Annotated in this window: 116 protein-coding genes, 5 tRNA genes, 1 rRNA gene and 2 pseudogenes (1 of these 124 running past the window's edge); 62 read left to right on the top strand and 62 right to left on the bottom strand. The window is 50.6% G+C overall.

Features of this window, described 5'->3' with window-relative positions; genetic code table 11:
* Nucleotides 1-250, bottom strand: the beginning of a protein-coding gene (locus ACYQ27_RS10890) for a nicotinate phosphoribosyltransferase (protein WP_460041870.1). It extends 923 nt beyond the left edge of the window; 250 of the gene's 1,173 nt are visible here — the first part of the coding sequence; the start codon lies at nt 248-250; its stop codon lies beyond the left edge, outside the window.
* A 278-nt stretch (nt 251-528) separates the two neighbouring features.
* On the opposite strand from ACYQ27_RS10890, the gene ACYQ27_RS10885 reads away from it, so the two are divergent.
* Genes ACYQ27_RS10885 through ACYQ27_RS10875 form a run of 3 tightly spaced genes read left to right on the top strand, consistent with a single transcriptional unit; the run spans nt 529 to nt 2,350 of the window.
* Nucleotides 529-1,008 (top strand): flavodoxin family protein, encoded by a 480-nt coding sequence (locus ACYQ27_RS10885; RefSeq protein ID WP_456454268.1) that lies wholly within the window; start codon nt 529-531, stop codon nt 1,006-1,008.
* Nucleotides 1,008-1,556, top strand: coding sequence for a TetR/AcrR family transcriptional regulator (locus ACYQ27_RS10880; protein WP_460041629.1), 549 nt, complete (start codon nt 1,008-1,010; stop codon nt 1,554-1,556). The genes ACYQ27_RS10885 and ACYQ27_RS10880 overlap by 1 nt, the downstream gene beginning before the upstream one ends.
* A gap of 2 nt (nt 1,557-1,558) precedes the next feature.
* Nucleotides 1,559-2,350, top strand: a complete 792-nt coding sequence (locus ACYQ27_RS10875; RefSeq protein WP_460041628.1) for an SDR family NAD(P)-dependent oxidoreductase — start codon at nt 1,559-1,561, stop codon at nt 2,348-2,350.
* Here ACYQ27_RS10875 and ACYQ27_RS10870 read toward each other — a convergent pair.
* Nucleotides 2,342-3,247: an MBL fold metallo-hydrolase gene (locus ACYQ27_RS10870; RefSeq protein WP_460041627.1), complete on the bottom strand. Its 906-nt coding sequence runs from the start codon at nt 3,245-3,247 to the stop codon at nt 2,342-2,344. The two genes, ACYQ27_RS10875 and ACYQ27_RS10870, sit on opposite strands and share 9 nt — an antisense overlap.
* Before the next feature lie 30 nt (nt 3,248-3,277).
* Entirely contained in the window at nt 3,278-3,940 is a 663-nt protein-coding gene (locus ACYQ27_RS10865) for a M48 family metallopeptidase (protein WP_456454260.1), read from the bottom strand.
* Nucleotides 3,941-4,081: 141 nt separating this feature from the next.
* Between ACYQ27_RS10865 and ACYQ27_RS10860 the strand changes: the two genes are divergently transcribed.
* Both ACYQ27_RS10860 and ACYQ27_RS10855 read left to right on the top strand, forming a co-directional pair.
* Nucleotides 4,082-4,549: a hypothetical protein gene (locus tag ACYQ27_RS10860; RefSeq protein WP_456454258.1), complete on the top strand. Its 468-nt coding sequence runs from the start codon at nt 4,082-4,084 to the stop codon at nt 4,547-4,549.
* The gene (locus ACYQ27_RS10855; RefSeq protein ID WP_456454256.1) at nt 4,549-5,337 is read left to right on the top strand and encodes a 4-phosphopantoate--beta-alanine ligase; all 789 of its coding nucleotides are present in this window, start codon (nt 4,549-4,551) and stop codon (nt 5,335-5,337) included. The genes ACYQ27_RS10860 and ACYQ27_RS10855 overlap by 1 nt, the downstream gene beginning before the upstream one ends.
* Before the next feature lie 8 nt (nt 5,338-5,345).
* On the opposite strand, the gene ACYQ27_RS10850 is transcribed toward ACYQ27_RS10855, so the two are convergent.
* Entirely contained in the window at nt 5,346-6,077 is a 732-nt protein-coding gene (locus tag ACYQ27_RS10850; RefSeq protein WP_460041626.1) for a helix-turn-helix domain-containing protein, read from the bottom strand.
* Nucleotides 6,078-6,232: 155 nt separating this feature from the next.
* On the opposite strand from ACYQ27_RS10850, the gene ACYQ27_RS10845 reads away from it, so the two are divergent.
* Complete coding sequence (locus ACYQ27_RS10845; protein WP_460041625.1) at nt 6,233-6,427, top strand: hypothetical protein; 195 nt, start codon at nt 6,233-6,235, stop codon at nt 6,425-6,427.
* A 435-nt stretch (nt 6,428-6,862) separates the two neighbouring features.
* Here the strand turns inward: ACYQ27_RS10845 and ACYQ27_RS10840 are convergent.
* Nucleotides 6,863-6,940, bottom strand: a tRNA-Val gene (locus ACYQ27_RS10840).
* A 482-nt stretch (nt 6,941-7,422) separates the two neighbouring features.
* Between ACYQ27_RS10840 and ACYQ27_RS10835 the strand changes: the two are divergent.
* The 4 genes and pseudogenes from ACYQ27_RS10835 to ACYQ27_RS10820 form a co-directional block, all read left to right on the top strand.
* Nucleotides 7,423-8,325 (top strand): annotated as a pseudogene (locus ACYQ27_RS10835) (radical SAM protein); the annotation flags it as partial.
* Between the two features lie 240 nt (nt 8,326-8,565).
* On the top strand, nt 8,566-9,213 hold the full coding sequence (locus ACYQ27_RS10830; RefSeq protein ID WP_456394510.1) for a hypothetical protein: 648 nt from the start codon (nt 8,566-8,568) through the stop codon (nt 9,211-9,213).
* 11 nt (nt 9,214-9,224) lie between these two features.
* A complete protein-coding gene (locus ACYQ27_RS10825; protein ID WP_460041624.1) occupies nt 9,225-10,127 on the top strand; it encodes an MBL fold metallo-hydrolase in 903 nt (300 codons plus the stop codon).
* A gap of 48 nt (nt 10,128-10,175) precedes the next feature.
* Nucleotides 10,176-11,048 (top strand): 7-cyano-7-deazaguanine synthase, encoded by an 873-nt coding sequence (locus tag ACYQ27_RS10820; protein ID WP_460041623.1) that lies wholly within the window; start codon nt 10,176-10,178, stop codon nt 11,046-11,048.
* Here the strand turns inward: ACYQ27_RS10820 and ACYQ27_RS10815 are convergent.
* From ACYQ27_RS10815 to rrf, 19 genes are all read right to left on the bottom strand, one after another.
* Complete coding sequence (locus tag ACYQ27_RS10815) at nt 10,957-12,210, bottom strand: alanyl-tRNA editing protein (protein WP_460041622.1); 1,254 nt, start codon at nt 12,208-12,210, stop codon at nt 10,957-10,959. The genes ACYQ27_RS10820 and ACYQ27_RS10815 overlap by 92 nt on opposite strands.
* An 81-nt stretch (nt 12,211-12,291) precedes the next feature.
* Complete coding sequence (locus ACYQ27_RS10810) at nt 12,292-12,447, bottom strand: 30S ribosomal protein S27ae (protein ID WP_456394508.1); 156 nt, start codon at nt 12,445-12,447, stop codon at nt 12,292-12,294.
* On the bottom strand, nt 12,447-12,743 hold the full coding sequence (locus ACYQ27_RS10805) for a 30S ribosomal protein S24e (RefSeq protein WP_460041621.1): 297 nt from the start codon (nt 12,741-12,743) through the stop codon (nt 12,447-12,449). Before ACYQ27_RS10805 ends, ACYQ27_RS10810 begins: the two co-directional genes overlap by 1 nt.
* Nucleotides 12,733-13,272 (bottom strand): GTP-dependent dephospho-CoA kinase, encoded by a 540-nt coding sequence (locus ACYQ27_RS10800; protein ID WP_456394498.1) that lies wholly within the window; start codon nt 13,270-13,272, stop codon nt 12,733-12,735. The genes ACYQ27_RS10805 and ACYQ27_RS10800 overlap by 11 nt, the downstream gene beginning before the upstream one ends.
* Nucleotides 13,273-13,275: 3 nt before the next feature.
* Nucleotides 13,276-13,461, bottom strand: coding sequence for a transcription elongation factor subunit Spt4 (gene spt4, locus ACYQ27_RS10795; protein ID WP_456454198.1), 186 nt, complete (start codon nt 13,459-13,461; stop codon nt 13,276-13,278).
* On the bottom strand, nt 13,458-14,024 hold the full coding sequence (locus tag ACYQ27_RS10790) for a DNA-directed RNA polymerase (protein ID WP_456394494.1): 567 nt from the start codon (nt 14,022-14,024) through the stop codon (nt 13,458-13,460). Before ACYQ27_RS10790 ends, spt4 begins: the two co-directional genes overlap by 4 nt.
* A gap of 31 nt (nt 14,025-14,055) precedes the next feature.
* Nucleotides 14,056-14,592: an inorganic diphosphatase gene (locus ACYQ27_RS10785; protein ID WP_456394492.1), complete on the bottom strand. Its 537-nt coding sequence runs from the start codon at nt 14,590-14,592 to the stop codon at nt 14,056-14,058.
* 213 nt (nt 14,593-14,805) lie between these two features.
* Nucleotides 14,806-15,846 carry a DUF5305 family protein gene (locus ACYQ27_RS10780; protein WP_460041620.1) on the bottom strand — a complete coding sequence of 347 codons (1,041 nt, stop codon included), beginning with the start codon at nt 15,844-15,846 and terminating at the stop codon, nt 14,806-14,808.
* Nucleotides 15,843-17,216 carry a COG1470 family protein gene (locus ACYQ27_RS10775; protein ID WP_456452199.1) on the bottom strand — a complete coding sequence of 458 codons (1,374 nt, stop codon included), beginning with the start codon at nt 17,214-17,216 and terminating at the stop codon, nt 15,843-15,845. Before ACYQ27_RS10775 ends, ACYQ27_RS10780 begins: the two co-directional genes overlap by 4 nt.
* On the bottom strand, nt 17,213-18,277 hold the full coding sequence (locus ACYQ27_RS10770) for a signal peptidase I (RefSeq protein ID WP_460041619.1): 1,065 nt from the start codon (nt 18,275-18,277) through the stop codon (nt 17,213-17,215). The genes ACYQ27_RS10775 and ACYQ27_RS10770 overlap by 4 nt, the downstream gene beginning before the upstream one ends.
* Nucleotides 18,274-18,795, bottom strand: coding sequence for a DUF1102 domain-containing protein (locus ACYQ27_RS10765; RefSeq protein WP_456452203.1), 522 nt, complete (start codon nt 18,793-18,795; stop codon nt 18,274-18,276). The genes ACYQ27_RS10770 and ACYQ27_RS10765 overlap by 4 nt, the downstream gene beginning before the upstream one ends.
* 71 nt (nt 18,796-18,866) lie before the next feature.
* Nucleotides 18,867-19,397 carry a DUF1102 domain-containing protein gene (locus tag ACYQ27_RS10760; RefSeq protein WP_456452205.1) on the bottom strand — a complete coding sequence of 177 codons (531 nt, stop codon included), beginning with the start codon at nt 19,395-19,397 and terminating at the stop codon, nt 18,867-18,869.
* A 1-nt stretch (nt 19,398) separates the two neighbouring features.
* Nucleotides 19,399-20,004 carry a DUF1102 domain-containing protein gene (locus tag ACYQ27_RS10755; RefSeq protein ID WP_456394482.1) on the bottom strand — a complete coding sequence of 202 codons (606 nt, stop codon included), beginning with the start codon at nt 20,002-20,004 and terminating at the stop codon, nt 19,399-19,401.
* 142 nt (nt 20,005-20,146) lie between these two features.
* Nucleotides 20,147-20,581, bottom strand: coding sequence for a DUF7344 domain-containing protein (locus ACYQ27_RS10750; RefSeq protein WP_456394481.1), 435 nt, complete (start codon nt 20,579-20,581; stop codon nt 20,147-20,149).
* Nucleotides 20,582-20,586: 5 nt separating this feature from the next.
* Complete coding sequence (locus ACYQ27_RS10745) at nt 20,587-20,799, bottom strand: hypothetical protein (RefSeq protein ID WP_456394480.1); 213 nt, start codon at nt 20,797-20,799, stop codon at nt 20,587-20,589.
* Nucleotides 20,800-21,239: 440 nt separating this feature from the next.
* Nucleotides 21,240-21,315 (bottom strand) — tRNA-Gln (locus tag ACYQ27_RS10740).
* A gap of 534 nt (nt 21,316-21,849) precedes the next feature.
* Nucleotides 21,850-21,927 (bottom strand) — tRNA-Lys (locus tag ACYQ27_RS10735).
* Between the two features lie 261 nt (nt 21,928-22,188).
* A tRNA-Asp gene (locus ACYQ27_RS10730) sits at nt 22,189-22,266 on the bottom strand.
* An 8-nt stretch (nt 22,267-22,274) separates the two neighbouring features.
* Nucleotides 22,275-22,396, bottom strand: a 5S ribosomal RNA gene (gene rrf / locus ACYQ27_RS10725).
* 299 nt (nt 22,397-22,695) lie between these two features.
* Between rrf and scpB the strand changes: the two genes are divergently transcribed.
* The 4 genes from scpB (at nt 22,696) to ACYQ27_RS10705 (ending at nt 25,627) form a co-directional block, all read left to right on the top strand.
* Entirely contained in the window at nt 22,696-23,271 is a 576-nt protein-coding gene (scpB, locus tag ACYQ27_RS10720; RefSeq protein ID WP_456394404.1) for an SMC-Scp complex subunit ScpB, read from the top strand.
* A gap of 115 nt (nt 23,272-23,386) precedes the next feature.
* The gene (locus ACYQ27_RS10715) at nt 23,387-24,454 is read left to right on the top strand and encodes an OB-fold nucleic acid binding domain-containing protein (protein ID WP_460041618.1); all 1,068 of its coding nucleotides are present in this window, start codon (nt 23,387-23,389) and stop codon (nt 24,452-24,454) included.
* 1 nt (nt 24,455) lies between these two features.
* On the top strand, nt 24,456-24,821 hold the full coding sequence (locus ACYQ27_RS10710; RefSeq protein ID WP_456394402.1) for a replication protein RepA: 366 nt from the start codon (nt 24,456-24,458) through the stop codon (nt 24,819-24,821).
* Nucleotides 24,818-25,627: an OB-fold nucleic acid binding domain-containing protein gene (locus ACYQ27_RS10705; protein WP_456452209.1), complete on the top strand. Its 810-nt coding sequence runs from the start codon at nt 24,818-24,820 to the stop codon at nt 25,625-25,627. The genes ACYQ27_RS10710 and ACYQ27_RS10705 overlap by 4 nt, the downstream gene beginning before the upstream one ends.
* 84 nt (nt 25,628-25,711) lie before the next feature.
* Here the strand turns inward: ACYQ27_RS10705 and ACYQ27_RS10700 are convergent, their stop codons facing one another.
* From ACYQ27_RS10700 to ACYQ27_RS10690, 3 genes are all read right to left on the bottom strand, one after another.
* On the bottom strand, nt 25,712-26,092 hold the full coding sequence (locus tag ACYQ27_RS10700) for a ribonucleoside-triphosphate reductase (RefSeq protein WP_456452211.1): 381 nt from the start codon (nt 26,090-26,092) through the stop codon (nt 25,712-25,714).
* Nucleotides 26,093-26,096: 4 nt separating this feature from the next.
* Complete coding sequence (locus ACYQ27_RS10695; protein WP_456452226.1) at nt 26,097-26,930, bottom strand: geranylgeranylglycerol-phosphate geranylgeranyltransferase; 834 nt, start codon at nt 26,928-26,930, stop codon at nt 26,097-26,099.
* A gap of 218 nt (nt 26,931-27,148) precedes the next feature.
* Complete coding sequence (locus ACYQ27_RS10690) at nt 27,149-28,210, bottom strand: Clp1/GlmU family protein (RefSeq protein ID WP_460041617.1); 1,062 nt, start codon at nt 28,208-28,210, stop codon at nt 27,149-27,151.
* Between the two features lie 161 nt (nt 28,211-28,371).
* Here ACYQ27_RS10690 and ACYQ27_RS10685 point away from each other — a divergent pair, with 161 nt between their 5' ends.
* On the top strand, nt 28,372-28,836 hold the full coding sequence (locus tag ACYQ27_RS10685) for an Lrp/AsnC family transcriptional regulator (RefSeq protein ID WP_456394398.1): 465 nt from the start codon (nt 28,372-28,374) through the stop codon (nt 28,834-28,836).
* Here the strand turns inward: ACYQ27_RS10685 and engB are convergent.
* On the bottom strand, nt 28,808-29,380 hold the full coding sequence (gene engB / locus ACYQ27_RS10680; RefSeq protein WP_456394411.1) for a GTP-binding protein EngB: 573 nt from the start codon (nt 29,378-29,380) through the stop codon (nt 28,808-28,810). The two genes, ACYQ27_RS10685 and engB, sit on opposite strands and share 29 nt — an antisense overlap.
* Nucleotides 29,381-29,510: 130 nt before the next feature.
* Here engB and ACYQ27_RS10675 point away from each other — a divergent pair, with 130 nt between their 5' ends.
* On the top strand, nt 29,511-30,179 hold the full coding sequence (locus ACYQ27_RS10675) for a hypothetical protein (RefSeq protein ID WP_456452228.1): 669 nt from the start codon (nt 29,511-29,513) through the stop codon (nt 30,177-30,179).
* On the opposite strand, the gene ACYQ27_RS10670 is transcribed toward ACYQ27_RS10675, so the two are convergent.
* Nucleotides 30,176-30,346: a preprotein translocase subunit Sec61beta gene (locus ACYQ27_RS10670; RefSeq protein ID WP_456394396.1), complete on the bottom strand. Its 171-nt coding sequence runs from the start codon at nt 30,344-30,346 to the stop codon at nt 30,176-30,178. The two genes, ACYQ27_RS10675 and ACYQ27_RS10670, sit on opposite strands and share 4 nt — an antisense overlap.
* A gap of 268 nt (nt 30,347-30,614) precedes the next feature.
* Between ACYQ27_RS10670 and ACYQ27_RS10665 the strand changes: the two genes are divergently transcribed.
* The 9 genes from ACYQ27_RS10665 (at nt 30,615) to ACYQ27_RS10625 (ending at nt 39,261) form a co-directional block, all read left to right on the top strand.
* Nucleotides 30,615-30,992 (top strand): 30S ribosomal protein S6e, encoded by a 378-nt coding sequence (locus ACYQ27_RS10665; protein WP_456394395.1) that lies wholly within the window; start codon nt 30,615-30,617, stop codon nt 30,990-30,992.
* Nucleotides 30,993-31,100: 108 nt separating this feature from the next.
* Nucleotides 31,101-32,333, top strand: coding sequence for a translation initiation factor IF-2 subunit gamma (eif2g, locus tag ACYQ27_RS10660; RefSeq protein WP_456394410.1), 1,233 nt, complete (start codon nt 31,101-31,103; stop codon nt 32,331-32,333).
* A 25-nt stretch (nt 32,334-32,358) separates the two neighbouring features.
* On the top strand, nt 32,359-32,784 hold the full coding sequence (locus ACYQ27_RS10655) for a type II toxin-antitoxin system VapC family toxin (protein ID WP_456452214.1): 426 nt from the start codon (nt 32,359-32,361) through the stop codon (nt 32,782-32,784).
* Between the two features lie 41 nt (nt 32,785-32,825).
* Entirely contained in the window at nt 32,826-33,596 is a 771-nt protein-coding gene (locus ACYQ27_RS10650; protein WP_456394409.1) for an HD domain-containing protein, read from the top strand.
* Entirely contained in the window at nt 33,580-34,257 is a 678-nt protein-coding gene (locus ACYQ27_RS10645; RefSeq protein ID WP_456452216.1) for a DUF434 domain-containing protein, read from the top strand. Before ACYQ27_RS10650 ends, ACYQ27_RS10645 begins: the two co-directional genes overlap by 17 nt.
* Nucleotides 34,258-34,389: 132 nt before the next feature.
* Nucleotides 34,390-35,583 carry a hypothetical protein gene (locus ACYQ27_RS10640; RefSeq protein ID WP_456452218.1) on the top strand — a complete coding sequence of 398 codons (1,194 nt, stop codon included), beginning with the start codon at nt 34,390-34,392 and terminating at the stop codon, nt 35,581-35,583.
* A gap of 71 nt (nt 35,584-35,654) precedes the next feature.
* A complete protein-coding gene (locus tag ACYQ27_RS10635; RefSeq protein ID WP_460041616.1) occupies nt 35,655-37,511 on the top strand; it encodes a hypothetical protein in 1,857 nt (618 codons plus the stop codon).
* Between the two features lie 35 nt (nt 37,512-37,546).
* Nucleotides 37,547-38,188, top strand: coding sequence for a DUF432 domain-containing protein (locus tag ACYQ27_RS10630; protein WP_460041615.1), 642 nt, complete (start codon nt 37,547-37,549; stop codon nt 38,186-38,188).
* A complete protein-coding gene (locus tag ACYQ27_RS10625; protein WP_460041614.1) occupies nt 38,185-39,261 on the top strand; it encodes a mechanosensitive ion channel family protein in 1,077 nt (358 codons plus the stop codon). The genes ACYQ27_RS10630 and ACYQ27_RS10625 overlap by 4 nt, the downstream gene beginning before the upstream one ends.
* A 23-nt stretch (nt 39,262-39,284) precedes the next feature.
* Here the strand turns inward: ACYQ27_RS10625 and ACYQ27_RS10620 are convergent, their stop codons facing one another.
* The 4 genes from ACYQ27_RS10620 to dph2 are packed head-to-tail and all read right to left on the bottom strand — an operon-like array spanning nt 39,285 to nt 43,084.
* Nucleotides 39,285-41,024, bottom strand: coding sequence for a hypothetical protein (locus ACYQ27_RS10620; protein WP_460041613.1), 1,740 nt, complete (start codon nt 41,022-41,024; stop codon nt 39,285-39,287).
* Between the two features lie 14 nt (nt 41,025-41,038).
* Nucleotides 41,039-41,677 (bottom strand): METTL5 family protein, encoded by a 639-nt coding sequence (locus ACYQ27_RS10615; protein WP_456452958.1) that lies wholly within the window; start codon nt 41,675-41,677, stop codon nt 41,039-41,041.
* Nucleotides 41,678-41,682: 5 nt separating this feature from the next.
* A complete protein-coding gene (locus ACYQ27_RS10610; RefSeq protein ID WP_460041612.1) occupies nt 41,683-42,066 on the bottom strand; it encodes a hypothetical protein in 384 nt (127 codons plus the stop codon).
* The gene (gene dph2, locus ACYQ27_RS10605) at nt 42,044-43,084 is read right to left on the bottom strand and encodes a diphthamide biosynthesis enzyme Dph2 (RefSeq protein ID WP_460041611.1); all 1,041 of its coding nucleotides are present in this window, start codon (nt 43,082-43,084) and stop codon (nt 42,044-42,046) included. The genes ACYQ27_RS10610 and dph2 overlap by 23 nt, the downstream gene beginning before the upstream one ends.
* Before the next feature lie 115 nt (nt 43,085-43,199).
* Here dph2 and ACYQ27_RS10600 point away from each other — a divergent pair, with 115 nt between their 5' ends.
* From ACYQ27_RS10600 to ACYQ27_RS10580, 5 genes and pseudogenes are all read left to right on the top strand, one after another.
* Nucleotides 43,200-43,529 carry a heavy metal-binding domain-containing protein gene (locus tag ACYQ27_RS10600; protein ID WP_456396034.1) on the top strand — a complete coding sequence of 110 codons (330 nt, stop codon included), beginning with the start codon at nt 43,200-43,202 and terminating at the stop codon, nt 43,527-43,529.
* A 162-nt stretch (nt 43,530-43,691) separates the two neighbouring features.
* Complete coding sequence (locus ACYQ27_RS10595) at nt 43,692-44,837, top strand: hypothetical protein (protein ID WP_488199835.1); 1,146 nt, start codon at nt 43,692-43,694, stop codon at nt 44,835-44,837.
* 75 nt (nt 44,838-44,912) lie between these two features.
* A pseudogene (locus tag ACYQ27_RS10590) lies at nt 44,913-45,269 on the top strand (PadR family transcriptional regulator); the annotation flags it as partial.
* 1 nt (nt 45,270) lies between these two features.
* Complete coding sequence (locus ACYQ27_RS10585) at nt 45,271-46,050, top strand: SdpI family protein (RefSeq protein WP_460041609.1); 780 nt, start codon at nt 45,271-45,273, stop codon at nt 46,048-46,050.
* The gene (locus ACYQ27_RS10580) at nt 46,047-46,793 is read left to right on the top strand and encodes an SdpI family protein (protein WP_456452926.1); all 747 of its coding nucleotides are present in this window, start codon (nt 46,047-46,049) and stop codon (nt 46,791-46,793) included. The genes ACYQ27_RS10585 and ACYQ27_RS10580 overlap by 4 nt, the downstream gene beginning before the upstream one ends.
* Nucleotides 46,794-46,815: 22 nt before the next feature.
* Here the strand turns inward: ACYQ27_RS10580 and ACYQ27_RS10575 are convergent, their stop codons facing one another.
* Complete coding sequence (locus ACYQ27_RS10575; RefSeq protein WP_456452928.1) at nt 46,816-47,685, bottom strand: hypothetical protein; 870 nt, start codon at nt 47,683-47,685, stop codon at nt 46,816-46,818.
* Nucleotides 47,686-47,936: 251 nt separating this feature from the next.
* Between ACYQ27_RS10575 and ACYQ27_RS10570 the strand changes: the two genes are divergently transcribed.
* The 3 genes from ACYQ27_RS10570 (at nt 47,937) to ACYQ27_RS10560 (ending at nt 51,437) form a co-directional block, all read left to right on the top strand.
* Entirely contained in the window at nt 47,937-49,103 is a 1,167-nt protein-coding gene (locus ACYQ27_RS10570; RefSeq protein ID WP_456452930.1) for an NAD-binding protein, read from the top strand.
* Nucleotides 49,100-50,569 carry a TrkH family potassium uptake protein gene (locus ACYQ27_RS10565; protein WP_460041608.1) on the top strand — a complete coding sequence of 490 codons (1,470 nt, stop codon included), beginning with the start codon at nt 49,100-49,102 and terminating at the stop codon, nt 50,567-50,569. Before ACYQ27_RS10570 ends, ACYQ27_RS10565 begins: the two co-directional genes overlap by 4 nt.
* A gap of 79 nt (nt 50,570-50,648) precedes the next feature.
* On the top strand, nt 50,649-51,437 hold the full coding sequence (locus ACYQ27_RS10560; RefSeq protein WP_456452934.1) for a class I SAM-dependent methyltransferase: 789 nt from the start codon (nt 50,649-50,651) through the stop codon (nt 51,435-51,437).
* Here the strand turns inward: ACYQ27_RS10560 and ACYQ27_RS10555 are convergent.
* The gene (locus ACYQ27_RS10555) at nt 51,425-52,219 is read right to left on the bottom strand and encodes a nitrilase (RefSeq protein WP_456452936.1); all 795 of its coding nucleotides are present in this window, start codon (nt 52,217-52,219) and stop codon (nt 51,425-51,427) included. The genes ACYQ27_RS10560 and ACYQ27_RS10555 overlap by 13 nt on opposite strands.
* A gap of 537 nt (nt 52,220-52,756) precedes the next feature.
* On the opposite strand from ACYQ27_RS10555, the gene ACYQ27_RS10550 reads away from it, so the two are divergent.
* On the top strand, nt 52,757-53,404 hold the full coding sequence (locus tag ACYQ27_RS10550) for a metallophosphoesterase (protein ID WP_456452938.1): 648 nt from the start codon (nt 52,757-52,759) through the stop codon (nt 53,402-53,404).
* Between the two features lie 95 nt (nt 53,405-53,499).
* Complete coding sequence (locus tag ACYQ27_RS10545; RefSeq protein WP_456396046.1) at nt 53,500-53,835, top strand: helix-turn-helix domain-containing protein; 336 nt, start codon at nt 53,500-53,502, stop codon at nt 53,833-53,835.
* Here ACYQ27_RS10545 and ACYQ27_RS10540 read toward each other — a convergent pair.
* Both ACYQ27_RS10540 and ACYQ27_RS10535 read right to left on the bottom strand, forming a co-directional pair.
* A complete protein-coding gene (locus tag ACYQ27_RS10540; protein ID WP_460041607.1) occupies nt 53,812-55,500 on the bottom strand; it encodes a DUF4910 domain-containing protein in 1,689 nt (562 codons plus the stop codon). The two genes, ACYQ27_RS10545 and ACYQ27_RS10540, sit on opposite strands and share 24 nt — an antisense overlap.
* Before the next feature lie 146 nt (nt 55,501-55,646).
* Nucleotides 55,647-56,702, bottom strand: a complete 1,056-nt coding sequence (locus ACYQ27_RS10535; protein WP_456452942.1) for a glycosyltransferase — start codon at nt 56,700-56,702, stop codon at nt 55,647-55,649.
* Between the two features lie 169 nt (nt 56,703-56,871).
* Here ACYQ27_RS10535 and ACYQ27_RS10530 point away from each other — a divergent pair.
* From ACYQ27_RS10530 to ACYQ27_RS10520, 3 genes are all read left to right on the top strand, one after another.
* Nucleotides 56,872-56,949: transfer RNA gene (locus tag ACYQ27_RS10530), tRNA-Pro, on the top strand.
* A 93-nt stretch (nt 56,950-57,042) separates the two neighbouring features.
* Nucleotides 57,043-57,765, top strand: coding sequence for a hypothetical protein (locus ACYQ27_RS10525; RefSeq protein ID WP_456452944.1), 723 nt, complete (start codon nt 57,043-57,045; stop codon nt 57,763-57,765).
* Nucleotides 57,766-58,191: 426 nt separating this feature from the next.
* Nucleotides 58,192-58,620, top strand: a complete 429-nt coding sequence (locus ACYQ27_RS10520) for a metal-dependent transcriptional regulator (RefSeq protein ID WP_456395324.1) — start codon at nt 58,192-58,194, stop codon at nt 58,618-58,620.
* A gap of 29 nt (nt 58,621-58,649) precedes the next feature.
* On the opposite strand, the gene ACYQ27_RS10515 is transcribed toward ACYQ27_RS10520, so the two are convergent.
* From ACYQ27_RS10515 to ACYQ27_RS10505, 3 genes are all read right to left on the bottom strand, one after another.
* Nucleotides 58,650-59,984, bottom strand: a complete 1,335-nt coding sequence (locus tag ACYQ27_RS10515; RefSeq protein ID WP_460041606.1) for an NCS2 family permease — start codon at nt 59,982-59,984, stop codon at nt 58,650-58,652.
* Between the two features lie 115 nt (nt 59,985-60,099).
* On the bottom strand, nt 60,100-61,101 hold the full coding sequence (locus ACYQ27_RS10510) for an ABC transporter ATP-binding protein (RefSeq protein ID WP_456452948.1): 1,002 nt from the start codon (nt 61,099-61,101) through the stop codon (nt 60,100-60,102).
* Complete coding sequence (locus ACYQ27_RS10505) at nt 61,095-62,711, bottom strand: ABC transporter permease (protein ID WP_456395312.1); 1,617 nt, start codon at nt 62,709-62,711, stop codon at nt 61,095-61,097. The genes ACYQ27_RS10510 and ACYQ27_RS10505 overlap by 7 nt, the downstream gene beginning before the upstream one ends.
* Nucleotides 62,712-62,887: 176 nt before the next feature.
* Here ACYQ27_RS10505 and ACYQ27_RS10500 point away from each other — a divergent pair, with 176 nt between their 5' ends.
* On the top strand, nt 62,888-63,523 hold the full coding sequence (locus ACYQ27_RS10500; protein ID WP_456452952.1) for a diacylglycerol/polyprenol kinase family protein: 636 nt from the start codon (nt 62,888-62,890) through the stop codon (nt 63,521-63,523).
* Between the two features lie 24 nt (nt 63,524-63,547).
* On the opposite strand, the gene ACYQ27_RS10495 is transcribed toward ACYQ27_RS10500, so the two are convergent.
* Genes ACYQ27_RS10495 through ACYQ27_RS10480 form a run of 4 tightly spaced genes read right to left on the bottom strand, consistent with a single transcriptional unit; the run spans nt 63,548 to nt 66,911 of the window.
* Nucleotides 63,548-64,390 carry a deoxyribonuclease IV gene (locus ACYQ27_RS10495; protein ID WP_456452960.1) on the bottom strand — a complete coding sequence of 281 codons (843 nt, stop codon included), beginning with the start codon at nt 64,388-64,390 and terminating at the stop codon, nt 63,548-63,550.
* Between the two features lie 41 nt (nt 64,391-64,431).
* On the bottom strand, nt 64,432-65,496 hold the full coding sequence (locus ACYQ27_RS10490) for a hypothetical protein (protein WP_456452954.1): 1,065 nt from the start codon (nt 65,494-65,496) through the stop codon (nt 64,432-64,434).
* Nucleotides 65,465-66,604, bottom strand: a complete 1,140-nt coding sequence (locus ACYQ27_RS10485; RefSeq protein ID WP_456395320.1) for a DUF373 family protein — start codon at nt 66,602-66,604, stop codon at nt 65,465-65,467. Before ACYQ27_RS10485 ends, ACYQ27_RS10490 begins: the two co-directional genes overlap by 32 nt.
* Nucleotides 66,600-66,911: an MTH1187 family thiamine-binding protein gene (locus ACYQ27_RS10480; RefSeq protein ID WP_456395306.1), complete on the bottom strand. Its 312-nt coding sequence runs from the start codon at nt 66,909-66,911 to the stop codon at nt 66,600-66,602. The genes ACYQ27_RS10485 and ACYQ27_RS10480 overlap by 5 nt, the downstream gene beginning before the upstream one ends.
* Before the next feature lie 94 nt (nt 66,912-67,005).
* Here ACYQ27_RS10480 and ACYQ27_RS10475 point away from each other — a divergent pair, with 94 nt between their 5' ends.
* Nucleotides 67,006-67,623, top strand: a complete 618-nt coding sequence (locus ACYQ27_RS10475; RefSeq protein ID WP_460041605.1) for a TIGR00296 family protein — start codon at nt 67,006-67,008, stop codon at nt 67,621-67,623.
* Between the two features lie 283 nt (nt 67,624-67,906).
* Here ACYQ27_RS10475 and ACYQ27_RS10470 read toward each other — a convergent pair whose 3' ends face one another.
* Both ACYQ27_RS10470 and ACYQ27_RS10465 read right to left on the bottom strand, forming a co-directional pair.
* On the bottom strand, nt 67,907-68,422 hold the full coding sequence (locus tag ACYQ27_RS10470; protein WP_460041604.1) for a hypothetical protein: 516 nt from the start codon (nt 68,420-68,422) through the stop codon (nt 67,907-67,909).
* A 76-nt stretch (nt 68,423-68,498) separates the two neighbouring features.
* Nucleotides 68,499-69,854, bottom strand: a complete 1,356-nt coding sequence (locus tag ACYQ27_RS10465; protein ID WP_460041603.1) for an RsmB/NOP family class I SAM-dependent RNA methyltransferase — start codon at nt 69,852-69,854, stop codon at nt 68,499-68,501.
* A gap of 116 nt (nt 69,855-69,970) precedes the next feature.
* Between ACYQ27_RS10465 and ACYQ27_RS10460 the strand changes: the two genes are divergently transcribed.
* On the top strand, nt 69,971-73,471 hold the full coding sequence (locus tag ACYQ27_RS10460) for a DNA polymerase domain-containing protein (RefSeq protein ID WP_460041602.1): 3,501 nt from the start codon (nt 69,971-69,973) through the stop codon (nt 73,469-73,471).
* A gap of 7 nt (nt 73,472-73,478) precedes the next feature.
* Here the strand turns inward: ACYQ27_RS10460 and ACYQ27_RS10455 are convergent, their stop codons facing one another.
* Nucleotides 73,479-74,477, bottom strand: a complete 999-nt coding sequence (locus ACYQ27_RS10455) for a hypothetical protein (RefSeq protein WP_460041601.1) — start codon at nt 74,475-74,477, stop codon at nt 73,479-73,481.
* A 115-nt stretch (nt 74,478-74,592) separates the two neighbouring features.
* On the opposite strand from ACYQ27_RS10455, the gene vapB reads away from it, so the two are divergent.
* Nucleotides 74,593-74,817 (top strand): type II toxin-antitoxin system VapB family antitoxin, encoded by a 225-nt coding sequence (vapB, locus tag ACYQ27_RS10450; protein WP_460041600.1) that lies wholly within the window; start codon nt 74,593-74,595, stop codon nt 74,815-74,817.
* Entirely contained in the window at nt 74,804-75,196 is a 393-nt protein-coding gene (locus ACYQ27_RS10445) for a type II toxin-antitoxin system VapC family toxin (RefSeq protein WP_460041599.1), read from the top strand. The genes vapB and ACYQ27_RS10445 overlap by 14 nt, the downstream gene beginning before the upstream one ends.
* Here ACYQ27_RS10445 and ACYQ27_RS10440 read toward each other — a convergent pair.
* Both ACYQ27_RS10440 and ACYQ27_RS10435 read right to left on the bottom strand, forming a co-directional pair.
* Complete coding sequence (locus ACYQ27_RS10440; RefSeq protein ID WP_460041598.1) at nt 75,189-75,896, bottom strand: HAD family hydrolase; 708 nt, start codon at nt 75,894-75,896, stop codon at nt 75,189-75,191. The genes ACYQ27_RS10445 and ACYQ27_RS10440 overlap by 8 nt on opposite strands.
* Nucleotides 75,893-76,915 carry a DUF3226 domain-containing protein gene (locus tag ACYQ27_RS10435; RefSeq protein WP_460041597.1) on the bottom strand — a complete coding sequence of 341 codons (1,023 nt, stop codon included), beginning with the start codon at nt 76,913-76,915 and terminating at the stop codon, nt 75,893-75,895. Before ACYQ27_RS10435 ends, ACYQ27_RS10440 begins: the two co-directional genes overlap by 4 nt.
* 128 nt (nt 76,916-77,043) lie before the next feature.
* Between ACYQ27_RS10435 and ACYQ27_RS10430 the strand changes: the two genes are divergently transcribed.
* From ACYQ27_RS10430 to ACYQ27_RS10420, 3 genes are all read left to right on the top strand, one after another.
* On the top strand, nt 77,044-78,507 hold the full coding sequence (locus ACYQ27_RS10430) for an S-layer protein (RefSeq protein ID WP_456453648.1): 1,464 nt from the start codon (nt 77,044-77,046) through the stop codon (nt 78,505-78,507).
* Between the two features lie 351 nt (nt 78,508-78,858).
* Entirely contained in the window at nt 78,859-80,025 is a 1,167-nt protein-coding gene (locus tag ACYQ27_RS10425; protein ID WP_460041596.1) for an MFS transporter, read from the top strand.
* Nucleotides 80,026-80,076: 51 nt separating this feature from the next.
* Entirely contained in the window at nt 80,077-82,302 is a 2,226-nt protein-coding gene (locus ACYQ27_RS10420; RefSeq protein WP_460041869.1) for a S1 RNA-binding domain-containing protein, read from the top strand.
* 2 nt (nt 82,303-82,304) lie between these two features.
* On the opposite strand, the gene ACYQ27_RS10415 is transcribed toward ACYQ27_RS10420, so the two are convergent.
* Complete coding sequence (locus ACYQ27_RS10415) at nt 82,305-88,634, bottom strand: NosD domain-containing protein (protein WP_456452962.1); 6,330 nt, start codon at nt 88,632-88,634, stop codon at nt 82,305-82,307.
* 448 nt (nt 88,635-89,082) lie between these two features.
* Between ACYQ27_RS10415 and ACYQ27_RS10410 the strand changes: the two genes are divergently transcribed.
* The gene (locus ACYQ27_RS10410; RefSeq protein ID WP_456394843.1) at nt 89,083-89,298 is read left to right on the top strand and encodes a hypothetical protein; all 216 of its coding nucleotides are present in this window, start codon (nt 89,083-89,085) and stop codon (nt 89,296-89,298) included.
* A 61-nt stretch (nt 89,299-89,359) separates the two neighbouring features.
* On the opposite strand, the gene ACYQ27_RS10405 is transcribed toward ACYQ27_RS10410, so the two are convergent.
* The 3 genes from ACYQ27_RS10405 to ACYQ27_RS10395 are packed head-to-tail and all read right to left on the bottom strand — an operon-like array spanning nt 89,360 to nt 91,271.
* Nucleotides 89,360-90,538: an MFS transporter gene (locus ACYQ27_RS10405; protein ID WP_456394835.1), complete on the bottom strand. Its 1,179-nt coding sequence runs from the start codon at nt 90,536-90,538 to the stop codon at nt 89,360-89,362.
* 3 nt (nt 90,539-90,541) lie between these two features.
* Nucleotides 90,542-90,832 carry a PadR family transcriptional regulator gene (locus ACYQ27_RS10400; protein ID WP_460041868.1) on the bottom strand — a complete coding sequence of 97 codons (291 nt, stop codon included), beginning with the start codon at nt 90,830-90,832 and terminating at the stop codon, nt 90,542-90,544.
* A 52-nt stretch (nt 90,833-90,884) separates the two neighbouring features.
* Nucleotides 90,885-91,271 (bottom strand): PaaI family thioesterase, encoded by a 387-nt coding sequence (locus ACYQ27_RS10395; protein WP_456453490.1) that lies wholly within the window; start codon nt 91,269-91,271, stop codon nt 90,885-90,887.
* 98 nt (nt 91,272-91,369) lie between these two features.
* Between ACYQ27_RS10395 and ACYQ27_RS10390 the strand changes: the two genes are divergently transcribed.
* Genes ACYQ27_RS10390 through ACYQ27_RS10380 form a run of 3 tightly spaced genes read left to right on the top strand, consistent with a single transcriptional unit; the run spans nt 91,370 to nt 93,000 of the window.
* Entirely contained in the window at nt 91,370-92,008 is a 639-nt protein-coding gene (locus ACYQ27_RS10390; protein ID WP_460041867.1) for a hypothetical protein, read from the top strand.
* A gap of 36 nt (nt 92,009-92,044) precedes the next feature.
* Nucleotides 92,045-92,452 (top strand): DUF2240 family protein, encoded by a 408-nt coding sequence (locus ACYQ27_RS10385; protein ID WP_456453489.1) that lies wholly within the window; start codon nt 92,045-92,047, stop codon nt 92,450-92,452.
* A 2-nt stretch (nt 92,453-92,454) separates the two neighbouring features.
* The gene (locus ACYQ27_RS10380) at nt 92,455-93,000 is read left to right on the top strand and encodes a nicotinamidase (RefSeq protein WP_456394838.1); all 546 of its coding nucleotides are present in this window, start codon (nt 92,455-92,457) and stop codon (nt 92,998-93,000) included.
* Here the strand turns inward: ACYQ27_RS10380 and ACYQ27_RS10375 are convergent.
* On the bottom strand, nt 92,972-93,973 hold the full coding sequence (locus ACYQ27_RS10375) for an AI-2E family transporter (RefSeq protein WP_456453488.1): 1,002 nt from the start codon (nt 93,971-93,973) through the stop codon (nt 92,972-92,974). The two genes, ACYQ27_RS10380 and ACYQ27_RS10375, sit on opposite strands and share 29 nt — an antisense overlap.
* A gap of 51 nt (nt 93,974-94,024) precedes the next feature.
* On the opposite strand from ACYQ27_RS10375, the gene ACYQ27_RS10370 reads away from it, so the two are divergent.
* On the top strand, nt 94,025-94,330 hold the full coding sequence (locus ACYQ27_RS10370; protein WP_456453487.1) for a hypothetical protein: 306 nt from the start codon (nt 94,025-94,027) through the stop codon (nt 94,328-94,330).
* Between the two features lie 23 nt (nt 94,331-94,353).
* Here the strand turns inward: ACYQ27_RS10370 and ACYQ27_RS10365 are convergent, their stop codons facing one another.
* The gene (locus ACYQ27_RS10365; RefSeq protein WP_460041595.1) at nt 94,354-94,755 is read right to left on the bottom strand and encodes a hypothetical protein; all 402 of its coding nucleotides are present in this window, start codon (nt 94,753-94,755) and stop codon (nt 94,354-94,356) included.
* 64 nt (nt 94,756-94,819) lie between these two features.
* Here ACYQ27_RS10365 and ACYQ27_RS10360 point away from each other — a divergent pair, with 64 nt between their 5' ends.
* Nucleotides 94,820-95,503 (top strand): DUF4152 family protein, encoded by a 684-nt coding sequence (locus ACYQ27_RS10360; RefSeq protein WP_460041594.1) that lies wholly within the window; start codon nt 94,820-94,822, stop codon nt 95,501-95,503.
* Nucleotides 95,504-95,574: 71 nt separating this feature from the next.
* Here ACYQ27_RS10360 and ACYQ27_RS10355 read toward each other — a convergent pair whose 3' ends face one another.
* The 3 genes from ACYQ27_RS10355 to ACYQ27_RS10345 form a co-directional block, all read right to left on the bottom strand.
* The gene (locus ACYQ27_RS10355; RefSeq protein ID WP_460041866.1) at nt 95,575-96,996 is read right to left on the bottom strand and encodes an ATP-binding protein; all 1,422 of its coding nucleotides are present in this window, start codon (nt 96,994-96,996) and stop codon (nt 95,575-95,577) included.
* Between the two features lie 69 nt (nt 96,997-97,065).
* Nucleotides 97,066-98,973, bottom strand: coding sequence for an indolepyruvate ferredoxin oxidoreductase subunit alpha (gene iorA / locus ACYQ27_RS10350; protein WP_460041593.1), 1,908 nt, complete (start codon nt 98,971-98,973; stop codon nt 97,066-97,068).
* 111 nt (nt 98,974-99,084) lie between these two features.
* Complete coding sequence (locus ACYQ27_RS10345; RefSeq protein WP_456453498.1) at nt 99,085-99,345, bottom strand: hypothetical protein; 261 nt, start codon at nt 99,343-99,345, stop codon at nt 99,085-99,087.
* A gap of 65 nt (nt 99,346-99,410) precedes the next feature.
* Here ACYQ27_RS10345 and ACYQ27_RS10340 point away from each other — a divergent pair, with 65 nt between their 5' ends.
* On the top strand, nt 99,411-99,698 hold the full coding sequence (locus ACYQ27_RS10340) for a hypothetical protein (protein WP_456453492.1): 288 nt from the start codon (nt 99,411-99,413) through the stop codon (nt 99,696-99,698).
* A complete protein-coding gene (locus tag ACYQ27_RS10335; RefSeq protein ID WP_460041592.1) occupies nt 99,688-100,437 on the top strand; it encodes a YbaK/EbsC family protein in 750 nt (249 codons plus the stop codon). Before ACYQ27_RS10340 ends, ACYQ27_RS10335 begins: the two co-directional genes overlap by 11 nt.
* Here the strand turns inward: ACYQ27_RS10335 and ACYQ27_RS10330 are convergent.
* Nucleotides 100,420-100,872, bottom strand: a complete 453-nt coding sequence (locus tag ACYQ27_RS10330) for an HIT family protein (RefSeq protein ID WP_456453499.1) — start codon at nt 100,870-100,872, stop codon at nt 100,420-100,422. The genes ACYQ27_RS10335 and ACYQ27_RS10330 overlap by 18 nt on opposite strands.
* Nucleotides 100,873-100,926: 54 nt before the next feature.
* On the opposite strand from ACYQ27_RS10330, the gene ACYQ27_RS10325 reads away from it, so the two are divergent.
* From ACYQ27_RS10325 to ACYQ27_RS10290, 8 genes are all read left to right on the top strand, one after another.
* The gene (locus ACYQ27_RS10325) at nt 100,927-101,157 is read left to right on the top strand and encodes a DUF202 domain-containing protein (RefSeq protein WP_460041591.1); all 231 of its coding nucleotides are present in this window, start codon (nt 100,927-100,929) and stop codon (nt 101,155-101,157) included.
* Nucleotides 101,158-101,355: 198 nt separating this feature from the next.
* The gene (psmA, locus tag ACYQ27_RS10320) at nt 101,356-102,138 is read left to right on the top strand and encodes an archaeal proteasome endopeptidase complex subunit alpha (RefSeq protein ID WP_456394676.1); all 783 of its coding nucleotides are present in this window, start codon (nt 101,356-101,358) and stop codon (nt 102,136-102,138) included.
* A 10-nt stretch (nt 102,139-102,148) separates the two neighbouring features.
* Entirely contained in the window at nt 102,149-102,859 is a 711-nt protein-coding gene (locus ACYQ27_RS10315) for a ribosome assembly factor SBDS (RefSeq protein WP_456453500.1), read from the top strand.
* The gene (gene rrp4 / locus ACYQ27_RS10310; RefSeq protein ID WP_456394677.1) at nt 102,856-103,611 is read left to right on the top strand and encodes an exosome complex RNA-binding protein Rrp4; all 756 of its coding nucleotides are present in this window, start codon (nt 102,856-102,858) and stop codon (nt 103,609-103,611) included. Before ACYQ27_RS10315 ends, rrp4 begins: the two co-directional genes overlap by 4 nt.
* A complete protein-coding gene (rrp41, locus tag ACYQ27_RS10305) occupies nt 103,608-104,351 on the top strand; it encodes an exosome complex exonuclease Rrp41 (protein WP_456394678.1) in 744 nt (247 codons plus the stop codon). The genes rrp4 and rrp41 overlap by 4 nt, the downstream gene beginning before the upstream one ends.
* Nucleotides 104,352-104,353: 2 nt before the next feature.
* Nucleotides 104,354-105,160 carry an exosome complex protein Rrp42 gene (gene rrp42 / locus ACYQ27_RS10300; RefSeq protein WP_456394679.1) on the top strand — a complete coding sequence of 269 codons (807 nt, stop codon included), beginning with the start codon at nt 104,354-104,356 and terminating at the stop codon, nt 105,158-105,160.
* 106 nt (nt 105,161-105,266) lie between these two features.
* Nucleotides 105,267-105,668 carry a cell division protein SepF gene (locus ACYQ27_RS10295; protein WP_456394680.1) on the top strand — a complete coding sequence of 134 codons (402 nt, stop codon included), beginning with the start codon at nt 105,267-105,269 and terminating at the stop codon, nt 105,666-105,668.
* Between the two features lie 87 nt (nt 105,669-105,755).
* Nucleotides 105,756-106,355, top strand: coding sequence for a ZPR1 zinc finger domain-containing protein (locus tag ACYQ27_RS10290; protein ID WP_456394703.1), 600 nt, complete (start codon nt 105,756-105,758; stop codon nt 106,353-106,355).
* An 18-nt stretch (nt 106,356-106,373) separates the two neighbouring features.
* On the opposite strand, the gene ACYQ27_RS10285 is transcribed toward ACYQ27_RS10290, so the two are convergent.
* The 3 genes from ACYQ27_RS10285 to hhpR form a co-directional block, all read right to left on the bottom strand.
* Complete coding sequence (locus ACYQ27_RS10285) at nt 106,374-106,901, bottom strand: ASCH domain-containing protein (RefSeq protein WP_456453496.1); 528 nt, start codon at nt 106,899-106,901, stop codon at nt 106,374-106,376.
* Between the two features lie 105 nt (nt 106,902-107,006).
* The gene (locus ACYQ27_RS10280; RefSeq protein ID WP_460041590.1) at nt 107,007-108,002 is read right to left on the bottom strand and encodes a homoserine dehydrogenase; all 996 of its coding nucleotides are present in this window, start codon (nt 108,000-108,002) and stop codon (nt 107,007-107,009) included.
* A complete protein-coding gene (hhpR, locus tag ACYQ27_RS10275) occupies nt 107,999-108,847 on the bottom strand; it encodes a CBS domain-containing high hydrostatic pressure regulator HhpR (protein WP_456453501.1) in 849 nt (282 codons plus the stop codon). Before hhpR ends, ACYQ27_RS10280 begins: the two co-directional genes overlap by 4 nt.
* Nucleotides 108,848-109,277 lie beyond the last annotated feature (430 nt).

Below are 109,277 nucleotides of genomic sequence, written 5' to 3'. Positions count from 1 at the left end.
GATGGAATACCGTCCCCTCGGGCATCGCATAGATGTTGACGGGCATCCCCTCAAAGAGCTTTGCAACCTCCTCCACTCCCGCAAGAACGCCCCACTTCCACCCTCTGGGCAGGGATGTGGTTGAAACGTCAGCGAGAACCTTTCTGTGAATCCCCTTTGCCTCAAGTATTTTCTTCGTCCTGATGAAGTAGACATCGGTAGTCCTTCCCGCCTTGATATCCTCCTCATGGGCTATATAGAAGTCCCTCATTTCCATCACCTGACTGTTAACTTGGCCCTCCTTTGATTTAAGCTTTTCACATAGAGGGGGCGTGTCCAAAAGTTGAGATTGCTTCATTTTACGGGCATTATGTTTGAAGTTTTTGCATATTTAGTAGTGCATCTCCCGGAAGACTTTATTCCTCCATCATACAAACATCAGCAGTTTTAGACACGCCCCACATGGAGGCTTCTGAATTCTGCGGGCTGGCACAAAGGTTAAGAGCATTACAAACAGAATTACAAACCGACCGGTCGGTAGGTGAAAGTATGAGGGTCTGCATAGTTTACGACACCAAGAGGGGCTCGACCGAAAGGGTGGCAAGAGCCATGGCAAAAGCGGTAGGAGGCATTGCCGAGGTTGGAGTATTCAGGGTTACTGAAAATCCCGACGTTGAAAGGTATGACCTCATAGTTATCGGTGCACCCGTCTACTACGAGCGTCCTCTTCCGGGGGTCAAAGAGTTTCTGCTGTCAAAGAACGGCCTTGAGGGAAAGGCGATAGCTGTCTTCATACTCTGCATAGCGGATAAGTTTGGGAAGCTCGGAAAAAAGTACACCGAAAGGAGGTACCTGAGAATGATGACCGAGCATATAAGGGGCAGGATCATCGCCGTCAGGGTCTTCGACGGCTGGATACTCAAGGAGGATCCAAAGACAATAGGGGAAGCAGAGAACTGGATAAAGCGGGTTCTTGATGCCTTTAAATCGGGAGAGGAGCTTGGGATAGAACATCCGGAGGGTGAATGATGAGAAAACTGGAGACCAGAAAACGAATAATAAGCGTTGCCTTTGAGCTGTTCAGCGAGAAGTCCTACCATGACGTCTCTATGGAGGAAATAGCAAGAAAAGCCGGGATTTCAAAAGGGGGACTATTCTATCACTTTCCAAGCAAGTATAAGCTGGCAAGGGCGGTTCTGTTCATGCTCCTCGACGAATGGCTGGAGAACCTCAAGGGGCAGCTGGAAGGACTTTCAGGCGGAGAGAAGCTCAGAACCCTAATCGATGCGGCTTTCGAACTGGTAACGGTCAGCCCAAAGCTCTCACGCTTTTTCCTGGAGCTGTACGAGGAGAGCATCAAACTCAACAAGACCGGCGAATGGGATGAGTTCTATGAAAGGTACATAGGCTCTGTCTCCAGCGTGCTCAGAGAAGCCGGTGTGAGGGAGCCGGAAAAGAAAGCACTCCTCTTGGGGGCGCTGGTTGACGGCCTCGCGCTGCATCACCTTCTCTCGGGCGGTAAACTGTTCAACGTCGATGAAATGAAGAAAGAAGTTTTGAGAATTATGGAGGGGTGAGCATGGAGAAATCTCTGGATGAGCTCCTTTCCCTGAGAGGAAGGCGAGCCCTTATTACCGGTGCTGCCTCCGGAATAGGCCGCGCCACCGCCATAAGGTTTGCCGAAGCTGGAGCAGACCTTGAGCTTGTGGATATAGACGAGTTTGGTCTGGAGGAGACCAAAGCGCTCGCCGAGGAGTTTGGAGTGGAGGTGAACCTCCACCGCGTCGACCTCTCCCGGAAGGTGGAGATAGATGCCCTCTGGGAGGGCCTGAGGGGCAGGGAGCCTACTGTGCTGGTCAACAACGCCGGCGTTTACTGGTTCAGGGACTTTATGGAGGTCGATGAGGAGTTCTATGGTAAAGTCATGACGATAAACCTCCATTCCGTCTTCTGGATGTGCCAGCATTTTGTGAGGCGGAGGAAGGACAGAGGAGGTGCAATCATCAACGTGAGCTCGATAGAAGCTTTTCTACCCTTCGCAGAGGGACTGGTTCATTATGATGCTACAAAGCTCGGCGTGGTCGCTTTAACGAGGGCAATAGCGCGAGAGTACGGGAATAAAATAAGGGCAAACGTCGTCGTCCCCGGAGGGATAGAGACGGAAGGCGTGAGAAGGCTCAAGAAGGAGGCAATAATGAAGCTCGACATGGAGAAGATAGGCATATCCTTCCACTTCAATGCCCGGCTTCCCATGGGACGTTTCGGCGACCCCGATGAGGTTGCGAGGGTCATCCTTTTCCTTGCCAGCGACATGGCGAGCTACGTTAATGGTGCCGTTATCCCTGTGGATGGAGGTTTTCTCTCAACGTAGTTCAAAGGGCACCTTGGCATCTTCTCCTTTTTCGATTTTGTGGAGCTCTTTTCTGTAGGCTTCCAGTGGTTTATCCTCTCTTTTAAGGAAGCGTGCAAAAGTTAAAGGCTCCGTCTCAAGCTCCTCGAAGAACTTCGGATATCTCTTATCCCTTATCAGGTGGTGGTCGAGGATTATCTCGGCGCCGGTCTCCCTTATAATTCTGTTCAGATTACCCAGCCCTTCCTTCCACGCATTCCTGACCCTGTAGCCTTCGAGATACGTGGGGGGCCCGTCGCCTATTATAAGATCAGGGACCTGCTTGATTATCCACTCGGTCGAGGCTTTATTGAGAAACTGGGTGTCGCTCGCGTGAATCAGCCTTCTGGTGCCGTCGTCAACCATAACCATGAGGACGAAGCCGAGCCTTGAGCCCTCGCTCCCGTGAGGAACCGCTGGGGAGAATTCCATTATGAAATCGCCGAAGTCAAGGAACCTTCCGTCCGCGTATTCTATGCCCTCTGCAATAGGCCCCGCATTTTTCAGGAAGGCCCACGCCCTCTTCCGCTGGCTGAAGTTTATGTTCTCCTTCGGGTGCTTGATGAGGAGGAGTTTTCCGGTGTAGATTTCCCTTGCACACTCTTCGCTTGAGCTCTCATAAAGCCCCTTAAAGAAGGGCGTGTGGTGGTCGTAGTGGTAGTGGGAAATCGTTACTATGTCTGCTTTTCTGGCGTAACTTTGAATCCTCAGCCTCGCCTCATCCAGCGCCTCAAGTTCCGCCTTGGCGGGAGGAAGACCGTAGCGCTTCGGGCCGAGGGCGGCACCGGGGTCTATTAAAACGCCCCTTTTTCCGGTTTCAACATAGACCGCGAGGCTCCTAACGCCGAGGCTTTCTGATGCGATGGGAATTATCCTCATGGTCTCCAGTACGTGCCCGGCCTTAAAATTTTAGCCCTCCATGATGAGCCGCCACAGGGGATTTGCCCACACAGTCAGCCACCAAACCCTGAGCTCCTCTCTCTTTTTCCGGTAATCAGGATGGAACTGGCTCACGATGCTCCAGAAGGCTTTGCTGTGGCTCAGCTCGATCAGGTGGGCAAGCTCGTGGACGACGAGGTAGTCGATAAGGTCGACCGGCAGCGAAACCGCCATAAGGTTGAAGCTTAAGTTGCCCCTGGAGGAGCAGCTGCCCCATCTGCTCCTGTTTTTTCTTATGAAAACTCTGCTGGGGGTGCGGCCGATGAGAGGGGAGTAACTGCCTATGAGTTTCAGGAGTTTCTTTTTCAGGAGGGTTCTGAGAAACCGCCCAAGCGGGGATAAATCCCGGTAGCAAATCCTGTTTTTGTATATCCCTGTCTCATCTCCCCTCTCGACCTCATAAAAGCTCCCAAACAGGGGAAATTTCTCAAAGGCCTCCTGAGGAATCCCATCGAAAAGTGCAAGTTTTCTCAAAATCCAGTTCTCCTTTTCCCTGATGACTTCCTCCACATCATCAGTCGGCGAAACAATTCTCAAATAGCCCTCCGGCATCACATGAATCCTCAGATATTTCACCCGCCGCCTGATAACCTCATAGCTGACCTCCCTGCCATTTAGATTTATGCTTCTCATCGAACTCTCTCTGGAAGAACGGGTAGAAAAATTTTCCCATAACCCTTTTAAGAAGAGGGTTTTAGTAGTAACCGAGAACCGATGATGAGTGTCATCCCTACGGAGTGATGAAGACGTTTTATCCCCAGCTGAGGTGGTTCCATGTTTGGATTTGGACTTTTTAAAAGGAGGAAGGAAAAAAAAGGCCCCCTTGTCTATCTCAGCGAGCCCACAATAATCTATCACACCCAGACCGAAAAAGCGATTCTGGAGATAATCGAGGAGAAACTGGGGTCAACCAACGTTATCCTCCCCTCCAAATACGGCCTCAAGGGCACCAGCCACATGATAAAGGATGCGGAAATTTTTGTCGCCGTCGCAATAATCGGTAAATTCACCTCCCTCGTCGTCGAAGAGGTTAGAATTGCCAGGGAGCTTAACAAAAAGATATATACCCTTATTGTGGCGAGGAGGGGAAATGAGGTTGAGTATCTCTTCCAGGAGGGCATACCCGGCGACATCGAATGGCTTTCTCCTGAGGAGACCGAGAGGCTGTATGAGGATTTCAGGGGAGAGGATTTTTCAGGCTTCATGAAGTTTTTCATAGGAGACAGAAGGAGGTCGTGGTGATGGCGAGGTTCATGGTTCCAAAGTCCCATCCGAGATACTGGAGCCTCTACTACAGGCACAGGCTTGAGGAGGCGCTTGAGAATGGAATTCTGGCAAAGGCGGGAATGATCGCCCACGGCAGGGGGGAGGCCTTCGACTATTTAATCGGCGAGAAGACGATTCCCCCCGCTGAGGAAGCCATGAAGGCTGCGGTGGCAAAATTTCTTCTGGCGGAACATCCCGTGGTGTCCGTGAACGGCAACGTTGCCGCCCTCGTGCCAAAGGAGACGATTGAGCTGGCAAAGGCCTTAAACGCCGGGCTTGAGATAAACCTCTTCTACCGCAGCGAGGGGAGGGTCAGGGCGATAGCGGCAGAACTGAGAAAATACGACCCGGATGTGGAGCTGCTCGGCATAAATCCGACAAAGAGAATTCCTAACCTTGAGAGCGAGAGGGGAAAGGTTGATGAAAAGGGGATATGGAGGGCGGATGTTGTTCTCGTTCCCCTTGAGGATGGCGACAGGACAGAGGCTCTGGTGGCCATGGGGAAGTTCGTTGTTACCGTGGACCTCAACCCCCTGTCAAGAAGCGCCAGAATGGCGGATATCACAGTCGTCGACAATGTTGTGAGGGCGTATCCTTACATGGTAAAGCTCGCACGGGATATGAAAAAACTTCCAAAGGAGGAGCTTGAGAGGATTGTCAGGAATTATGACAACGGGAGGACTTTGAATGCCGTGCTGCTCCACATAAGGGACAGACTAACGGAGCTCGCTGAAGGGGGAATCTGGAGGAAGAGGGAGCTCTGAACGTAGGGTTAAAGCTCTTTATCCTTCTTTTCAACGAGCCTTCTCAAACTGTTTATCAGATCATTCTCGTTCTCCACATGGGAGATCACAAGGGGTGCCCTTTCCCTCTCCGCAAGCTTCACAGCCAGCTGATCAAGGTTTTTAACCCCGTGGAGGACAACCACGGCGGGCTTAAGTCCCTGAACCCTTATCGCAATCATCGGGCTTCTGCCTGTGGTGACCTTTGTGAAAACGAGCGCCCTCTCCGTTGTCCAGCCGTAGAGCTTGAGGAACTCCTCGGCGCTCATTTCAAGAATCGCCTGGATGCTGTCTATGACGGTGTAGCCATAAATCCTGCGCTCAATAAGATCAATGTTTGCCACAACCTCCCCCTTAACGGCATCAACGATGTCCTTAACCGTTGCCGGCAGGGCGAATTCCCTTATGTCAAGGATTGCGCTCGTAGGAAACTCGCTCCCGATGGTCTTGCTGAAAGCCCTGATGACATTGCCGCCGCGCCTCTCATCTATCTCAAGGAGTGCCTCGACGAACTTCCTGATTGTAGATGCGCCGGGGCTCTTCCTCCTGCCGCCCTCATAGTCGCTTATAACGGATGAGGAAACTCCGAGGAATTCTGCCAGCTCTGTCTGGCTTATCCCGAATATCTCCCTCCATTTGCGCATGGTTTTCCCGGGATCAGCAGAGAGGGTTATCTCACCGGCTATTCTCTTGGCCAGAGCTTCCTTTTCTTTCTCCAACATGGTAGGAAGTTTTTCGTCCATTGTTATAAACCTTTCGGCAATTGCCTAATCTAGAATGCATCCTGGGGATTTCGCTTTTCTCACCGCGCCCAACGGGCGTCCTTTTAAGTTAAACCCACACTCAAAGAGCAACTTGAAAAGTTCTCACAATTAAAATGGCTGTCTATAAGAAAATCCCCAGAGTTTCAGCCTTTGAAAAGGAGCTACCAACTTTGATGGAACTTTGTGCTCAGCCTTTAGGAAAGGCTGGCGAAAGGATTGCCCTTCTCATCGAACTGGCAGAAAAATCAGTCGTGCACTACTCAAGTGCAACTTTGGCTGGGGGTTTAACACTAAATGAAGCCTTCTAAGTAGTTTCAACCTTATTATTGGCGTCCAAAGGACGCCGTTTGTAGAGTGAAACACTCACAGAGGGGCACATGGAAGAGAAACCAACCTGCAAAATGAACACTTAAGAATTAGCACAATATTTTCCGCCAGCGCTGAAGCTTTTGGAAAAAGCTTCACCAAAAGCACGTAGCTCTTCGTGAAATGCCCAGATGAAGGGATTTCTACCACCAAGTGTTCATTCTTCAGCGAGAACATGTTGAGGATAAACCTCAGAAGGAGTTACTCTCTTCTTGACGCCCAAAGGGCGTCGATTTAAAGTTAAACCCTCACCAGAGGAGCAACTTGAAAAGTTCTCACACTTAAAACGGCCATTCTATAAGAAAATCCCCAGAATTTTTGGCCTCTGAAAAGGAGCTACGAACTTTGATGAAACTTTGCGAAGGCAAAGTTTCTTGTGGTGGGCCCGCGGGGATTCGAACCCCGGACCTTCGCCGTGTGAGGGCGACGTCATAACCAGTCTAGACCACGGGCCCGTTCCCGCCAATAATGAGAGGGACTGGAAATATAAAGCTTTCGCTAAACTTGAGCGTGTCTAAAAGTTGGGATTGTTTTGTCCTCTGACCTCCTCCCCTTTGCGGGGGAGATTTGCGGGTTCATAACCTACTCCCGTCGCCGGTTTCAGCTCAGCCCGCAGGCCCGGTCTAAGGCCAATTACCCCTACGCGGGGTTATGATTCAAAGGCCACCCTTAGAGTTTTGACCGCCCAACGGCGATTTTTGAAAGGACGCCTAACGGCGTCAACCCTCTAAGGGCAGAGGGTAACGTGAAACCCCTCATCTAATCGGGTCGTCTTACGGTGGCCTCTTCGAGGTTTTATTACGCTGGTAAAAACTTAAAAGGGTTTCGGCTATTTAAGGCCCGTTGGGCAGTTCATTGCATCCCCACCCCGAGGCTTTCAAAAGGTAACCTGCCGTTAATCCTTAACCCTTAAAAAGCTCCATGCATATGCATCAGCATGCGGTACACATGGGAAGAATTCGCAAGGAAAATGGGCATCGAGGTCGGGAGGCTCGAAAACAGGGAAGCTAAAGAGCTGAAGAAATTCGTTGATGAACTCACAGCCCCAACCCACTGTCGTTTCTGTCAGGGGCTTGATCTGAGCATTGAAAATCCCGTCCATCACCCGAGCTATGAGCTAACCCCCGCATGCAACCACGACTGCATATTCTGCTACTCAAACGTGGCGGTGAAGCTCGGGAAAGCTCCAAAGCCCGGCTACTACGGCTGGGAGAACCCGAAGGCCATAACTGTTTCGCAGTATGGAGAACCTTTGATTTCCCCCAGAATAGTCGAGGTCAATAAAATGCTGCGCGAGAGGTTTCCGGAGGCGAGGCTTGACCTCCAGACGAACGGCTCCCTCCTCACGGAGGAGCTCTGGGAGAAGCTTGACTTTGACCTCGTAATGATAAGCCTCGACGCATCAACGAGGGAAGGGCATTTTAAAATAACGGGCAGGGACACGTTTGAAAACGTGGTGAATGCCCTCCGCATAGTGGGCCAGGACAAGAGGGTTCGCTCAATCGTAAGGACAATCTTCATGCCCGGAATAAACGACGATGACATCCCGAAAATAGCCGAGCTTGCGGCATCGCTCGGCATCGATGAGATGATGCTCCAGCCGCTCACAATCCACAGGCTCAATGAGGAAAGGCTCAGGAAAGCCGGTCTGGACTTTGACAGGGCTGAAAGCGTGAGGGAGCTGCTAAAGGCTGCAATGGAAGCGAAAAAATACATTGATGTCAGGATAAGGGGCTGTCTTCTCGTTCAGCTCAAGAAAATGGATGCCCTGACTCTCTACAATGTTTATAAGGTCTCAAGGGACGTTGCGCCCCTCGTTAAGAGGCGGAAGCTGGACATTGAGGAAACCTGCGATGGCGGTTTCAGGAGTTTTCTTGAAGATGTGCCGCTCGACAGGCTTGAGTCCTCCCTGAAAAGGAGGGGGATTGCGTATGTTAGAACTGAGGCCTTTATCCGGTTTAGCAGAGGCGGCGTTGAGATAACCGTATTCAAAAACGGAAAGGTCCTGATAAAGGGCGTCTCCGGCAGAAAAGAAGCTGAGGAGATTCTCGGGGAAATAACGGGCTAACCGGTGGTGAAGATGAATCCGGCGGTGATTCTCGCCTATATCCTCCTGATTCCCTTCGTCCTGATAAGCCTGACGGTTTCGATGGCAAGGATCCTTTTTTCCGCAACAGGGAAGGTTATGGCAAGGATTCTCAGGGCCAAGCTTCCCGGGGATGAGAGAAAGCGTTACAGGTTTCTGTTCACCGCGGTGTGGGTGGCGGTGGGGATATATGCCGTGAAGCAGCTTGAAAATACGAATCCCCTCGTGCTTTTTATGACGTTTTTGACCTTCAGAAACGGTGCGGGCATTGTGATGAAGTTCATCTACGGGGTGCATGATGCCGCCATAATAGGGGAGCACACGAAGGACAGCCGGGTTCTGTCGCTGGCGGGCAGGGCTGTCCGGCTGGCCCTCCTGACGGAGGTTCTGTTCCTCCTTGCATGGGCAGTGTCCTACAGGACGATAACCGCGGGTATAAGGGTTCTCTCGGGGCTCGGCTTCAGCAGCTTTCTGCTGTACCTCTGGATTGCTGGGATGCTCTTCGGGGCGGCCTTCGGGATTTTCATCGCCCGCGGCAACAGGGGAATTCTCCTGCAGGATGAGCTTTCAATTGTGCTCCTGTTCACCGGGAAAAAGGGGCTTGAGGCTTCGATTGGTAGATTGAAATCTTTCCCTAAGTAGCGGGTGGTGGGATGATGCTCAGATTTGGAGATAACCTCTATCTGCTCGACCTTCCCCAGAATGTGGAGGGCTTCAGGCGCTTCATAGGCTCGTGGGTGCTGAAAGAGGATGATAGTGCTTTGCTGGTTGATGTGGGGCCGGCAAATACCATCCGCCTCTTGGAGAGGGGCCTCAGGGAGCTCGGCATAAACAGGGTTGAATATGTCCTCCTCACCCACATACACCTCGACCATGCGGGGGGAATAGGACATCTGATTGAGCTGCATCCGGAGGCGAAGGTTGTTGTCCATGAGAGGGGAGCCGGCCATCTGATAAATCCCGCGAGGCTGTGGGCTGCGAGCAGGAAGGTTCTCGGGGAACTTGCACTCATTTATGGCGAGATTAAGCCTGTTCCGCCGGGGAGCATTTACAGCGGAAAAATTGAATTCGGCGGCCTTGATGTGGAAATCCTGCCCACTCCGGGACATGCACCTCACCACCAGAGCTATGTTATCGGTGATTATCTCTTCACGGGGGACTCGGCCGGGGTGTTTATCGGGGGAGAAAAGCCCTATTTGAGACCTTCAACACCGCCGAAGTTCGTAAAGGAGCTTTATGTGGATTCCCTTGAGAAAATGCTCCGGCCTGGCAGGAAAAGGGTGTGCTTCGCCCATTTCGGCATGCATGATAACAGCCAGGAAATAACCAGAAAACACAGGAATCAGATTGAGCTCTGGGTTGAGGTTATGAGGGATGCCATGCAAACCGCAGGGAGCATGGAGGAGGCGGTTGAGGCTGCATGGAGAGAGCTTCTGGAGGTTGATGAGTTGCTCTCGGGGTATTACTCTCTGGAGAGGGGTGTGCAGGAGAGGGAAAGGAGGGGTGCGAGGACTTCTCTGATCGGGATATACCGCTACCTCCGGGGTGTGTCCTGAGATAATCACCACAGGAAGCCTTTTAAGGTGCCTTTCCTTTTTTCAACCATGCTAACGTGCTCCCTCTGCATCCACAATGAAAAAACGGCAAAAATTGACATCATAGACGGAAAGCCCCTGTGCAGGGAGTGTCAGGTCTACTTAAGGCACAGGCCGGACAGGGAGAGGATAAGGGCCGAGCTTGATGACCTGATGAAAAAAGTTAAGGCCGGGAGAGCTGTTGTGGCGTTCTCCGGAGGTAAGGACAGCACGGTTGCCCTTTACTTAGCTGTGGAAAGGTATCACCTCGATGTTGAGGCCGTGATGGTCGACCACGGCTTCATGGCCCGGGAAGCTATTGAAAATGCCCGGAGGATAGCGGAGCATCTCGGCGTTCCCTTCAGGATTCTCCGCCACGATTACTCAGATATTTTCAGAAAAGCCCTCCTTGAGGGTCGCTCGCCGTGCAGGTCATGTTCTAGGAGAACCATGGAGAAGCTCCGCAAATATGCCCTTAAAAACGGCTACAGCTACATCATAACCGGCCACGAGCTGCCCTTTGGCCACCATCCCTACCGCCTGATGTCCGGCGGTGTCCTTCAGATAAGGCTTCTGAGCCTGATGAGCGAGGAGGAGCGGTTTGAAATTCTGAAAAATCTTCCCTTTGAATTCCCGTCACTGGCGGGATACACGACCAACTGCCTCATCCTCGGCCCGGCCCTTGAGAGATACTGGGAGAAGCATGGCTTCAGCTTCGAACACAGGAGGATAGCCGCTCTTGTAAGGTACGGGCTGGTGGACAGGGGAAAGGCTCTGGAAGAGGTTAAAAAGCCGGAGGTTCCGGAGGATGTTAGGAAGAAGGTTTATGAGCGGCTTGGGATTTTTGTGAATCCTTCAGCTTCCTCAGGGCAATCTCAAGCACCCTCCCGGGCTCAGCTTTAAACCCACCTCCCCGGGCAAGAACCTCGCTTCCCCCTCCGCCACCTCCGGTTTCTTTGAGAACCTCCCTCAGAAGGACGTTCATTGAAATACCTTTCACATCACGGTTCCTCGCAAAAATCACGTAGTTTCTGCCGGCGATCAGGGCCACAGTACCGGGATTTTTATCCACAAGATACACCGCAAAAGCCTGAGCATCCTTCATTCCGGTGCTCTCAACGGTGCTGACGACTCTAACCCCGCCGAGCTCTTCAGCTCTGCTCAGAAGGGCCTCGGCCTTCCACCTCCACAGCCCCCTTCTCAGCTCCACCTTCTCCTTCTCCAGTTTTTCGAGCTCCCCTTTGAGCTCCCTGATTCTCTCGGCGAGAGGGCGGTTTTTGTTCGGCATTTCATCCAGGCTCCTCCAGTAATCCTGCAGGAGGGTGTCGAGATACTCCAGAGCTCTGCCGCCGCATGCGAACTCTATGCGCCATATATTCCGGGTTTTTCTGTAGAACCTGAGAACCTTGATCAGGCTAACCTCCTTTGTGCTCCTGACATGGGTTCCGCCGCATGCTATGATGTCAACGCCGGGAATGGAAACAATCCGTATGGGGGGCTTGACCTTCTCCGGCAGGGACTTTCTGAGGGAACCCATGAGCTCCACAGGCAGCTCCTCATAGGTTTCAATCAGAACAGGCAGGTCGCTGGACACGATTCTGTTGGCTTCAAGTTCGGCCCTCAGGATGTGCTCCCACGTTAGCTCCCCATCAAAATCAATCTCAATCTTGCTGTAATCCTCAAAAATCTGAAAGCCGGTGGTGCTGCTGCCGTAGAGGTCTTTGAGGACCGCTGAAAGAATGTGCTGACCCGTATGCTGCTTCATGTTCTCATATCTCCATTCCCAGTCAATCCTGAGCTTAACCTTCTCGCCAATAGCCGGCGTTCGTCCCTCCAGCCTTCCCTCGTGCCATATTTCATCTTTCCCTGAGACACGGGTGACCTCAATCTTGAAGCCCTCCCCCTCAATCAGGCCCCTATCGGAGGGCTGGCCTCCTCCCTCGGGGTAAAAAACTGTTCTGTCAAGGAGGAGCCTTATTTCTCCGCCTTCCTTTAGCTTTACGTCCCTGATTACAGCCGATGCCTCCCTCAGATATGCATCATCATAGAACAGTTTCACCGTCATGCTCTCACCGGGGAGAACTCGGGGCGAGGAAATAAAAGGTTTGTCTATGTACTGATGGCAAATGGAGAAACGGAAGGAGAATCATCTCCTCTTCCACTCGGTGTAGCCGCACCTGCCGCAGCTCCAGCGGTCCTTGTGGTTTGCCATGAAAACTCCGGGCCCGCACCTCGGGCAGTACCTGTTCTTCCTGCTTATCTTTCCGCCCTTAACCTCATAGAGCTTCCACTTCTGCCCCATCATTCTCCCTCCTTCTGAATGATTCCGTCCCTTATGAGAACGTACTCCGGCTCGATGTAGAGGAGCTTCTCCCTGCTCTCATAGGCCTTTGCATAGCCCTTTGAAATGTAGCTTCCGAAGTATGAGCGGATGTACTGGACAACGGTGGTTTCCGGGTCGAGATCAAGCATGGCAACGAGCTTGCCCTTGACGTCCTTCCTCGATGGGGTTGCTTCCCCTTCATGGATTATGTCGAAGTATATCTCCTTCCTCCCGAGGAGCTTGTTCTCCTTAATCTCGGTAACCTTAATCTCCATCGTAAATCACCTCCATTTTTCCAAGTATCTTCGCGCATCTGAGCTTACATTGAGGTGTAACCTTTATAAGCACTACCCCCTCATTCGGCTGGCCGTAGAGCACCAGACTCCCTGCGGGGGCGTAAAGCACGGCCGGTATGGCCGCCAGATCCTCCTCACCATAGACCTTGATATATACATTGCGCCCTCTCCGGGCGGTCTCAAATGCCTTCCTGATTGCATTTAATAAAGCTTTCGTCACAGTGCCGGGGGGATTGTTGACAGTCATTATCACGGCATCGGCCTCTATCTCCGGGTTGTACTCCTCCCTCTTGGTCTTGTGGTCGTAGATTGCTATACTCGGCTTGAGACCGAGCTTTAAAACGTTTTCCGTGACGACATCGCCAACTGTGATTAAATAGGGTGCTTTTTTCATTTTTTCAAGAGAAGCGATGTATGGTTTCGGGAGCTCCCCTTTAATCAGCTCTCCCAGGGGTTTTTTCAGCTCATCCCTTAGAGAGGGTGGAAGTTCAAAATGGAAATTCCTCATAGCTCATCTGACCCTGATTGCATACTTTCCGGGAACCTTGACGCCGAGCTTCTGGGCTATCCTTGAGTTCTCCGGGTCCGTTATGATGACGAGGTCGAACCACTCATCGCTTAAGTCCCTGCTCCCGCAGACGGGACATTTATCCTCGGTGGTGATGTAGTGGCAGTGCCTGCAGGCTCTCTCCTTCATGCCCCTTCACCCTTCTCCCTGCGCTTTTCTTTTTCGATCCAATCGGGCTTGCCAAGCCCCGGCTGTCTCATCGTGAGGCCTATCTTGTTCTCCCTGATAATCCTGCTCTTCACGCTTATGGCTATTATCCTTGCCCTGACCTCATCACCGAGCTTTAGTATGCGGTGCTTCTCCTTTCCGAGAAACTGTTTGTTTTTCTCGTCAAAGACAACGTAATCATCCATGAGCTGTGAGATATGAACGAGGCCGTCCATCGGGCCTATTCTGATGAAAGCACCGTAGGGGGCGACGTCGACAACCTCTCCCTCAACAACCTCATGCATCTCGGGCTTCCAGACGAGCACATCGAAAACCGCCTCATGATACGTGGCCCCGTCCCCCGGGACGATGACACCATCGGTTATCTCTCTAACGTTGAGAACAGCGAGGATAACTCCCTCATCCCTGTCATAAACTCCCTCATATGTCTCCCGCAGAATAATCTTTGCGGCCTCTTCAGGATTCATCTGGAACATCTTCGGCGGAATTCTCACAACATCCTTGACCGTCAGCAGCTTGTACATCCCGCTACCTCCTAAAATAAATTGAAGGAGATCACTCCTTCTTTCCGAATTTTTCTTTGTAGAGCTCGATAGCCCTCAGAATCTCCTTCTTGGCCACTTCAGCGTTTTCCCATCCTTCGACTGTAACCTTTTTGCCCTGGAGATCCTTATAGTGCTCGAAGAAGTGGGCTATCTCGTTGAGGAATGCCTCGGGGACGTCGCTTATGTCCTTCCAGCCCTCGAAGTAGGGATCCTCAACGGGGACTGCGAGAACCTTGTAATCCCTGTCTCCGCTGTCAATCATCTTGAAGAGACCTATCGGTCTGGCCTCAATGATGACTCCCGGGTAAACCGGCTCCCTCATGATGACCATGATGTCGAAGGGATCGCCATCGTCATACCATGTCCTGGGGATTATTCCATAATCCACGGGATAGAAGAACGGGCTGTATAGCACTCTATCGAGCTTGATCAGGCCGCTCTTTTTATCGAGCTCATATTTGTTTCTGCTTCCCTTTGGTATCTCTATCAGGGCGTAAACAACCTCGGGAACCTCTGGTCCTGGCTCCAGATCGTGGAACGGATTCATTTCTACCACCTCTTTAATTTTCGAAAAGATTACTACATTCAGCTTTTAAGGTTAGCTTTTAAAGTTTTGGTCTGATCCGGGGTGCCTGAGATTGTTGATGTTTACATTGTCGGGCTGCACTCACCACCCCACGTTTGGCAACTGTGCAGGCCAGTGCATTGTTAAATTCAACAGTCTTGGGACAAGCAAAAACAAAAATAAAAAAGAAGGGGGTCAGGAGTTTTCTTCAGGCTTCGATCCTGAGGGCTCCCTGTACTCATAGGCCACGCTGCCGTCTATTATCGCATAGACCTCATCCTCACCATCCGTGTAGTGAAGTATGGGCTTATCGATAAGCTCAAAGGTCTTTTCAAGATCCGCCCTCGATGATATGACAATCCTCCGGTCAGCCTTACGGGGCACGCCTTCAACTATATACGGTCTTATCCTCCTGAAGTCGTCGTGGGGCATTGTGCTCTTAAGCGTGTATGCTCCTCCCACGAGAGGTATCAGGAATATCAGGGCGAGCAGGGGCACTACAGTTCTTGCTGTTTCCACGTCGGCCTGAATTCCGAGCATTTTAACGCTGTTTTTCCGGGTAGAGGTCGTTGTAACGGTTTTCTTTGCTATCTTCTCGGGGCTGTCAAAGTAATACAGACCCGCACTTGAGTCCTTCATCAGGGAAATTGTGTGTCTGAATGTTTCAGAGACCGGCTTTCCGTATGCGTTTCCCACTGTCTTCACATTTACTGTTATGGTTACGCTCCTCTTGAGCCGTTTAATTCCGAGCTGGTCCGAAATCTGCTTGTCTAGGTTGCTTAGGGTGCTCATGTTCATCCTGTATTCCACCGTGAACTTTCCATCCTTGAGCTTTCCCTTCTCCTTAAACAGCGTTTCCTTCCAGAGAACGACCTCTTTATCTCCCCTATTTACAGCATAGGTCACAATCCCCGTAATGTCATAGGTTCCTTCCACCGATGTCATTGGAGCAAAGCGGTATGCGTAGGTCAGGATGAACCCTTCCACAAGCGGGGCGGGGTAATAGCTGCTCCGCATTGTTTTTCCGTAAAGGGCATTCTCCCTCAAAATGGCGCTGTGAAACAGCTTTCCTTCCTGTGTGTATGTTCCCACGGTTTCTCTGTTCATGCTGTATGAACGTGCATTCATGAGCTTTACAGAGTAAAATCCGAAAATGAGGAAGAGCACCAGAAATCCCGCCAGCACCTCTTTCCTCTTCAGATATCCTTTAATTTTTTCTTTTTTAATCCTCATCATTCATAATCTCCCATTCCTTCTTTGAGGTTCAGATCCTCTATGTTTATGTCCCCCAGGCTTCCTCCATGGCAGCTGCAGTGCTTTTTAACAAGAACACGTGTGATAGAACCTTTTTTGCCGCAGCCTTCAATCCATGCTCTCCCGGCCACCATGACAAGCTTGTGGTGGCGGTGGCCAATCGAAATGCCGTCCGTGTGGAGCCCCAGCTTCAGTGTCCTGGATTCTCCATGTGCCATGTGAAGCTGCCATGTTACCTCTGTCCTGCCTCCCGGAAGGGGTGTTAGCGTAACGTTGCCTGTGGGTGCTGTATAGTTCATGACGGTAAATCTGCCCGTGATGTTCTGATGTAGTGTTACATCCTTCCCGGCCCCCATGTTGATGACTGTTATTGTTTTTGTGAGATTTGCAGGTTTCTGAGCTTTGATGTGGCCGGGGCTTATTCCGTTGACCACTTTGATGCAGCAGTCATGGGGCTGGCACGTGGCTTCAACTTCGAGGGAGTTGCTCTTTATTCCGAGCTCCTCTATCTCAGCACCGTCATTCAGGGAGTAATTCCCGCATGATGTGAACTCCTGCTTCCCGGCGGGGTTCTCCTTCGTATATACCAGCATGTCGAGGTAGGCGCTCTCTCCGGCTTCGAGACTCACGTTCCACGTTAGCTTTGTTGCTCCATTACTGTTCCCGATTTCCACGAATTCATAGCTCCCTGTGCTTGCACCAGTCCTGTTCAGGTCCACATCAAACTCATTGGGTATGGTGTCCCTTACAGTCAGGTTTCTCGCAATGCCTCCGTTTGTGACCAGAATCCGTATCTTCCACTCCTCATACGTATGGGTGGGCACTGTCGTGTTGCCTTCGAGCAGTATTTTTTCTATGATGGGGCTCTCAACGACGATGAGCCTGAGGGGGCATGTGCTCACCGATGCGTCCCCGCTCGCCCAGTATGCAAACATCTGAATGGGGATTACATACTCCCCCACAGGCACATCGCCAACGCTCACGCTTCCGCTGAAGGTGTAGCTGCTCCCGGGGTTTATTGCTATCTGTGAACCGTTTTCTGTTTCTATCCACATTGTGACTTCACCGGGCAGGTCGGAGTAGTCCGGGGAAAGCGTAACCCATGCCGTCTGAAGCTCGTTCAGGTAGTTGAACACGGTGAGGGCGTTGAATGTGGTGGTGCTGTTCCTCTCAAGCATCACGGTATTGGAGTAATTTCCTATGCAGCTGAATGCCATGTATTCGTTATCATGAGAGGTCACGTTCATCCTGAGCCCCCTCTCCGCAGTGAACTGAACAAACGTCCCGCTTGATCCGATGACCATAACTGACGCCAGCAGGAAGATAATTATCACTGAGAAAATCTCCTTCATATCCTAAACACCTCCTGTTTGATCTGTCTTAGTCTCTTTGTTCTTATTTTTATTATATCCTCATTCCCGATCCCCGAAACCCTGTAGAGCACCCCCAAAAACAGGGATATCTCCATCAGTATTGCGAGCACGGGCATTATGGGATTTATTCTGTGGAGGTATGTCGTGGTTGACCTCGGGAGCAGCGGCAGGTACGAGTTCACGGTCACCTTTGTGGAGTAGACCGAGGTTTCCTCCGGACTTTTTATCGTCACAAGAACGGTTTTCTCCCCGCTGCCCGGGAGCTGGAAGCTGTCCTCAGATAGCTCCGTAACGGGTCTGGGTGCGGACACATAGTAGAACATCGGATAGAAGTTCAGGTTTTTAACAGTTATCTCCTGGGTGAAAACCTCTCCCGGGAGATACCACCCCTCCCTCGTCCCCCCTGCGGATGTAACGGCGTATTCAACCGGAAAAACCTGCCATGATACGAACATTGAGGTGGCGACCATGACCAGCAGGAGAACCGAGGCCAGTATGTAAAGTGTTTTGAACTTTATGACCACGGCCCTGCTCCTTTTCTTTTTCCTGATCCCCTTCTTGCCCTCTCCCGTGAATGCCAGTGTTCCGAGGATTATAAGGAGGCCCGCAACGAGCATCTTGGTTCTGCCCGAGAGGTTGTTCTGGAGATAGTTCCCGGCACCCCTCAGCACCAGGGGTTTTCCGTTGAAGGTTATGACCCTGCCCCCTATCTGCGACCTCGATACAGGTGCGATTTTTTTGCTCTGCTGATCAGTCGCTACGTTGTTGTCTCCCTTCGTTATGTATCCGTCCTCAACAATCCCCACAACTCTGTGAACCGTCCAGGTTCCCCCGGCATTGAAAACGATTATATCGCCCACTGAGGGGTTTCTTGAAAGAGGATTGATGAAAAACACATCCCCCTTGCTTATTGTCGGGGTCATGCTTCCGGAATAGGCATAGGACATGAAAACAGGCCTGTCGAGCAGAGCTCCCGCTAATGAACCAATAATCACAACCGAGACCGCTGTAAGGAGCAGGTACTCTACGGCCCTGTTCATTCACAACTTCCTCCAACAGCCTGTATTGTTATGGCGCTGCTGTAGTCCCCAAGGGTCAGGTTGTGGGTGTCAATGCGCATACCTATATATGCGGTCTCATTGGCGAGCAGGCTAATGCTGATGCTCTGGCTCCATGAACCCTCAAAGTTTCCCTCAAAAACACCTATCTTGGTGGAGTCTGATGTAACAGTCACACAAATCTCCGATTCACCGGTTTCGCTTTCATTGTTCTCAATGGTGAATACATTCTCAAAGACATATACGGTGTCCTTACCGAGGCCATTTCCAAAACCTGGGTACATCGGGCTTTCATTGCTTATCTCCACCTTCAAGAAGCCGTCCTGGAGATATGAGTAGGGGGGTACGGGGCTTTCAATAGAAGGAGTCTCGTTGGCGGCCGTGGCCTCAGAGATTGCGTAAACCACAGGAATAGAATCTTCAGAATTTAAGTTAACGAAGAATAGCCCTGACATTATGATGGTAAACAATCCTATGCCGGCAAGAAGTTTTACTGTCATTTGTGTTCCTCCATGATGATAATAAATTGAAATGTGTTAAAGGGAGCAAATGCTCCAAGATGGAAATTCAATCAATCACACTCGCCGGCTTCAGCATAGAACTGAGCCTGGCCGTTAATCTCGTCTCCGGCGCTGTAGTTGAATCCGTTAAGTATCATACCGATCTTAACGACTTCTCCCGGCATAACCGTGAAGTAGAGACTTGTGCTGCCGACTGTGGTGTTCGTGTAGTCGCCGACAAAGAAGAGCACTCCCTCGTTACCTGAGTAGGTCAGGTGCATACAGATCGGGGTCTGCTCCCACAGGTCGTTGCTCACGCCAAACACTTCTTCGAACACGTATGTGCTGTCCGGGCTTATGCCCTCTCCAAAGCCCTCCTGCCAGTTGGGGTTGTTGTGGCTCAGGTCAATTACCAGCATACCGTTGTCGTTTATGTATGCATAGGGCTGCAGGGGTCTCAGGTCAATGAGCTCCGTGTCATCCGGAACTACCGCGATATGCACATCCCTGTCCGCTTCAAAGTATGCGAAGTTTGCGCTGCTGGCCGCTACTGCTACCAGAAGTCCTGCCATCAGAACGAATAAGCCTATTATTTTTCTCATTTCAGATCCCTCCTCCGCATACGAATGGTGCATCGTCAGCTGGCCATGCCATTACGGTTATTGTCAGGTCGTAGTCTCCGAGTGTGTTCGGTGCTGCAAGCTCCATACCAACACCCAGCTCCTCACCTGGTGCCAAGTAGAAACATACGTCTCCAGCTGCTGTGTCCGAGTTGTACGGGGTTCCATTTCCACCGGTTACGCGCATGTTCTCGCCTGGGTCGTAGAATGAGACTTTTCCGGCATCCGATGAGATAACCTCAACGAGAATAGTCTTGTTCTCCCATAGATCGTTGCTCACTTTAAATACGTGATCAAAGTTGTATCTTGACTGCGGGCTTAGACCCAGTCCCCTGTTTGTCCAGTTTGCATCTTCATGCCCTGGCCAGTTCGGGTTGTCACTTGAGAAATCAATGACTAATTTTCCCCTCTCATTAATGTATGCATAGGGCTGGGCTGGTGTCAAATCAATGAGCTCTGAGTCGTCAGCGACTATTGCAATATGGGTGCTTCTCTGCACTCTGTAGTCCCTGAACGTTGCACTGGTGCCTAATGCAAAGGCCATTGCAACCAAAAGCCCGAGCATACCAAGGGCCAAAATTTTCTTCATGGTCTTTTCCTCCAAACTTTTTCAATTCAGGTGCCCCATATAGAGACACTTAATGAGAAGTTGGAGGTTGTTGTATATAGTAAATGCCGGGTTACTTCACTCTGACCCGGTGGTAATGAGAGGTTACCGGCGTGAATGTCCTTTAAAATACCCTTCTGACCTTCTGGTGATGTATCAGGGCTATGAGGGCATATATCATGGCCGCAATCATGAGGGGAGGGTCGTTGAGAAAGATTCCTGTGGCTATGAAGATGAGGGATGTGCCTATGTAGAAGGTGCTCCAGCTGATGTCATTCTTGCTCACGACCTCCATGTACAGGTTGACATCCAGCGGCACCTTAATCAGCTTGATCATGCCATGTTCGTATGAAATTACCCCCTCACGCTCCATCTTTGGTATGTGTGTTTGCATCAGGCTCACGTAGATGCTCTTCCTGTGCTTCCTCTCGGTGTTGCCCTCTTTTTCTGCTATATACTCGACCACATCCCGCAGATCAGCCTTCCCCTCGCGTTTCTGGAGATATTCGATTACCAGGATCCTTCTGTCATTGCCGAGGATCATGGCTGACGTTCCCATGTTATTCACCTCAGGCGATAATGTCGCCGGTGGTTGTTGTTTGTGTAGAAGAACTCCACAATATTCCTCTCCACCAGCCGTCTGAGGGTTCTCTCGGCCTTCTGTCTCGTGCAGTGAATGCCCCTCTCATTTAGAAATCGTGTTATAAATGACAGCGGCAGCGCTCCATGTTTTTCCAGCAGCTTTATAATCTCGCCTTCAATGGTGCCATTATCCATAAATTATCGCCTCCAAAGTTTCACTATGCCTTAATTGATGAGAAGTAGATTATAGTTACCTTACTTCGTATCATAATTATCTGTCCTTTATCTTATTTAAACCTTCCTATACGGTTTGGATTTCGATAATAGAGCAAATATTGACGTTGAACTGGTTAAAGGAGCTGTTTTCTCTTTTTATCTCCTGCTGGTTCCCTATAATAAAAATGGAGGATGCTGAAATCTCGTCAATAAATTGTATAAATTCCAATACATGAACTGAAAATAATGTGAGCGGGGGCCGAGGGAAGGCGGATGCACAAATTACATTTTATATTGTAAAGTGACCGGGGGATAATCTCCCGGATTGAGCCCAGTCAAAGCAAAAAAAGCCAACCGAAAACTTGCAAAATATCAAGGCAAATGAAATAAAGGGGTTCGAAGTCTGGAGCCCATGTTGATGGTAGCCCCGCGGGGATTCGAACCCCGGTCGCGGGATCCAGAGTCCCGCATGCTTGGCCGCTACACCACGGGGCTGTCCCGTTGATAGGTTAAGGCGTTGATTTATAAATTTTGCCCCTCCCCTTGGGGGAATAGCAGCTTGTCCGGTCTGCCATCCTTCTGGTTCATTATCCATTCTAATCAGCCCAAAGAGGTTTTTAAAGAAATTCTCCACGCTAACCGCCCCAATAATAAGAAACCCATGGAAACAGCATTTCAGGAGGGAGCTACTAATTTTTGCCTGGCAAACTTTGGGGGTTTGAGGGTACAGGACAAGCTTTAGGAAAGCTTGACTAGGGCCCTGTAGCTCCGCAGTAGAGGCGTCATTACAGCATGTTTTTCTGAATTAACCTCTTCCTTTTTGAGCGGGAACAAGTTGGGAGGAGTCCTTTGAGGATTATTTTTTCTCTGACGCCCGAAGGGCGTCTCTTTGAACTAAACCCCCCTAAAAAAGCCCCTGAAAGAGTTCCCAATTCAAGCCACAGTCTCAGGAAGAAAACAACTCAAAAACTCCTTAATAGAAAAGAGCTACAAACTTTGATCAAACTTTTGCTTGGCAAAAGTTTGTAATGGCGGGCCGGACGGGATTCGAACCCGCGACCACCGGGTTAAAAGCCCGGTGCTCTAACCAGGCTGAGCTACCGGCCCTCGCTTATCCCTAAGCAGGGATGGTTTTATAAGCTTTGCCCTGAAGCTTTGCCTGCGCAAGGTTTCATCAAGGTTCGTGATTCTTCTCCTTAAAGTACAGTTGGGGAGAGTTTGCACTGCAGAACTGCCATTTTTTAGTAAGGAATTCACTCTGAAAAGTTCTCAAATTTAAAACAGCCAATTGATAAGAAATCACACAGAACTGAGCCATGAAAAGGAGCTGCTGACTTTGATGAAACTTTTGCTTGGCAAAAGTTTCTATGGCGCCCGGGTCGGGATTTGAACCCGAGTCGCGGGAGTGACAGTCCCGCATGATGGGCCTGGCTACACCACCCGGGCGTTTGAGCGGCCGGCGGCGTCCCCGGTTTCCCGCCCCCTCTCGGAGGGCAGTACACCCGGGATCGCTGGCGGGCTTAACTTCCGGGGTCGAAACGAGACCGGGTGTGACCCCGCCGCTATGACCGCCGTACCGCTATTGACCTATCGGGTTTAGTTTATAAAGATTGCGGTTCCCTATGCTGTGCCCGATGATACCTCCAAGGAACACATCACAGTCCGGCAGTATCAGGGCGAAGAACGGGTGTGTCTAAGATTGTGTAGGTTTGTACGGTGGAAGAGTAAAAGTCTTCGAAAGATGCACTCGGACGATGCAAACACTTCAGGCATGACGCCCACAGAACGAAACAACCCCAACTTTCAGACACACCCGCGAAGAACAAAAAGGTTATAGCTTTCCACATCCAATCCCCTGAATAAGAGGTGATAATCATGGGGTTAATTGAGGATAAGGCTCTGGTTGAGGCGGCTCTTTTTGTCTCGGGCAGGCCTTTAAGCGTTAAAGAGCTGTCAAGGGCGCTGGGGATAAAATCCCAGGATTATCTGGAGAAGCTGATAGAGCTTATAGCGGCCGAATATGCCGAACGAAAAAGTGCCATTGAGGTTGTCCGGGTTCTCGGCGATAAATACGTCATGCAGGTCAGACAGGAATATTCCCAGAGGGTTATACACCTGATGCCGCGGCCGGATTTAAGAACCGGCGAGCTCAAGACCCTTGCGCTGATTGCATACCTCCAGCCAATAGAGCAGAGCAAACTTGTGAAGCTCAGGGGGAGCCAGGCCTACGAGCACATACGGAAGCTCCTTGAGATGGGGCTTATCTACGCTGAGCCATACGAGCGCACGAAGCTCTTGGGAACTACCCCAAAATTTGCAGAGCTCTACGGATTCCCTGAGAATGACCCGCTCATAATAAAGGAGGCTTTCAAGAAGGTTGTTCATGCTGAATATGCAGACCTAATCGAAAAACTTGAGAAAGGCAGAACGCTCTCAGAAGCCGGGCAGTGAATTTTAATCTCCTTGTTTCCTGCGATAAAAGAAATTCCTTCCCATTCTCTTTAATCTCAGGTGTTAAAGAAAAGTTTAAAAACCTCTGAATAAATTACTATTTAGGTGAGTGTATATGGCCGTGCTTACTAAGGAGAGGATAGTTGAAAGGATACGAAAGGAAACCGGCATGAGTGCAAAAGAAATTGAGGAGAGGATAAGGGAATTAAGTGTCAGACACGGGATTTCCGATCACGCTGCCGCTGCAATGCTTGCCGATGAGCTCGGAGTCGGTCTTGAGGAGGCCCCTTCGCTCATGCACATCTCTGATCTGGTTCCCGGGATGAGGGGAGTCAACATAGTCGGGAGGATTCTCCGTAAATATCCGTTGAGGGAGTACCAGAAAAAAGACGGGAGCAGGGGGCATGTGGCGAGCCTCCTCCTGTATGACAGCACTGGAAAGGCCAGAATAGTTCTCTGGGACGCTCAGGCGGCCAAATACTACGGCGAGCTTAAGGTGGGTGACGTCATCAAGGTTATAGATGCCTCGGTGAGGGAAGGCCGCACAGAGCTGCCGGAGCTTCACGTTAATTTCAGGAGCAGGATAATCGTTAATCCGGAGGATCCAAGGGTTGCGGAAATCCCCCCGATTGAGTCGGTGCGCACATACAATTATCAGAGGGTCAGGATAGCTGATCTCATTGGGGGAGAGCGTTTTGTGGAAATCAGGGGCACAATAGCAAAGCTGTACCGCGTTACAGTCTATGATGCCTGCCCCCAGTGCAGAAAGAGGGTTGATTATGATGCATCGACGGAATCGTGGATATGCGTGGAGCATGGAGCAGTTGAGCCTGTGAAGATTACCATTATGGATTTCGGAATAGATGACTCAACCGGCTACATAAGGGCAACCCTGTTCGGGGATGATGCGGCCGAGCTCCTCGGAAGAGACCCTGAGGAAATCTCCGAAAAGCTGAAGGAGCTTGTGGAGGAGGGGCTAACAATTAAGGAAGCCGGCAGGAAGCTTGCGGATGAGGAGTTCTATCCCCTCCTTGGCAGGGAAATCGTGGTCAGGGGAAACGTCGTTGACGATAAGTTCCTCGGCCTATTGCTCAAGGCGTCCTCATGGGACGAGGTTGATTACAGGCGGGAGCTTGCCAGAACAAGGAGGGAGCTTAATGCTGCTCTGAGGGAGGTGGAGTGAGATGGAGGAGATAAGGTTCAGACGCAGAAAGCCCGCTGTTGAGAGGAAGATTGGGGATATATCCGAAGACGACACGAGGGTGGCCCTCATAGGCAAGGTTGTCAAGGTTGATAAGCTCGATTATCTCTTCTGGCTCGACGATGGAACAGGGGTTGCCATAATAGAAAGTGAGGAAAATGTCCTTCCCGAGATTGGGCGCACTGTCAGGGTCGTCGGGAGGATAATCAGGAATGAGGAAATGCACATCTACGGGGAGGCCATTCAGGACTTCAGCGATGCTGATCTTGAAGCTCTGGAGGAAATTCAGGAGCTTGAAAGGAAGATTCTCCCGAAACTTGAAAATGCCCTTGTGTGGTGGTCAGAATGAAGAAGCGTCTGCCTGCTGCCCGTGTTTATCTCAAGGACATAATAGATGGTTATTACGTCAGGAGCGAGGGGGACTTTGAGCCAAACTACCTGATAACGAAGGATGCCCGCAAGGTTTACCGTGTCAAGGTTGTGGCCACAGTCGTCAGGGAGCCCGCGATAAGTGAGGATGAGACCTACGGTAAGTTTCAGATTGATGATGGCACGGGAACCATGTGGGTTCTCGGCTTCAGGGACGATACGAGGTTCGTGCGTCTCGTGAAGAAGGGAGATCTCGTTCAGATCATCGGAAAGGTTGCTGAATGGCGCGACGACAAGCAGATACTTGTTGAAGGCGTCACGAAGGTGCACCCTAATATGTGGATACTCCACCGTTTCGAGACGCTCAAGGAGAAAGTCGAGCATATAAAGAAGGCCAGAACAGCCTTTGAGATTTACGACACATATGGTATTACAGCCAAAGCAAAGGTCATCGCCAAGAACAGGGGAATCAGCGAGGACCTCCTCCAGACGATTGATGAGTTATACACCATAATGCTTGAGCAGAGGAGCCAGGAGTTCATCGAAGAGACTCCTGAGGAGGCATTAATCGAAGAGGAAAAGACGGTCTCCCCGGAGCTGGTGGAGGCCAAAAAGGCCGTTCTGGAGATATTAAAGGCAAAGGACAAGCCGATATCAAGGAAATTCATCGAGAGAAAGCTGAGGGACAGATTTGATCCTGATGTCATAGATGAGGCGATAAAGGACCTGCTGGCTGAAGGGGAAATCTACGAGCCGGAAATTGGCTTTTACCGGATTCTCGAATGATTTCAGGTCTTTTTGTTTTATTTCCCGGCGATAAATGTACAGTGCAGGGGAGCTGGGGTTTAAAATTAAAGCTGCATCAAAAGCTCAGTACTGCTCCCTCATGGTTCTTATCACCGGGTCGTATATCAGGGTTGACGTTATGCTGTCCACCATCTTGAAGAACTCCTCTCTGCCTTTTGCAAGGTCGAGGTTGTCTATTTTTATCAGCCGGCACTCCTTTCCCAGTATCCATTTGCCGAGGATTATCTTTTCCCTCCCGTCCTTTTCGGCATCCACCCTGACAAGCCCGTAGGGTATGTCAGCCGTCCACCAGTTGGCCTTGAAGGTTACCTTCCATCCCGCATCCTCGACAACCCTGACGAGGTTATCAAGGGTCTCACCGGGCCCGTGAGGCGTCTTAAACGTTATTACCGTCCAGAGCCCCTCCCTTTCAAGGTTCTCAAGGATATCCTTCTCAAAGTTCATATTTTCACCTCCAGATTGATGCTATCAGGAAAGTAAATACCGCAAGGAATATGGAAATTTTAAGCATTTTCTGCGTTTTACCTGCAGTTTCAGGTAGGGGATTTCTGATGATGAGGTATGCGGCCCAGAGAATCAGGCCATCGACGAACACCATGGGCGCATATCCTGCCCCTATGCCAGCCTTCACCGGCAGGAAGGAGGCAAGAACCGTGAGCACGGCAAAAAGAACTGCAAGATAGGCCGACCTTCTGATGCCCCAGACTATTGGGAGGGTTCTCGCCCCTTTCGCAGTGTCCCCCTCAAGGTCCTCAATATCCTTCATTATCTCCCTCGAAACATTCACGAGGAACGCACAGATCGCCAGATAGCCTGCGAGGCCGAGCTTGCCGACACCGGCAGCGCCGTAGAGGGGTGTTGCGCCCGTCAGCGCAGCGACGGTCAGGTTTCCAACAAAGGGCATCGGCTTGAGCTTCCACGCATAGAGGAGCATTGTTCCGTATGCAACCGCCGCAAGAATGAAGGCCCACATGTTTATCATGTATGAGAGGAGCAGACCAAGGATGAGGAGTGCAATGGCATAGCGGAAGGCGGTTTTTCTCTCCATTGCCCCCCGTGGAAGGGGTCTTTCAGGTCTGTTTATTTTATCTATTTCGTAGTCAAAATAATCATTCACCGTGTTTCCGCCGGCACATCCGAGGGTAACCACAAGGAATATCAGGAGCGCAGTTCTGAATTCAGGAATGCCTCCCAGAGCGACAACCGAGCCCAGCACACCCACTATTCCGGCTAAGATGCAGTTATGGGGTCTCGTTATCTCAATGAAGGCCTTCAGCTCCATTAGGGACACCTAACTCGATTAGGGTGAGGGCTTAAAAAACTTTCCTAAAGTGCGGGCGTTGTTTGAAGAAGGGTGCTCGGACAGGTGCAAAAGTTCGAAAATTCAAAAATCCAAAATCCAGAGATAGGGGCCTGGCTGAGCCGAAACTGGCGACAGGAGTAGGCTATGAACCCGCAAACCTCCCCACAAAAGGGGGCCAGTTTAAACCTTTAGAACACCTAAAGCGCATTCCTCCTTAAAAGTCCCAGCTCCTCCCCATCTTCTCTGACCCTTATTCTCCCGAATCTTATCTCCACGGCCTTTCCGAGCTCCTCCTGTCTTAGGGGGGTTAAAATCTCCGCTTTCTTCTCCCTGAAGTTTATGAGCTTTAGTATTCCGAGACCTATGCAGAGACCATCCTTATCTATGAAACCGACGAGCAGGTTGCTTAGATTCTCGATGTCTATGCAGTGGATGAGCCTTCTATCGACCCCCCTACAGCTATCCCCTGCCTTAACAACGGTATAGCCCCTGTTCCTCCATCCCGCAAAAATAAGCCATCCGTGGAGCTTTTCCAGAAGCTCCCTTTCTTCACCCTTTATCTCCTCCCCATGGAACATCCGGGTCCCGCTGAGAATGTATTCCGTCAGGTCAGCTGTATATTCCTGTGCGTTCTCGAAATAGCGCCTCCATTTTTCCTTCCGTATGTTCCTCCTTTCGCTCCTGCTGTGTTCAAGGGCTTTTTCGCTTACTTCAAGGAAAATCACCCTCGAAAATCTTTCAAGACTCCTCCCAAGTTCCTCCAGCTCATTCTCCTTTTGGAGGAGGACTGCCAGCTCCGGCCTCAAAAGTTCGGCTTTCAGCCTTTTCAGGTCTTCTCCCGCATTCTCCACATAGCCTGTGGTGTCGATTATTACGAAGTGCGCAAGCCTCTCACCGATTTCCGCAAGCCTCTTAACGCCCGCAATAACCTCGCCGAAATGTGCATCAGGTGTAATGCTGCCCACGAAGTAATGCTTTAATGCCCTGAGCTCGCTGGGGGATTCAAACGGAAGTTCCGCCAGGGCCAGGCTCACCGTTGCCGGGGGGAGGAGGCTCTTCTGCCCGACATCGCTGTCCACCAGTGCCACCCTGAAGCCCGTGGAAACCAGTCTGTTGGCTAAGAAAGTCACAAGCGTGGTTTTGCCGCTGTCGGTTCCCCCGATAACCATAATCTTCGCCGGCCTATCCAGCTGACCTATAATTTTGAGGAGCTCCCTTCTGTCCCCGGGCACGTCATCTGTGTATTTTGCCTTGTTCATCAAATTGCATTATCCCCAAGAAATTAAAAAATTAACTTGGGAAAGGTTTATAAAACTAAAAGAAATGCTACATTTTGGTGTCTCAATTTCCTTTAAAAAATTCAGAGTCTGTATTTAAATCTGTCAAACAATTTTTGATTAAAAGAGGAGGGGAGTGAAATATGAACGGAAGAACGTCACTCACAAACAGACAGATTGAACTCCTGAGAAAACTCTACAAGGAAGGAAAGACGATCGAGGTCCACACGGTGGAAAAGACCCAGGATGAGCTTGCTGAGGAACTCGGGATAACCAGACAGGCTTTGAGCAATCACCTTAAGGTTCTCAAGGAGTTTGGCTATATCAGAACCGGCAGGGGTTTCATTGACCTCACGGACAGGGCTCTTGAGCTTCTTGGGGAAAAGAAAGGCGATGTCTTTGTCTTTGTAAGGATTGAGCCCACAAAGAGAAAGCATGTTTATGAAGCAATCAAGAAGCTGAAAGTCAAAAGGGTTTATCGGGTTACCGGTGATATAGACCTCATAGTTGAGGCGGATAAGACGAGGCTCGATGAGATTCTTGAGGAGATAGCCTCTCTTGAGGGGGTCAGGGAAACAATCACCCATGTCGTTCTTGAGGTTCTCTGAGCCTCTCTTCTATAACCTTTTTGAGTTCATCTATATTCGTTCCAAACTTTGCGGAGATGGGTATGAACACCTCCCTGTAATCCGCCCATGTTCCATTCAGGCCGAACTTTTCTATCAGCCTGTTGATAGTGGCCCCGACATTTCTCATCTTGTCCAGCTTGTTGACTGCAACAATCGTAGGTATATCCAACTCGCGCAGGAACTGGAAGAACTCCACGTCGATGGGAATCTCGCCCCTCCTCTCCCATCTTTCTATTATCTCAAGAGCGCTCTTCCCGTCAATTACGAGGATTGCGAGCTCAATATCATCTGCGTTTTCCTCGATGAAGCGCACTGTCTCGGTCTTTATCTTTTCCTGCACCCTCTTTGGAAGCCCGCTCATAAATCCGAATCCCGGCATGTCGACTATTCTCCTGTTTCTCCAGATGACCTCCACGGGCTTTCTCGTAACCCCCGGTCTTTTCCCTCTCTTCACATCTTTACCCGTGAGCCTGTATATGAGCGTGCTCTTGCCAACGTTTGATCTTCCCACAAAGATTATCATTTTTCCTCCCAGAACTTCAGGAATTTCCACCTTTATAAGGTTTAAGAGGGTGCTGGCATCCAAGCGTTATACATCCATACAAACCAAAAAGACTTAAGTATCTGGATGGCTATTATTTTTGGTGGTGTTTATGGATGAGGCTACTCAGAAAGCGAGGGGAAATCAGCTCATAAACAAGTTCGTGATTTCCCTGACGGACGGAAGGATTCTCGGCTACGTAACCGACATCAATGTTGAGGTTGAGGAGGATCAGTTCTACTTCATACTGAAGATACGCATACTTGAGAACCTCAGCAAGGGAGGCGAGTTTCACCAGGGTATGTTCTCAAATGAGAGGAAGCTGAGGATAAAGCCGAGCGATATAGTGAATGTGGGTCCGGATGCGATAATCCTTGGAGAGGGTAAGGTTCCACCTCTGAAGGAAATTGAGAGGCTGCATGCTATAGCGGAGGAATACAACACCCTTGTAAGGGAAATTGAGGCCAAAGAAAAGATGATTAAGGATCTGAAGGATGAAAACTACAGGCTCACCAGACAGATTGATGAGCTGAACAGAGAGCTCAGGAAGCTGCAGGTGATGAAGGAGGACTTTGAGCACCTCAAAGAGCAGCTTATAAAACAGGAGGGGCAGCTTGAGATGGCCAGGGAGTACATCAAGCTCCTCGAGGGGCTGAGGCATGATGTTGATGTCATAAAGGAGGATGTCGAGAACCTTACCAAGGGATACCTTGAGGAAGCTGTCAGGACAATAATAAACGAAGAACTAAATGCGAGGGGGCTGAAGAAAACCTTCCTTTAACCGAATATTGAGGCCCCGAAGACATTCAGGAGTATCTCAACCGCAACGAAGATGAGCACTATTGCTATGGCCCCCCTGGGGCTTATCTTTATAGCTCTCGTATCCTCGTCGAAGAATCTCATCAAACCGGCACCGGTCGGAGGGAGTGTCGTTTTTTCTCTCGCCATTTTTTCACCTCTCATCAATGAATGCCTGCAGGGATATAAAAAAGTTTTGATTTTGCATTCGGACGATGCAAAAAACTTCAAGCATGACACTCTCAAAGATGAAGTTTTCCCCTCCTGCAGCGATAACAGAAACTTAAACCTAACTCCAGCCGCCTGTCCCGGAAGCATGCCTCTTTTCATGGGAAACTTTTTAAAGGCTGAATCACAGCGCTCACTGGATAAGGGTTATCCCAATGAATCCCGCTAATGACAGAGGAGGTGGGAGGAAATGGCTACATTTAAGCTTGTGATTTCCAATCCAAGGAGCGGAATTGCAAGGCAGGTTGAGATAAGCGGCGATGAAGCCGAGAGGCTCATAGGAAGGAGAATCGGTGAGGAAGTTTCAGCCAAAGAGCTCGGTCTGAACCTCTCCGAGATATTCGGGGAAGAGATTCCTGCCGATGCAAGGCTCAAAATAACCGGCGGGACTGACAAGGACGGCTTTCCGATGAGGCCGGACGTCCACGGGCCGAGAAGGGTTAAAATCCTCGTCTCCAGAGGGCCAGGATTCAGGCCCAAGGAGAGGGGTGAGAGGAGGAAGAAAACCGTCCGTGGGAACGTCATCAGCCCCGATATCGCCCAGATAAACCTTAAAGTAGTTCTCTGAGGGCTCTGCCCTCTTTTAATAATGTTGAGCCGGTTTTTTCTTCCGCACTTCCCGCCATAGGGTAAAGCTTAATAAATGCTCCATCTCTCTAATCTTAGAGAGGTGAGAATCATGAGGAAGAAAAAATTCGGGCAGGCTGAGGTTAATATCGGTATGGTCGGTCATGTTGATCACGGTAAAACCACACTGACGAGAGCTTTAACCGGTATCTGGACTGACACCCACAGCGAGGAGCTGAGGAGGGGCATAACAATCAAGATAGGCTTTGCCGATGCGGAGATAAGAAAATGTCCGCAGTGCGGGAAGTATTCGAACTCCCCTGTATGTCCCTACTGTAATGCCAAGACCGAGTTCGAGAGGAGGGTTTCCTTCATAGATGCCCCCGGCCACGAGGCGCTGATGACGACGATGCTGGCTGGAGCCGCTCTCATGGACGGTGCCGTCTTGGTTATAGCGGCCAACGAGGGGGTAATGCCCCAGACGAGGGAGCACCTCATGGCTTTGCAGATAGTCGGCAACAGGAACATCATAATAACCCTGAATAAAATCGAGCTCGTGAGCAAGGAGAAGGCGATTGAGAGATATCGCGAGATTAAGGAATTTGTGAAGGGAACCGTTGCTGAAAACGCCCCAATAATTCCAATTTCAGCCCTTCACGGCTCGAATGTCGATGTCCTCCTGGCAGCAATTGAAGAGTTTATTCCAACACCGGAGAGGGACACGGGAAAGGATCCCAAGATGCTCGTTCTGAGGAGCTTTGATGTCAACAAACCCGGAACAAGGCCCGAGAAACTCGTCGGGGGTGTTATCGGCGGTTCAATAATTCAGGGCAAGCTCACGGTCGGCGAGGAGATAGAGATAAGGCCGGGGGTTCCGTATGAGGAGCACGGAAGGATAAAATATGAGCCGATTACAACTGAAATAGTATCCCTCCAGGCCGGCGGAAGGTTCGTTGAGGAGGCATATCCCGGCGGTCTTGTCGGTGTCGGCACCAAGCTCGATCCGTTCCTGACAAAGGGCGACCTGATGGCCGGAAACGTCGTGGGCAGGCCCGGACACCTGCCTCCAGTATGGAGCGAACTCCGCCTTGAGGTCCACCTCCTTGAGAGGGTCGTTGGAACAGAGGAGGAGCTCAAAGTCGAACCCATAAAGAGAAGGGAGGTTCTCCTTCTCAACGTCGGGACGGCGAGAACCATGGGTCTCGTTACCGGCCTCGGGAAGGACGAGGTTGAGCTGAAGCTTCAGCTCCCGATATGTGCCGAGCCCGGGGACAGGGTTGCCATAAGCAGGCAGGTTGGCTCAAGGTGGCGTCTCATAGGCTACGGCTTCATTAAGGAGTGATTCTCCTTTCTTTTCGGTGATTTTTATGGGTATGGGCAGGGGCATTAAGGAATGGCTCGTGCTCCCGGACACGAATTTTCTCCTGATTCCGGGGCAGTTCGGTGTTGATATAATCGGAGAGCTGAACAGGGTTTTGGATGTCAGGTTTAATATCGTTCTTCCCACGGCGGTTATGAGGGAGCTTGATGTTATAGAGCGGAAGGCCAGAGGAAGGGACTTAATGGCCGTTAGGATGGCCAAGAAGCTCGCAGGAAGGTTTGAGAAGATAGAAATAGGCCGGTTTGGAGAGAAACCCACGGATGAGCTTATATATGAGTTTGCGGTTAAAACTCCCGGCGTGATAGTGTGCACCAACGACAGGGAGCTGAAGAAAAAGCTCCGTGCAAAAGGTGTTCCCGTCATCTACCTGCGCTCGAAGAAAATCCTTGAGCTTGAGGGCATGCTGGGATAAGGTTTAAATCCTCATCGCTTCCTTTTATTCCGGTGGGAAAAATGTACAGTGAGGATTCTCTTCTTGAGGAAATAAGGGCACTTCTCGGGGATGATGAGCTCTACCGCATGTATGAGGATGCATTCAATGAGTACCGCTACTACTTTGAGACCACAAATTACATCGTCCTGAACGTCTACCGCTTCAACGACCACGGCCCGATCCACGTTCTCCTGACAACGAGGAGGGCTCTTGAGATTCTCAGAATCCTTGAGCGGTTCGGCATAGAATCCACGGCTCAGAAGCTCGGAAAGCCCTTCAGGTGGAGCAAATTTATAGTGGCATTCGGCGCTCTCTTCCATGACGTAGGCAACATGATACACAGGGAGGAACACTACCGCTTCAGCGTTATCCTGGCAGAGCCCATAGTGAACAGACTCGCGGAGGAGTTTGAGAAAGACGACCCGCTCCTCCTGAAGGCTTTAACGCTGAACGCCATCTACACCCACGATGAGGCCGTCCCCTGCACCACACTTGAGGGCAGTGTGGTTACCATAGCGGACGGCTGCGACATGGAAGCCGGGAGAAGCAGGCTCGTTCATAAGAGGGACAAGGTCGACATACACGCGGTTTCAGCCCTTGCAATTGAGCGTGTTGAAATTCAGGAGGGCGATGAGAGGACGCCTGTGGTGGTGAATATATGGATGAAGCATCCCGCGGGCATCTTTCAGGTGGATGAGATACTCACGAAGAAGGTTCAGAGCTCCCTTCTTGAGGGGAGGGTTAAGATAATCATACACGTGGGGGAGGAGCTCCTTGAGAAGGTCGTCTGAGCTGCTTGAGGCCTACCGGGACCTCAAATATCTCCTCAACAGAGGCTACAGGAAGAGGGTGGCTCTGGATTTTGTGGCCAACCACTACAGGCTAACGTTGAAGCGGCGGCACTTCCTCGCCAGATGCGTTTTCTCTGACGCTGAAATTGCGGAGAGGCGGAAAAAGCTTGTGGATGCTAATTTTCTCAGGGGCAGGGTTCTCGGGGTAGACGGGTTCAACGTTCTGATAACCCTTGAATCGCTGATTGAGGGGAGGGCTATACTGTGCGAGGATGGACTCGTCAGGGATTTGAAGTACCAGAGGGGCTACAGGATTTCTGAGAGTACCGGGAGCAGGATTGAAATGCTCGCGTCCTTCCTGTCGAAGCTGAAACCAGAGGAAGTGGTCTTCTTTTATGAGAGGGCAGTAAGCAGAAGCGGGGAGATTGCGAGGCTGACGGAGGATGTTCTGCTGCGGTACGGGGTCAGGGGGAAGGCTCTGGCAGTGAAATCCCCCGACTTTGAGCTGAGAAACTTTGATACCGTTGCCACATCGGATGTGGGGATTATATCAAAAGTGAGCCATGTTTTTGACCTTCCACATGCTGTTGGGGCATCTCTGGGAATGAGATTCACTGATTTTAGGGAGATTCTCACGGGAGCGTCGTTGGATAAATTTTAACATTGAGACCACAATCGAATAACTACGGACAAATTTGAAACTTTAGCAAATCTTTAATAGTTTTGGATACAAACTATATTGATTGGTGCACGACCCGTTTTCTTTTCTTTGGCGGGCAGGAAGGTGGTAAATATGAAAAAAACTGCAGCTTTGGTGCTGGGTCTGTTGATGATCGGCCTTGTGTTTGCGGCCGGATGTATAGGCGGGGGAAGCACCACCCAGACGGCATCTTCCCCGACTACATCCACGGAAAGCCCCCAGCCTTCTTCATCCGCATCGACCACAACACACCCCGCTACCACCTCCACGCATACCGGTACTGCCTCCACACACACGCAGACAACGTCCACACATGTTGAGACATCAACACAGACGGCATCCGGGACGACAACCGAAACAGCAACCGAAACGACAACTGAAACAGTAACCACCACCTCAACCCCCACCGAAAAGGCCTACTGGACACATCCGTGGGAGTACGCGCCGGTCGTGGTGGGGGACGAGAGATACCTGATCACATATTACAAGTATGATTACAGGGTTCAGCCAAACCAGACCGCCCCTGTTTATGAATACATTGTCGAGAAGAGCACTGGAAAGGCGAAGATTCATGTCTACGGACAGGATATGACCGGGAGCAAGGTCGACCTCGGAGAGAAGGAGGTCTATGAGTACGTCACGGTTGTGATGCCGGTTAAGGGGGCGGTTCTCGATGATAAACTGACCATCAGGCTCTGGTTTACGTCAAACAGGAGCGATGCTTTCCTCTACCCGTGGGATGTGCTGTGGATGAGCTACATCTCCCCATACAGCCAGAGCAAGGAATTTGTCGGGATGAAGTTTGAATACAAAGACAGCAGCTTCCTCCTCACGAATCCGGTTCCCTTCCAGAGCGGCCTCTTCCCGTACTTTGAGGGCAATCAGGATGCCTTCAGCGACATCTCCGAAGACCTGGGCTACCTCTACCTGGGATGGGCGGCCACCCTCAACTTCGGCATATGGTATGAATGGGAAAGCTACAACCTGCTGGTGCCCCAGAAGGGCACATGGAGCGATGACCTCGGCCACAGCTGGGAGTGGAGCACTGAACCGGATGGAACTGTCGAATATTCCGGGGTTGTGTTTAAGCTCGTTAACTTTGCATGGAAATACACGGGAACGGCGGAAGGCATTTCAATGAGCGGGAAGGGAAAGGTTTCGCCCTATCTGCCCCTCCTGGTTGAAGGAGATGGCCACTACAGCTACAAAGACCCGAAAACAGGGGACAGCTTAATCATTTACGCCTATCTGAAGCTTGAAGACCTCAGGCTTGAGAAGGTGGACTGATAACCTTTCCTTTTTACTGAAGGCGAGCCTAAAACCAGGAATTGGAATCAGCAAGGAATAGGGAGTTAGCGATGGAGGACGGTGATTTCATGAGGAAGGCTGTTGCCTTGAGTTTGATGCTCGTAATGCTGTTCAGCATAGCTGCCGCTGGATGCCTGGGGGGCGGCGGTGGAGAGAAAACCCCATCGCCCCAGTCGTCCGGGGAATCCGGAACAGCTTCAGGGGAGGAGACTTCAACCCAGACCCAGGTCGCCACCTGGAGCAATCCTTGGGACGCTTACAACCCGATAAGCGTGGGGAGCGAGCGCAGCTACATAACATACATAAAATACACCTTCACCATCAAAACCTCAGAAGGGGAGAAATCGTACGAGGTTATAAAGCAGAGGGGCTACGTTAAGGCCCACATATACGCTGACGACAATGGAAAGAAGGATTTGGGTGAATACAGTCTCTTCGCCTACTACGGTAAGATAACTCCAATAAACGACCCTGATATGAACGGCCCGCTGGAGTATCTCATACTGATAAAGGAGAGAACCAGGGACAGTGATGCATACTTCCTCACCCCCTTCCCTGACTTTGGGGCCATGATGTCGGGAACAACAGCGGTGATTGAGGCTTCCTACAATGGAGAGCACTTCTACTGGAGCAATCCTGCGGTGATAGGACAGTATTCCGAACTGCCATACACGGAAGGGAACTTTGGAACCATATCAAACGGTATCCCAAGCTCGACCGTTCAGGGCTGGATGACCATGGTGGGCTCTGCCGTCTGGGCAGGACTTGAGGATCATGATCTCTCAAAGCCCGATAAGTACAGCTTCTCATTCATGGGGATGAGCTACAGCTACAAGGTCAGGCCGGATGGAACGATAACCTTCAGCGGAAAGAGGTTAAAGGTTAGCGACGTCGAGTGGAGCTGGGCGCTTGGTAACGTGCGGGGACAGGGTAAGGCCAGAATCGCACCGGCTCTGCCAGTACCTATAGAGAGCGAGGGAACCTTCAGCCAGATGGGCGGGGAAAGCTACTACTCAAAGATTGAAATCAAGGATCTAAAGCTCTCAAAGGAATTTGGCGGGATAAACGTTGGGGTAGAGGGGGGCACTTCACCCGGTGAGAACACTGGCACTCAGTCTCAAACCCAGACCGAAACCTCAACGCAGACTCCCTCCCAGGGAATCTCAAACAACTGGAAGCTCGGCTGGGACGCGAGCAAACCAATAACCATCGATGGAAAGGACTACGTGGTAAAAGAGGTAACGTTCAACGTCGATTACAAGCTCTCCGGTGGTTCCCAGGTGAGCATGGTAATCAGGAAGGGCTACTACCCAACAACCCTCGATGGGAACAGAGTTTACGCCCTCTATGCTATCCTGAACCTCAGCGGCGAAACCTATAACTACACAATCTACGTTGACCGGGATTCTCTCGGGGAGTACACCTCAGGGATGCTGTGGGTTCCTTCAGTCTACGACATGATAAACGGCCCCGACTTCATGAAGCTTGTCATAAACGGCCCGAACTGCCACTACTCCATGGATGAAAACGGCAACATTGAAGGCGACATGAGCTGCGGAATGATAGACGAGGCCTTCCGGAAGTACAACATGATATGGAGCTACCCCACCGGGTTCTATGGAGGTATTTACGGTGATGTCCTGACCTACGTAAGTCTAACCGAGAACGGAAACGGATACACCGTTGAAAAGGACGGAGAGGTAACCCTATCCGGTATGGACTTCGAGACCTATAAGGTAACATGGAACGGCATCGTTCAGGGCGGCCTGGCCCAGGGCAACGGGGAAACTTTGGTTGCACCGGAACTCCCGTTCCCTGTGGAGGTAGCTGCATCGCTCACGATGCCCGGCATGGGAGGAATCTACGTCCATGCCAGGCTCACTGACCTGAAACTTGAGCCCTCCTGAGCAAAGCTTATATCCCTCCGTTCCTATTTTTCTTCATGTTCGGAGAGCATGAGCTCAAAACCAAGTTCATCAAAATCCTCGACAGGAGGATACACCTCGTTGAGGAATCTGGGGGGAGAGTTCTCTACAGGCGTGACGATGTCAGGGTTATCATCCCCGGGGGAGATGGGGGCTTTAGAGTGCTCCCAGCACCCGCGTCGGGCTATGGTGTGGAATTTCTGATGATAAAGCTCTCCAGGAAGATAGCAGTTCCCCCGAAGGCCACCATCAGCGGTTACCTATCGGCACCAATCGATGTCGAGGTGAAAGCCGGAAACCTCACGATAGACCGCTTCGTGGTCGGACGGGAGAAGTATGCCCTCTACGGGCAGGATAGCATGGGCGTGATAGCCCGCTACCACATCAGCGACTTTACCGGGGAGGAGCCGGACTCCCTCGGGGTGATGAAGCTCGTGATTGAGAATCCTTCCGATAGATGGAGGATGGTGGAAAAGGTTGTGGTGCCCATAGGGGGAAGTGCGATGTTCTACTCTGAGGAGAGGGCATATTACCCCCTTGTAATCCTCACCACCAAGGGTATATACGAGGTCAACAACACGGGGAACCCCCCTAACGGCAGGCTGAAGGCAACCCGCACTGCAGAGCCGATTCCCAACTTTAGGATGAGGTGGGGATGATGGTTGGGACGGAGCTGTGGAACAGCACCATCATAGGAACGGGGTTTGAGGTTACGGCGGGCACGCTTGTGGAGGCGGTGCTGATTTTCATCGCCGCCATCTTCACCGGCAGGCTTCTGAGGAGGCTCATAATCCGTGCATCAAAGACCACTGGTCTCACGTGGATCATAAATCAGGATACGGGAGATATACTCTTCAGAATGTTCGTTCTCGGGGGGATCATAGGGGCGCTCTACAAAATAGGGGTGATGGCATACTCAATTGCCGGCACCACCATCGGCAACATAGCGTTTGCGGTTGGCTTCTTCTACTTCATGTATCTCATAGCCAGAAAGTCAAAGGACTACCTCCTTCTGAGTGCTGGCAAAAAGCCCTCTCCGGAGCTTCAGATACAGGCGAAGGTCTTCTACTACACCGTGCTGATAATCTCGTTTCTTCTGGCCCTCAACCTCGCAGGAATCGGGACGTATCTGGGGGCAATTTTAGCTGCCGCGGGAATAACAGGTATTGTTCTCGGTTTCTCGGCACAGACCGTGGTTTCAAACTTCATCTCCGGGCTTTTCATGTACTTCGACAGGCCGATGAAGATTGGAGACCCGGTGAAGATAGGCGAGCTCGGGGGTGTGGTCGAGGACATGAGGATACTGTCAACGAGGATTCGCTCGTGGGACGGCACGCTGATCAGAATTCCAAATGAAAAGCTCTTCAACAGCAACATCATAAACCTCCAGCGCTATCCGGCCAGGAGGCTCGATGTGAGGATAGGGGTAGCCTACGGTGAGGATGCTAACAGGGCAGTGAATGTGATAAGAAAAACCCTCGATGAGATGCCCCTCGTGCTTGCGGAGCCGGAGCCCCTCGTTTTTGTTGATGAACTGGGCGATAATGCTGTTGTGCTCTCCATCAGGGTCTGGACGCCGAGTGAGAAATGGTTTGCGGTGAAAACCGAGCTCCTCCACAGGGTAAAGAAAGCCCTTGATGAGGCAGGAATAGAGATACCGTTCCCGCAGAGGGTCAACTGGTTTGCAAACGAGCTGAAGGTGAGGATTGGAGATGGGGAGAGGGGGGATTAGTCTCCCTTCCGGAGCCGGACGGCTTAGGGCATATTCCCCGGTGGGCCTCTTTCGCCGAGTATCTGATCAAGTATGCGAACCGCTATCTTCTGGGTCTCCCTTGGCCCCTCCTCCCCGAGACGCTTCAGTTTCGGAATAAACGGTATCAGCAGACCGATTTTATCCGCCGGAATCTTTGATGCTATGGCTTCGAGGGTCAGAAGTGCATCGAACTGAAGGCTCTCGTCTTTGAGGGCGTGTTTCAGGAAATTAAGCACCTTTTCACCAGTTTCATCGTCCCAGGTGTATGTGAAGTAATAGCTGAAGAATTCAAGGGCTGAAAGGGGATTTGAGTTCAGCAGCTCCAGGGCCTTAGGAACGATTTCACCGTGCTGCAGGGACAGCAGAGCGAGGATTTTGGCGGCCCTGCCCCTCGCCCATGCATTCCGGGAGGACAGCATGCTGAAGAGGTCGGGTATGAGGGGGTGAAGTATCCCCAGTTCGGAGCGGTTGAGGCGGGAGGAAACAGCATAAACCGCCCACAGACCGTCTATTCTTTCCTCGATTCTATCGCTCCTGAGCATCTTCGATAGTTCACCAACTGCTTCGGGGTTTGACCTCAGGAGTTTAAGCAGCAGCTGCACATCTTCATCCTCGATGGCCTTGGGGAGGGCCGTTTTTACATCCTGTACCTCCTCATGAAGTTCAGGTGCTGAGGGCGGCTTCTTGGGTGATCTGAGCTCGCTCAGCGTGGGCAGCCTCATCTTTCTGCCCTTCCGTCCGGTAAGGACATAGGGGACGCCGGAGATAAATCTCGTCCTGAATTCCGGTGCGGTTCCTCCCCTCTTCATAATCTCCTCATGGAGCCACTCAAGGACGTATCTATCTCCAACCGCAATCGCAAGATCTATCGCCTCGTATATGAAGCCGTTCAGGAGGAGTTTGTGTATCTTTTTCTTCGCCTCCTCGGGCCTTGAACGGTAGTACTCGTATATCGCCCTCTCCACAGCTTCGAGGGTTTCCCTCGCCTTCATCCTTATTGTGAAGTCCCTGCTCCTGAGAACCAGGTTTTTGACCCTGACGAGGACTGCTGAGAGTTCCTCAATGATGTCCCCGGTTACCGGCAGCCTCAGGCTGTCCTGTATTATGTTCAGTGAGAACTCCACGAGGGGCACATCATCGCTTGAAAGCAGATCCGAAATTTCTGCGAGCAGGAGCTTCATGGCCTTTGCATCTCCCCCGTACATGCCGAGATTCAGGAGGAGCCTCAGGCCCATGGCTTTTATCCGGGGGTTTCTGCAGGAGATAAAGCGTGCAATCCTCGAACGGAGATGGGGAGATGGGTGAGATACCTGAATGTTTTCTATGAGTGCCGCTATCTCCAGAAGGACGAGCTCGTGCCCGGATTTTCTTATGAGGGGAACCACGGCATCGAGGATTTTCATGAGGTCTCTCTCCTTCAGGGGAAACTCCTTCACAAGCTGGATGAGCACCTGGGCAGCCTTCATGGATATGTTCTCGTTTTTGCTCTTCAGGGCATCTATGATGACATCAAGCCCGTGCTTTACAATGAAGAATTTCGTTCCCTCATCCGCCCGCTTGAGAACCTCACTCAATGCAAGGAGGGCTCTCGTCTTTGTCATCTCATCCTTCTCCTTCAAAAGTTCCAGGAGAGTAAGGACTATCCCCCTGTCCTCAAGGGCCATTTTAACGGCATCCATTATCTCCCAGGAGAGTATCATTTCCCTGATTTCATCTTTTGGGTATTCGTTGTGTGCTTCCATCTCATTCCGGTGTTTTATATCCGGAACATATATCTCTTTCGTTTCTGGTTTTCGAACCGATATATATCCACCAAAATTCTTTCAAGCCTCTTCCTGTGAAAGAAAAACTGGGCGGGAAGCTCAAATTCCACCGGAATTCTGTGGGTGATCCTGAAGCCGTGCTCTCCGGAGAATGCATCTATGAACCTCCTGACTTCTGGCTTTGCGAGGTGAATGGAATAAACGGTGTTGCTGACCTCAAAGGCCTTGAGAAGGAATGGTCTGTCCGCGTGGGGGTTCTGGGAGCCGAAAGGGGGATTCATGATGACGGCATCAACCTTTGTGGTGAAATTCGAGACATTCGAGCACACCAGCTCGATGCAGTTCTCAAGCTGGAGGGATTCAATGTTCTCCCTGGCGATCTTCAGGGCATCCCTGTCTATCTCAACCGCATAGACCTTCTCGGCTCCCAGGAGGCACGCCCCGGCAGCCAAAACTCCTGTTCCTGCACCGAAATCGGCAACCGTCTTCCCCTCTATATCGCCGAGCGAATGGGCCAGCCACAGCAGTTCAGCCGCAACACTCCCGGGGGTTCTGTACTGTTCAAGCTCCACCTTGGGATTTTGAAAGCCCCTGAGCTTTGAAAGTGTGATGGCGAGGTGCTTCTTTTTCATTTTTTTCATTTTTTAATCACCGCCATGTGAAGTAACTCTTCTAATGTTCCGTGGATTTCGTAACCGTGAACATGAAGGGCAGTTCCTAGAATCCCGAGTAGGACGCCACTGGCTATAGCTCCCATGAGGAAAAGCATGAATGCGAAAACCGAAGTTACAAGGGATAGAACGACACCGGTTCTTTCCAGAAGATAAAACACAAAGAGCAATAAAAATGTGATCACAAGCCCCTCCTCCCTGAATGTCAGAGCTGTGATGAGTGAAAGGGGAAGGATTATCCTCTTTAGAGGTATGTATGTGAGGGTTTCAGAGGCCACACTAATCCCCCAGTAGGCTGAGAGAGAAAGAAGAGCAAATTCCAGAAACTTAAAGATGGATTCTAATCCCATGAAGAGCCACCCCAAGCGGTTCATTTCCCGTTTTCTCCATACCAAAAATCTCATCAAGCCTGTAATCCTCCCTAAGGCCAAGGAGGAGCTCGACCTCCGGAGGTGTTAGAACGGGCTTCCTCCAGTTTTCAGCATCATCAATAGGAACCCTCGGACAGGCGACCACAACATAGGCATCGAAGTCAAAGCCCTCGAGGGCGGGATAGTTTATGTAATTCATCGCGATAAGCGTGGCTTCACGGCCGTGATCTCTCAGGAGCTTCATTATCCTTCGGGCCTCATTGAGGCGCAGCTGGCCTTTCTTGGTGCTGATAACGACTCCAAACTTTTGAGCGTCCATTGCCTTTGCAATCTGAGCCCATCTCTTCCTGATGAGGCGTTCCGCCTCCTCGTCCATCCACAGAGCATCACCGCTGTAGGGATTTACGGCGAGGGTGGGTTTTTTGGTTGCCAGGGCAACGCCGATGGGGTGGAAGTAGCCGGCGCCTATGAAGAGAATCCCCTCGGCATCAACCTTCGCTGCGGTAAAGTTGCATCCCAAAACCTGTCCCCTGAATGAAATCCTCCCATCGCCTTCCCCGATGAGCACCGTGAATCCCTTTTCCTGGAGGAAGCTTTTTGCCCTCTCAAGCTGGTGTATGTGCTGGACGGTCGTGACGAGGGCTATCCTCCTCCCCAGCTTTCTTATCTCCTCAAGATTTATTCTGAGGGCCTCTACAACGTTGGCTTCCGCAAATGCGGGAACAAAAACTGTGGGTACCTCCAAATGCAGCTGCATGTAGCTGTGGCCGAGGTGTATCAGCGCGTCGCAGCCGAGGAGCTTTGCCTCCCTGTCGGCCGGATCGCAGGCACCGTAGTTTATATCGCCGTTTACTATCGCCTCAATCCCGTTCTCCTCAAGGAAATAAGCCAGGGATTGAGCTTCTCTCTTCAGCCCCTCAGGCGTCTGAATGAGCACCCGCTCGGCGTTAAGCTCCCGCAGGGTTTTCAGTATCTCGCCCGGTGGAATCTCGTGCATGTTCTCACCGGAGATTTTTCCGGGGCTTCCCTTAAAACCCTTAGCCCTTCCACAAACTTTTTATACAACATTGCCCAACCATACCTCGAAGTCCGATGTATTGGGGGTGGGTGGGATGGAGGACATTGTGGTTGTTACGACCGAAAACATACCCGGATACAAGGTGGTTGAGGTCAAAGGAATCGCCAGGGGCGGTGTTGTGAGGGCAACCCACCTGGGAAGGGATATTATAGCGGGCTTTAGAAACCTTGTGGGAGGGGAGGTTAAGGAATACACCCAGATGATGGCTGAAGCAAGAGAAATAGCCCTCCAGCGGATGATACAGCATGCGAGGGAGCTCGGTGCAAACGCTGTCATCGGGATGAGGTTTATGACCTCCAATGTCGGTCAGAGGATGGCCGAAGTTTACGCCTTCGGAACCGCTGTGGTTGTGGAGCCCGAATGAGCTGCCGGAGGTTGCCCCATGAAGCATGCCCTGTTTTTATTTACTGCTTTGTTAGTTCTGACTTTTCCCATCGTATCCGCTCAAACAGCGGCATCCGGTGCTTTTATAAAATCAATGGAAAGGGGAGAATACTCGTATCTTAAGCCATATTTGACATCTCAAATGCAGTCGGCATTTCCTGAATCCAAATTTACCGAGCTCAGGAGTTCTTTAATTGAGAAATACGGCACGATCATCAATGCCAGTTATTCCGGTTCTGAGGGCAATGCTGAATACGTCAGGGTGAACTTTGAGAGGGCTTCGGTTGTTTTTAAACTCGTAATTGAAAATCAGAAAATAGCCGGTCTTTGGATTGTGAAGGTTTCCCAGCCCCATCAGGAGCCGGGTTTAACACCGCAGGAGGCCATGATGGAGGCCATTGTTACCGGCAACTATTCCCTCGCTGAGGGATATTTCAGTCCCCTTATGAAGAGGGTATTTACGCGGGCGCTTTTTGAAAAGACCAGAAACATGATAATACGGTATAACGGGGAAATCAGGGGGTACTCCTTTGAAAAGAGGGCTGGCACGGTCTACTACTACAGACTTATCTGTGAGAAGAGGGATATCGGGGTGACTGTAACGGTTGAGAACGGCATGATAACGGGCTTTCATATGAGCCTTTCATTCCGCTTATCCGCCCAGGCCTTTTATCCGTTTTTCGGCGCGTTGCTGGCCCTCCTCCTGCTTGGGGCATATCTCAGAAAGGTCAAGTTTGCCGAGCTTCTCCTGGGGATGGTGCTTTTCATTGTAGCCATTGCAGTACAGACCCCGCTTCAGAACCTTCCGCGGCTTTTTGGAGCTGGGACTCTGGTTTCCCTTGTGCTCTGGAGTGGGCTGATGGCCGCCGCTGTGCAGGAGTCCGTCAAATACTATTTCTCAAGGAACAGGAGCCTGAAAGAGGCCCTTTATGTCGGAGCTGGGTTTGGGTTTGCCGAAGGATTGCTGACTGTTGGAATAGTGGCGGCTTTTGGGGGCTCGGCATCTCCGGTGTCATTCCTTGAGAGGTTTATTGTGCTGTTCTTCCATGCATCAACAACCCTGCTCTTCGCCCATGCGTATAAGGAAGGCTGGGGGATAAGGGCTTTTGGCGTGATGACGCTGATTCACTGGATCATGGACAGCCTTACAGCCTACTGGAACATCCATCCCTCTGCGGGTCTTCTGGCCACGATTTACATAATAACCGCTTTAACCTCGGCGGCTGTACTGCTCACACTTGCAGGGAAAGCGAAGAATGAGGTGGAGGAGGTGAAGGTTCTCTGGTGATGGCTAGAAAGCCCGGCAGCTGTGCTGTTTAAACCCAAATAAGAAGGCTGAAAACAGGAGGGAGGAGGTAAAGGCTTGTTCGGTGATGCCAGGGAAAAGGCGGTAAAAAAACTTAAAAAGGATCTCCGCTCGGGATTTTACTCCTATCTGGTCCTTTTACTTCTGGAGCAGAGGGGAGAAATGCACGGTTATGCCATAAGAAAGGAGCTCGAAAGGATCAGCGGGGGAAAGCTCGTGCCCAGTGAGGGGGCCCTGTACGACATCCTTAAGAGCCTGAGGAAATATCATCTCGTAGAGGATTTCTGGGCCGAAGTGGGGGGAAGGCCGAGGAAGTACTACCGCATGACGGAGCTCGGGAGGGAAGTCCTGGGGGAGTTAAAAGCGGAGATAGGGGCGATAATAGAAACGATGGAAAGGCTTGAGGGTGGTGAATGTGGCGTACGAAGGAATTTTTATATCCGCCATAATATTCCTGACGGGCATGCTTACCTACCTCTTCAGAGATAAACCCAACATGGCCATAGGATTCCGCATTGGATACACATTTGCATCCGAGGAGGCATGGAGGAAAACGAACGAATTCGCTGGAAAGGCCTTCATGGGGCTCGGTGTAATCATGGGGCTGATGAGCCTCCTCGGGAACGTTGTGCTCGTTACACTTGTGATGATCATCGGGGTTTCCCTGATAATCTGGAAGGGCTACATCATAGCGAAGGAAACCGTGGAGCTTGAGGACATATCCGAGCCTGCTGAAGGGATCGTCATGCCGCTGGATAAAGTTGATGTGAAACCATACATCCTCTTCCAGCTCGCCCTCATTGCCTCATACCTCATTCTCCTCGCCCTGAGCTGGGGAAAGATGCCGGACACAGTGGCGACCCACTTCAACGCCCATGGAAGCCCAGACCAATTTGAACCCAAGTCCCTCGGAGCCTTCCTCCTGCCCCTCATGGCCTCAGCATTTATACTCGCCCTCACCTATCTCGGGCGCGACCCAATAACCCTCAGGATACCCAGGGGCAACATTAAAGTGGTCAGGATAATCCTCGAGCTCCTGACGATAATCCAGCTCCTCCTGTGGGGTGCCTTCGTTTATTCGCTCCTCTACAACGCCTATAACTTCAGCTCTCCGGCGGTACTGAGCGCGATAACACTCGGAAGCATCGGCTTTATACTAGCCGAGACCATCCGCCTCGTGAGGGAGGTGATATGAACCCCTACACCCTGCTGAGAATGATGTGGGCCACCGCCATCGGCCTGCTCTTAATAGCCGGGGGAATTATGGCCTACAGGGTGAAGGAGGAGTGGGGATATCCGGGCATTGGCTTCCGCATAGGATACACATACATATCAAAGAGGGCGTGGAGGGAGGCCAACCGCTTCTCGGGGGCGGCTTTAACCCTCCTCGGCGTCGCAATCATCGCTTTAAGCCCATTCCTGACGATGCTGCGGCTGATGGCGGTTATGCTGGCCGGGATCAGCGTCATCCTCCTCCTTTCGTACATAATAGCGAGGAGGGCGTATGAGTTCGATGAAATGGGCCAGCCCGCCCCTGAAAGCCCGGGAAGGAGAATAGAGGCCCCGAAGCTCGGCGGGCACCTCGCCTACCAGCTCGCCCTCATCACTTCCCTCATTTTTCTCGCTGTTCGCAAGGGTAAATTCTCTGAGGTCGCCTTTCTGGCCGGCATCATGGCCTTCCTCCTCTTCCTCACCGCCCTCTTCACGAGGCCCCTCGTCTTCCAGCTCGCGCCGGAGTTCAAAGGAAAGATGGCAGGGGGATTTGCCCTAGCCCTTTCGATTATCTCAACGCTCCTGTTCCTCTTTGGCATCATAGAGGCCCTAAACGCCAGCTTGAGCCCTCTATGGGGGGTTGCCCTAACTTTCCTCAGCCTCGCGGTTATATTCTGTGCGGTCTTCAAATCCCTCGTCTCGGCCTACGAGGAGGGTTACTACTGAAGGCCTTGAAAACGGATGGGCATCAGGCTTTCACACTCTTTTCGGGTATCTTCACGTTCTTTTTGATGTTGACATCGAATATACGGATTTCATCATAAATCTTTCCGACTTCGGTTATTTCGCTTCCCTGAATGCTCATGCTGAGCCTGAACTCATACATTGTCCTTTCGCTTATCAGCTTCCCATCCCTGAAGCCGAGCTCAAGAATTCCGTTCCAGACGCTCAGGTTGGATTTTCCAGTCGGTGCAAACCCTGCCATCATGTTCCTCATGTCCTCCGCGCTTATGTTGTAGTAGAGGAACTGCGTGCCGTTTTTGAATTCCTCCCTCTCAGGCTTCCTCTCCAGATAGAGCAGTGCCAGGCTTATGGGATTGTAGTTCCACGTCAGGTTTGCTATGGTGGCGTTTTTCATTTCGTGAGTTATCCCGTTTGCCTCCACGTATATGGTGTCCCCCATAACGACCTGATGGGTTGCGGAGCCCGCCCCGCCCGGATAGACCCTCGTTGTCCCGTTTACCTCTGCTTCTCTGTTTTCGAGGTCTACATATGCCCTCCTGTTAAGCTCGAACGTCATGTTCTGCCTCTGCATCACGCTCCCGTTGACCTCCATTGTGAGCTGCATTATCATCGTTGTGTTGTCGGTGAATGTGAAGTATCTGACGGCTTTAACCCGTTTCAGGAGCTCTTCCCGTGTGTATTTTTTCGGTGGGGGGCTGGTTGTGGTTGTGGTGGTAGTGGTTGTGGTAGGGCTCGGGGTTGTGGCTGTGACCGTCATACCCGCGGTTGAAGATGCGCTCCCGCTGGTCGTGGTGGTTGAAGTTTTGCCGCCTATGCATCCCGCCGTCAGGCTAACGAGGAGTATTCCGATAAGCAGAATTCCCAGTTTTTTCATACCTCCACCTCCCAACATCATGTGATGGCATTTTCATGCCTTCACTATCCAAAGGAGCCCATCTTTACTTAAATTTTTCGTCAGTCCCGGCTCCGCTGCATGTTTCGCGGGATAATCGGGGAACTGTGAATCTTTAGAGAATGCTTTGATCCTTGTTTTTGGAATATTGCTGGAGTAACTCTTTTCTGATGATTCGAGTAAATATGGCGGGGTAATCTTTTATAGGGATAAGTGTCAAGACTTAATAGCAGGTGAAGCGGTTGAAGGTTGTCGTTGTAGGTGCGGGAAGAACGGGATTTCTCATTGCCAAGTGGCTTTCCAGAAACCACGAAGTCACTGTTATTGACAGGAATCGGCGGATTCTCGATGAGATTTCATACATGCTCGATGTGCTTGCTGTTTCGGGGGACGCCACCCTCCCGGAAACCCTGAGGAGGGCAAGCGCCGGTGAGGCGGATTACGTTGTGACAACGACGGACAATGATCAGACGAACATAATCGTCAGCGCCCTCTCCAAAACCATGGGGAATCCATTTACGATAGCGAGGGTCAAGAGGATGGAGTACCTCAAAGTCTGGGGGCATGGGAGAAAAACCCTCGGTGTTGACCTGATGGTCTGTGCCGTCCCCCTTGTGGCGGAGGGCATAGTCAGGGTCGTGGACTACCCCCAGCTGGTTTTCTTCAGGAGGCTTTACGGTGACATATACATCGGGATAAGCAGCTCCGGAGCTGAAAATCTGTGGTCTTTCAGGATGAACAACAGAAACATTATCATTGCGACAAAGAGCATGATAGAGAGCTCCTTTGAGATGTCAGAGGCTAAAAAAGTCCTGGTGCTTGGAGTGGGAGAAACAGGAAAGCTCGTTGCAAAAATGCTGTCGGCGAAGGGGAAGACGGTTAAGCTCGTGGAGGGGGATGCGGAGAAAACGGCGGAAGAGCTTGACGGGGTTACCATAATCAAAGGAGACGCCTTCAGTGACTTTTTATGGTCTGAGGAAAATCTCAGCGAGGCTGATGCTGCAATTGTGGCATTTGACAGGGATGAGGAGTGTCTTTTTGCATCAGCCATTGCGAGGGAGAGCGGCATAGACAGGGTTTTCTCCGTGGTTCACCGGAGCTCGCACATGGCCATGTTTGAGAAGCTTGGGGTCATTCCCTTCAGCCCTGAGCTCGAAACCGCCGGAAGGATAACCGCGGCGGTCAGGGGGAATGCGGTTCTCGGGGTGGTTACAAGACCCGAGTTTCAGGTGTATGCTCTCAGCGGGGATGAGCTGGAGGGGACGACCCTTGGAGAGCTTTCAGAAACACCGGGGCCGCTGCTCAGGGACGGAAAGCTCATACCCCCTGATCCTGACCTGAAGCTCAAAAAAGGCGACGTTGCCACCGTGATCACCGAGGGAGGGGGCATGATTCTGTGAGGCTGAGGGAAACCCTGGCTCTTCTCGGTGAGATAATGATGCTTTTCAGCCTCTCATTTCTTGCTCCATTGGCAGTTGCGCTTTACTACGGAACCTCCATTGAACCCTTTCTGATACCCCTGGTGATGAGCCTGCTCTCCGGCGTCCTTCTCCGTTCCCTCGGAAACGGAGAGGAAATTGGGGTCAGGGAGGCGTTTCTCCTTGTTTCACTGGCATGGATGAGCATAGCGGCCTTTGGAGCTCTCCCATACATTATAGCCGGAAAGGGTTCAACGGCCAGCCCCCTCAATGCCCTCTTCGAGAGCATGAGCGGATTCACAACGACGGGGGCGACCGTTATGGCAAACTTCTCAATTCATTCACGGGCCATCCTCTTCTGGCGTCAGCTTACCCAGTGGCTCGGCGGGATGGGCATCGTGGTTCTGGCAATAGCTATACTCCCAAGGCTGAGCGTGGGCGGCTCAGAATTGATGGCTCTTGAAGCACCCGGCCCCCAGCTTGAAAAGCTAACCCCCCGCATAAGGAACACCGCGGGTATCTTCTGGATGATATATACCGGGCTCACCGCCATGGAAATGCTAATTCTGAGTGCCCTGCACTACACCGGACTGGCTCCAAGGATGACGCCATATATGGCGCTCCTCCACTCCTTCACGACCATGAGCACCGGCGGCTTTTCGCCTCTTTCCCAGTCCATCAAAGCCTTCTCCCCTGCGGTTCAGTGGGTCATAGCGGTCTTTATGATACTCGCTGGAGCCAACTTCGCCCTCTTCTGGTACCTCCTGAGAAGGGACTACAGAATAATCAGGAACGAAGAGTTCAGGTGGTATATCCTGGCCATACTCGGCCTCTCGCTCCTCATTGTCCCGTACCTTATGCGGCAGTTTGGGTTTAACATTCTTACAGCGTTCAGGCAGGCTCTGTTTCAGGTTGCCTCAATTGTAACAACGACGGGCTATGCAACGATGGACTTCTCGAAGTGGGTTCTCCCGGCCCAGTTCATGCTTTTCTTTGCGATGTTCCTTGGTGGCTCAAGCGGTTCAACTGCGGGTTCGATTAAGATAATCCGGTGGGTTATAGCGCTGAAAGCTGTAAAGAGGGAGCTCCTCTCTGCATTCCATCCAAAAATGATTGCAAACATCAGGCTTGGCGGTCTGAAGGTTGAGGAAAGCTCGATAAGAAGCGTCCTTGCGTTTATAGTCCTCTACCTGGTGATATTCTTTACATCATCTCTCTTTGTAGTCCTTAACGGGGCTGCGGTAAGGCTCGGCCTGGCGGGTGCCATGAGCGCGGTCGCGGCAACCCTCGGGAACATAGGGCCCGGCATAGGGGCAATAGGCCCAATGGCGAATTACCTCATATTTCCGCCGCAGACGAGGGCGCTCATGATAGTTTTGATGTGGTTCGGCAGACTGGAGGTTGTAACAGTCCTAGTGCTCTTCACGCGCTCATACTGGAGGTGGTGAGTGCTGGCTTTTCCCTTGCTCTATCAACGGCTTCCGATACACTTAAATAATTTCATGCATTCCTCCCCGTGGTGATGCCATGTCCCTTGAGGAGCTCTATCGCTATGAGAGGGGATACATGGAACCGAACAACGAGGGAGCCAGAGAGAGGTTTAAGCAGCTGGTCGGGTTCTTCAAAACCCTCAACCTGCCAATGGGAGGAAGAGTTCTTGATCTCTGCGCCGGGACAGGCATAGCGGGCGTTGCCCTCGCAAAGGCTGCCGGTGCGGAGGCCCTGACCCTTGTGGATGTTAGGGAGGAGGATTTGGAGCGCCATGCAGAGTGGCTCCGGATGGCGGGAATAAGCCCCGAGGTCAGGCTCGTCCGGGGAGACGTCAGGGAGATAGCGGAGCTTGTGGAAGAGCATGATGTGGCTCTCCTCTTCGGGAACACCATGGTGCACTTTGACCCCTTCGATGCCGTGAGGATATTTGCCGGCGTGGCGTTGAGGCTGAGCGATGGGGGCGTTTTCCTGATAGAGGACACCGATAGGGTTTACAGAATCCTCTATGCCCTTGGTTACAAGGAGTTCTTCGTTGAAAGCAGGGGAGAGGGCTATGCCCTGGCTTCGGTTCATGAGGGCTACGATATAGGGAAGGGCGTCTTTAAACGCTCATACTATCTCCTGCCGGGCTTCAGGAAGGTGGGCGAGTTTAATTTCCACCACTGGGATCTGGCAACCCAGCTCGCGATAGGGAAGATATTTTTCTGGGAAGCAGAGCTCATGCGCCCGGGAAGGGAGGGTTTTTCAAGGCTCAGCGACGTGCTCATCTTCAGGAAGCCGAGGAAAAAAGTCGCGGAAGAAGTACTCGAATCTCAGACAGAGTAAAACGCGGGTCTCCTGTCCTTAAATATGTCGTTGAGCTCGTTTATCCTTTTATTTCTTGCCTCCTCCACGTTTATCTCGACGATGCCAACCTCCTCCCCGTCCTCGCTCCCCATTGCAAGAACCTCCGCCCTCGGCGATGCTATGGTGCTCTTCCCTATGAACCTGAGCCCGCGCTCCTCGCCGACCCTGTTGGCCGTTATTGAGAAAACCCTGTTCTCAAGGGCCCTTATGGGCATGGCCCTCGGAGCGTAGGGCATCACGAGGTTGGAGGGGTGCGCTATGATGTCGGCCCCCTTAAGGGCCAGCGTCCTCATGGCCTCCGGGAAGAACCAGTCGAAGCATATCATCACTCCAACCTTCGCCATCCCTATGTTGAAGACGTGGAAGCCCAGATTTCCCGGCTCAAAGAAGAGCTTTTCCCTGTAGAAGAGGTGTATCTTGCGGTACTTCCCTATGTAGCCGCTCCCGAGGGGCCCCACAATTACAGCCGAATTGTAGAGCTTCCCCCTTTCGTCTTTTTCAGCCGTCCCTGCCACTATGAAAATTTCATGCTCCCTTGCCTGTTCAACGAGGAATTCTGTGGTGTCACCGTCGGGTATCTGCTGGGCTATCTCTTCAACCTCCTCCCTGCACTCAAAGTTGTAGCCCGTGTCGAAGAGCTCCGGAAGGACGATGAGCCTGGCGCCTTCTCTGGCGGCGTCTTTTATGAAGCGCTCCGCCCTGCTGAGGTTTTTATGCACCTCCAAAAGCCTCGGCTCCATCTGGATATATGCGACCTTCATGCAATCACCGGATAATGTTGGGCGGCGTGGCTTATTACGTTTCCGTACCGTGTACGGCTCTCCATAGATGCCAGACCTCTGCGGCTGTGTCCCTGCTTGCACCCGTGTAGAAAAACGGCAATCATTTCATGCGATGCGGCTGCAATCGCAACCCCTGTTCGGGCCTGTCTGGTGTGTATCTCATGGATAAGACCTGTGGAAAATTCTGTAAATATCTCGCCATGAAACCGGCCTGAAAAGTGTTGAATTTTTTGAATGAAGGTGCATGCTGCTCCTTTTCAGGTTTGAGATATGGAAAAGCCGGAGGAGAAAGGTTTAAAAAGGGAGGCATGAAAGCCAACTTGGAACGATTACCGGGGTGATCATCATGAAGAGAAGGCCAAGGAAATGGAAAAAGAAGGGCAGAATGAGGTGGAAGTGGATCAAGAAGAGGATTAGGAGACTCAAGAGACAGAGGAGAAAAGAGAGAGGACTTATCTGATATCTGATTTTTCGCACGGGCCTCCGGCCCTCTATTCTCCTCTGAAGGTGGTGGGTTTGGAATTTGAGCTTTTCAGGAAGCTTTCTCTTGAGATAAGGACTTCCCTCGGGAGAACACTTCTAATAGCCGACCCGCACATTGCCTTTGAGGCCTCAAGGGGGCTGAGAATCAGAACCCGCTTTGAGGAAAGGCTTGCCGATTTTATAAACTCCGAGGATCCGGATGTCCTGATAATTCTGGGTGATGTGAAGGAGCCCCTTGGAATGGGAATTTTCACAAAACGCCTTCTCATGGGCTTTTTCTCCGAACTGGGTGATGTCAAAATCCTGATAACCAGGGGAAATCACGACGGCAGGATAGAGGAGGTTGCGGGGAAGTTCAGGAATATAGAGGTCTCAGACCACTTTCTGATAGATGATGTTCTGTTTGTGCATGGAAACCGGAATCTCCCGGACGTTCAGTTCGAAGATGCATACCTCGGCCACATACACCCCGCGGTGAGCATAAAATTCGGGAGCACGCTCAGGAAGACGAAATGCTTTCTGAGAACTGGCAGATTTTTGATTCTCCCCACCATAAATCCCTATATCTCCGGCTTTGATGTTAAATCCGGAATAAAGATGATACCCTTCCTGAAGGATGCGGAGAGGGGTGAGGTGTATCTCCCCGAAGGGGTATATCTGGGTGAAATTTCTCTCATATGATACTTCCCTGCCCGGGAAAAACAACCTGCGTAAGACTTATTAATACGTATGAAGATATACATGCATAGGTGTGAAGACATTTTATGGGTGATACCATGAGCGATATTTATGAAAAACTCGAAAGCCTGCTTCGCTCTCTGGGCTTAAAAAAGACCGAGCTGAAAATTTATCGCCTGCTTCTGGATAAAAATAAGCCGATGAGAATAACCGAGATAAAGGAGGAGCTCGGGATAAGCGAGAGAAGTGTCAGGGAGCATGTTCTCAGCCTGTACAGAAAGGGACTCCTCAGGAGGGAGCTGATACAGAGGGGCTGGCTGGGCTATGTCTACACCGCAACAGCTCCGGCTGAATTCTTAGAAAAGCTGAAGCACAGAATCGTGACGAAGATAAATGAAATTGAGAGGGAGCTAATGGACAGAGATAATCCCTAGGGCCTCCAGAGTCCTCACAGCTTTTTTGAGCTTTTCTCTGTTTATTCTGCCGTATTCCTCCTGCAATGCCGTGAATGCTTCCTCCTCCGGCAGGAGCTCCCCGAGCATTATCAGTTCGTGAAGGTGTGTCATAAATGTCTTTTCCTTCGTCAGCTCTTTGAGCTCTTCATATGCTTTCTCATCGAGCTCCCTTACGAAGCGGAGTGAAATTATCCCCTTTTTCCTCCACTCCAGCCACGGGCGGGGTTCAAAGCTGTATCCGGATTCAATTCCGAGGAATTTTGAATCTCTGGCAAGTCCCATCATCACGAGCCTCTCCGCAATCTCGGTGTTCCCCTCCATCCCGAGCTCTCCGAGGTGCTTCATGGCATAGCCCCGGGCAAACCTCTGAAGCTCCTCCTTTTCTGCCTTTGCCAGGGCCAGGGTGGTTGCCAGAACAGCCCTTCCAATCACCTCCAAACTTGTTTTGCTTATCTTTTCTATGCTGTCCTCGCTTGAGTGGTAGAACCTGTCCGGCCATGTTATTGGCATTACTGAAGGGACTCCAAAGAAGTTGAATATATCGTGGTCGCTTCCCATGGTGTAGGAATAGCTCCTGACCCTGAGCAGCGGAAGCTGTTCCGTGCCGAGCCCTTCTCCGGCTGAATTTGCCCCATTGATGAAGTATTCAAGGAGTCCGGAAACAATTGAGAACCGTGATAGCGGAGTTCTGATGACCATAATGGTCGAGTTGGCTCTGTCCTCACTTCCCCCGACCATATCAAGGTTTATCACCGTGTAGTATTTGCCCAGATCAGCGTATTTCTCTATGAAGGCCTGTGTCCCGAAATGCTCGGGAATCCAGAGGAATGCAAAGCCGAAGCGGAAGGAGGCCTCATAAAGCCCCTTCAGGATTTTTGCGAGTTCCATGAGCATTGCACTGCCGGAGGCGTTGTCATTCGCTCCCGGTTTTGGGTGGCAGAGGTGGGCCGTGAAGAGGATGAAAGGCGGCTTTCCGATTTCTGTGTAGAGAACCGGCAGAATCTGCCTGTCCCTTATCTCGGCCTCGACCTTTATCCTTGCTCTAACCTTTTCACCGCTTCTGAGCTTCCCTATTATCCTCTTTGCCTCCTCCTCACTTAAGGTAACAGCGGGGATTCCTGCCCATTCCAAATCCTTCTTTGTCAGGAACAGGCCGATGTATGGGAACGCCTTTCCTGTTCCTTCCCTGAATGCGATGAATCCGAGGGCACCGTTTTTATTTGCCCTCTCATAGGCCTCTTTCCATTTCCTGTCGACCAGAACGATCTTTCCGCTGACTTTTTTCCAGTCCTCCTCCGATGACACATAGATGACCTCTCCCTCCGCCTCCCCTGCAGGAGAGTGCGCCATTACGATGAGGGGAGTTGCGGCCGCTGTGTATTTTCTGCCCTCAATCTCAACCTCGCCGTGGATTAAGTCCCATGCTATCGGAGACTTCAGAGTGAGGTAATGCCTCTCGCCGTCATAGACCTCCTCCAGAATTTCAGCGTTTATTCCCCAGATTCTGAGCTCTTCCCTTATGTATTCCGCCGCTTCAGGGAGCTCCTTTGACCCCTGAATCCTGTGGAACTGGCTTATCTCGGCTATGTAGTGCAGAACGCTTTCGGTATCAAAAATTTCAGCCTCTTTTAGAAAACGCTTCATAATATCACCGCTTAGGAATAGGAAAAGAGACATTTAAGCTTAGCCCTGGAAAAAGGGCGTGTCTAAAAGTTGGGATTGTTTAATATGGTGAGTGTCATGTTTGAAAATAGTTTTAGATACGCCCCCCGGAAAAATAAAGGTTAAGCTCACCCCCACGTCACGTGTCTGTTCACGAGGAAGCGCACTACGAATGAAAAACCTATGCCTATTAGGTTTGCCAGCAGGTAATAAACCTCCAGATGCACCAGCACTATGTATGCGGCCCACTGAACGAGGGCACCGGTCAGGGCGGCAATGTGGAAGTTCAGAAGGCGTTTGTGGAGCGGTTTGGTTTTGAGGTCTCTGAACGTCCAGAGGTCGTTCCACGTGAAGTTGTTGAGTATTGCCAGCTCCGTGGCGGGCAGATTGGCGCTTATCTTGTCCATTCCGAGGTTGACGAAGAGCCAGAGAAAGGCCTCGTTGACTATGATGCCGGAAAACCCCACCAGCATGAACTTAACGAGCCTGTCCAGCTCCCCCTCCCACCTCATGAGCCTGTAGATGTGCTTCAGATAGTTGAACACCGTCTTCCTGCCCAGCTTGCTCTCTCCAGCACGTCTGAGGCCGAATGTGAAGGGAACCTCCCTGACGTCCCTGTATTTCCCTTTCACAAGAATCTCAAGGAGGATTTTAAATCCAACCGGATTCAGCTCTGCATCTTCAATGACCTCCCTCCTGAGGGCGAAGAAACCGCTCACAGGGTCTTTTATGTCCCTGATTTTTGGCAGGGCGACGCGGCCTATCATTATGGCGCCCAGGGAGATGATCCTCCGGTACCAGTACCAGTTCTCCACCTTTCCGCCCCTGATGTAGCGCGAGGCTATCGCTATATCCGCCCCGCCCTCAATCTCCTCCAAAAGTGCGGGGATTACCTCCGGCGGGTGCTGCAGGTCTGCATCCATGACGACAAAAACCTCTCCCTCAGCCTCCCTGAAGCCCCTGATGACCGCGGAGGAAAGTCCCTTCTCCCCCAGTCTTCTGATGACCTTAACCGGGTATTTTTCTGCAAGCTCCATAGCCCTCGCCCATGTTCTGTCGGGAGAATCGTCATCCACAACCACTATTTCAAAGTCATAACCCTTCAGAGCCCTGCTTATTCTATCAAAAAGCTCCTCAAGGTTCTCCCGCTCGTTGTATGTGGGTATTATTACCGACACCTTCATGATTTCATGCCCTCCTGATGATACTGTAAGTGTGTGTACACAGTGATTCTGTAAAGTCCTTTTCAGTATTTTAATCTTTATCTTAGTTGGGTTTCCTGCACAGTATGCCCCCGATTGAGATAGAATCCCCCGTAACCTTTATAAGCCTTACAAATGCCTTTAACACCGGGGGGCCGTGGGGTAGCTTGGCCGATCCTTCCGGCTTCGGGAGCCGGGGACCCGAGTTCGAATCTCGGCGGCCCCACCAGGCTTATACTTTTAACTTCACTTCTTTATAATAGACTATAGAATAGTTTTAAAATATCTTAGGTTTATACTCCCAGCATGGGAGGTGTTAATTATGGGCAAGGCATGGGGTATAAGGGAATATTTAGGTAAGATTTTGCCTGCAGGAATTCTACTGGTATCTTACAACCAGTATTCACTAGGGTGGAAAATAGGTGCTAAACTTGCCAGAGAAGAACTTGAAAATGGAGGCTTTGCCATTCTGAGTAATGTTGGCCTTCCCTTTAGGAAATTTCGTGCTATGATGATGTCGGCGGGGATTGATATAATAAAAGAAGGGAAAAACGGCAGGTTAGCAGTTATAAACCTTTTTAAAGAGGATTCTTCATATGAATTTGTGTATAATTTAGGTGATGTTGATGAAAGCACATTTATTCCAAAATATGTTGAAGCTAAAAAGCAGCTCGTAAAGAGATATGAGTTGAAAGGAAGGAATATTATCCATATTTTCTGGACATTGGATACATTATATGAAAGATTTGGAGCGGAAATTACAAAAGATCTATTCCTCGCACGTCTCTATGCTGGGGAGAGGCTGGTGAAGGAGGGGTATACCTTCTGGGATGTTCTAATAGTTAACCGGGATAGCATGCCACATGAACTTCATTCTTGGATGACCACAGTTAGTGATTATGTTATAATAACAAAGGGTATACTCAAAGAAAATGAATTTGTAGAGAATATTGCTATTACAAAAAGCCTCTCGGAGGACTTCAAGCCACTCGTATTTCAAATGAGGACGCCAACGATACTTGTTCCCCCAGACAGGATTTATTGACTGGTATTTTCATTTGAGGGCATTTTGTGAAAGTTAAAGTTTATGGGTTATTTTTTATCTTATTCTCCTGTTGTCGGTTTCGGTTCAGTATCATATTGTTCATGGGGAGATTATTGTTTCAGGATCAATTGTGAATTCAAAACCGTTTAAATGGGTTGTTTGAGAGGATGCTTAGCAATATCCCTCCAACAGTAAGGGTAACTTTGGAATTCCCCTTCGTCGGTTGCTTGATGTTGCTCCATCAGAGGGTTATTATGTTGTTAGAAGTTTAACCGGGGTTGTTCTATACCTAAATCACGAAGGACGAGGCTTTCAAAAGAGAAATGTATCTTAGACCTTTTTCAGTCGGGTGTACCCTCACATTTTGAGAGGGGGGTAAGGGAAAACTACTTAAACATTTTTGGCCAACCTAATTCGGTGAGCGCATTGGAGATAAGCAAGAGGGAGGAGGAATATCTCGAAACCATGTACATGCTCCACAAAAACCGGGGAGTTATCCGGGTGAAGGATATTGCAAGGCTCATGAAGGTAAAACCTCCGAGCGTCGTTGATGCCCTGAAAAAGCTCAATGAGAAGGGTCTCGTCCATTATGAGAAGTATGACAGGATTCTCCTGACGGAGAAGGGGAAGGAGATTGCAGAGGCAACATACTCCAAGCACATCCTCCTTACAGAGTTCTTCATTGAAATCCTCGGGATTCCTCCGGAGATTGCGGAGCAGGACGCCTGTCAGTTTGAGCATTACGTGCATGAAATCACTGCCGAGAGAATAAAGGAGTTTGCCAGATTTATTCAGGAGCAGTGCCCCTACGTCCTGAAGCAGTTCATAAAGGAAAAGCTGGCAGGGGAAAAATGAAAAGCCGTTTGTTTTTCTCAAATCTCAAATCAGAAGACCCCTCCGAGGTAGGCAAAGTAGCCGAGGAATACGAGGGTAAGGACGTACATGAGCGGATGTATCTCCTTCCACCTGCCGCTGGCGGCTTTTATTATGGTGTAGCTTATGAACCCCATGCCTATTCCGTCCGCGATTGAGTAGGTGTAGGGTATCGTTATCAGGACGAGGAATGCGGGAATGGCTTCCGTCGCATCCGTGAAATCGACCTCTCTGATGGCGCTGAGCATGTAATAACCGACTATGACAAGTGCCGGGGCGGTTGCAAAGGCCGGAATGGCCCCTGCGAGAGGTGCTATGAAGAGCCCTATGGCGAGGAAGAGGAATCCGGTGACCAAAGCCGTCATGCCGGTTCTTCCTCCCTCCTCAATCCCGGCGGCGCTCTCTATGTATGTTGTTACCGTCGATGTTCCGAGAACAGCTCCAAATGTTGTTCCTATGGCATCTGTAAGAAGGATTTTCTCCGCATCCGGAATCCTGCCCTCTTTTGTCAGGAAGCCGGCCTTTGCGCTCAGCCCCGTAACCGTCCCAAGGGTGTCAAAGAAGTCGACCATGAAGAAGGCGAAGACAACGCCGAGGGCGCCGACGTTTAGGAGGCCCCTGAGGTCCATTTTCATGAACGTGTAGCTTATATTCGGAGTGGAGAACAGCTGGCTCGGCCACGGGGCCGCACCTGTAATCCAGCCGAGGATGCTTGTTGTTATAATCGAAATCAGGAGGGCACCTTTTATGCGTCTTGAGATGAGGACTGCGGCAAGCAGGAGACCAAAGAAAAACAGGAGAACCTGTCTGGTGGCAAGTGCGGGGGCGTTCAGCCCCGTAAACTGCAGAACCCCCTTCTGCACGACGGCCGATAGCAGTCCAACATCGTTAAGCCCAATAAACGTTAAAAACAGGCCAATCCCTGCGCCGACGGCGTATTTCTGGCTCAGCGGGATGGCGTGGATGATGGCACTCCTCACCCTTGTGACGCTCAGTATTATGAAGATTATACCCTCAACAAAAACTGCGGCCAAAGCCACCCTCCAGTTGTAGCCCATTCCAAGGACAACGCTGTAGGTGAAGTATGCATTGAGCCCCATTCCCGGAGCCAGGGCGAAGGGCTTTTTGGCATAGAGCCCCATTATTATGGTCGTTATTCCAGCCGCGAGTGCTGTAACAGCGACGAGGGAATCGAAGGCCTCCTTTCCCATGGCATTGCTTAAAATCGCCGGATTCACAAAGAGGATGTATGCCATCGTCATGAACGTTGTTATCCCTGCCAAAACCTCCGTTCTCATGTTCGTACGGTACCTCTCAAACTCAAAATAGCTCTCGAACCAGCTCATGAGCGCACCCCCTGATTGATTCAAAAGTGATAAAATTTAATATCTTTTAAAGCTTTTTAGACACATACATGTTTATTGGGGGCAGTGCGGATATGAAGGGAATCCAGCTGAGGCCCTATAAAACCGCAAAGCTCCTGACTTCAATACCGACCCTTTCGGGCATCCTATCCGGTGTAAATGGAAGTTCGTTCAGAAATCTCTCGGCGGTTATGGTTCGTCCCTCAATTTCCAGTTTAAGCCTTATTCTACCCGGAAGGAGTTCATAACCCTTTATTTCTGCATCGTTGCCATCTTTGATATAAACGCTCTCCGGCCTGAAAAATATCCTCACCTTTCCAGCTTTTCCGGTTTTGAAACATAGATCACCCAGACATGCCTTTTCTCCGTCTGAGTGGAGCTCCAGAATGTTTGACAGGCCCAAAAACCTTGCAACGAATTCTGTTCTCGGGTTGTAGTAGAGCTCAAGGGGTTTTCCAACCTGTTCGATTTTTCCGATGTTCATAACCGCAATCCTGTCGCTCACGGCCATGGCTTCCTCCTGATCATGGGTTACATAAATCGTCGTTATCCCGAGCTCACGCTGGATTCTTCTTATCTCCCCCCTCAGCCTTTCCCTTATCTTGGCGTCGAGGTTACTCAGGGGTTCATCAAGAAGGAGGAGTTCGGGCTCGATAACGAGTGCCCTTGCGAGTGCAACCCTCTGCTGCTGGCCGCCGCTCAGCTGCTCCGGATAGCGGTTTTCAAGGCCTTTCAGCCCGATTAGCTCTAGCACCCGGGTAACCCTGAGCTCTATTTCCCTCTTCGGAATTTTTCTCATCTCCAGCCCGAATGCAATGTTTTTGAAAACTGTCATGTGCGGGAAGAGTGCATAATCCTGAAAGACCATCCCTATGCTCCTCTCATACGGCGGGACATCATTGACGACCTCTCCGTTGAAAATTATCTCCCCTCTGTCGGGTTTTTCAAAGCCCGCTATCATTCTCAGGGTGGTGGTCTTTCCGCAGCCTGAGGGCCCCAGCAGGGTCAAAAATTCCCCCTCTCCGGCTTTCAGCTCACTAATCTCAAGCCTGAATCCCTCCTTGATTCTAACGATATTTCTGAGTTCCAGAACTACCATACCTCCTCACCTATCCTCTCAATTATCATGAAGCTTATTCCTGAAATGGCCATCAGGATTACCGAAAGGGCTGAGGCGGAGCCGAACTGTCTCGAACCGAGGAAGCGGTATACCGCAACGGTTATCGTCGTGTATTGGGGGGCGTAGAGCATGTATGTGGCTCCGAGCTCCGCTATGCTCATTGCAAATGCAAAAATTGCCCCCACGATTATTCCCCCAAGTGCAAGGGGCAGCTCCACCCTAAGAAAAGCCCTCCACTCGCTGGCACCCAGGCTTACGGCGGCCTCACTGAGACTGGGCTTGATCTTCCTGAGAACGGCTGAAATAGCTCTGAGGACAAAGGGGTATGCTATGATGGTGTGGGCCAGCACTATTATGAGCCAAGTCCTGTAAAGGGGAGTTGCGTGGAAGGCCTTTATGTATCCCATGCCGAGGGTAATTGCCGATGAGCCTAGGGGGAGCATCACAAGGGCATCGAATATGTTCTTTCCTCTGAAATGCCACCTGTGAAGGGAGTATGCCACGATGAGTGCGATGACCGTTGAAAGGATTACCGTGCCGAAGCCAAAAAGCAGGGAGTTTCTGATTGCTGTGAGGCTCGTTGCACCGAAGATGGGGTTGTACTGGGGTGAAAAGACTCTGCGGTACCATTCAAGGCTGAAATGTCCCCGGTATATGAAGGAATCATACACCACAGCCAGCAACGGTGAAATTATGAAGATAAAGACTATCAGGGAGTAAAGAGCTATCAGGATTCCCCTTACACCGGCGAGTTCTCTGGGGGTTAACCTTTCAGCCCTTCTGAAGATTTTCTGCTCCTCGGCCTTTGAATATTCATCCAGGCTTTTGATGTAGATGTACATGAAGATGAAGCTCAGGGAGATCTGAATTATGGCCAGAGCTGAGCCGGTTCTGAAGTCAAGGAGGGTCATTATCAGCATGAATATATCGACCTCTATGGTTGCATACTGGTATCCCCCGAGGATCAGGGGTATTGAAAAGCTCAGAAAACAGAAAACAAATGTTAGCATTGCGGAGGCGAATATTGCGGGCATGAGCATCGGAAGCGTGACCTTTCTGAAGAGGGTGAAGCCCCTCGCTCCGAGGCTCATTGCCATCTCCTCATAATGAGGGTTTATACGCTGCCACAGTGCAGAGACCATCCTTATGACAATCGGGAAGTTGTAGAAGGCGTGGGCAATGAGTATCGCCTTCCAGCTGTAGAGAATTCCCCAGTCCCCAAAAAGCCTCGTGAAAAAGCCCTCCTTTCCAAAGAGCAGCAGGAAGCCCAGAGCCACCATTATGCTCGGCATGACAAAGGGAACGGTCAGGAATGCCTTAACGGTTCTCTTGCCCGGAAAATCGTATCTGGCAAATATATAGGCTCCGGGAAGTCCGAGGAGGAGGGTGAGGAGGGTGGATGCGAGAGCCTGCTCCACCGTGAAAAATATTATACGCCTGTGGTAGCTGTTTGACAGGATTGACAGGATGTATTTGAGTGTGGGCCCGTTATCCCAGAAGCCCTCGTGGATTATGCTGAGTAGGGGGATGTAGAAGAAAAGAAGGAGGAACGTGAGAGGGATGAGAATTATCAGCCTTCTCCACTTCATGCTGAAAACTTGGTTTTGGGGTTTTATAAGTCTTGACTCAAAAACAGCAATCCACTGGTGCTCAAACTCATCCATGCTGGCTGTTAGAAATAGAGGTGCCGTAGGACGGGCTGCAGATACTTGTATCAGATAGTGTCAACAGAAAATATTAAATTTGGAGGATTTATAGTTTTTTCATGCCCCTAACGCGTAGAGAACTCATAAGGAAGCTATGGCATATAACGCCGGGCATTTTGGGGGCTCCCATAATACTATTCACACCGAAATGGGTTACTTTGATGGTTGTCTGGTTTTTAGCGTTATTATATACCCTCCAACACCTTAAATTGAGAAGAGGGTGGAGGATAAAAGTCCCAATTGCTGATATCAGTTATAAGCAGATGGCAAGAAAAGATGAGCTGGAAGGAAATCATTACTTGGGCAGTTTTCTGTTCTGGATCACCATGGCGTTAATCTGTACAGTGTTCCCTAAGCTTATAGCTCTTTCAGCTTTGTGGGTTTCCACCGTTGGAGACTGTTTCAACGCCATAGTTGGCCAGCTTATAAACAGACCGCGAATCCCATGGAACAGAGGAAAAACGATAAGTGGCAGCTTGACAATGTTTGTTCTGGCTTTTTTAATGCTGATTTTTTCCCACATGGCAGTCGGGATGGATTACAACACCGGCTTTTTGATTGGGGTGTCTTTAATCGCAACTCTAATTGAGAGTTTGCCTTTATATTCAGCTTGGGATGAGTTTACAGTTCCGATGGGGACAGCATTGATATTATGGTTATTTTATGGAGGAACGCTTCTGGCTCCAACTTGGTGATGATGCTGTTTTTTGTTGTTGACCTCACCGAATCTCCAGATATTTCCTCTTCATGAGCAAAGCGTCCCCCTCTATGTTGGGGCTCTCGCTTATGACGACCCCTTTAACCCTGAACTCCTTGAGAACCCTCAGCAGATCCTCCCAGTTCATGTCGCTCTCCCGCAGGTTTAAATGATTCCGCTCGCCTTTTGAGGTATAGTTTATGCCGCTTATGTGGATGTGCATGCTGTCAAGTGCCTCCCTTCCAAGGCGGTCTTCTATAAAACCCAGCATCTCCCTCCACTCCCCGGCGGTGTTCATCTTTCCGGCGTTCCTTGCGTGGCAGTGGGCGAAGTCTATCGCTGGCAGAACCATCTCAACATCTTCGCTGAGCTTCACCAGCTCTCTCAGGTCTCCGAACTGGGTGGGCTTGCCGGTGAGCTCGGGCCGCACCCATATCTCAACTCCCCTGTTCTGAAGCTCCCTCACTATGTCCTCTATCTCCCTTTTTATCCGGCTATAGACGCTTTTGGGCGGCTGTTTCAGGTAGTAGCCAGCATGGAAAACAACGCTCCATCCTCCCGCCTCATGGAGTCTTTCGGCGCTCTGGATTATCCTCCTCTTGCTCGCCTCCACCTTTCCCTTCTCGGTCGCATTGAGGTTTATGTAGTACGGGGCGTGGGCGGTCAGAAGGATGTCATGCTTCTGGGCGATGTACTTTATCTTTTTTGCCAGCTCGGGCTTTAAATTAACTCCCCTGACGAATTCAAGCTCCATTGCATCAAGGCCGAGATTTCTCACATGGATTATACCCTCTATTGTGGAGCGTTTGGGGGTTGAGATCGGTATCCCGGCGGTTCCAAAACGGAGCCTGTCTGGTCTGAGCATCGTCACCACCACGACAGAATTAGGCCTCCCTAATTAAAAACCTATCCCCTCTCGATCTTTTTGCCCAGCAGAGCTTCGAGCCTTCTGATGCTCTCGTCATATTCCATTTCCAGCTTTTCAAGCCTCTCCCTGAGCTTTGTAATCTGCTCCTCCTTTTCCCCAAGCTTTCTTTTCAGCAGCTCAATTTCCTCCTGAATATCCCTCCCATCCGAGAGTATTTCCTCCCTCTCGTTTATCAGTTCGCTCAGTTTTTTCTTTACTTTCCTGATTTCTTCAGCTCTATCCTTAAGATTCTCCAGAAGCCACTCCGCGGTCTTTCTGTACTTCCCCTCAAGCCGTGGATAAATGTGCATGAGAAAGGACAGGAACTCGTTCGGATGCTCAACTCCATAATAGCTGTTTTCTATGATCCTCCTGGCGATTTCCTCTCCCGTGCGCATCCTTTTTATCGGCTTCTGGAGCTTGGAAATCTTTGATCTCAGCTCAAGCTCATCTTTCTTCAGCTCACGCTCAAGCTCCTTGATCTCCTTCTCTATATTCTCCAGGTCGGCCTCCCGGTAGAATTTCTCCAGCTCCTTTTTCCGCTGCTCTATGCTTGTTTCTATATCCCTTCTTTCATCGATTAAAAGGTTGATTTCACGGGATATCTTTTCTCTCTCGTTCTCTATGGCTTCAATGTCTATTGATGGAATCTGAGTTTCGCTGATCTTTTTCAGATATTCCTGATATTCCTCTGACATTCGCTTCAGTATCCTGTTTATTGCATAGACATCCTTTTCGAACAGAATGAGGAGGTATTTTCCGTGAGAGACATGCAGCTTGGAAAGCTCGGGCAGGAGTTTTCCAAAGTCCTCCATGCTCCCGACCTTCTCCAGCATCCTCCTCAGCGTTGATACGTACATTCTTTTTTCGGCACCCACAATCTTTTTAATCCTGTCATCCACATCCCTGGGAATCTCCCTCTGCTCCAGAACCTCTATTCTCTTCAGAACTTCTTTTTTGTTCTTGTCGAGCTTTTTGAGGTATTTTTCCTCAATTTTGGTGCGTTCCTTTTTTAATTTCTCTATTCTCTTTTCATACTCCCTCAGAGCCTGTTCCAGCTTCAACTTTCTCCCATCCCCTTATCTTTTCCTTGAGGTACATTCCAATAAGAACGCTTACAATCAGGTCCACGACAGCTATGAGGGCCTTTTTAAACACCTCAAACTCCGAAAGCACTATTATGGACATCGCATAACGCGTGGTCAGGTCTATTGTAATCCAGAAGGCCGGGAGGATGAGTATCCCGGATACGTAATACCACAGGTGGTGATCCTTTTTCATGTATGCCTGGATTACTTTTCCGAGGATCATGACGCTCAGACCCATCACAAAGGGTGTGTTTATGGCGTTTATGTATATCAGCACCTGTAACAGGTCGGTACCCGGAAGGAAGCCCAGCATCCTCTCGGCTATTGACTCGAGGTAGAGATAGACATTTATCGCACCTGCGGCCATGATCAGGAATCCGGCAATAAATGAGATGAGCGGAATGAACTGCTTGGTGACGGTTTCCCTTATGGAAAACCTGACCCTGAACCCTTTGGTGAAGAAATACGCACCCACGAGGAACAGTATCGTCCCGGTTACGGTTGCCGAGATTATATTGACGCTCTGGGGATACCTTATTGAAATCAGCCTCGCTATTCCGTAGAGCAGGAGGATGAGTCCGGGTATTCCGAGAAAGACCTTTGCGGCTTCGGGGTCGCTCAGTATCTCCTTTATGTAGCGGTAGATTATGTAGTATGTGGTCTCTATCCCCTCGCTCTGCTTCACCACAACACGGCGGGAGCTTATTATCGGAAGTCTTGAGGTTATTATCGGAAAAATCTGCTCATCTTCGGCTCCGTCAGTAACCGGGATAACGCCATCTGCAGGGAACTTTTCCAGAATCATATCAAGCTGTCTCGTGAGCTCAAGGTCGCTCTTGACCCCAACATCACGGTGACCTGTGATGATGGCCACCTCCACATCATCAAACTCCCCGCTCTCCCTAAGCTCTTTGTAAAGCTTGACGGCCGCATAAACCACATTCGCATCGCTGTCCTCGGGATCAGCCAGGCTGAGCTTGAGGGCGGCGTCTACACATGCGTCCCTTCCTATAACCGGCCCCTTAACCCCTGCCTTAACACCGAAGTCGTCGTCCCTGTCAATGGCCAGAATCAATACCCTAATTTTCAACCCTCCCGGCTTTTTCGAGGACCGCCTCAACCTTATCCTCCATCCGCCTCTCCTTATCCCGCCTGTCGTCAATTCTTATGCTTGTGGAGACCCGCTTTACTCCCATCCCGAACATCAGTTCGTGGGCTTCCCTTATGATTTCAAGCCCTTCTCCCACGTTCTGGACTTCTATTATCGTGGCCATAGGGGTCAATTGATATTTAACACCTTTTTTCTCTAAAAGCTTTACTACCTCGGCTATGTATCTGCTGAGGCTTATCTCACCAAGCGGAACTATGACGAACTCAATTATCACGCTCATTTCGACATCGAGCTAATCTTAATTCGGCAATTTTTTAAGCTTTGCGGGATAGGTTTATGTATGTCCCGGGGGTATATTCTTCGGTGAGTCAAGGATGTACAGAATCAGGGATGAATTGGGGGAGTTTCTGGTCAGGCTGGCAAGGAAGGCCATAGAGAAGTATCTCAGGGAAGGGAGGGAGATAAAACCCCCTGAAGAGACCCCGAAAGAGCTCTGGGAAAAGATGGGTGTCTTTGTAACCCTGAACCGCCGCAACGCCCCACCGCAGATGGCCCTGAGGGGCTGTATCGGCTTCCCCATGCCTGTATATCCCCTTGTTAAAGCCACAATAAAGGCCGCAATCTATGCTGCCGTCGATGACCCGCGCTTCCCTCCGGTGAGGGAGAGCGAGCTGGACGACCTGATTATTGAGGTGAGCGTTCTGACACCTCCGGAGCTCATAGAGGGACCGCCCGAGGAGAGGCCTGGGAAGATAAAAGTCGGCAGGGACGGGCTTATAATCGAGAAGGGGATTTACTCCGGTTTGCTCCTCCCGCAGGTGCCGATAGAGTGGGGCTGGGACGAGGAGGAGTTCTTAGCCCAGACCTGCTGGAAGGCAGGCCTTCCGCCGGACTGCTGGCTCGAAAAGAGCACGAAGGTCTACAAATTTACTGCCGAGATCTTCGAGGAGGAAAAACCGGGAGGGCCGGTGAGGAGGAAGGGGCTGGTGTGATTTTTATTTTTGCTTCCAGTATCCCTCAGGCACGAGAAATATGCCATCTCTGTATCCACTATAAGGTTCACAATAACGCTACTGTCCAGAAAGGTCCCTGTACTCCTCAATATACTCACGTAGCTCCATTCAGTCGTCTCATGGACTTTTTCCGTAAAAACCTTCCAGTTTTGCGAGTGCAAACACCTCATCAATCTTCGGGACTGCACTGTCCATGTATAAAAATTGGAGCGGTCAGTTTTAACTTCCTCATCGATAAGGAAAATCAAAGTTGAGAAAAATCCTAGTGCATCGGGTATCTGTTGAACGGCCGGTAGTGGACTTTCCTGCCTATCAGAAGGAACAGCCCGGAGAAAGCCAGAATCAGTCCTATCAGTCCAACGGCCCTCGCAGCGTCGCCCATTCTCGTGTGGGGAAATAACAGAACTGCCACGATGAAGCCGACCACAGCACCGATCCACGCGTAGGTAAATGCCGGCATGTTCGGTAAAAGCTCCTCACGATAGATCAGGACGAGAACGCCAGCGCTGAAGGTTATGAAGGTATTTATTGCCAAAGGCAGGTTTGCCGGGGCTATGAGTAGTGAAAACAGCGCTATCAGGCCTAGCATTGTGAGAGCCCGTCTCTTCCTTTCTTCCTTCCATATCCTCACCGAGTTCACCATGAGAAAGATCCCGAAGGAGAGCACCGCCAGCCCGAGGGCGTATAATGTTTCCGTTTTAGCGAGCCTAACGAGATACGCAAAGAAAACCACGGCAAGGATCATTGAGTATAAACAGTTTCTCAGGAGCTTACTCATTGTCGTCACCCCACATCATGGGAGTGTTCATCACTTTCGTTCTCAGCTGGATGAAACCATTTTAAAATATTTTAGGCTACCCTTTCCCCAGCTTCGCTATAAAAAAGCTGTTGCAGTCGTGCCTGTGCGTCCAGGCCCTGAAAACCCTGTCCCCAATCTCAAGAAAACCCTTATCCCCCCAGCTGAACGGATAATTAACCAGCTCAAAACCTATCCGGTTCAGTGCGTAGACGATGTTCTCCTCATTCTCATCCAGCCTTATCGAGCAGGTTGAGTATGTCATCTCCCCGTCATCCGCCAGATTGCGATAAGCATTCCTCAGCATTGCTTTCTGCACCTGAACGACCTTCCGGATTTTTCCTTCATCGAAGCGCCACTTCACCTCGGGGAACTGCCTGTATGTGCCTGAGGAGGAACACGGAGCATCGAGGATGATTTTGTCGAACTTCTCCCTGTCCGTGAACTTCATCCCATCCGCGTGGACTAGCCTGACGTTCCTGACGCCCAGAGTCTTCATCTTCTCCTTCATCCTGTTGAGTCTCTCAAGGGAATAATCAACTGCAACTATTTCGCCCCTGTTCTCCATCAGATGGGCAGTGTGGAATGTCTTCGAGCCAGGGGCTGCGGCGAGATCAAGAATCCTCTCTCCCTTTTCGGGCTTTAAAACGTGGGCGACATAAGCCGATGCAAGATCCTGAATTACGAAGTAGCCTTTTTCATACCACTCAAGCCTCGTTACCGGCGTCCTGTAGTCGAGCACCTTCAGGACGTCCTCAATGGGTGTTCTGGCCGTTCTCACACCATGCTCCTCAAGGTAATCCCTGAGGGAGTCAATGTCCGTTTTCAGCGGATTTACCCTTACGTAGTACCTCTGGCCCCTGTTGTTGCTTAGGAGGAGTCTAACCGCATTTTCGTATCCCAGCAGGTCAATGGCATATTCAACATACCATCTTGGATGCGAGAACTTGATGCTGAGGTACCCGAGTCTGTCTTTTTCCCTGAGCTTTTTCAGGGCTTTTTCAAGATCGAAGCCTTCAGCGCCTCTGAGCAGGGCATTCACAAATTTGGCCCTCGGCAGGTCGTACTTTTCCTTCACAACCCTTACGATGGAATCCGTGGCCAGGGCCGGAGGCGTGCCCCGGAATTTCATCTCAAATATGCCGATTCTTATGAGGTTTGCCAGGTATGCATCCAGATCCTCTATTTCGGAACCCTTCAGGACGGAATCGGCGATGAAATCGATTTTAGCCCTCCATTTCTCAATTTCAAACACGTAGGCATGAGCCAAACCTCTGGCCTTCTCCCTGTCCCTTCCGCTAACTCTTCTGAAGACCCTCTCAAGGGCGTTTTTTGAGGAGAGCTCACGCTCCTCTATGAGGGTCAGTATATCCGCCACGAGCTCGTGGAGGCTTATCCTGTAAAACAGCTCCATGGTCGTTCCTTAGCCGGGGCATTTAAAAAGTTGGTGGAAATCCCCTGCTTCAGGGCTTGGCTGAACCGTTAGAAAGTTTTATCTAAATTGAAATCAAAGTGCTGAACGGTGGGATTATGATTCTCGATACAGACTACATCACGAAGGACGGGAAGCCGATAGTGAGAATTTTCAAAAAGGAGAACGGGGAGTTTAAGATTGAGCTGGATACAAACTTCCAGCCCTACATATACGCCCTTCTGAAGGACGATGGTGCGATTGAGGATGTCAAAAGGATAACCGCCACGAGAGGGAAGAAGGAGGTTAAAATTATCAAGGCGGAGAAAGTCAGGAAGAAATTCCTCGGACGGCCGGTTGAGGTCTGGAAGCTGATATTCGAGCATCCCCAGGATGTTCCTGCCATAAGGGGGGAGATAAGGAAGCATCCGGCCGTTGTAGATATCTTTGAGTATGACATACCATTCGCGAAGAGATACCTCATAGATAAGGGTCTCATTCCGATGGAGGGGGACGAGAAGCTTAAACTTTTAGCATTTGACCTTGAGACCTTCTACCACGAGGGGGATGAGTTCGGTAAGGGCGAGATTATCATGATAAGCTACGCGGATGAGAGCGAAGCCAGGGTGATAACCTGGAAGAGGATAGACCTCCCTTATGTTGAGGTTGTCTCAAGCGAGAGGGAGATGATAAAGCGCTTTATTCAGGTCGTGAGGGAGAAGGATCCCGATGTGCTGATAACATACAACGGCGACAACTTCGACATGCCGTATCTCCTCAAGAGGGCTGAAAAGCTCGGAATAAGGCTTTTCATCAGCAGGGATAAGGAGCATCCGGAGCCCAAAATGCAGCGCATGGGGGACAGATTTGCGGTTGAGGTTAAGGGCAGGATACACTTTGATCTTTACCCCGTGGTCAGGAGAACCATAAACCTCCCGACCTACACGCTTGAGGCGGTCTATGAGGCCGTTTTGGGAAAGAGCAAGAGCAAGCTGAACGCCGAGGAGATAGCGGCAATATGGGAAACAGAGGAAGGCCTGAAGAAGCTGGCCAGATACTCCATGGAGGATGCGAGGGCAACGTATGAGCTCGGCAGGGAGTTCTTCCCGATGGAGGCCGAGCTCGCAAAGCTCATCGGCCAGAGCCCGTGGGACGTGTCGAGGTCAAGCACCGGCAATCTCGTGGAGTGGTATCTCCTCAGGGTCGCCTACGAGAGAAACGAGCTCGCCCCAAACAGGCCAAGCAGCGAGGAGTATCAGCGCAGGCTGAGGCAGGGCTATGCCGGAGCGTATGTTAAGGAGCCTGAGAGAGGCCTGTGGGAGAACATAGTCTATCTGGACTATAAGAGCTTATATCCCTCCATAATCGTCACCCACAACATCTCACCCGATACCCTTGAGAGGGAGGGCTGCAGGAACTACGACACCGCTCCTGGCGTGGGCTACCGCTTCTGCAAGGACTTCAGGGGCTTCATACCTTCGATTCTTGAGGAGCTCATAGAAACGAGGGCGGAGATAAAGAGGAAGATGAAAGCCACAATTGACCCAATCGAGAAGAAAATGCTCGATTACAGGCAGCGGGCATTGAAGATTCTTGCAAATAGTTATTACGGCTATCAGGGTTATCCAAAGGCAAGATGGTACTCAAGGGAGTGCGCCGAGAGCGTTACCGCATGGGGGAGGCACTATATAGAGACCACGATTAAGGAGGCGGAGAAGTTCGGGTTTAAGGTGCTCTATGCTGATAGCGTCACCGGTAATACGGAGGTCATCATCAGGAGAAACGGCAGAATTGAGTTCATCCCGATTGAGAAGCTCTTTGAGCGTGTTGATTATCAGCTTGGTGAGAAAGAGTATTGCCTTCTCGATGATGTGGAAGCGCTAACGCTGGATGATAATGGAAAACTCGTCTGGAGGAATGTGCCTTATGTCATGAGGCACAAGACGAAAAAGAGAATCTATCGCATCAATATCACAAACTCATGGTATCTCGACGTCACTGAGGATCACTCTTTGATCGGCTACCTGAACACCAGCAGGGTAAAGGTTGGAAAGCCTCTGAAGAAGCGCCTCGTTGAGATCAAACCCGCTGAAATCGGGAGGGAGGTTAAGTCTCTTATAACCCTGAATGCTATTCTCAGAGAAGGTGTAAGGTCAAACTTCCTGTCCATTAAGTTATGGGAGCTAATCGGCTTGCTTGTAGGCGATGGCACTTGGGGGGGAACATCTCACTGGGCTAGATATTACGTGGGTCTTTCCTGTGGAGTGGACAGGATCGAAATTGAGGAAAAAATTCTGAAACCGCTAAAAGAGAGTGGCATCATATCCAACTACTACAACAAAAACAGGAAAGGTGATGTCTCCATATTGTCGAAGTGGCTTGCAAACTTCATGGTCAGATACTTCAAAGATGAAAATGGAAATAAACTGATTCCAGACTTCATGTTCAATCTTCCCAGAGAGTATATCGAGGCGTTTCTGAGGGGTCTCTTCTCAGCTGATGGAACGGTGAGCGTACGCAGAGGAATCCCGGAGATAAGGCTAACAAGCATTAATCAAAGGCTTGGTGATTCGGTTAGGAAGCTACTGTGGCTCGTGGGTGTTTCTAACTCAATCTTCGCAGAAAGCAATCCAAACAGGTATCTCAAAAAGGAGAGTGGAACGCACTCAATTCACGTGAGAATCAAAAACAAGCACCGTTTTGCTGAGAGAATTGGGTTCCTCCTTGATAGAAAATCCACTAAGCTCGCTGAAAATCTTGGGGAATGCAAATACAAGAGCAGGGTGTACAAATATGAATTTGACATTATGTATCCCAAGAGCATTGAAGAGATAACATATAGTGGCTACGTTTACGACATTGAGGTTGAGGGAACCCACAGGTTCTTCGCTAACGGAATACTTGTCCATAACACAGATGGATTTTTTGCGACAATTCCCGGTGCGGACGCCGAAACCGTCAAAAACAAAGCCAGGGAATTCCTGAAATACATCAACAAAAAGCTCCCCGGAATGCTTGAGCTTGAATATGAGGGCTTCTACACGAGGGGGTTCTTCGTGACAAAGAAGCGCTACGCTGTGATAGACGAGGAGGGCAAGATAACCACGAGGGGTCTTGAGGTCGTGAGAAGGGACTGGAGCGAGATAGCCAAGGAGACACAGGCTAAAGTTCTCGAAGCCATTCTCAGGGATGGAAGTGTTGAAAAGGCCGTTGAGATAGTTAAAAAGGTAACCGAGGATCTTATGAACCACAGGGTTCCCCTTGAGAAGCTCGTTATACACGAGCAGATAACCCGGGAGCTGAGGGAGTATAAAGCCACCGGGCCGCATATAGCGATAGCAAAGCGTCTCCAGGCGAGAGGCGTTAAGGTCAGGCCCGGGATGATAATAAGCTACATCGTCCTCAGGGGAGATAAGAAGATCAGCGACAGGGTGATTCTGCTGACCGAGTACAATCCCTCGAAGCATAAATACGACCCGGACTACTACATCAACAACCAGGTTCTTCCGGCAGTGCTTAGGATTCTGGAGGCGTTCGGCTACAGGGCGGAGGACTTGAGGTATCAGAAAACAAAACAGCTCGGCCTAGGGGCGTGGCTGAAGCCGAAGGGGAAGGGATGATTGGAATTCATTTGGATGTTCTTAAATGAACCCAGTATTGATGTCTGCCTTTTTTCTTGATTTTGATTTCCCCAGAAGTGCAGTACTTTCTAAACTGGCATTCCCTAAATTTTGGACATGAAGAGGGAGCTGCATTAGTTCTGTAGCTACATCCATTTCTGGAGAGATGCCATAGGGGTCTGTCCAAGTCGAGAGATATAACATGCTTCCCGGAATTCCTGAGTAAGCTTGTGCTTTCCATCCAAGCCTTTGCTACCAAATCTCTGAAGTCATCTAATGTGCCTTCAAACTCTCCCTGTATAACTCCTAAATTTAATGTTGCTCGTGTTATATGGACATCCACGGGAATTGGGATGTTTTCTAGATTCTTTAGATTTATTTTTCCGTTATCCCTGAGCATTCTCAGCCACAGTGATCTGATTTTTTCACCGTTTAGGTTGGGATACTTTGTTTTATTCTTTTTGAGATGTTCTACAATTTTGAGAGCGTCGAATTCCATGCCCTTTAGAAGGTTCCGTGGGTCATCCTCCCATTCATTATGAATAGTTAATGCAATTGTGAGCCAAATGTTGGTATCTCTATTGGGTCTTAATGCCAGCTTATACTTTGTGAGGGCAGATTTTATTGTATTGACTTGTCCCAAGGGGATAGTAGCGAGTTGTTCTGGGAAGAATACAAACCGCGTTTCTGGGTCTTCAAACGTTTTTCTAGCACTTTCCCACAATGCATCTGCGTTTCTCATGTAATCAATGGCTACTGTGAGAGTCAAAAACAGAAGATGTTCTCTAGACCCTATCTCAACTCCTTGGGGAGGGTAATCTTCTGGCATTGCTTTATTTCCAAAAATACCTGTGGTGAGGTACATCTGGAGTAATCTCTCTGCAAGCAGTGCACCTCTTTGGGCATCTATAGTTACAGAGTTGAGGTTAGTAATCTCTGTGTTGCCCACAATATAGTCGGATTTATCTCTATAACTATACCCTCTCTGTTCAGGAATAAGATTCATTTTATCCCCCTGTTTGTTTACTCGCTTCGTGAATTTAAAGCTTCTAGTTTTCATGGGTCTATTACTCGAAACCCTTATATCCTCGCAATACAAACTGTATTTCGAGGTGTATTACATGGCCATCGTTACCGTTCGCGTTCCCGATGAGCTGAAGCTCAAGATGAAGGAGCTAAACATCAACTGGAGCGGGGAGATAAGGGAGTTCATAAGGAAGCGCATAGATGAGGAAGAGAGGAGACGGAAGATAGAAGAGGCTTTGGAGATACTCAGACGCACACCGGTTTCAGTTGAAAGGGGCTTTTCAGCAAAGAGCGTGAGGGAGGATCGTGATAGTCATTGATGCATCCGTGTTGGTTAAGGTTCTTCTTAAAGAGCCCGGCTGGGAGAGCGTGACCATTGATCCAGAAACAGCAACACTCGACTACGCGCTGGTCGAGGGGATGAACGCCATATGGAAGGCCGTTAAGCAGGGTAGAACTACGAACGAAGGAGCAAAGAATCTTATAACTGTTCTCAAACTTCTCGGTGATGGCATGCTGCTGTTTAGGGCTGAAAACTTCTTTGAAAGGGGGCTGGAAATAGCCCTGAGCGGGAATATCACAATCTATGACGCCCTATACATAGCCCTCGCTGAAGCCCTCAATGCAGAGTTCCTGACGGCGGACGAGAGGCAGTATTATGCGGCTCAAAATTACGTGAAAGCGGGACTTGTCAGGTAGCTTTTCCTTTCTCTATCCTCCCCAGCACCTCTAAAATCCCATCCACCGAGGGCACCTCAAAGCCCCGCCCGTGGATTTTTCTAACCTTTTCGGCCTCAGGGTTTATCCAGACCGCCCACATGCCGGTTCTCAGCGCTCCCTCAAAGTCCTCTGCGTAGGTATCGCCTATGTGGATTGCATCATTCGGAGAAACGCCAAAGACTTCGAGCGGTTTCTGGAACATCTCCGGCATCGGCTTGTAAGCCAAAACCTCATCGGCAAAGAAGCTCCTGTCTATGTAGTCCATAAGTCCAAAGCGTTCGAGCAGGAGACGAGTGTAGGAGCCGGGCCAGAACATTACGTTGCCCGTTACCGTGACCTTCAGGCCCTTTCTCTTCACGCCTTCAAGTGCCTCTTTCGCCCCGGGAAGGACTATCTCATCATCCACGTTAAGCGTGGCCCTCGCCGCCGCCCTTTTCACAATCTCGACGTCAACCCCCAGAATTTCTGCCAAAAGCTCCTGACTTTCCTCCAGCGCCCTTTCAGCCTTTCCCTGTCTGTTCTTCCTCATCCCCTTGATCTCCGCCCTTGCATTCGCCACTGCGAGGGCAACATCCGCCACGCACTGACCGGAGATTTTTGCTATGGCAACGGCAATCTCATCGAGCATGAGGTTTATGTCAAGGAGGGTGTTCCAGACGTCAAATGATACCAGCTTCACGGGATCACCTCCTGCATCACCTCGTATATGCCGCCCCTCCTCAGGATTTTTTCCATTTTCCAGCGCGGGGTTCTCATTATCGTCATCTCGTAGAACCCTTCAAGGTTTCCCCAGAACTTCTTTGCCGCCATTGCCAGGTAAATTACCTCCTTTGGTCTGAGCTTCCTTTTAAGGTCGATGCACAGAATGTTTATAGCCCGCTCAATCTTTTCCAGGGTTCCATCCGCCTGCAGCACCGCCAGCATAAAGTCCTCAACCGCAGGCTTCTGCCACTCTATGCATGGATTCAGCTCGATCTTTGCCCCGATCAGCAGGGGGATTACGGAGGTACCCCCAACAATAAATTTACCTCCTGACTTTTGATGGCTGAAGGAGGACAGCCTGCCGGTTATTGACTCCATCACCTGTTCTCTGCTCTCGTCTATGTCAATTGCCAGCCCTATCTTATCCACCCTGAACTCAAAGACCTCCATCGCCCTGAGGAAGTTCCCGAGGTTTCTGATTACGCCGGAGTTACCCTCGCTTGGGATTACCGCAATGTATGAGCCGTCTTTAACCACCAGCTCGTAGTTGTCCCTCTCAAAAAGGCGTTCTATGAGCTTTAGATTTCCGGGAACCCTTCTTCTTGCCTCCTTAAATCCAAAGACCTTCTTATACGCTGCTTTAAAAAACTTTGAATCCGTTTTCCCCTCAACAAAGAGAACCGAAACCCTTGAGGATTCTCCGGTTTTGCCCCCCCTCAGGTCGAAGTCCAGGTACTTCCGCAGGCCGTGGGCCTCACCGAACGTCAGGGATTTCCCGGTATCTGAATAGACCACTAGATTCTCCTCCCCTCTGAATGCGCCGAGAAGAAGGTCTATAAGCTCCAGGCTGGCCGTCACGATTATTTCGTCTCCTGTTAGGGAAGCCACGAAATCCTGCAGCTGCTCCCTGTTCTTTCCGTATTCTGGGAACAGAATCTTCCTGTGGTTGAATTCCTCCAGAACAGCCTCATATCTTGTGCCCGTTATTACGATCATGCCCGTTCACCGTGCTCAGGTCTGGCTTTCATCACCCATCAGCATTGGATTCACTCATCATCGCAGGGTATTTTTAACCGGGAAAAGTTATAAACCTTCGGGGGAAATTCTATAACTGGTGATTACATATGAGGAAAGGGATTGCAGTTTTAACTGCCCTGCTGTTTCTGGCCGCCACGCTTGGAATGGCACAGGGCTACAGCTTTAAGATCAACTCGGCGAATTCAGTGATAGTTCTCCCGACAACGAAGATAGTCAACGGCGTTCCGCTCCACATAGGGGAGGATGCAATCGCCGGCTCAAAGCTCGGGGCGTTTCTCGTTCTTCAGGGGATAACGGAGGGGTCATATGCCGTCAAGGTTACGGTGCCCGTTGAGTACCACAGCATTCTCATAGAGGATTACGGTCAGTATTACAAGCTCAATGCCATTGATATGCCCGATGTGGGTCTGAAGGTTGGCGACGAGCCCGTGGGACACAACATCGTGGTTGCGGTTAACTTCTCAAGGGTTTTCTATAACTCCACGGCAAAGAAGGCCCAGTTCGATGACAGGAGCATTGAGATAATTTTCAATGAGAACACCACGCCCCTGAATCTCGGTGGCAACAACAACAAAATCGTATCATCAACGGTCAACGGAAAGGACACCCTCTACATCTACAACTACACCTCTGGCAAGGGGATGAAAAAGATTGATGAAACCCTTGCCATCGGAATATGGAGGATAAAGTTCCAGGACATAGACACATCCGGGAACAACATGCTGGTTGAGATTTCAGGCCCGTACAAGAAGGACATCAAGCTCATGTATGAGGGCAGATATTACATCCTCTACCTCGATTCCAGCAACAACGAACACTATGAGGAGTACACCTCCGACCCCCAGACGGAGATTAACGACCTTCTGAAAGCGGGAGTCAAAAACATGCTCGTGTTCAGCCCAACCAACATATTCCAGGGACAGACCACTGACCAGGTCATATACAACTACACCTACTACAAAAAGCTCCGCACATATCAGGACGGCGAGATTTACACCGGGCAGTGGGTCTGGGATATAGACCCCGCAAACAATCTCTTCACGCTCTACCTGCATGTCAATGCCTCTGACAAGAAATTCCCCAAGGTTTTCCTCGGCAGCGGGGGCATGATTGATCTCCCGATCAGTGGAGGTCTCCATATAAGTGCGGTTTTTGAAAAGGACAGCAAGGGCAACATCATCGGTGTTAAGGGCTATAAGTTCATCCGCATGGACACCGTTCAGAAGACAGTTACCATAACCGCACCCAAGGTGGAGGTCACGGGCAACGTTAATGAGCTTATAATCAACGATACAGAACTGACAAAGCTGCCATCAAACAGGAATGTCATCATAGTGGGAGGATGGGTGAGCAACAAGGCTTGGAAGGTTCTCGAAAGTGCATACGGCAGCGAGCTGGTGACCGCCATCAAGAATGAGGTAAACAGCAAGGGATATGTTGTCAAGATACTCCGCAACCCGTACAACTCAAACTACAGGGTTATCATCCTCGCAGGAAAGACGCACGCTGAGACAGAGAAGGCCATTGAGGAGTTCATGAACGGCTTCTGATTTTCCGTTTCTTTTCTCTTTAAAAAGGGAGAAATGCTTTATTTAATCCCCTGATTTGAGCTTTAATCAGCCTTTTTGAATGATTTAAACACTGAGTAATAGAGGATTTCATTAATAAATTTTTTGGTTAGACTATCAAAATTTTCGGAATATGATGCGCCGCTGATTTGGAATGGAGGCACAAGGTCTTAACGTTTCGGGGTGTCTAAAAGTTAAAGTTTAAAGTTTAAGGTTTAAATTTAAAGTTGGAAGTTGGGACTGTTTCGTTTGATGACCACCTGAAGGCTAACCGCATAACTACGCCTTAACGTTTCGGCAGATTTATAAAATAAACCCCATGAATTTTTTCTCATGAGTCTGAAGGATTACAGGGGATTCAGCAGGGATGCAAAGCTTGTCGTTGCTTATTCATTCTTCGGGTGGCTTGGGGGCAATATAACATGGTTTATCCTGCCCTTCTACTTCAGAGCCCTGGGCATGGATTTCACGGATATCGGAACTTTATTCTCGATTTCAACGATAGTGCAGTCTCTCATCCTTCTGGTTTCGGGTCAGGTAAGTGTCAGGCTTGGCTACAAGAGAACGGTGCTCCTGGCGCTGTTTTTATATCTGGCTGCGAGAATGCTTCAGGTTTTCTATCCTGTGTTCTGGGTTCTGATTATAGCGTCTGTACTTCTTGGGATGGGGACGGCGATGGAATGGCCGGCATTAACCGCACTTTTAAGCGGAGAAACCACTGACGAAAAGAGGCACTACCTCTTCACGCTGAACAGTGCGCTTGGAACTGCGGGGGCTGCGTTTGGAATGATCCTCGGCGGAATCCTGCCAAAGCTCCTCGATGGTTCCTCCCCATATAAACACACGTTGCTGTTCGCAATCTCATTTCTGGTGGTTCAGATGATTCTGATGGTGCTGGTCTCGCCGGTTCTTGGAAGGAAGGAAAAGAGGCTCAGAGTTGGAAAGGGTCTGCTCGTTAAGATAGCCAAATTCTCCCTCCCCAACGTCCTCATAGGTCTCGGGGCGGGTGTCACCATACCCTATATGGGGCTCTGGTTCAACCTCCGCTTTGGAACCGGACTGGAGAGCATAGGCGGGTTGTTTGCCATCCAGCAGATGATGATGGCCTTCGGAATGTTCCTCATGCCCCTCATAGCGGACAGGATAGGGAGTGTTAAAACCGTCGTGGGATTTAACGGAAGTGCAACTGCCCTGATTGTTGCCCTGCCATTTGCTCCGGGCTTTTTAGTTGCCGCCCTGATTTATACACTCAGAACCATTCTGATGAATATTGTCAACCCGATATGGGACGCATTTGCCCTGAGGTTTTTCACCAAGGAGGAGAGGGCGACTTCAATAGCTTTAAGGAGCTTTGCATGGACCTCAACCTTTGGTATCGGGCAGTATCTGGGAGGCATGATATTCGACTACTCCCTTACGGTTCCATTTTTTATCACAGGGATTCTATACGGGCTGGCGGTTCTCGCAATATGGGTTCTGTTTGCTGGATATGAGGAGTGAGAATAAAAGGTTTTTAAGCTCCATCTCCACACTCGGTTGGGGGTGAGAAGTATGGTGGTTAAGGACTGTCCGACCTGCGGGGGAACCGGGAAAATAAAGGCCGGCGAGAAGGAATGCCCGGTCTGCAATGGTTGGGGCTACGTTCCCGCTGATTTCAAGCTTGATTCTCATCTAAAAGGCTATCGTAATCTGGATTATCTTGGGGTTGAGGATGAGGTTGATGAGATACCCTGTCCGGAGTGCCACGGCAAGGGTGTGGTTCCGGTTTACGACACCTGCCCAACGTGCGGGGGAACCGGCCGAGTTCTGGCCTGTGATATCTGCGGCAGGGTCAAGGAACCCTGGGAGCCCGGCATGGAAACAACGTGGGTCTGTTCAGACTGCATGAGGAAGTATAAGGTCGTCTACGTTCTCGATAATACCTGCGACGTTGAGGACATAGAGGTCGGAAACGTTTACAGGGGGACTATTGACAGGGTGGAGCGCTTCGGCGTCTTCGTCAGGTTAAACCCGCACGTTAGGGGTCTAATAAGGAGGAAGGACCTCCTTGGCGGCAGGGAGTACAAGCCCGGCGAAGAAATCCTCGTCCAGGTTCTCGATGTCAGGCCCGACAAGGGCGAGATAGACCTCATCGAGTCGGCCCTCAAGCACTACAAGGAAGTGGTCGTCAGGAAGGAGCTGCCGGTTACGCTCATCAAAGACCTCAGCAAGGACATGGCCGGTCAAACGGTCAGGCTTCGCGGCAGGGTTACCCAGATACAGGTCACCGGAGGGCCTACAGTCTTCACTATAACCGATGGAACTGGCATAACATGGGCGGCCGCCTTTGAAGCCCCTGGAGTTAGGGCCTATCCGAACATCAACGTCGGCGACATAGTCGAGATAATCGGCAAGGTGGCCTTCCACTCCGGCGAGATACAGATAGAAACCAGCGACATGGCGAGGCTCTGGGGGCCGGAGGCTGCCGAGGTCAAGAGACGCATAGAGGAAGAACTTGACAGGCGCGCCCAGCCTCAGGACGTGGGCTTCCTAGTGGAGAGCGAGGTTTTGGAGAAACTCAAGCCCAAGATAATGAAAGCTGCCTTCATGATACGCAGGGCGATATACGAGGGCAGGCCCATCCTCCTGAGGCACCACGCAGATGCCGACGGCTACACCTCCGGCCTGGCCCTTGAGTACGCGATAGTGCCTCTCATAGAGCAGGTTTCGCCGGATTCGGGAGCCAGGTGGAAGCTCTTCAAGAGGAGGCCGAGCAGGGCGCCCTTCTACGAGCTGGAGGATGTGCTCAAAGACATTATCTTCATGGTCGAGGATCACGAGAAGTTCGGCGACCCGCTTCCGCTCCTTGTCATCGTCGATAACGGCGGAACCAGTGAGGACATTCCCGCCTACAGGAGAATAAGGGCCTACGGCGTTCCGATAGTGGTCATAGACCACCACGATCCGAGGGAATGGGTGAGCGAGGACAGGGCAAAGGTGGACGACTACGTTGACGTCCACGTCAACCCCCACCACATAAAGCGCGGCTACTATGAACTTACAGCGGGAATGCTGGCAACGGAGGTGGCACGCTTTATCAACCCCGAAGTTGAGGACAGGATAAAGCACCTCCCCGCCATAGCCGGAACCGGCGACAGGAGCAAGGCCCCGGAGTTCTACGGGTACCTTGAGATAGCCAAGAAAGCGAAAGGGCTCGATGAGGAGGACCTCAAGAAGATAGCCGAGGTGATAGACCACGAGGCCTTCTACTGGAAGTTCATGGACGGGCACGGAGTCATAGACGAGATACTCCTCCTCACGGGCAACCTCCAGAGGCACCGCGAGCTCATCAACGCCATCTACCCGGAGGTCAAGGAGAAGCAGGAGAAGGCTTTGAAAGCTTCCCTGCCCCACGTCAAGAGCGTTGTGCTGCCCAACGGGATAAGGTTCAACACGATAGACATCGAGCTCTTCGCCCCGAAGTTCAGCTATCCGAGCCCCGGCAAGCTCTCCGGCCTGATACACGACCACTTCAAGGAGAAGTACGGCGAGGACGCGCCGATTCTAACTCTCGCCTATGGCCCGGACTTCGCAGTTGTGAGAGCCGCCGACGGAATGGCGGCTTACAATTTCGACCTGAACGAGATAATCCCGAAGCTTCAGGAGGCCCTGCCAAGCGCTGGAATTGAAGGCGGCGGCCACAGCTACGCGGGCTCGATAAAGTTCTTCGAGGGTATGCGGAAAGAGGTTTTGGAGGAGTTCGCCAAGCAGGTGCTAAAATTGAAAAAAGTGGGGTGATGCTACCCCTTTCCTCTCAGGCCCAGGCATGCGAGGAGAATAAGCAACAGCATTCCAGTTCCACATATCTTTCCTTCTTCAGGAGCTCCTGTTGGGATCTTCTCAGTTTCCTCTGGGCTGCTGGTCGTTGTTTCAGATGGGGATGTAAAGGTGGGTTTCTCCTCAGATTCGGGTTCTTTGGCTTTCACCGTAATCATCATCTTAGTTTCCGAGCTCAGTCCGTCCGAGTCAACAACTTTGAGCCGGACGATGTAGGTCCCTGCGTTCTGATATTTGTGGGTTGGATTTCTTTTCCTTGATATGTACCCGTCTCCGAAGTCCCACTCCCATGAGACTATTTCCCCGTCGGAATCTGAGGACATATCCATGAACCTAACTTCCGTGCCTACATTTGGATTTTCAGGGGAATGTGCAAATCTTGCCTTCGGTGGTGAAGCAAAGGAGAACCTCAGCACAGCGGGCTTGCTCATTTTTCCATCGTAGAGGACATAACCTTTAACCTCCGCCCCAGATTTTCCAGCATGAAAAGTTCCCTCAATTGTGACGTCTTCCTTTGGATTGAGAGTTACGTTCTTGATTATTTCTTTTCCTCCTGATGTTAGATGAACTTCACCCTTTACGGGCAGGTCTCCAGTGTTGATGACCCTCAAAACTGCGGTAAATTCCTTCCCGGGAGTGGGAGTTTCTGGGACGGTCAGAACATTCTCCACATGTCTGATGCCAAGCTGGAAGTGCAGGAGCTTTCTGTCGAGCAGGTTGCCATCCATATCATTAGCAAGAAGTTCAACGTAGTAGTTCCCTGCTCTCAGGTTTTCCGTTGAAAACTCAAATGAGAATCGTCCTACTCCAGTGAGGTCATTAAGGAGGATGGGCTTGAGTCCTCTAACCGCTTTTCCGTTGGCTCCATTCCTGAGGACAGCTGTCAGAACAACGTCAGCCTTTTCTCCTTCGCTGGTTACTATCCCCGCTACCCTGACCCGTTCTCCAATATGATAACCACTTTTATCGAGCCTCGCCCTCGATATTTCGACGCTTGTTTTCACGTAACTTATGCTGAACTTATGGCGTCCATAAACGACTGCCTTCTTCGTGAGGTTGTTGTATTCCACCGGGAAGATCCTTATGAAGAGTGTGCTGCTTCCGTCGAAGTTCTCGATAACCCGCCACTGGTAGGGTATGAAGGTGAAGTTGACCACAGTCCAGTTCTCCTTTTCTTCACCTAGTTTCCCTACCCTGAATGGGACCATTTCTATGTCCAGAGTCTCCAGAACTTCCCTTTCTGTGAGTTCGACGTTTTGGACGCGCGTACCCTTCGGAATCCGGATACTGTATGTGTAGTACGGAATGGGAGATTGTCCCGGCAAGAGAAGAACGCCTCCGTCTTCGAGTTCTATAAGAGAACCCTCGTCGGTTTTTTGAATGCTGTAAGTTGGAGTATCCAGTTCGAGGCTCTGCGGGGTTCCTTCCGGCTCCCCCGATGGCGTGCCAATCCCAAGACCAAGCTTAGGATCGCCGTAGAGGTGCATGGAGATGACCCACAGCATATCCATATCGTCCTCGAGCTCCCAGGCCATACCTATCCCCATGTCTCTCTTGAGCTTCCTGAGCGCCTCCCCAATGGACATTCCTGATTCCCAGCGGTTGTAGAGCCTCTTTGCCCTTGCCGTCCATGGGGCGGAGTACGTGCTTTCTGTCGACCCGAGATATACTACAGCCCCCGCCTGCAAGAAGGCTTCCGCCATGCTCTTTCCCTTCGTGTAATCCCCCGTCAGACAGGATTCGGCATAGACGAGGGGGCATGTGTTTCCAAAGGGATTCCTCCTGCTGCTCACATCGCTCGCGTATATATCATCGATAACATTGGTGTTCCCGTGGCCCTCAAGGTGGATTATGTCCTTTTCGGGGGTGTTGTTAAAGAACGCCTCAACTGCCAGTCTTCTGCCGTTCACAACTATTCTGTCCCCCTCTTTCACGTCCGGATAGTCCGTGGTGTAGATAATGGTCACCTCTGTACCCTGTTTCTCCAAGGCCCTTTTGACAGACCTGCTGCGTTCTCCAAAATCTTGGTCAGCACAGCCTCCACCTCTGCACTCAGACCATCCGGAAAGTATAAGTGCGTGGGAGCGGTCAAAGGAACATTCTCCCCTCAAGTGTCTTATAGCATTCCTTACAGCTATCTCAAGGTCACTCGCTGTGTCCCCAACTATCCTTCCAACCATGAGCTCTGGATCAAGGACATCACCTTCAGTGTTTGCATACGGGAGGTCTGTCACTCTGACATGCATGACATCTCCTCCCTCCAGCCACAGGGGATCAAAGCTCATCTGTTGGGCAGGGACTATTTCTGTCTCTCCAACAATGAGGAGATATCCTTTAGAGAGCCAGCCGGGCTTCATCATCTGGCCCCAGCGCTTTATCAGCGTTGTTGAGAAAACGCTACCTTCCTTGAGCTCATTCCAGGTGAGGAACTCAAAGTTCTCGCCGTTGATCACTACAACCTCATCTTCAGAGCCTCCTATGATGTCTTCAAGCATTGCTTTGCCGGAATAGAAAAATAGGTGAGTCTCTCTAAGCCCATTGGTGTCGTACAATTCCACGGTGCCGGTGCCTTTCTTGAAGACCACCAGCTCCCCGATGCTGTCCCCATCCACATCTCCCCAGTCGACATCGTCTCCCTGCTGGTAGGATGTCTGGACGCTCCCGAGAAGGTTAATTTCCCCTCCTACAGTGAGCTCGTAGAACTCCAGCGTGCCGTTTGGCCTTAGGATTATTACCTCTTCTGGTTCTCCAGGATAAGCCTCGCCCATAAAGAGAATGCTGTCTCCCGGAATGGGTAGGGGATGTATGGTCCACCCCATTCCACCTGAAACCGGGTTGTAGCCAAATTCCATAATGCCACCATTCGTGGGATACAGGCACACCGGATAGTCGTACTCCTCCAGAACGCCCGCATATGGAAAACCGCAGTCGAGACCTTTTTCTACAGGCGGTATGCCAGAGAGCTCGAACTCCTTTACGTACTCCTCCCGTGGATTCCCTCTTTTATCTGTAATCGTATTCCTTCCATAGATGGCTACCGTCCTGTTTTCAAAGACTAAAATGACTTCATCCTTGCCATCTTTATCGAAATCCACGAGCGCCATGCTCTTTGCTGGCCCAATATTTAGTAGTGAGGGTCCGAACTTCTGGATGGGCTCATAAGTCCTCATTCCGTACGTAATGTTGAAAGGACTACCGTCCCTAACTATCTTGGCATAGTAAGCCACAACTTCCCTACTTCCATCGCCATTCGTGTCTCCTGTGGAAACGAGACGGGGATTTCGGTCTCTCATCCTTATCGATCCGCTGAAATCCACGTATCCAATGATGCCATTCCTGTACACCGCGAGCTCCGCCATTACTGATAGCAGGTTGTGAACGCTTTCTTTGTTGTTCAGGACATATAGGTTTGAGGGGTCAGTAACGATCAGGTAGTCACTCTCCCTAATTGCGTTTCTCCGTGCCTCTGCTATATCCTCAACTCTCCAGACTCCGTTCTCAAGCACCATGGCGTAATATCCTCTGTAGAATCGTTTCATGCTGGACTCGGTCTCGACGGTTATTCCTCCGCATCCCATACACACATATATTGGATGGGGATACATGACAGGAACCGCAAGATAGCTCACCTCAAGACGTTCTCCGGGTTGGAGGGTTACCGAATCGAAGTCTAAGTAAACCGTAGCTACTTCCGTTTCAGAGTCAAAAAGTGATTCCATGTTGTAATTACTGCCGTCGCTCTCAACGGGCTGGAATCCCTTGAGGCGTTGCGTTATCCGTTTCAGATCGATTGGAACATCCCCTGTGTTATGAACCCTGAGGGTAACGTTGAAGTAATTTCCATGGCGCACTGTCCTTATGTCGAGAGAGTAGTCCTCTTCCATCTCCTGCACTTCTACTGTGATAGCCCTTGAAAAATGAACATTACCATCTGTCGAGTTCGCCACGGCCGCTATGAGGTAGAGACCCACAGGCAGGCCACTCATGTCCCATGTGTATGTGAAGCTTAGCTCATCGTCAGTTCTTGGCCTAAATGTCTCGGAAACATTGTAGTCCCCGGGGCCCCAGATGTAAAGGGTGACCTCTCCGATGGCGTGAGGGATAAGCTCTGAGGGGTTGTTCATGCACGCCAACTGTCCCAGCTCGGAGCTTAGGCAGTCCCGTATCCCGAGTTCGTACTCGGCGGCATACACTTCTATGTCCAACGTGGTTCCTGAGGGTACTCCATCCTGTCCGGCCTTTAGTGAGTAATGGTCTGGAGGTGAAGTTATCTCCACATTCACGCTGTGAACCTCATACTCTGGTCTCCAAAGTTCGGAGCCTATCTCACAGACACCGGTCATGTCGCACACCTTTACGGTTATTTCATGGTCACGGAAGAAGCTTGAGCCACTCATACCAAAAGCTGAGGGGTTGAAGCTGATCCCTGCAAGCCCTGTCGGCCGGTAGTGCACTCCGACGAGTTCTCCATCCACGTAAAACTCGACCCGCGAGATACCGCTCTCGTCACTTACAGGAACCTTAATTTCATAGTAGTTGCCCGAGCCTGTTATACTCATCTTTCCGAGCTTTGGTTTGCTACCATCAGGTAGGGATTTGGTTTCGAAGAACATCTCTCTACTGCTGGCAGTGTTGTTACTCCTGTCTGTGACAGTAACAATATAGCGATACAGGGTTGAAGGTTTAAGCCCCTTTATCTTGAGGTGGTGTTTCATAGATAAAACGCCGTCTTCTACTGTTTCTTCAAAGTCCATGCTGTCACTCCCGTATTTGATCTTTACTCTTGTTGGCTCGTTTGTAATTACCATAACTTCAGCATAATCCCCACCAATGTCCTTTAGGCTTATGTTCCGTATCCTCGGTGCCTTTTCGTCACATTTCCACTTTTCCTCCCTGATATTGTTATCTTCCTCAAGTTCCTTAACATCGTTCCTTGAATCGGCCCATATCCCTATCGTAAACGTCAGCCATGGACATTCCGAAAGTTCAAAGCTGCTCTCTTTCCTCTCTCCAGGTTTTAGCCTCTCAAAGAACGCTTCCTTCACTGGCTCTCCGTTTATCATCAGAGCCACTCTGAACTTCCCTGATGCCTCGTCTCCGGAGTTTATTACTTGGAAGTACACTCGGCTACCTTCTCTCCAGATATCAGTTACCCTTAAATCAGGACCGCTGGCAGGCTTTGGAAGAACCAAGGGAAGCCAGTCTCCATTCTTCAGGTTTCCTCCGGATGTGTGAGGCACCTTCGTATCACCAATACCATCTTCATCGGTGTCTTTGCCGTAATAGTCGCTCCAGTAGTTGCCTCCTATGTAATACCCTCCAACTATGTTTCTTCCACTCTTTTTGGTGGTGTTCCAGTAATTTTTACCTAGATCGATAGCGTTCTGGACGTTGGAGAGGTAGTTGTTGTAGAAGAGGTTCCCGAAGGTGTCCGCGGAGTATATCCCCACGCTGTTGTTTGTTATCACATTGCCACGGACGATGTTTCGGTCGCCGAATACGGATATTCCCATCTCGCCCCCTGTTATTGTGTTGTTCTCTATCCAGTTGTCCTCACTGGATTGGATCACAACACCATCGCCGCCTCCGGCAATTTTGTTCTCGGCTATGAGGTTGTCATTTGAGGAGTCCTTGAGATGAATTCCTGCATAGAGGGGTTTGGTTATTGTGTTGTTGAGAATAATGCTTTTAACAGTCGAACTGAGGAATACTCCCCGCTCAGGCCTCTGGATAGTATTGAATGATACCTCAACTCCAGAGGTCTGATACACCATGACAGGAACGGCGACACTCTCAAAATAGTTCTCTGAGACCACGTGTTTAGCACCTTTATCTCCTATGTAAATGCCGCCGTAGCTCGAAACGATTCTGGTTCCTAATACCTTACAGCCTTTGGTTCCGCTCTCTATTACGACCGCGTACATTCCTGTTTTTTTGACTCCGGTTATTGTCAGGGCCTTTATGACTGCCCCGCTAACTTTTATCCTGAAGACAGGCATTCCAGGTTCTGGGGTTTCTACAATAACATCTTTCGGATTCCCAGATGCTGAACGAATAACAACGGCTTTTTCTACTGTGACGCTCTCAACGTACTTTCCGCTGTCAAGGAGTATGACGTGTCCGGGTTTTGTATCTGGGTCGCTTATCGCATCATTTATGCTGGAGAATATCTCGCCGGTGTTTAGGTTCCTTACGACTGGAAGGGCACCTGCACTGGTATGGTTAGGGACATTTAGGATGGACGCCAAAAGAAGCAGCAAAAGGAGAGTTGGAAAAATCCTCCATCGCCTCATCTCCCTTCCTCCCTTGGGGGATGTTTTAATTCAATAAAACCGATTTAATAAACTAAATTCATTCTGGTAAAGAAGCCCCTGAGACCTTAAAGTATCTCAACAAAATATCTCAAGGACTTCCTTTACATAATACACACTTTTTGTATAAATATCTTTTGATATATTCCATATCAATTTGACAAAATTTGTTAGAACTTTTGGAATTCTGCTATTGCATCAACCTTTTAAGATGTTTTAAAGTATCAAGGGGGGAATATTGATTAGAGTGAGTTTGAGGTTACCTTTAGTTTTTACTGCGGTCATCGCTGGTAAGATACGAGCGGAGATCCTGTCGTGATCGTCGAGCTGAGAATGAAGAAAGACTGGGTGATCTTTGGGGCAAGGGGATTGAAATGGTAGAACCTTTAGGTTTTTATAGTTCCCCATCCAACTTTCTGCGGTGATGGGCATGTATCTCGCTGAATTCAAACTCAGGTATGGGAATATGAAGTGGTATGTCAGGAGAATTGTTGAAGCTTCTTCCCTTGAGGAAGCCGGGGAACTGGCAAAACAGTATGCTGAGGCCATGAACAAAGGGGAAGTTTCATGGGAAGTTAGTTATGTTATAGAGGCGGAGCGGCCTCTTATCATCGGCAGGGAGGAGCTTGAAAAGCTCCGCGCATGACCTTCATATTTTATAATCTTTATATCGGAAAATCGGAAATTTTAAGTTTAAAAAGGAAAGCTCACTCCCTCACGAGCGTCATCAGGACCATTGCTGTGGCGCTCATGGCCGCTGCATAGAGGAACGCATAGTTTATGCTGTATGCCTGCCACAGCCATCCCGCTATGAGGGATGCGGGAAATACAAAAACCCCGAAAACCGTGTGGTATGCCCCTATCACCGTTCCCTTCTCGAATTCCCTTGCGAGGTCGGCCATGTATGCCCTCGGGACTGTGTCCTCTATTGCGATGTATAATCCGTAGAGGATGAATGCTGCCATGAGTGTTGCCAGATTCCGGGCATAGGCGAATGTTAAAGCCGCAAGCGTCGCCACACCGAAGCCAATGGTTATCATCCTCTTCTTTCCAAATCTGTCCGAATACAGGCCGAAGGGATACGCCGAGAGGGCATAGATAGCATTGAAAAGGGCATAGAAGCCTATGCTCTGGACAATTGAGTAGCCGAGGGACTGGGCCTTCCATATTGTGAATGCATAGCTGTATCTTCCCAGGGCTCCAATAGCAATTACGAGAAGGAAAAGCCTCAGGTTTCTGTCCTTCAGGGCCGAGATGCCCCTGATCTTTTTCTTCACATTGGTTCCTCTGTCCCTCACGAAGAGCACTATGACGAAGAGCGAGAGAACGCCCGGAAGCGCCGAGAGGAGGAATATATACCTGTATATGCTTTTTGAGGGGAGATTTTTGAGGAGCTCCAGAAGTCCTATGGCGACCAGAGGGCCCGCAACGGCACCGAGGGTATCCATCATCCGGTGGAAGCCGAAGGACTTTCCGGTTTTTCCCCTCTCGCTTGACTCGGCTATCAGCGCATCTCTCGGTGCGGTTCTTATACCTTTTCCTATCCTGTCCAGAACCCTCAGACCTAGGAAATCCCACCAGAAACGGGTGAATGCCAGACCAGCCTTTGACACCGTTGAGAGGGCATATCCGATCAGGACAAAGGCTTTTCTTCTCCTGAACCTGTCGCTTATGTATCCAAAGGCGACCTTAAACAGGGAGCTCAGGCTCTCTATTGCTCCCATTATTGAACCGCTCAGAAGCTTTCCAGTGCCGAGGACATCCCTCAGATAACCCGGCATGACCGGCATTATCATCTCGCTGCTCATATCATTCAAAAAGCTAACTACTCCAAGGAGAAAAACGTTCCAGCTTATTCCGAGAATTTTACGTTCCCTTTCTTCCACCACTCATCCCTCCAGGAGTTCCCTGCAGAGCTCCTCAACCCTTCTCCTTCCATCCTCCAGCGCGATTCTCCCCTTTTCGGTTATCTCATAAATCCTGACCCGTTTTCCATTCCTCACTTCCTGCCTGCTTTTCAGCAGCCCTTTTTCCTCCATCTCATGCAGGAGGGGATATATCGTGCCGGGGCTTATTCTGTATCCGTGGTTTCTGAGCTCTTTCATCATAAACGCCCCTGTTACAGGGCCCTTCTCCGCATGGTGGAGTGTGTGGAGCATCAGGAATTCGTGATATTTCATATCGAACACCGATATCGGGATGCGATATCATGCTATAAAAAAGTTGCGGAAATCATTCAAGGACATGCCTCTCCAGCACATAGCAGTGGAACGTTCCGTCAAAGACCTTCTCATCTCTCTCGTTGAAGACCTCGGCCTTCACGAGCTTCTTCTTTCCGAGGTCTTCGGTTACTTCGGCCCTTGCGATTAGCTTCTCTCCGGCCTTCACGGGCTTCAGGAATTTCACCTCGGCCTTTCCTAAAACAACCGTTGGCTCATTCACTGCCAGCATTGCCGCATAATCCGCCAGCCCGAAGGTAAAACCACCGTGCACAAGTCCGTATTCATCAACTGCCATCTCCTCTGTAGTTAAAAGCTCGACCTCTGCTTTGCCATCCTCAATCTTCGCGGGTTCTCCGACGAGTCTCCTGGATGCTAATACATGCGTCCTCTGCTCCATAATACACCACCGGGAATAAATATGTCCGCGGGGGATATAAACATTTACATTATGGTAAAACTTTTAAACCTTCTTTCAAACTTCCAGTGGTGAGAGGCATGGTGTATTTTGAACACACTCCGGATTACGGTGCTTACCTCCTCATGCTGTTCCTGTATTACGTTGGAGCGATTGCCCTGATACTCTACGGAGCATACATCAACAGGAAGTTTCTGATGAAGAAGAGATTCGTGTGGGTCGACATGAAGCCCGGCGTGGTGCCGTTTTTGAAGAAGTTTCTTCCGTGGCTCCTGATAGGCCTCATGATATGGTCATTTGCAACATTCAAGCTCACCGACTACTATCTCTCCTCATATTCATTCACATTCAGCGGCACACACCTCACGGGGGGCGGTGTTGTTGATGACTTTGCAGGCAACACAAAATACACCTTTGATATTGACGGACTCAAGCGGTTTGGTGTCCCCAAATTCGGGCTGCTGAAGGGCTACAAGCTTGAGGCATCTGAGAGGGAGGGACTGCTGATAAAGAACGTCGACCAGACTGTCGTCATTCAGGGTTATCCCTTCCTGCCGGTTGTGAAGCTTTATATCTACGATATGAAGGGCAACAGGGTGGTGGGTGTGCACACTGCATACATGTACTTCCCGCGGTCACCCTCGGACAGGCTCAGGCAGATATTTGACTTCCCCTTTGCCCTGTTCTACTGGAGCGAGGGAGGAGGGCCTGGAGCTTAGTAAAGCTTTTTTATTTCCTTTGCCTAATTTTATGTGGTGAGCTTGGTGAAATCCCTGAGAAATGCGATTCTCTACAAGGGCTCGAATGAGTTCAACAAACAGGAGCTGATAGGCATACTCGTTTTCACCCTCAAGCTTATGGATGTTAAATCAGCGAAGGAGCTCATTGAGAGGGGACTCAAAAGCGGGGTGATTGAGGAAAGAAATGGAGTTCTGGTTATTAACGAGGAGCTTCTTGAGGGTGAGGAAAAAAGGGAATGCCTGAGGGATGAAATGGCCTCATATATAGCCAGAGTGCTCGGGTGGAGTGCGGAGGATGTCCTTGAGGAGGCGGGAAAACTGAGGGAGCGTTATGGGGAGCTTGATGAAAAAATACTTGTTTATCTGTTTGGCATGGATAAGGGGATTGATATGTCCCGATTCAAGGACAGACTGGAGGTGTGAATATGGAGGCGCTGATAGTTGTTGACATGCAGAGGGATTTTATGCCTGGGGGGGCTTTACCTGTCCCTGAGGGGGACAGTGTAATCCCAAAATGCAATGAGTACATCAGGAGGTTTGAGGAGAGGGGCGCACTTGTGGTGGCCACGAGGGACTGGCATCCGGAGAACCACGTTAGCTTCAGGGAGCAGGGCGGCCCGTGGCCAAAACACTGCGTTCAGGGGACGAGAGGAGCGGAGTTTGTCGTTGAACTGCCTGCAGATGCCGTGATAATCTCAAAGGCCACCGAACCGGATAAGGAGGCATACTCCGGCTTCGAAGGAACGGAGCTGGCGGAGCTGCTTAAAAAACGCGGAGTTAAGCGGGTCTACATCTGCGGGGTTGCAACCGAATACTGTGTGAGGGCCACGGCTCTTGATGCCGTAAAACACGGTTTTGAGGTTTACCTGCTTCTTGATGCAGTTAAGGGGATAAATCCTGAGGATGAAGAGAAAGCTTTAAGGGAGCTTGAGGGGAGGGGTGTTAAACTGCTGAAGTCCGGGCTTTTGTGATTTCCTTCCACTCCCTCAACAACGTTAGCGTAACGTTCAGGACAATCGGGCCAATCAGTACTCCCTTCACCCCAAATGCCCAGATGCCGCCAACCATTCCGAGGAACACTATTGTTTCATCGAGCTTGGCTTCCTTTGCCACGAGAACAGGTCTTATAGTATAATCGGGCAGGGGAGAAACCAGAACAGCCCCATAGATGGAGATGCCGATGGCCTTCCAGAGAGCACCCATTTTGTAAAAGTATATAGCCGCCCCGACCCAAAACATCCAGCCTTCGAGGAGGGGCACGAAACTGAATATGATTGTCAGAAGCCCTGCTATGATTGCGGTGTAGATATCAGAGACCCCAAAAATCAGAAACCCGAGGGTCATTAAAAAGCCCTTGGCTATATTCAGAAAAAGCCACGCCCTTATCAATGCGTGGAGCGTTATGTCGACACTGCTGATTATCTTTTCACCGAGCTCTGCATGCTTCCGCGGAAAGAGGGACTCTATCTGCCTTCTGATCTCGCGGGAATAAAGCAGGGAGTAGTATAAAACGAAGAAGAACACCACGAGCTGCAGGAGGTAGGAGGGGAGGGAAAAAGCCTGGGCCGAAATGTATTTTGAGATGTTCGGGCCAAGCTGGTTAAAAAAGCTGTTTACCACCCGGGATATCCCCATGGGAAAGGGGAAACCTCTGGCCCATTCCGCAAGTGCGGCAAAATCTCCGTAGAATGAGGTGACCAGCTTTCCGAAGATAAGCACCAGCTCCACTGTCAGGAGTGCCCCCAGCATGAGCAGAATGGATGTTATAAGCAGCGCGGAATTTTTGTGCCCTCTTTTCTGCGAAAGCTTCCTGTGGAGTGGATACACGGCATATGCTGTGATAATGCCAAAAAAGATGGATGTTACTAAAGGCTCAACGACTTTCCAGCTTGTATACAGCACAAGTCCGATGAATGCTGTCCATGCTATGGTCTCGGGCTTCATACGACAGACTTATTAACTCCTTGTTTTATAAAATATGCGAAGTGATCCCCCATGGAGAATGAACTCATTGAGAGGATAAGGGAGTATATAAATGCCGGAGACAGATTATCTGAGGAGAACAAAAGCAGACTGGCATTTAAATCCTATATGGAGGCGCTCTATGCCATCAGCGTTTATCTTGTGTACAGGGACCTGGGGATGCTCCTGCCTGCGGGGGCGGCTGTTGGAGTGCTGAGGAGCAGGTATCCTGACATATACAGCATCATCGAAAAGCATGCCGCGGTTCAGGATGAGATTCCTCCCGAAGCCCTCAGGGCACTGAGAGCTGACTTGGAAAAGATATATTCTATGATTTGAGGGGTTTATTCAATGGAGGGCTTTTATAACCCCTCACCCTCGGAGATTGTGCGTTTGATGGTGTTTGCAAATCCCCTGCCTGCCAGCAGAACAACCTCCGCACTCCCATTGAGCGAGCCATGCGGTTCGATTTCCATTACTATTCTTCCTGATCTGTATTCGACGCTGGTCTTCGAGAGGGCGGCTTTCAGCCTGCATGCCCGGGTTTTGCCATTTCCTGTCCAGAATGCCACGAATTCAAGGCTTCCATCTCGGTAAAAGATGTCAATTAAGGGCATGGACTTCCCGGAGGGCGTCATGAGGTGTTTTCCATTCCCGTTTGATATGGAAATCTCCCCTCTTGCAGTTCCGAGGTAAAGGGCGCTGGACAGGTCATCAATATACGCACCCAAAGCTTCATATAATACCTTCCTTGAGCTGTTCATGCAATCACCTGAATATAATCGGGATAAATCTATTTGGGTAATTGCTCCTTACCGGGTGGTTCAGATGAGGATAGTCGCCGCTGATACAGGAGGAGCGCTGCTGGATGAGGAGTACAATCCGGTGGGTCTGATAGCCACCGCCGCGGTTCTCGTGAAGAAGCCGTACAGGACGGCAACTCTGAGCGTCGTTAAGTACGCTGACCCGTTCAACTACGACATGAGCGGAAGGCAGGCCGTTCGGGAGGAGGCTTTTCTGGCGGTTGAGCTCGCGAGAAAGGTAAAGCCTGATGTGATACACCTCGATTCCACCATCGGAGGAATAGAGGTCAGAAAGCTGGACGAGCCGACGATAGATGCCTTGACCATAACCGATCGGGGCAAAGAGGTGTGGAAGGATTTGGCGAAGGATCTTCAGCCGCTGGCTAAAAAGTTCTGGGAGGAGACGGGGATAGAGATAATAGCCATCGGCAAGTCGAGCGTCCCGGTGAGGATAGCGGAGATCTACTCAGGCATCTACACCGCAAAGTGGGCGGTTGAGTACGCAAGGGAAAACGGAAAGGCCATAGTCGGTCTGCCGAGGTACATGACGGTGGAGATTCGTCCCGGGAAAATCCATGGCGAGAGCCTTGACCCCCGCGAGGGCGGCCTCTTCGGGGAAATCGAGGCAAAAACGGAGGGAATCGGCTGGGAGCTGTATCCGAACCCGTTCGTGAGGCGCTTCATGGTGCTTGAAGTTTGGAAAGAATGAGGGGCTAAGCCCCCTTCTCCAGCTCGCTCGGGAACTTTATCGTGTCGTTTATCGGGGCCCTCGTAAGCTCATTATGATCCTTGAGATGCAGAGGGAGTGGGAGGACGTTGACGAATGACGTCATCGAGGTCAAAGGCAAGGAAGCCCTCTCCCCTGAGCTCGTCTTTACCCTCAAGCTCCCTCGCTATGATACCGAACCTGTAGTTTCCCCTCAGGGGCAGGAGTTTTGCCTTTCTCCCAAGGGCTTTCAGAATCCTCCTCGCGTCCTTCAGGCTCACGTTCTTCCATTTGACCTCAAAGAGGACGATGTTCTCCCTGTCGTAGGCGACCACGTCTATCTCCTCTCCCTTGTGCCACCACCTGCCAACGCGCTCCGGTTTAAAGCCGAGGTCTAGCTTTTTCACGAATTCCTTCGCTATTCTCTCGTAGGCTCCGCCCACGAAGGGGGAGAACTCCGCTCTAAAGCGCTCAAAGACCCTCACAGGGTCTTCCTCAAGGGCCGTGTAGTTATGATAAATAAACCTGAACCAGAAGTTGAAGAACTCGTCGCTTATCCTGTAGGCCACTTTCCTCGTCTTCAGCGGGTTCTCGGTAACGGGTACTTCCCTCGTCAGGTACTCGTAGTGATTGGTCAGCTCGCTGAGGTACTTGCCAACCGTCAGTAACTTCATGCCCGTTTTGTCGCTTATCTCCTTGGGCGTAACGTAGCCGAGGCTGATCGCTTCGAGGATTGAAAAGTAGGCCCTGTAGAACCTGCCGAACTCAAGCTTGAGAACGTTCAGACCCTCTTCCCTGAGCGGGGCGAACTCGTCGAAGAAAAGCCCCCCGAGAGCCTCAACCGAGTCCCCGCGGTAGTAGTGCGGGACGTAGAGGAGATACCTTGGCATTCCCCCCAGGGCAGAGTAGAGCCCAACGAAGTCCCTTGGGTTTATATCGACCAGCGAGCGCACGAAGTCGAAGGCAGTCCAGAAGTCAAAGGGCCTGAGCTTTATCCATTCATCGACCCTGCCGAAGAGGGGTTCCTTTCTGTCCATGAAGATGCGTTTAATCATGCCGACGTACGAGCCTATCGCAATGAACATGAGATTGGAGCCGTCCTTTTTTTCGTCCCAGAGCCTCTGAAGAGAGGAGAAGAAAGATGGCTTAACGGTCCTGAAGTTCTGAAACTCGTCGAAGACCACCACGAGCTTTCTCTCGCGCGAGAACTCGAGAAGGAACTCAACCAGCTCCTCAAGGGATTTGAAGCCCGGCCTCACGTACGAAGGGAGGTAATCGGAAAGCCTCTCCTCTACCTCACGGGCGTACTCCTCAAGGAGGAGCGCCTCATCCTTCTCCCCCACGAAGAAGTAGAGGCCAAGCTTATCACTCAGGAACTCCTTGGCCAAGGCAGTCTTTCCGACCCTTCGCCTGCCGTAGATGACGAAGAGGCTTGAACCGGGGAAAGAATACACCTCGTTGAGCTTTTTAAGCTCACGTTCCCTGTTGTAGAACATATTACCCACCAAGTATATTACCAAATTGGTAATATTTAAGGGTTGCGGGAAAGGAAAAGGAGGGTTGGACTAAGCCCCCTTCTCCAGCTCGCTCGGGAACTTTATCACATCGAACGGGCAGAGCTGGTTGCAGACGCCGCAGCCGGTACAGAGGAGGCTGTCTATCTTCACCCTGTTCGTCTCCGGGTCGTAAACGAGAGCAGGACAGCCGGTTAAGAGGATGCAGGCTTTGCAGCCGGTGCACTTCTCTTCGACGACGAGCGGTATCTCACCTATCTCGCCGCGCCTTATGACCGGGATGACGCACTCCTGCTTCGCTATTATTACCGCCGGCCCTTCAATCTTCATGGCCTCTTTGATGGCCTCCCTCGTGGCCTTGAGGTCGTAGGGGTCAACGGTCTTAACGTACTTCACTCCGAGAGCCTTGACGAGCGCCTCGATGTCAATCTCGTTGAATCTCCTGCCGGTTTCGCTGCCTCCGGTTCCGGGGTGGGGCTGGTGGCCGGTCATTGCGGTGGTTCTGTTGTCGAGTATCATGACCAGAACGTTCAGGTTCTTGTAGACGGCATCGACCAGCGGCTGGATTCCGTTGTGGAAGAATGTTGAGTCACCGATGGTGGCTATCACCTTCTTTTTAAGAGCCACGCTCTGGCCGTTCGCTAGGCTTATACTTGCACCCATGACGTATTCCGTCCAGATGGCCTCAAGCGGCGGGAGGAGCGACAGTGCGTAGCAGCCTATGTCCCCGTGTATCGGGACGGAATAGCGGCCCAGCTTGAGCTCCCTTAAAGCGTCGAGCGCTGCCCTGTATGAGCCCCTGTGCGGACAGCCAGGACACATCACCGGCGGCCTCTTCGGGGCGAGGCTTTCTGCCAGCTTTACTTCCTCCGGCTTTTCATAGCTCTCCCCTTCCTCTCCTATGAGCCTCAGAAGGGCGTTCCTTACAAGGGAAGGCGTCAGCTCACCTTCAAGCGGGAAGTGGCCGGTTCTCTTGCCGTAGATTGGAACGTTCAGCCCGGCCTCGTAGGCGGCTATCTTGACCTCCTCCTCAAGGAACGGGGCACCGTCCTCGATTACTATCGCGAGGTCAACCCCCTTCAGGAAGTCGACGACCAGCTTTCTCGGGAGCGGGTGGGGTGTTGAGAGCTTGAGCACTTTGAAATCTTCCTTTGTCTTTGGCAGAACCTCGCGCACGTAGTTGTAGGGCGCCCCCTCGACGATTATTCCTATCCTTCCCTCTCCCTCAACCCAGTTGAAAGGCATGCCGTTAAACTCCTCCTCTATCCTCGCCAGCGTTTCGTTGAGCCACTTATGGCGTTTTCTGTTGCCCTCCATGCTCGCTCTGACGTAGCGCTCGATGTCCTTCTTGAAGACCGGCTTTCTGTCAAGCTCTACGAACTCGCCAACTTCCACATCTGCCGTCGTATGGTTGACCCTCGTGGTAGTTCTGAAGATGACCGGAACCTTGTAGCGCTCGCTCAGTTCGTAGGCGTACTTTATGAGGTCGTGAGCCTCCTGAGGATCAGCCGGCTCAAGAACAGGCAAAAGGGAGAGCTTGCCGTAGTAGCGGTCGTCCTGCTCGGTCTGGGAAGTGTGCGGCCCGGGGTCATCGGCGACGAGAATAACCAGTCCTCCCTCAACGCCGGAATAAGCTAAACTCATAAGCGGGTCTGCTGCCACGTTAAGGCCAACGCACTTCATCGTGACGAGGGCTCTAAGCCCCGTGTAGGCAACACCGGCCGCTTCCTCCAGAGCCACTTTCTCGTTGGGAGCCCACTCGGCGAATACTTCAGGCTTGAGATGTGCTATCGTCTCTATGACCTCGGTTGAGGGTGTCCCGGGATAGCCTGTGGCGAAGACAACTCCGCTCTCCAATGCTCCGTAAGCTATGGCCTCGTTTCCCATGAGAAGCTTTTTCTCACGCTTTCTGGTTTTCATGATGCCCGTACCAGAATAAACGTCAGCACCTTCCAACATGCACCACCGGAGAGTATTTGTCAAGGATGTTAAAAAGTCCTATTCCAGAATACCCTGAATAAAACCGAAGAATTTTCTATGCTTGGCGGATTTGATTTTAAAAGAATCGGATTATCTTTTCTTTCCGTACTTCGGGTCGTAGAAGTATTTGCCATGGGCCTCTGCATATGCATCCATAACCCTTCTGTTGACAACGAGGGCATAGACCAGAACCGCTATCAGCATTGCCCCTCCAACGTATCCCATCGTCCTCACTGAGAGGATAAAGCCGATTATGGGGATTCCAACGACTACTATGGCCACTCCGACAAAAACAGCCAGCAGAATTTTGTAGCCATACCTCTCCATGAACAGATCAAAATCCATACTCATCACCGTTGTTGCTTGGGCCTCAATCTTTAAATAATTTGCTGTATTTAAACCATCGGTGCATAAAGATGCTGATTAAGGAGCTTATTGAGATGGTGGATGAGGCCATAGCGAATGTTAAGATTGCCATTGTATCAAGCCAGCAGCGGGTCTTTGAGAGCCCCTACACGAGCTGGGAATTCGCTCAGCGCTCTCTGGAGCTTGAAGATGAGCTGGACAGGCTGAAGAAGATCAGGGAGTACCTCGTCAGGTTCGAGCCTGGAGAAACTGCCGAAGGAATCTTCTCGGAGGAGGAATTTAGGGAGCTTCTGAGGTATCTGAGGACCATGAAGGAGATGAGGGCTCATGAATTTTAGGGAGCTTTCGGAAAGGGCCCTTAAATTCAGGGAGGAGCGGAGATGGGGGAAATACCATACGCCTAAGAATCTTGCCATTTCCCTTGCCGTGGAGCTTGGAGAGCTGCTGGAGCACTTTCAGTGGAAAACAAATGGGGAGATAGTTGAGGCCGTTAAAGACCCGGGCAAAAGAGAAGCGATAGCAGACGAAATGGCCGATGTGGTTATCTACCTTGCCCTCCTCGCCCACGAACTTGGCATAGACCTTGATGGTGCTGTGGAGAGAAAGCTGAGGAAGAACGAGAAAAAGTATCCAGTGAACACCGTTCTGGTGGAGGAAATAGCAAAAGAGCTGGGAGGTGGGATAATATATGTCGGGAAAGAAGTTAAAAGCGTTTCACAGGTTGAGAGGCTCCTCGGTGTAAAACCCTCACATGTAATCAAATCCCTGCTCTTTATCGCGGATGATGGCCCGCTCCTCGTCATAGTTGATGGGGAATCGAGGGCAAGTCTGAAAAAACTTGAAAAGCTCTTTGGGAATGTGAGGATGGCAAAGCCTGCCGAGGTGAAGGCGATAACCGGCTACGCGGTGGGCGGAGTCCCTCCGGTCGGCGTTCCGGTAAGAACAGTGGTGGATAGGCGTGTTCTTGAGAGGGATGTTGTCATAGGGGGCGGCGGAAGGATAGACAGGCTCATAAGGATTAAACCCGGGAAAATCGTGGAGTTTCAGAAAGCAGAGGTTCTAGATATTGCTGAATAGGGATTTCAACCTTTTGATTTCGTCCCCATTCATCCTGTTCCTCTCCCACCTTTCCTTTAGGCTCAAATTCTCGTCCTTCATGTCGAGAACAGCCTTTCTGATGCCTCCCCGTGGGAAACGGCAGTCGTTTTCGTAGCGGGGAATCACGTGGAGGTGAATGTGGGGGACGCTCTGTCCCGCCGCCTTTCCGAGGTTGATGCCGATGTTGAAGCCGTCGGGATTCAGGGCTTCTCCGAGATTTTTCATGGCGATTTCGGCACCCTTCAGAAGGGCGGTCTTTTCATCCTCCCTGAGCTCTTCCCAGCTTTCCACATGCCTCCTTGGAACGATCAGGAGATGCCCTCTGCCGGCTGGATATGAATCAATCAGGATTCGGATCAGGGAGTTTTCATAGAGCAGAAGCTCTTCCTCCGGCTCGCAGAATGGACACTTCATCTGGAACACCAAAATCTTAAATGCCCTTCGGGATAAAAATCTGATGGTGATGGGATGGAGAGCGAGGAAAGAATAGAGGTGCTTAAGAGGGAGTACATGAAATACATGAGGATTGGCTTGATACTGATGCTCATAGCCTTCCTTCTGATGATATTCAAACCGTTCCCCCCAGTTGCGTCTTATATCCTCGCCGTTGTTATATTTCTGCTGGCATTTCTGCCCCTTGAAATGGCCCGGCGGATTTCCCACAGGATGGCACTCCTGGCGTTCAGGGAGATGCCCTGAGTGTGATCGGAGGGGGTGAGTACTGTTGGGCAATGATCCAAAAGAAAGCAGGAACCGGGCACACTGCAGTTATACCAGCAGTATTGGGGGAAGGATAGAAAAACTTAATTAGTGCCCCTCAAGATTTTAATAGCGGAGGGTATATAAAGGAAGTACGGAAATTAGGATTAATTACGATAACTTATGAGGTGATGTAAAATGGCGTTTGTACCACCGCAGGCAGGTTATGACAGGGCCATAACGGTCTTCAGCCCTGATGGCAGGCTTTTCCAGGTGCAGTATGCAAGAGAGGCTGTTAAGAGGGGTGCAACTGCCGTCGGGGTTAAGTGTGCGGAGGGTGTTGTTCTGGCTGTAGAAAAGAGGGTAACGAGCCGTTTGATTGAACCCGAAAGCTATGAAAAAATCTTTCAGATAGACGACCATATAGCGGCTGCATCGAGCGGCATAATAGCGGATGCAAGGGTTCTCGTTGATAGAGCTCGCCTGGAGGCTCAAATCTACCGTCTGACCTACGGCGAACCCGTTCCGCTCACCGTTCTGGTGAAGAAGATATGCGACCTCAAGCAGGCCCACACCCAGTACGGCGGTGTGAGGCCCTTCGGTGCCGCTCTGCTCATGGCGGGCGTCAATGAAAAGCCCGAGCTCTTTGAGACCGATCCAAGCGGAGCTTACTTTGAGTGGAAGGCCGTTGCAATAGGCAGCGGCAGAAACACCGCAATGGCAATCTTTGAGGAGAAATACAGGGATGATATGGGTCTGGACGATGCCATCAGGCTTGCAGTGTTTGCCCTTGCAAAGACCATGGAAACACCGTCCCCCGAGAACATCGAGGTGGCGGTAATAACCGTGAAAGACAAGAAATTCAAAAAGATAAGCAGTGAAGAGGTTGCCAGCTGTCTGGAAAAGGCTCTGGCGGAGATGGAGAGGGAGGAAGTCGAGGAAAAGGGCGAGGACTACAGCGAACTTGACAGCCACTACTGAGGTGATGGGGATGCCAATCAGCGTCGACAAAGCAGTGATAGCTCGGTTGAAGACACATGGCGAGACGTTTGAGATACTCGTCGACCCCTATCTTGCCAGGGACTACAAAGAGGGCAGGGAAGTGGAGATTGAGGAGATTCTTGCGGCACCCTATGTTTTTAAGGACGCTCACAAGGGTGATAAGGCCAGCGAGCATGAGATGGAGAAGATTTTTGGCACAAGCGACCCCTATGAAGTTGCGAAGATAATACTGAAAAAAGGTGAGGTGCAGCTCACCCAGCAGCAGAGAAGGGAGATGCTTGAGGACAAGAAGAGGCAGATTGCGACAATAATCCACAGGCATGCTGTTGACCCGAGAACGGGCTATCCCCATCCTGTTGATAGAATTCTCCGTGCAATGGAGGAAGCAGGGGTTCATGTTGACATATTCAGGGATGCCGAAGCCCAGGTGCCTCCCATAATTAAAAGTCTGAGGAGGCTGCTTCCGCTTAAAATCGAAATGAAGGTAATAGCCGTTAAGATACCGGGAGATTACGTTGGCAGGGCATACGGTGAGGTCAGGAAGTTCGGAAACATAAAGCGGGAGGAATGGGCCAGCGACGGCTCATGGATGTTCCTTATTGAAATTCCCGGTGGTGTTGAGGAGGAATTTTATGAAAAGCTTAATGCCCTTACCAGGGGCAATGTTGTAACTAAACTTGTAGAGAGGAAGGGACTATGAGAAGGGTTTTTGTAAAAAATCGGGATTTGGTGGTTCCAGGAACGCTTTTGGCCCAGGGGCCATTCAAAAACGGAAGAGGGACTTTCAAGGAAGGAAACAGGGTTTATTCAACGGTGGTAGGACTTGTTGAGGTTAGAAACGACTTTATCAGGGTAATACCCCTTGAAGGCCCTTATATCCCCGAAGTCGGGGACAACGTAATAGGGAAGATTATTGACGTCAGGTTCTCAAACTGGACAGTGGACATAGGGGCACCCTATCAAGCTGGACTGAGGGTTCAGGATGCCGTTGAGGAGAAGATAGACCTCGTAAAGACGGACCTCAGGAAGATATTCGATATCGGGGACATAATCTATGCCCGGGTGAAGGCGTTCAACGAGGTGAATCAAATAGACCTCACAACGAGGGGCATGCCATTCAACGGCGGGCCGCTGAGGGGAGGCCAGATAGTCGAGATTACCCCCTCAAAGGTGCCCCGCCTCATAGGCAAGGGAGGATCAATGATAAACATGATCAAAAAGCTAACGAATACGAGGATAATAGTTGGACAGAACGGCTGGGTATGGGTGAACGGAAAGAAGGAGGAGCTTGAGAAGCTCGCAATTGAGGCAATCCTGAAGGTCAACAGGGAAAGCCACACCCAGGGACTGACCGACAGGGTCAAGGCTTTTCTCCTTGAAAGACTGAACGAGCTGAAGGAGCAGGGGGTTATTGAAGAAGTACCCAAGTTTGAGGAAGGTGGAGGAAGATGATGGGAAAGCCCGAGGATATTGTACTGCTCGATGAAAATGGTTACAGGATAGATGGCAGAAAGAAGTATGAACTCAGGAAGATTCATATGGAAGTTGGGGTATTAAAAAATGCTGATGGTTCTGCTTACGTGGAGTGGGGGAAGAACAAAATTCTGGCTGCCGTTTACGGTCCGAGGGAAATTCATCCGAAGCACCTCCAGAGACCTGACAGGGCGATACTCCGTGTTAGGTACAACATGGCTCCATTCAGCGTGGAGGAGAGGAAAAAGCCCGGGCCTGACAGGAGAAGCGTGGAGATCAGCAAGGTCATAAGGGGGGCCCTTGAGCCAGCCCTCATCCTGCAGCTCTTCCCGAGGACTGCGGTGGATGTGTTCATTGAGGTTCTCCAGGCAGATGCAGGGACGAGGGTGGCGGGCATTGCAGCGGCATCCCTTGCATTGGCTGATGCGGGAATCCCGATGAAAGACCTCGTTGCCGCATGCGCCGCAGGCAAGATTGAGGGCGAGATAGTCCTTGACCTGAACAAGGAGGAGGACAACTACGGGGAGGCTGATGTCCCTGTTGCAATAATGCCCCTCAAGAACGACATAACCCTTCTTCAGATGGATGGATACCTGACAAAGGAGGAGTTCAACGAGGCCATCAAGCTCGCCATAAAGGGTGCCAAGGCGGTCTATCAGAAGCAGAGGGAGGCGCTCAGGGATAAATATCTCAGGATAGCCCAGGAGGTAGGTGAGTGAAAATGGAGGTTATGGCATCAATTATGAGGGATCACATCATCGAGCTCCTCAAGGAAGGCAAGAGGGTCGACGGCAGAGGACTTGAAGAATACAGGGATGTTGAGATAAAGACAAATGTGATCGAGAAGGCTGAGGGCTCGGCATGGGTCAGGCTCGGAAACACGCAAGTTCTCGTTGGAATCAAGGTTGACATGGGTGAGCCATTCCCCGACCTGCCCGAGAGAGGTGTTATGACGACCAACATAGAGCTCGTCCCGCTGGCTTCACCAACGTTTGAACCCGGGCCTCCGGATGAGAATGCCATAGAGCTCGCCCGTGTTGTGGACAGGGGAATCAGGGAGAGCCAGGCCGTTGAGCTTGAGAAGCTCGTTATTGTTCCCGGGAAGCTCGTCAGGGTAATATTCGTGGATGTGCATGTCTTGGACCATGACGGAAACCTTGTAGACGCTGCCGGAATCGGCGCCATAGCCGCACTGATGACGACGAAGATACCTAAGGTGCAGTACGATGAGGAGAGCGGGGAGGTTCAGGTTCTGGACGAATATGAGCCCCTCCCTGTCAGGAGAATACCCATACCCGTAACATTTGCAAAGATAGGGAGCACAATACTTGTCGACCCGAACCTTGAAGAAGAGCACGTCATGGACGGCAAGATAACGATAACCACGGATGAAAACGGCTACATATCCGCAGTTCAGAAGAGCGAAGGAGGAAGCTTCAAGCTTGAGGAGGTCATGTATGCCGTCGATGTTGCACTTAAAAAGGCGGAGGAAATCCGGGCCGTCCTCCTCGATGCTGTGAAGGATTAACCCTTTTTGTTCTTTTATTCTGGCTGCTGCCCCTATGTTTTCAGAAAGAAATATAAACACCAATGTGCAAAATAATTCAGCATTATGGTTAACTGGGGGGAATGAGATGGGTCTGTTTGATAGCATTACGAAAAAGGAGAAGCCAAGGAAAAAACCTCTTACTCCTATCAAAAAGGAAGTTCAGGGCGGTGCTCACAGAACTGACGTTGATGTTATTCCTCTGGAGGAGGATGTTCTCGCCAAGGAGCTCGTAAAGCCTGAAATAAGACACATCAAGAAAATTGTGGTAACAAGCTATTCTGACCTTGAGCTGATTTCCGAGGAGCTCCAGAACGGCAACATAGTTCTCGTGGACTTAACACCCCTTGAGGCCAAACCTGAAGTCCTCGCAAAGGTTGCGGAGCAGATAAAGGGAATAGTCAGTGCGCTCGGGGGACAGGCGGCCAAGATATGCAAGTATGAGGTGAAGCTGCTCGTAACTCCCAACGACATCAAGATAGTTAGGTGATTCCTTTCTTTTTCTGAAGCTTTTTCTGGCACCATGTGAACCATGCATTTATAAAGCATTGACTTTTTCTATTCTTCGGTGGTGGAAATGACAGGGATTCAGGAAATTTCCCTCGGGGACTGTCCGATTTGCGGTGCTAAGAACAGCCTGAAGGCAATAAATCATGTTCATGAAATTCCCTACTTCGGGAAGGTCATGGAATCAACCATAATATGTGAAAAATGCGGTTACAGAAATGCGGATGTCATGATGCTTGAGGAGAGGGAGCCGAAGCTCTACACCGTAAAGGTTGAAGATGAGAGGGACCTCTTCATCAGGGTCGTGAGGAGCAAGAGCGGAACCATAGAGCTGGAGGAAATAGGGGTAAGGATAGAGCCCGGCCCTGCGGCTGAGGGCTTTATAACCAACATAGAGGGCGTCCTTGAGAGGGTGAGGGAGACCCTTCTGATGACGAGGGACTTCAAGGAACAGGACGGGGAGGAAGAGGCTGTCAGAAAGGTGGATGAGCTCCTGGCTTATATAGAGGATGTTAGGGGAGGCAGAAAATCTCTGACTGTGAGGATAATGGATCCCTTCGGCAACAGCGCACTTATAGGTGAGAAGGTGAAGAGCAGGCTTCTGACAAAGGAGGAAATCAAAAAGCTGAGCACGGGGCCGTATATAGTTTATGAGCCTGAGGAGGGCTAAACTGCCTCGGTTATCCCCCTAAAGGTAAATTGCCTCTCTGCCCATAAGCTCTCCTATCAGATTTCTAACCCATGTTTTTCTTGTCCTGCTTGAAAGGTGTATTATCCCCTCAACACGAACCCCGTATTTCTCCTTCATGTAATCCCTCGTTACGGGCTCCCTGAAGAGGAAAGGTCTCTCTATCGTGAAGGCGTAGCCCGTGTCCCTGATATATTCCAGAAGCCATTTCTTTCCCCTTTCCTCGCCGTGGACAAACGCCAGCCCGCTCCTCTCCTTTGTCAGCTCCCAGAGAGTCTCCACATCGGCCTCTATTACCTCACCCACCTCAAAGCCACCTGCTATTGTCCCCCTCTGCGTCAGTGTGTGCTCTTCGCTTAAGCCCAGCCTTCTCATGGTCTCCCTGAGGGTGTGGGGGTTTCCCCTGGCAATGTATAGAAAGACGGTGTCCCCCTCGCTGAAGGCCCTGGCCTTTCTGATTTCAACGGATTTTAAGCCCCTGAATATGAGCTCTCCGTAGACCTGGTGGAGGGCTATGATGTGCTCCATGGCTTCACCGGCTGAGATAAATCCGGCGGGATTATAAATTTTTGGTTTTGGTTTTAGTTTCAGTTTCTGGGTTTAAGCTCTGGATGCCGCTGGGATAAGCCCGATTCAAATTTTAGATGCCCTGATCATATCGCTAACAACACCGCTGGCAGTCTCTTTTAATCCCGCTCCGGCCCCTCTAAGGAGCAGCTCTCCGAGGAGATCAGTTTTTATAACTGCCGCGTTCTGTGTTTCAGCAACCGCCAGCGGGCTGTTTCTGGGGATTTCCCTGGGCTCCACAATTACATTCCCTTTCTCAATTTTCGCCACGAGTCTTATTGTGTTCCCCCGCCCTCTGGCTTCCATAACCTCCCTGCGGGTTATACCTCCTATTCCCTTGAGAATGACATCCTCGAGGGTTATGGGTTCAAAAGCAACACAGTGGAGGATTGTCGCCTTGTAACCTGCATCCACGCCATTGATGTCCCCTGACGGGTCTCTCTCCGCTATGCCGAGTTCCTGTGCTTTTCTGAGTGCTTCCTCAAAACTTTCGCCCCGCTCCATCCGGCTGAGGATAAATGTGGTCGTCCCATTGAACACGCCTTCTATCCTCTCTATGCGGTCTCCCTTCAGAGACTCCTGGAGGAGGGTTATTATCGGCGTCCCGGCCATTACAGTTGCCTCAAATTTATAGCTGAGTCCTCTCCTATCCGCCTCATGCATCAGCTCCCTGTAGTGGAAGGCTAAGGGAGGCTTGTTTGATGTCACGATGCTTCTCCCTTCTCTCAGGGCCTGCAGGTGCCAGACATGGGCGTTAAGGTCGTTTGTAACGTCTATGACAATATCGCTCTCCACCTCCCTGACGACATCAATCGGCTTTAGATCAAAGACCTCATAATCGTTGGTCCATTTTGAGAGGGAGCCGAGGTTTTCCTTCACCATGAGAGCCTCTCTCAGGTCTATCTCCTCGTCCCATACGGTTGCGGAAGAATCGGTTATGCTGACGGTTTTAAACTCTATCCCGTATCTCTCTTTAAAAAACTGCTTTTTATCCAGCAGAACCCTCGCAACGCTCCTGCCGACATTCCCAAAACCGATAAAAGATAGGGAGAGGGTTTTCATCTTCTGTTCACTATGACCTTTATCAGATCCATGTCCCTTACTATTCCGACGAGATCGCCTTCCCCTCTGATTACGGGCAGCTGCTCTATGTGGTATTTTGACATCTTCTGGGCAACCTCATATATGCTCATGTGGGGCGTTGCTATTATCAGGTCGGGGTTCATTATGGCCTCCACAGGTTTCTTGGGCAGCTGGAGTTCCGCTTTCTCAAAGAGAAGTGTTGGATTGCTTTCAAGTATCCACTCCTCCTCGCTCGATGCTGACAATGCCGTGCTCTTCATGACCCTCACAATCTCGCTGTCCTTCAGGAGGTCGGTCTCATCAACCATGCCCACGAGATTTCCATCGTCATCTATGACAGGAATCGCCATTGCATTGCATAGCAGCAGGGCTTTCAGTGCGGCCTTGAGCGGCGTTCCCTTCCATATCACGCCCACATTTCTCTGGTAGTAATCCTCTATGGTGATGCCCTTCATCTTCTCATTCTTTGCGAGATAACGCCGTATTATGTCCCCAACCGTCAGGATTCCAACGACCCTCTTCTCTTCGTCAACGACAATTACCCGCCTGTAATCCCTTTCGAGCATCGTTCTAACAGCCTTTTTCAGGTCATCGTCCGGTTTTACCAGGGGCACATCCCTTTTAACCAGCATGGCAAGCTGATCCTCGTCAGGATTGACGAGAAGCCGTTTTATACTTATTATCCCGACAAGCTCCCTGGTTTTTCTGTTTATTACAGGGAAAGACCTCACCTTATACTTCTTAAAGACCTCCAGGGCATAGCTCCTCGTTGCGGGCAGCTCCACAACCACAGGGTCACGGGTCATCAGTGTCTTAACCTTCACTTTCACCACCGTCCTAAACTAAACTGCACTCATAGTATTTAAGCTTTTCAGACGGCAGGGCATGTCTAAAAGTTGGGATTGTTTCGTGAGTGCTTGAAGTCTTTTGCCTGTTTGGGTGCATCTTCCAGCGACTTTACATTTTTCTTTTGAAAGCCTCGCCGTTCACAGCGGGGATGTCACGTTACCACTCCAATGTGGAGTGGTTGACGCCGTTAGGCGTCCTTTCAAAAACCGCCGTTGGGCGGTCAAAACTCTAAGGGTGGCCTCTGAACAATAACCCCGCGTAGGGGTAATTGGCCTTAGACCGGGCCTGCGGGCTGAGCTGAAACCGGTAACGGGAGTAGGTTATGAACCCGCAAATCTCCCCCGCAAAGGGGAGGAGGTCTGTCCCGAAACCATACAAATATCGATAGTTTTAGACACGCCCCGG

It is taken from the genome of Thermococcus atlanticus (assembly GCF_054657855.1).
The sequence above is the reverse complement of the archived record's forward strand: the minus strand, read 5'-3'. Positions and strand labels throughout refer to the sequence as shown.

What these genes read in the sequence shown, in the direction of transcription:
- ACYQ27_RS10885 (WP_456454268.1), top strand. Translation starts at nt 529, where the DNA reads ATGAGGGTCTGCATAGTTTACGACACCAAGAGGGGCTCGACCGAAAGG.
- ACYQ27_RS10880 (WP_460041629.1), top strand. Translation starts at nt 1,008, where the DNA reads ATGAGAAAACTGGAGACCAGAAAACGAATAATAAGCGTTGCCTTTGAG.
- ACYQ27_RS10875 (WP_460041628.1), top strand. Translation starts at nt 1,559, where the DNA reads ATGGAGAAATCTCTGGATGAGCTCCTTTCCCTGAGAGGAAGGCGAGCC.
- ACYQ27_RS10870 (WP_460041627.1), bottom strand. Translation starts at nt 3,247, where the DNA reads ATGAGGATAATTCCCATCGCATCAGAAAGCCTCGGCGTTAGGAGCCTC.
- ACYQ27_RS10865 (WP_456454260.1), bottom strand. Translation starts at nt 3,940, where the DNA reads ATGAGAAGCATAAATCTAAATGGCAGGGAGGTCAGCTATGAGGTTATC.
- ACYQ27_RS10860 (WP_456454258.1), top strand. Translation starts at nt 4,082, where the DNA reads ATGTTTGGATTTGGACTTTTTAAAAGGAGGAAGGAAAAAAAAGGCCCC.
- ACYQ27_RS10855 (WP_456454256.1), top strand. Translation starts at nt 4,549, where the DNA reads ATGGCGAGGTTCATGGTTCCAAAGTCCCATCCGAGATACTGGAGCCTC.
- ACYQ27_RS10850 (WP_460041626.1), bottom strand. Translation starts at nt 6,077, where the DNA reads ATGTTGGAGAAAGAAAAGGAAGCTCTGGCCAAGAGAATAGCCGGTGAG.
- ACYQ27_RS10845 (WP_460041625.1), top strand. Translation starts at nt 6,233, where the DNA reads ATGGCTGTCTATAAGAAAATCCCCAGAGTTTCAGCCTTTGAAAAGGAG.
- ACYQ27_RS10830 (WP_456394510.1), top strand. Translation starts at nt 8,566, where the DNA reads ATGAATCCGGCGGTGATTCTCGCCTATATCCTCCTGATTCCCTTCGTC.
- ACYQ27_RS10825 (WP_460041624.1), top strand. Translation starts at nt 9,225, where the DNA reads ATGATGCTCAGATTTGGAGATAACCTCTATCTGCTCGACCTTCCCCAG.
- ACYQ27_RS10820 (WP_460041623.1), top strand. Translation starts at nt 10,176, where the DNA reads ATGCTAACGTGCTCCCTCTGCATCCACAATGAAAAAACGGCAAAAATT.
- ACYQ27_RS10815 (WP_460041622.1), bottom strand. Translation starts at nt 12,210, where the DNA reads ATGACGGTGAAACTGTTCTATGATGATGCATATCTGAGGGAGGCATCG.
- ACYQ27_RS10810 (WP_456394508.1), bottom strand. Translation starts at nt 12,447, where the DNA reads ATGGGGCAGAAGTGGAAGCTCTATGAGGTTAAGGGCGGAAAGATAAGC.
- ACYQ27_RS10805 (WP_460041621.1), bottom strand. Translation starts at nt 12,743, where the DNA reads ATGGAGATTAAGGTTACCGAGATTAAGGAGAACAAGCTCCTCGGGAGG.
- ACYQ27_RS10800 (WP_456394498.1), bottom strand. Translation starts at nt 13,272, where the DNA reads ATGAGGAATTTCCATTTTGAACTTCCACCCTCTCTAAGGGATGAGCTG.
- spt4 (WP_456454198.1), bottom strand. Translation starts at nt 13,461, where the DNA reads ATGAAGGAGAGAGCCTGCAGGCACTGCCACTACATCACCACCGAGGAT.
- ACYQ27_RS10790 (WP_456394494.1), bottom strand. Translation starts at nt 14,024, where the DNA reads ATGTACAAGCTGCTGACGGTCAAGGATGTTGTGAGAATTCCGCCGAAG.
- ACYQ27_RS10785 (WP_456394492.1), bottom strand. Translation starts at nt 14,592, where the DNA reads ATGAATCCGTTCCACGATCTGGAGCCAGGACCAGAGGTTCCCGAGGTT.
- ACYQ27_RS10780 (WP_460041620.1), bottom strand. Translation starts at nt 15,846, where the DNA reads ATGATGAGGATTAAAAAAGAAAAAATTAAAGGATATCTGAAGAGGAAA.
- ACYQ27_RS10775 (WP_456452199.1), bottom strand. Translation starts at nt 17,216, where the DNA reads ATGAAGGAGATTTTCTCAGTGATAATTATCTTCCTGCTGGCGTCAGTT.
- ACYQ27_RS10770 (WP_460041619.1), bottom strand. Translation starts at nt 18,277, where the DNA reads ATGAACAGGGCCGTAGAGTACCTGCTCCTTACAGCGGTCTCGGTTGTG.
- ACYQ27_RS10765 (WP_456452203.1), bottom strand. Translation starts at nt 18,795, where the DNA reads ATGACAGTAAAACTTCTTGCCGGCATAGGATTGTTTACCATCATAATG.
- ACYQ27_RS10760 (WP_456452205.1), bottom strand. Translation starts at nt 19,397, where the DNA reads ATGAGAAAAATAATAGGCTTATTCGTTCTGATGGCAGGACTTCTGGTA.
- ACYQ27_RS10755 (WP_456394482.1), bottom strand. Translation starts at nt 20,004, where the DNA reads ATGAAGAAAATTTTGGCCCTTGGTATGCTCGGGCTTTTGGTTGCAATG.
- ACYQ27_RS10750 (WP_456394481.1), bottom strand. Translation starts at nt 20,581, where the DNA reads ATGGGAACGTCAGCCATGATCCTCGGCAATGACAGAAGGATCCTGGTA.
- ACYQ27_RS10745 (WP_456394480.1), bottom strand. Translation starts at nt 20,799, where the DNA reads ATGGATAATGGCACCATTGAAGGCGAGATTATAAAGCTGCTGGAAAAA.
- scpB (WP_456394404.1), top strand. Translation starts at nt 22,696, where the DNA reads ATGGGGTTAATTGAGGATAAGGCTCTGGTTGAGGCGGCTCTTTTTGTC.
- ACYQ27_RS10715 (WP_460041618.1), top strand. Translation starts at nt 23,387, where the DNA reads ATGGCCGTGCTTACTAAGGAGAGGATAGTTGAAAGGATACGAAAGGAA.
- ACYQ27_RS10710 (WP_456394402.1), top strand. Translation starts at nt 24,456, where the DNA reads ATGGAGGAGATAAGGTTCAGACGCAGAAAGCCCGCTGTTGAGAGGAAG.
- ACYQ27_RS10705 (WP_456452209.1), top strand. Translation starts at nt 24,818, where the DNA reads ATGAAGAAGCGTCTGCCTGCTGCCCGTGTTTATCTCAAGGACATAATA.
- ACYQ27_RS10700 (WP_456452211.1), bottom strand. Translation starts at nt 26,092, where the DNA reads ATGAACTTTGAGAAGGATATCCTTGAGAACCTTGAAAGGGAGGGGCTC.
- ACYQ27_RS10695 (WP_456452226.1), bottom strand. Translation starts at nt 26,930, where the DNA reads ATGGAGCTGAAGGCCTTCATTGAGATAACGAGACCCCATAACTGCATC.
- ACYQ27_RS10690 (WP_460041617.1), bottom strand. Translation starts at nt 28,210, where the DNA reads ATGAACAAGGCAAAATACACAGATGACGTGCCCGGGGACAGAAGGGAG.
- ACYQ27_RS10685 (WP_456394398.1), top strand. Translation starts at nt 28,372, where the DNA reads ATGAACGGAAGAACGTCACTCACAAACAGACAGATTGAACTCCTGAGA.
- engB (WP_456394411.1), bottom strand. Translation starts at nt 29,380, where the DNA reads ATGATAATCTTTGTGGGAAGATCAAACGTTGGCAAGAGCACGCTCATA.
- ACYQ27_RS10675 (WP_456452228.1), top strand. Translation starts at nt 29,511, where the DNA reads ATGGATGAGGCTACTCAGAAAGCGAGGGGAAATCAGCTCATAAACAAG.
- ACYQ27_RS10670 (WP_456394396.1), bottom strand. Translation starts at nt 30,346, where the DNA reads ATGGCGAGAGAAAAAACGACACTCCCTCCGACCGGTGCCGGTTTGATG.
- ACYQ27_RS10665 (WP_456394395.1), top strand. Translation starts at nt 30,615, where the DNA reads ATGGCTACATTTAAGCTTGTGATTTCCAATCCAAGGAGCGGAATTGCA.
- ACYQ27_RS10655 (WP_456452214.1), top strand. Translation starts at nt 32,359, where the DNA reads ATGGGTATGGGCAGGGGCATTAAGGAATGGCTCGTGCTCCCGGACACG.
- ACYQ27_RS10650 (WP_456394409.1), top strand. Translation starts at nt 32,826, where the DNA reads ATGTACAGTGAGGATTCTCTTCTTGAGGAAATAAGGGCACTTCTCGGG.
- ACYQ27_RS10640 (WP_456452218.1), top strand. Translation starts at nt 34,390, where the DNA reads ATGAAAAAAACTGCAGCTTTGGTGCTGGGTCTGTTGATGATCGGCCTT.
- ACYQ27_RS10635 (WP_460041616.1), top strand. Translation starts at nt 35,655, where the DNA reads ATGGAGGACGGTGATTTCATGAGGAAGGCTGTTGCCTTGAGTTTGATG.
- ACYQ27_RS10630 (WP_460041615.1), top strand. Translation starts at nt 37,547, where the DNA reads ATGTTCGGAGAGCATGAGCTCAAAACCAAGTTCATCAAAATCCTCGAC.
- ACYQ27_RS10625 (WP_460041614.1), top strand. Translation starts at nt 38,185, where the DNA reads ATGATGGTTGGGACGGAGCTGTGGAACAGCACCATCATAGGAACGGGG.
- ACYQ27_RS10620 (WP_460041613.1), bottom strand. Translation starts at nt 41,024, where the DNA reads ATGGAAGCACACAACGAATACCCAAAAGATGAAATCAGGGAAATGATA.
- ACYQ27_RS10615 (WP_456452958.1), bottom strand. Translation starts at nt 41,677, where the DNA reads ATGAAAAAGAAGCACCTCGCCATCACACTTTCAAAGCTCAGGGGCTTT.
- ACYQ27_RS10610 (WP_460041612.1), bottom strand. Translation starts at nt 42,066, where the DNA reads ATGGGATTAGAATCCATCTTTAAGTTTCTGGAATTTGCTCTTCTTTCT.
- dph2 (WP_460041611.1), bottom strand. Translation starts at nt 43,084, where the DNA reads ATGCACGAGATTCCACCGGGCGAGATACTGAAAACCCTGCGGGAGCTT.
- ACYQ27_RS10600 (WP_456396034.1), top strand. Translation starts at nt 43,200, where the DNA reads ATGGAGGACATTGTGGTTGTTACGACCGAAAACATACCCGGATACAAG.
- ACYQ27_RS10595 (WP_488199835.1), top strand. Translation starts at nt 43,692, where the DNA reads ATGCAGTCGGCATTTCCTGAATCCAAATTTACCGAGCTCAGGAGTTCT.
- ACYQ27_RS10580 (WP_456452926.1), top strand. Translation starts at nt 46,047, where the DNA reads ATGAACCCCTACACCCTGCTGAGAATGATGTGGGCCACCGCCATCGGC.
- ACYQ27_RS10575 (WP_456452928.1), bottom strand. Translation starts at nt 47,685, where the DNA reads ATGAAAAAACTGGGAATTCTGCTTATCGGAATACTCCTCGTTAGCCTG.
- ACYQ27_RS10560 (WP_456452934.1), top strand. Translation starts at nt 50,649, where the DNA reads ATGTCCCTTGAGGAGCTCTATCGCTATGAGAGGGGATACATGGAACCG.
- ACYQ27_RS10555 (WP_456452936.1), bottom strand. Translation starts at nt 52,219, where the DNA reads ATGAAGGTCGCATATATCCAGATGGAGCCGAGGCTTTTGGAGGTGCAT.
- ACYQ27_RS10545 (WP_456396046.1), top strand. Translation starts at nt 53,500, where the DNA reads ATGAGCGATATTTATGAAAAACTCGAAAGCCTGCTTCGCTCTCTGGGC.
- ACYQ27_RS10540 (WP_460041607.1), bottom strand. Translation starts at nt 55,500, where the DNA reads ATGAAGCGTTTTCTAAAAGAGGCTGAAATTTTTGATACCGAAAGCGTT.
- ACYQ27_RS10535 (WP_456452942.1), bottom strand. Translation starts at nt 56,702, where the DNA reads ATGAAGGTGTCGGTAATAATACCCACATACAACGAGCGGGAGAACCTT.
- ACYQ27_RS10525 (WP_456452944.1), top strand. Translation starts at nt 57,043, where the DNA reads ATGGGCAAGGCATGGGGTATAAGGGAATATTTAGGTAAGATTTTGCCT.
- ACYQ27_RS10515 (WP_460041606.1), bottom strand. Translation starts at nt 59,984, where the DNA reads ATGAGCTGGTTCGAGAGCTATTTTGAGTTTGAGAGGTACCGTACGAAC.
- ACYQ27_RS10510 (WP_456452948.1), bottom strand. Translation starts at nt 61,101, where the DNA reads ATGGTAGTTCTGGAACTCAGAAATATCGTTAGAATCAAGGAGGGATTC.
- ACYQ27_RS10505 (WP_456395312.1), bottom strand. Translation starts at nt 62,711, where the DNA reads ATGAAGTGGAGAAGGCTGATAATTCTCATCCCTCTCACGTTCCTCCTT.
- ACYQ27_RS10500 (WP_456452952.1), top strand. Translation starts at nt 62,888, where the DNA reads ATGCCCCTAACGCGTAGAGAACTCATAAGGAAGCTATGGCATATAACG.
- ACYQ27_RS10495 (WP_456452960.1), bottom strand. Translation starts at nt 64,390, where the DNA reads ATGCTCAGACCAGACAGGCTCCGTTTTGGAACCGCCGGGATACCGATC.
- ACYQ27_RS10480 (WP_456395306.1), bottom strand. Translation starts at nt 66,911, where the DNA reads ATGAGCGTGATAATTGAGTTCGTCATAGTTCCGCTTGGTGAGATAAGC.
- ACYQ27_RS10475 (WP_460041605.1), top strand. Translation starts at nt 67,006, where the DNA reads ATGTACAGAATCAGGGATGAATTGGGGGAGTTTCTGGTCAGGCTGGCA.
- ACYQ27_RS10470 (WP_460041604.1), bottom strand. Translation starts at nt 68,422, where the DNA reads ATGAGTAAGCTCCTGAGAAACTGTTTATACTCAATGATCCTTGCCGTG.
- ACYQ27_RS10465 (WP_460041603.1), bottom strand. Translation starts at nt 69,854, where the DNA reads ATGGAGCTGTTTTACAGGATAAGCCTCCACGAGCTCGTGGCGGATATA.
- ACYQ27_RS10460 (WP_460041602.1), top strand. Translation starts at nt 69,971, where the DNA reads ATGATTCTCGATACAGACTACATCACGAAGGACGGGAAGCCGATAGTG.
- ACYQ27_RS10455 (WP_460041601.1), bottom strand. Translation starts at nt 74,477, where the DNA reads ATGAATCTTATTCCTGAACAGAGAGGGTATAGTTATAGAGATAAATCC.
- vapB (WP_460041600.1), top strand. Translation starts at nt 74,593, where the DNA reads ATGGCCATCGTTACCGTTCGCGTTCCCGATGAGCTGAAGCTCAAGATG.
- ACYQ27_RS10435 (WP_460041597.1), bottom strand. Translation starts at nt 76,915, where the DNA reads ATGATCGTAATAACGGGCACAAGATATGAGGCTGTTCTGGAGGAATTC.
- ACYQ27_RS10430 (WP_456453648.1), top strand. Translation starts at nt 77,044, where the DNA reads ATGAGGAAAGGGATTGCAGTTTTAACTGCCCTGCTGTTTCTGGCCGCC.
- ACYQ27_RS10425 (WP_460041596.1), top strand. Translation starts at nt 78,859, where the DNA reads ATGAGTCTGAAGGATTACAGGGGATTCAGCAGGGATGCAAAGCTTGTC.
- ACYQ27_RS10420 (WP_460041869.1), top strand. Translation starts at nt 80,077, where the DNA reads ATGGTGGTTAAGGACTGTCCGACCTGCGGGGGAACCGGGAAAATAAAG.
- ACYQ27_RS10415 (WP_456452962.1), bottom strand. Translation starts at nt 88,634, where the DNA reads ATGAGGCGATGGAGGATTTTTCCAACTCTCCTTTTGCTGCTTCTTTTG.
- ACYQ27_RS10410 (WP_456394843.1), top strand. Translation starts at nt 89,083, where the DNA reads ATGTATCTCGCTGAATTCAAACTCAGGTATGGGAATATGAAGTGGTAT.
- ACYQ27_RS10400 (WP_460041868.1), bottom strand. Translation starts at nt 90,832, where the DNA reads ATGAAATATCACGAATTCCTGATGCTCCACACACTCCACCATGCGGAG.
- ACYQ27_RS10395 (WP_456453490.1), bottom strand. Translation starts at nt 91,271, where the DNA reads ATGGAGCAGAGGACGCATGTATTAGCATCCAGGAGACTCGTCGGAGAA.
- ACYQ27_RS10390 (WP_460041867.1), top strand. Translation starts at nt 91,370, where the DNA reads ATGGTGTATTTTGAACACACTCCGGATTACGGTGCTTACCTCCTCATG.
- ACYQ27_RS10380 (WP_456394838.1), top strand. Translation starts at nt 92,455, where the DNA reads ATGGAGGCGCTGATAGTTGTTGACATGCAGAGGGATTTTATGCCTGGG.
- ACYQ27_RS10375 (WP_456453488.1), bottom strand. Translation starts at nt 93,973, where the DNA reads ATGAAGCCCGAGACCATAGCATGGACAGCATTCATCGGACTTGTGCTG.
- ACYQ27_RS10370 (WP_456453487.1), top strand. Translation starts at nt 94,025, where the DNA reads ATGGAGAATGAACTCATTGAGAGGATAAGGGAGTATATAAATGCCGGA.
- ACYQ27_RS10365 (WP_460041595.1), bottom strand. Translation starts at nt 94,755, where the DNA reads ATGAACAGCTCAAGGAAGGTATTATATGAAGCTTTGGGTGCGTATATT.
- ACYQ27_RS10360 (WP_460041594.1), top strand. Translation starts at nt 94,820, where the DNA reads ATGAGGATAGTCGCCGCTGATACAGGAGGAGCGCTGCTGGATGAGGAG.
- ACYQ27_RS10355 (WP_460041866.1), bottom strand. Translation starts at nt 96,996, where the DNA reads ATGTTCTACAACAGGGAACGTGAGCTTAAAAAGCTCAACGAGGTGTAT.
- iorA (WP_460041593.1), bottom strand. Translation starts at nt 98,973, where the DNA reads ATGTTGGAAGGTGCTGACGTTTATTCTGGTACGGGCATCATGAAAACC.
- ACYQ27_RS10345 (WP_456453498.1), bottom strand. Translation starts at nt 99,345, where the DNA reads ATGAGTATGGATTTTGATCTGTTCATGGAGAGGTATGGCTACAAAATT.
- ACYQ27_RS10340 (WP_456453492.1), top strand. Translation starts at nt 99,411, where the DNA reads ATGCTGATTAAGGAGCTTATTGAGATGGTGGATGAGGCCATAGCGAAT.
- ACYQ27_RS10335 (WP_460041592.1), top strand. Translation starts at nt 99,688, where the DNA reads ATGAATTTTAGGGAGCTTTCGGAAAGGGCCCTTAAATTCAGGGAGGAG.
- ACYQ27_RS10330 (WP_456453499.1), bottom strand. Translation starts at nt 100,872, where the DNA reads ATGAAGTGTCCATTCTGCGAGCCGGAGGAAGAGCTTCTGCTCTATGAA.
- ACYQ27_RS10325 (WP_460041591.1), top strand. Translation starts at nt 100,927, where the DNA reads ATGGAGAGCGAGGAAAGAATAGAGGTGCTTAAGAGGGAGTACATGAAA.
- psmA (WP_456394676.1), top strand. Translation starts at nt 101,356, where the DNA reads ATGGCGTTTGTACCACCGCAGGCAGGTTATGACAGGGCCATAACGGTC.
- ACYQ27_RS10315 (WP_456453500.1), top strand. Translation starts at nt 102,149, where the DNA reads ATGCCAATCAGCGTCGACAAAGCAGTGATAGCTCGGTTGAAGACACAT.
- rrp4 (WP_456394677.1), top strand. Translation starts at nt 102,856, where the DNA reads ATGAGAAGGGTTTTTGTAAAAAATCGGGATTTGGTGGTTCCAGGAACG.
- rrp41 (WP_456394678.1), top strand. Translation starts at nt 103,608, where the DNA reads ATGATGGGAAAGCCCGAGGATATTGTACTGCTCGATGAAAATGGTTAC.
- rrp42 (WP_456394679.1), top strand. Translation starts at nt 104,354, where the DNA reads ATGGAGGTTATGGCATCAATTATGAGGGATCACATCATCGAGCTCCTC.
- ACYQ27_RS10295 (WP_456394680.1), top strand. Translation starts at nt 105,267, where the DNA reads ATGGGTCTGTTTGATAGCATTACGAAAAAGGAGAAGCCAAGGAAAAAA.
- ACYQ27_RS10290 (WP_456394703.1), top strand. Translation starts at nt 105,756, where the DNA reads ATGACAGGGATTCAGGAAATTTCCCTCGGGGACTGTCCGATTTGCGGT.
- ACYQ27_RS10285 (WP_456453496.1), bottom strand. Translation starts at nt 106,901, where the DNA reads ATGGAGCACATCATAGCCCTCCACCAGGTCTACGGAGAGCTCATATTC.
- ACYQ27_RS10280 (WP_460041590.1), bottom strand. Translation starts at nt 108,002, where the DNA reads ATGAAAACCCTCTCCCTATCTTTTATCGGTTTTGGGAATGTCGGCAGG.